At 70.1% G+C, this 114,395-nt stretch carries 97 protein-coding genes, 1 tRNA gene, 2 pseudogenes and 2 riboswitches (2 of these 102 only partly in view); of the genes and pseudogenes, 35 read left to right on the forward strand and 65 right to left on the reverse strand.

All coding sequences use genetic code 11. The annotated features are described in order from the left end of the window. Positions 1 to 1,039: the 5' portion of a 2-hydroxymuconic semialdehyde dehydrogenase gene (locus AB0F88_RS36525; RefSeq protein WP_362695202.1), read on the reverse strand. Its footprint begins 416 nt before the window's first position; 1,039 of the gene's 1,455 nt are visible here — the first part of the coding sequence; its start codon is at positions 1,037 to 1,039; the stop codon falls past the left edge of the window. Positions 1,040 to 1,113: 74 nt separating this feature from the next. On the opposite strand from AB0F88_RS36525, the gene AB0F88_RS36530 reads away from it, so the two are divergent. The 5 genes from AB0F88_RS36530 to AB0F88_RS36550 all read left to right on the forward strand — a co-directional run bounded on the left by AB0F88_RS36530 (position 1,114) and on the right by AB0F88_RS36550 (position 4,841). Next, positions 1,114 to 1,872, forward strand: coding sequence for an IclR family transcriptional regulator (locus AB0F88_RS36530; RefSeq protein WP_362695205.1), 759 nt, complete (start codon positions 1,114 to 1,116; stop codon positions 1,870 to 1,872). Positions 1,873 to 2,055: 183 nt separating this feature from the next. Next, positions 2,056 to 2,769: a dienelactone hydrolase family protein gene (locus AB0F88_RS36535; protein WP_362695208.1), complete on the forward strand. Its 714-nt coding sequence runs from the start codon at positions 2,056 to 2,058 to the stop codon at positions 2,767 to 2,769. A gap of 269 nt (positions 2,770 to 3,038) precedes the next feature. After that, positions 3,039 to 3,581 (forward strand): VanZ family protein, encoded by a 543-nt coding sequence (locus tag AB0F88_RS36540; RefSeq protein ID WP_362695211.1) that lies wholly within the window; start codon positions 3,039 to 3,041, stop codon positions 3,579 to 3,581. A 150-nt stretch (positions 3,582 to 3,731) separates the two neighbouring features. Beyond that, positions 3,732 to 4,484 carry a GntR family transcriptional regulator gene (locus AB0F88_RS36545; protein ID WP_362695214.1) on the forward strand — a complete coding sequence of 251 codons (753 nt, stop codon included), beginning with the start codon at positions 3,732 to 3,734 and terminating at the stop codon, positions 4,482 to 4,484. A gap of 126 nt (positions 4,485 to 4,610) precedes the next feature. Further along, a complete protein-coding gene (locus tag AB0F88_RS36550) occupies positions 4,611 to 4,841 on the forward strand; it encodes a hypothetical protein (protein ID WP_362695217.1) in 231 nt (76 codons plus the stop codon). Between the two features lie 188 nt (positions 4,842 to 5,029). Here AB0F88_RS36550 and AB0F88_RS36555 read toward each other — a convergent pair whose 3' ends face one another. After that, the gene (locus tag AB0F88_RS36555) at positions 5,030 to 6,376 is read right to left on the reverse strand and encodes a hypothetical protein (RefSeq protein WP_362695220.1); all 1,347 of its coding nucleotides are present in this window, start codon (positions 6,374 to 6,376) and stop codon (positions 5,030 to 5,032) included. Between the two features lie 139 nt (positions 6,377 to 6,515). On the opposite strand from AB0F88_RS36555, the gene AB0F88_RS36560 reads away from it, so the two are divergent. Continuing rightward, positions 6,516 to 7,058 (forward strand): gamma carbonic anhydrase family protein, encoded by a 543-nt coding sequence (locus AB0F88_RS36560; protein ID WP_362695223.1) that lies wholly within the window; start codon positions 6,516 to 6,518, stop codon positions 7,056 to 7,058. Between the two features lie 162 nt (positions 7,059 to 7,220). Beyond that, positions 7,221 to 8,564 (forward strand): hypothetical protein, encoded by a 1,344-nt coding sequence (locus tag AB0F88_RS36565; protein WP_362695226.1) that lies wholly within the window; start codon positions 7,221 to 7,223, stop codon positions 8,562 to 8,564. A gap of 485 nt (positions 8,565 to 9,049) precedes the next feature. Here AB0F88_RS36565 and AB0F88_RS36570 read toward each other — a convergent pair whose 3' ends face one another. From AB0F88_RS36570 to AB0F88_RS36595, 6 genes are all read right to left on the reverse strand, one after another. Further along, positions 9,050 to 9,331 carry a metal-sensitive transcriptional regulator gene (locus tag AB0F88_RS36570; protein WP_362695229.1) on the reverse strand — a complete coding sequence of 94 codons (282 nt, stop codon included), beginning with the start codon at positions 9,329 to 9,331 and terminating at the stop codon, positions 9,050 to 9,052. An 18-nt stretch (positions 9,332 to 9,349) separates the two neighbouring features. After that, positions 9,350 to 10,426 (reverse strand): glycosyltransferase, encoded by a 1,077-nt coding sequence (locus tag AB0F88_RS36575; protein WP_362695232.1) that lies wholly within the window; start codon positions 10,424 to 10,426, stop codon positions 9,350 to 9,352. After that, a complete protein-coding gene (locus AB0F88_RS36580) occupies positions 10,423 to 11,217 on the reverse strand; it encodes a hypothetical protein (RefSeq protein ID WP_362695451.1) in 795 nt (264 codons plus the stop codon). Before AB0F88_RS36580 ends, AB0F88_RS36575 begins: the two co-directional genes overlap by 4 nt. A gap of 168 nt (positions 11,218 to 11,385) precedes the next feature. Further along, a complete protein-coding gene (locus AB0F88_RS36585; RefSeq protein WP_362695235.1) occupies positions 11,386 to 13,536 on the reverse strand; it encodes a (Fe-S)-binding protein in 2,151 nt (716 codons plus the stop codon). A 257-nt stretch (positions 13,537 to 13,793) separates the two neighbouring features. Next, a complete protein-coding gene (locus AB0F88_RS36590; protein WP_362695238.1) occupies positions 13,794 to 14,435 on the reverse strand; it encodes a TetR family transcriptional regulator in 642 nt (213 codons plus the stop codon). Then, positions 14,432 to 15,241, reverse strand: coding sequence for a sugar phosphate isomerase/epimerase (locus AB0F88_RS36595; protein ID WP_362695241.1), 810 nt, complete (start codon positions 15,239 to 15,241; stop codon positions 14,432 to 14,434). The genes AB0F88_RS36590 and AB0F88_RS36595 overlap by 4 nt, the downstream gene beginning before the upstream one ends. A 162-nt stretch (positions 15,242 to 15,403) precedes the next feature. Here AB0F88_RS36595 and AB0F88_RS36600 point away from each other — a divergent pair, with 162 nt between their 5' ends. The 5 genes from AB0F88_RS36600 to disA all read left to right on the forward strand — a co-directional run bounded on the left by AB0F88_RS36600 (position 15,404) and on the right by disA (position 19,599). After that, complete coding sequence (locus tag AB0F88_RS36600; RefSeq protein WP_362695244.1) at positions 15,404 to 16,102, forward strand: class I SAM-dependent methyltransferase; 699 nt, start codon at positions 15,404 to 15,406, stop codon at positions 16,100 to 16,102. Positions 16,103 to 16,208: 106 nt separating this feature from the next. Continuing rightward, positions 16,209 to 16,589, forward strand: a complete 381-nt coding sequence (locus AB0F88_RS36605) for a MerR family transcriptional regulator (protein ID WP_362695247.1) — start codon at positions 16,209 to 16,211, stop codon at positions 16,587 to 16,589. After that, a complete protein-coding gene (gene trxA / locus AB0F88_RS36610) occupies positions 16,586 to 16,900 on the forward strand; it encodes a thioredoxin (RefSeq protein ID WP_362695250.1) in 315 nt (104 codons plus the stop codon). Before AB0F88_RS36605 ends, trxA begins: the two co-directional genes overlap by 4 nt. A gap of 92 nt (positions 16,901 to 16,992) precedes the next feature. Continuing rightward, entirely contained in the window at positions 16,993 to 18,396 is a 1,404-nt protein-coding gene (gene radA / locus AB0F88_RS36615) for a DNA repair protein RadA (protein ID WP_362695253.1), read from the forward strand. A gap of 117 nt (positions 18,397 to 18,513) precedes the next feature. Beyond that, positions 18,514 to 19,599 (forward strand): DNA integrity scanning diadenylate cyclase DisA, encoded by a 1,086-nt coding sequence (gene disA, locus AB0F88_RS36620; RefSeq protein WP_362695256.1) that lies wholly within the window; start codon positions 18,514 to 18,516, stop codon positions 19,597 to 19,599. Positions 19,600 to 19,650: 51 nt separating this feature from the next. On the opposite strand, the gene AB0F88_RS36625 is transcribed toward disA, so the two are convergent. After that, on the reverse strand, positions 19,651 to 20,322 hold the full coding sequence (locus tag AB0F88_RS36625; RefSeq protein WP_362695259.1) for a hypothetical protein: 672 nt from the start codon (positions 20,320 to 20,322) through the stop codon (positions 19,651 to 19,653). Between the two features lie 143 nt (positions 20,323 to 20,465). Here AB0F88_RS36625 and AB0F88_RS36630 point away from each other — a divergent pair, with 143 nt between their 5' ends. Beyond that, a complete protein-coding gene (locus AB0F88_RS36630; protein ID WP_362695262.1) occupies positions 20,466 to 21,341 on the forward strand; it encodes an A/G-specific adenine glycosylase in 876 nt (291 codons plus the stop codon). 132 nt (positions 21,342 to 21,473) lie between these two features. On the opposite strand, the gene AB0F88_RS36635 is transcribed toward AB0F88_RS36630, so the two are convergent. From AB0F88_RS36635 to AB0F88_RS36655, 5 genes are all read right to left on the reverse strand, one after another. Then, entirely contained in the window at positions 21,474 to 22,424 is a 951-nt protein-coding gene (locus AB0F88_RS36635) for a TIM barrel protein (RefSeq protein WP_362695265.1), read from the reverse strand. A gap of 354 nt (positions 22,425 to 22,778) precedes the next feature. Then, the gene (locus AB0F88_RS36640) at positions 22,779 to 25,286 is read right to left on the reverse strand and encodes an ATP-dependent Clp protease ATP-binding subunit (RefSeq protein WP_344744009.1); all 2,508 of its coding nucleotides are present in this window, start codon (positions 25,284 to 25,286) and stop codon (positions 22,779 to 22,781) included. Positions 25,287 to 25,565: 279 nt separating this feature from the next. Next, the gene (locus tag AB0F88_RS36645) at positions 25,566 to 25,898 is read right to left on the reverse strand and encodes an Lsr2 family protein (protein ID WP_012895497.1); all 333 of its coding nucleotides are present in this window, start codon (positions 25,896 to 25,898) and stop codon (positions 25,566 to 25,568) included. A gap of 1,289 nt (positions 25,899 to 27,187) precedes the next feature. Next, positions 27,188 to 28,258, reverse strand: coding sequence for an RDD family protein (locus AB0F88_RS36650; protein WP_362695268.1), 1,071 nt, complete (start codon positions 28,256 to 28,258; stop codon positions 27,188 to 27,190). A gap of 228 nt (positions 28,259 to 28,486) precedes the next feature. Further along, positions 28,487 to 28,990 (reverse strand): amino-acid N-acetyltransferase, encoded by a 504-nt coding sequence (locus AB0F88_RS36655; RefSeq protein ID WP_362695453.1) that lies wholly within the window; start codon positions 28,988 to 28,990, stop codon positions 28,487 to 28,489. A 504-nt stretch (positions 28,991 to 29,494) separates the two neighbouring features. Beyond that, a riboswitch (cyclic di-AMP (ydaO/yuaA leader) is annotated at positions 29,495 to 29,641 on the forward strand. Between the two features lie 5 nt (positions 29,642 to 29,646). Between AB0F88_RS36655 and AB0F88_RS36660 the strand changes: the two genes are divergently transcribed. Beyond that, entirely contained in the window at positions 29,647 to 30,696 is a 1,050-nt protein-coding gene (locus tag AB0F88_RS36660) for an NlpC/P60 family protein (protein ID WP_362695271.1), read from the forward strand. A 98-nt stretch (positions 30,697 to 30,794) separates the two neighbouring features. Here the strand turns inward: AB0F88_RS36660 and AB0F88_RS36665 are convergent, their stop codons facing one another. The 6 genes and pseudogenes from AB0F88_RS36665 to AB0F88_RS36690 form a co-directional block, all read right to left on the reverse strand. Continuing rightward, positions 30,795 to 30,995 carry a LuxR C-terminal-related transcriptional regulator gene (locus AB0F88_RS36665; protein ID WP_030905642.1) on the reverse strand — a complete coding sequence of 67 codons (201 nt, stop codon included), beginning with the start codon at positions 30,993 to 30,995 and terminating at the stop codon, positions 30,795 to 30,797. A 1,184-nt stretch (positions 30,996 to 32,179) separates the two neighbouring features. Further along, positions 32,180 to 33,682, reverse strand: coding sequence for a bifunctional lysylphosphatidylglycerol synthetase/lysine--tRNA ligase LysX (lysX, locus tag AB0F88_RS36670; protein ID WP_362695274.1), 1,503 nt, complete (start codon positions 33,680 to 33,682; stop codon positions 32,180 to 32,182). 168 nt (positions 33,683 to 33,850) lie between these two features. Beyond that, the gene (locus tag AB0F88_RS36675) at positions 33,851 to 34,633 is read right to left on the reverse strand and encodes a type III pantothenate kinase (RefSeq protein ID WP_362695277.1); all 783 of its coding nucleotides are present in this window, start codon (positions 34,631 to 34,633) and stop codon (positions 33,851 to 33,853) included. Continuing rightward, positions 34,633 to 37,191, reverse strand: a complete 2,559-nt coding sequence (locus AB0F88_RS36680) for an L-aspartate oxidase (RefSeq protein ID WP_362695280.1) — start codon at positions 37,189 to 37,191, stop codon at positions 34,633 to 34,635. Before AB0F88_RS36680 ends, AB0F88_RS36675 begins: the two co-directional genes overlap by 1 nt. Positions 37,192 to 37,441: 250 nt before the next feature. After that, positions 37,442 to 38,209: pseudogene (gene panC / locus AB0F88_RS36685) on the reverse strand (pantoate--beta-alanine ligase); the annotation flags it as partial. 347 nt (positions 38,210 to 38,556) lie between these two features. Beyond that, the gene (locus AB0F88_RS36690; RefSeq protein WP_362695283.1) at positions 38,557 to 39,447 is read right to left on the reverse strand and encodes a DUF2520 domain-containing protein; all 891 of its coding nucleotides are present in this window, start codon (positions 39,445 to 39,447) and stop codon (positions 38,557 to 38,559) included. 331 nt (positions 39,448 to 39,778) lie between these two features. On the opposite strand from AB0F88_RS36690, the gene AB0F88_RS36695 reads away from it, so the two are divergent. Then, positions 39,779 to 40,744 (forward strand): SAM-dependent methyltransferase, encoded by a 966-nt coding sequence (locus tag AB0F88_RS36695; RefSeq protein WP_362695286.1) that lies wholly within the window; start codon positions 39,779 to 39,781, stop codon positions 40,742 to 40,744. 289 nt (positions 40,745 to 41,033) lie between these two features. Here AB0F88_RS36695 and AB0F88_RS36700 read toward each other — a convergent pair whose 3' ends face one another. Both AB0F88_RS36700 and AB0F88_RS36705 read right to left on the reverse strand, forming a co-directional pair. Continuing rightward, the gene (locus AB0F88_RS36700; RefSeq protein ID WP_362695289.1) at positions 41,034 to 42,233 is read right to left on the reverse strand and encodes a cytochrome P450; all 1,200 of its coding nucleotides are present in this window, start codon (positions 42,231 to 42,233) and stop codon (positions 41,034 to 41,036) included. A 21-nt stretch (positions 42,234 to 42,254) separates the two neighbouring features. Then, positions 42,255 to 43,118, reverse strand: a complete 864-nt coding sequence (locus AB0F88_RS36705) for a TerC family protein (RefSeq protein WP_362695291.1) — start codon at positions 43,116 to 43,118, stop codon at positions 42,255 to 42,257. Positions 43,119 to 43,349: 231 nt separating this feature from the next. Then, positions 43,350 to 43,465, forward strand: a riboswitch (SAM riboswitch). Positions 43,466 to 43,517: 52 nt separating this feature from the next. On the opposite strand from AB0F88_RS36705, the gene AB0F88_RS36710 reads away from it, so the two are divergent. The 3 genes from AB0F88_RS36710 (at position 43,518) to AB0F88_RS36720 (ending at position 47,413) form a co-directional block, all read left to right on the forward strand. Beyond that, positions 43,518 to 44,864, forward strand: a complete 1,347-nt coding sequence (locus tag AB0F88_RS36710; RefSeq protein WP_362695293.1) for an aminotransferase class V-fold PLP-dependent enzyme — start codon at positions 43,518 to 43,520, stop codon at positions 44,862 to 44,864. Between the two features lie 17 nt (positions 44,865 to 44,881). Next, positions 44,882 to 46,066, forward strand: a complete 1,185-nt coding sequence (locus AB0F88_RS36715) for an NADH-quinone oxidoreductase subunit D (RefSeq protein WP_362695295.1) — start codon at positions 44,882 to 44,884, stop codon at positions 46,064 to 46,066. 234 nt (positions 46,067 to 46,300) lie between these two features. Continuing rightward, positions 46,301 to 47,413, forward strand: coding sequence for an acyltransferase (locus AB0F88_RS36720; RefSeq protein ID WP_362695297.1), 1,113 nt, complete (start codon positions 46,301 to 46,303; stop codon positions 47,411 to 47,413). Between the two features lie 76 nt (positions 47,414 to 47,489). Here AB0F88_RS36720 and AB0F88_RS36725 read toward each other — a convergent pair whose 3' ends face one another. The 11 genes from AB0F88_RS36725 to dacB form a co-directional block, all read right to left on the reverse strand. Continuing rightward, positions 47,490 to 47,942: a DUF3180 domain-containing protein gene (locus AB0F88_RS36725; RefSeq protein ID WP_362695298.1), complete on the reverse strand. Its 453-nt coding sequence runs from the start codon at positions 47,940 to 47,942 to the stop codon at positions 47,490 to 47,492. After that, the gene (gene folK, locus AB0F88_RS36730) at positions 47,939 to 48,436 is read right to left on the reverse strand and encodes a 2-amino-4-hydroxy-6-hydroxymethyldihydropteridine diphosphokinase (protein WP_362695299.1); all 498 of its coding nucleotides are present in this window, start codon (positions 48,434 to 48,436) and stop codon (positions 47,939 to 47,941) included. The genes AB0F88_RS36725 and folK overlap by 4 nt, the downstream gene beginning before the upstream one ends. Then, positions 48,433 to 48,822, reverse strand: a complete 390-nt coding sequence (gene folB / locus AB0F88_RS36735; protein WP_362695455.1) for a dihydroneopterin aldolase — start codon at positions 48,820 to 48,822, stop codon at positions 48,433 to 48,435. Before folB ends, folK begins: the two co-directional genes overlap by 4 nt. Before the next feature lie 197 nt (positions 48,823 to 49,019). Continuing rightward, positions 49,020 to 49,460 carry a nuclear transport factor 2 family protein gene (locus AB0F88_RS36740; RefSeq protein ID WP_350972537.1) on the reverse strand — a complete coding sequence of 147 codons (441 nt, stop codon included), beginning with the start codon at positions 49,458 to 49,460 and terminating at the stop codon, positions 49,020 to 49,022. Continuing rightward, positions 49,457 to 50,308 (reverse strand): dihydropteroate synthase, encoded by an 852-nt coding sequence (folP, locus tag AB0F88_RS36745; protein ID WP_362695301.1) that lies wholly within the window; start codon positions 50,306 to 50,308, stop codon positions 49,457 to 49,459. The genes AB0F88_RS36740 and folP overlap by 4 nt, the downstream gene beginning before the upstream one ends. 354 nt (positions 50,309 to 50,662) lie before the next feature. Next, complete coding sequence (gene folE / locus AB0F88_RS36750; RefSeq protein ID WP_362695303.1) at positions 50,663 to 51,247, reverse strand: GTP cyclohydrolase I FolE; 585 nt, start codon at positions 51,245 to 51,247, stop codon at positions 50,663 to 50,665. A 2-nt stretch (positions 51,248 to 51,249) separates the two neighbouring features. Next, complete coding sequence (gene ftsH, locus AB0F88_RS36755) at positions 51,250 to 53,253, reverse strand: ATP-dependent zinc metalloprotease FtsH (protein WP_362695305.1); 2,004 nt, start codon at positions 53,251 to 53,253, stop codon at positions 51,250 to 51,252. A gap of 280 nt (positions 53,254 to 53,533) precedes the next feature. Continuing rightward, positions 53,534 to 54,091 (reverse strand): hypoxanthine phosphoribosyltransferase, encoded by a 558-nt coding sequence (gene hpt / locus AB0F88_RS36760; RefSeq protein WP_362695307.1) that lies wholly within the window; start codon positions 54,089 to 54,091, stop codon positions 53,534 to 53,536. Between the two features lie 12 nt (positions 54,092 to 54,103). Next, a complete protein-coding gene (gene tilS / locus AB0F88_RS36765) occupies positions 54,104 to 55,117 on the reverse strand; it encodes a tRNA lysidine(34) synthetase TilS (protein WP_362695309.1) in 1,014 nt (337 codons plus the stop codon). A 269-nt stretch (positions 55,118 to 55,386) separates the two neighbouring features. Beyond that, a complete protein-coding gene (locus AB0F88_RS36770; protein WP_362695311.1) occupies positions 55,387 to 56,481 on the reverse strand; it encodes a zinc-dependent metalloprotease in 1,095 nt (364 codons plus the stop codon). Between the two features lie 51 nt (positions 56,482 to 56,532). Continuing rightward, a complete protein-coding gene (gene dacB, locus AB0F88_RS36775) occupies positions 56,533 to 57,909 on the reverse strand; it encodes a D-alanyl-D-alanine carboxypeptidase/D-alanyl-D-alanine-endopeptidase (protein ID WP_362695313.1) in 1,377 nt (458 codons plus the stop codon). Positions 57,910 to 58,031: 122 nt separating this feature from the next. Between dacB and AB0F88_RS36780 the strand changes: the two genes are divergently transcribed. After that, the gene (locus AB0F88_RS36780) at positions 58,032 to 58,529 is read left to right on the forward strand and encodes an inorganic diphosphatase (protein WP_329087576.1); all 498 of its coding nucleotides are present in this window, start codon (positions 58,032 to 58,034) and stop codon (positions 58,527 to 58,529) included. A 215-nt stretch (positions 58,530 to 58,744) separates the two neighbouring features. Here the strand turns inward: AB0F88_RS36780 and AB0F88_RS36785 are convergent, their stop codons facing one another. From AB0F88_RS36785 to AB0F88_RS36805, 5 genes are all read right to left on the reverse strand, one after another. Continuing rightward, complete coding sequence (locus tag AB0F88_RS36785) at positions 58,745 to 60,031, reverse strand: NlpC/P60 family protein (RefSeq protein ID WP_362695315.1); 1,287 nt, start codon at positions 60,029 to 60,031, stop codon at positions 58,745 to 58,747. Positions 60,032 to 60,602: 571 nt separating this feature from the next. Continuing rightward, positions 60,603 to 62,573 carry a sigma factor gene (locus AB0F88_RS36790; RefSeq protein ID WP_362695317.1) on the reverse strand — a complete coding sequence of 657 codons (1,971 nt, stop codon included), beginning with the start codon at positions 62,571 to 62,573 and terminating at the stop codon, positions 60,603 to 60,605. A gap of 323 nt (positions 62,574 to 62,896) precedes the next feature. Continuing rightward, complete coding sequence (locus tag AB0F88_RS36795) at positions 62,897 to 63,715, reverse strand: hypothetical protein (protein WP_362695319.1); 819 nt, start codon at positions 63,713 to 63,715, stop codon at positions 62,897 to 62,899. Between the two features lie 63 nt (positions 63,716 to 63,778). Further along, complete coding sequence (locus AB0F88_RS36800) at positions 63,779 to 65,389, reverse strand: ATP-binding cassette domain-containing protein (RefSeq protein ID WP_362695321.1); 1,611 nt, start codon at positions 65,387 to 65,389, stop codon at positions 63,779 to 63,781. Positions 65,390 to 65,597: 208 nt separating this feature from the next. Continuing rightward, complete coding sequence (locus AB0F88_RS36805) at positions 65,598 to 66,047, reverse strand: MarR family transcriptional regulator (protein WP_362695323.1); 450 nt, start codon at positions 66,045 to 66,047, stop codon at positions 65,598 to 65,600. Positions 66,048 to 66,116: 69 nt separating this feature from the next. Between AB0F88_RS36805 and AB0F88_RS36810 the strand changes: the two genes are divergently transcribed. The 5 genes from AB0F88_RS36810 (at position 66,117) to AB0F88_RS36830 (ending at position 72,328) form a co-directional block, all read left to right on the forward strand. Next, on the forward strand, positions 66,117 to 66,569 hold the full coding sequence (locus AB0F88_RS36810; protein ID WP_362695325.1) for a MarR family transcriptional regulator: 453 nt from the start codon (positions 66,117 to 66,119) through the stop codon (positions 66,567 to 66,569). 379 nt (positions 66,570 to 66,948) lie between these two features. Then, entirely contained in the window at positions 66,949 to 68,868 is a 1,920-nt protein-coding gene (locus AB0F88_RS36815; RefSeq protein ID WP_362695327.1) for an ABC transporter ATP-binding protein, read from the forward strand. Next, a complete protein-coding gene (locus AB0F88_RS36820; RefSeq protein ID WP_362695329.1) occupies positions 68,868 to 70,694 on the forward strand; it encodes an ABC transporter ATP-binding protein in 1,827 nt (608 codons plus the stop codon). The genes AB0F88_RS36815 and AB0F88_RS36820 overlap by 1 nt, the downstream gene beginning before the upstream one ends. A gap of 231 nt (positions 70,695 to 70,925) precedes the next feature. Then, positions 70,926 to 71,405 carry a hypothetical protein gene (locus AB0F88_RS36825; protein ID WP_362695331.1) on the forward strand — a complete coding sequence of 160 codons (480 nt, stop codon included), beginning with the start codon at positions 70,926 to 70,928 and terminating at the stop codon, positions 71,403 to 71,405. Continuing rightward, the gene (locus tag AB0F88_RS36830; RefSeq protein WP_362695333.1) at positions 71,402 to 72,328 is read left to right on the forward strand and encodes an oxidoreductase; all 927 of its coding nucleotides are present in this window, start codon (positions 71,402 to 71,404) and stop codon (positions 72,326 to 72,328) included. The genes AB0F88_RS36825 and AB0F88_RS36830 overlap by 4 nt, the downstream gene beginning before the upstream one ends. 27 nt (positions 72,329 to 72,355) lie before the next feature. Here AB0F88_RS36830 and AB0F88_RS36835 read toward each other — a convergent pair whose 3' ends face one another. Then, positions 72,356 to 73,192, reverse strand: coding sequence for a GNAT family N-acetyltransferase (locus AB0F88_RS36835; protein ID WP_362695335.1), 837 nt, complete (start codon positions 73,190 to 73,192; stop codon positions 72,356 to 72,358). A gap of 548 nt (positions 73,193 to 73,740) precedes the next feature. Between AB0F88_RS36835 and AB0F88_RS36840 the strand changes: the two genes are divergently transcribed. The 3 genes from AB0F88_RS36840 (at position 73,741) to AB0F88_RS36850 (ending at position 78,231) form a co-directional block, all read left to right on the forward strand. Continuing rightward, positions 73,741 to 77,073: a tetratricopeptide repeat protein gene (locus AB0F88_RS36840; RefSeq protein WP_362695337.1), complete on the forward strand. Its 3,333-nt coding sequence runs from the start codon at positions 73,741 to 73,743 to the stop codon at positions 77,071 to 77,073. Positions 77,074 to 77,180: 107 nt separating this feature from the next. Continuing rightward, the gene (locus AB0F88_RS36845; RefSeq protein ID WP_362695339.1) at positions 77,181 to 77,591 is read left to right on the forward strand and encodes a VOC family protein; all 411 of its coding nucleotides are present in this window, start codon (positions 77,181 to 77,183) and stop codon (positions 77,589 to 77,591) included. A gap of 160 nt (positions 77,592 to 77,751) precedes the next feature. After that, a complete protein-coding gene (locus AB0F88_RS36850; RefSeq protein ID WP_362695341.1) occupies positions 77,752 to 78,231 on the forward strand; it encodes a DUF1801 domain-containing protein in 480 nt (159 codons plus the stop codon). A 175-nt stretch (positions 78,232 to 78,406) separates the two neighbouring features. On the opposite strand, the gene AB0F88_RS36855 is transcribed toward AB0F88_RS36850, so the two are convergent. From AB0F88_RS36855 to AB0F88_RS36865, 3 genes are all read right to left on the reverse strand, one after another. Next, positions 78,407 to 79,306 carry a nucleotidyl transferase AbiEii/AbiGii toxin family protein gene (locus tag AB0F88_RS36855; protein ID WP_362695343.1) on the reverse strand — a complete coding sequence of 300 codons (900 nt, stop codon included), beginning with the start codon at positions 79,304 to 79,306 and terminating at the stop codon, positions 78,407 to 78,409. Beyond that, positions 79,306 to 79,920, reverse strand: a complete 615-nt coding sequence (locus AB0F88_RS36860) for a type IV toxin-antitoxin system AbiEi family antitoxin domain-containing protein (protein WP_362695345.1) — start codon at positions 79,918 to 79,920, stop codon at positions 79,306 to 79,308. Before AB0F88_RS36860 ends, AB0F88_RS36855 begins: the two co-directional genes overlap by 1 nt. 253 nt (positions 79,921 to 80,173) lie before the next feature. Next, on the reverse strand, positions 80,174 to 80,491 hold the full coding sequence (locus AB0F88_RS36865) for a hypothetical protein (protein WP_362695347.1): 318 nt from the start codon (positions 80,489 to 80,491) through the stop codon (positions 80,174 to 80,176). 32 nt (positions 80,492 to 80,523) lie between these two features. Between AB0F88_RS36865 and AB0F88_RS36870 the strand changes: the two genes are divergently transcribed. Then, complete coding sequence (locus tag AB0F88_RS36870; protein ID WP_362695349.1) at positions 80,524 to 80,874, forward strand: hypothetical protein; 351 nt, start codon at positions 80,524 to 80,526, stop codon at positions 80,872 to 80,874. A 54-nt stretch (positions 80,875 to 80,928) separates the two neighbouring features. Here AB0F88_RS36870 and AB0F88_RS36875 read toward each other — a convergent pair whose 3' ends face one another. Next, complete coding sequence (locus tag AB0F88_RS36875; protein WP_362695351.1) at positions 80,929 to 81,144, reverse strand: hypothetical protein; 216 nt, start codon at positions 81,142 to 81,144, stop codon at positions 80,929 to 80,931. A 171-nt stretch (positions 81,145 to 81,315) separates the two neighbouring features. Between AB0F88_RS36875 and AB0F88_RS36880 the strand changes: the two genes are divergently transcribed. Beyond that, the gene (locus AB0F88_RS36880) at positions 81,316 to 81,660 is read left to right on the forward strand and encodes a Scr1 family TA system antitoxin-like transcriptional regulator (RefSeq protein WP_362695353.1); all 345 of its coding nucleotides are present in this window, start codon (positions 81,316 to 81,318) and stop codon (positions 81,658 to 81,660) included. Beyond that, the gene (locus AB0F88_RS36885) at positions 81,647 to 81,850 is read left to right on the forward strand and encodes a DUF397 domain-containing protein (RefSeq protein ID WP_362695355.1); all 204 of its coding nucleotides are present in this window, start codon (positions 81,647 to 81,649) and stop codon (positions 81,848 to 81,850) included. The genes AB0F88_RS36880 and AB0F88_RS36885 overlap by 14 nt, the downstream gene beginning before the upstream one ends. 90 nt (positions 81,851 to 81,940) lie before the next feature. Here AB0F88_RS36885 and AB0F88_RS36890 read toward each other — a convergent pair whose 3' ends face one another. The 5 genes from AB0F88_RS36890 to AB0F88_RS36910 form a co-directional block, all read right to left on the reverse strand. After that, positions 81,941 to 82,423, reverse strand: a complete 483-nt coding sequence (locus tag AB0F88_RS36890) for a hypothetical protein (RefSeq protein ID WP_362695357.1) — start codon at positions 82,421 to 82,423, stop codon at positions 81,941 to 81,943. Continuing rightward, on the reverse strand, positions 82,410 to 83,795 hold the full coding sequence (locus AB0F88_RS36895; RefSeq protein ID WP_362695359.1) for an AAA family ATPase: 1,386 nt from the start codon (positions 83,793 to 83,795) through the stop codon (positions 82,410 to 82,412). Before AB0F88_RS36895 ends, AB0F88_RS36890 begins: the two co-directional genes overlap by 14 nt. Before the next feature lie 225 nt (positions 83,796 to 84,020). Continuing rightward, on the reverse strand, positions 84,021 to 86,255 hold the full coding sequence (locus AB0F88_RS36900; RefSeq protein ID WP_362695361.1) for a transglycosylase domain-containing protein: 2,235 nt from the start codon (positions 86,253 to 86,255) through the stop codon (positions 84,021 to 84,023). Between the two features lie 278 nt (positions 86,256 to 86,533). Continuing rightward, on the reverse strand, positions 86,534 to 87,301 hold the full coding sequence (locus tag AB0F88_RS36905) for a MerR family transcriptional regulator (RefSeq protein ID WP_362695363.1): 768 nt from the start codon (positions 87,299 to 87,301) through the stop codon (positions 86,534 to 86,536). A 664-nt stretch (positions 87,302 to 87,965) separates the two neighbouring features. Beyond that, a complete protein-coding gene (locus AB0F88_RS36910; RefSeq protein ID WP_362695365.1) occupies positions 87,966 to 88,805 on the reverse strand; it encodes an oxidoreductase in 840 nt (279 codons plus the stop codon). 122 nt (positions 88,806 to 88,927) lie between these two features. On the opposite strand from AB0F88_RS36910, the gene AB0F88_RS36915 reads away from it, so the two are divergent. After that, the gene (locus AB0F88_RS36915; protein WP_362695367.1) at positions 88,928 to 89,473 is read left to right on the forward strand and encodes a helix-turn-helix domain-containing protein; all 546 of its coding nucleotides are present in this window, start codon (positions 88,928 to 88,930) and stop codon (positions 89,471 to 89,473) included. A 255-nt stretch (positions 89,474 to 89,728) separates the two neighbouring features. On the opposite strand, the gene AB0F88_RS36920 is transcribed toward AB0F88_RS36915, so the two are convergent. Continuing rightward, complete coding sequence (locus tag AB0F88_RS36920; RefSeq protein WP_362695369.1) at positions 89,729 to 90,172, reverse strand: ester cyclase; 444 nt, start codon at positions 90,170 to 90,172, stop codon at positions 89,729 to 89,731. A gap of 597 nt (positions 90,173 to 90,769) precedes the next feature. Beyond that, positions 90,770 to 91,651, reverse strand: coding sequence for a permease-like cell division protein FtsX (locus AB0F88_RS36925; protein ID WP_362695371.1), 882 nt, complete (start codon positions 91,649 to 91,651; stop codon positions 90,770 to 90,772). 13 nt (positions 91,652 to 91,664) lie between these two features. On the opposite strand from AB0F88_RS36925, the gene AB0F88_RS36930 reads away from it, so the two are divergent. Then, on the forward strand, positions 91,665 to 91,856 hold the full coding sequence (locus tag AB0F88_RS36930; protein ID WP_362695373.1) for a hypothetical protein: 192 nt from the start codon (positions 91,665 to 91,667) through the stop codon (positions 91,854 to 91,856). Between the two features lie 8 nt (positions 91,857 to 91,864). Here the strand turns inward: AB0F88_RS36930 and AB0F88_RS36935 are convergent, their stop codons facing one another. The 3 genes and pseudogenes from AB0F88_RS36935 to AB0F88_RS36945 form a co-directional block, all read right to left on the reverse strand. Continuing rightward, positions 91,865 to 92,173, reverse strand: a complete 309-nt coding sequence (locus AB0F88_RS36935; RefSeq protein ID WP_362695375.1) for a hypothetical protein — start codon at positions 92,171 to 92,173, stop codon at positions 91,865 to 91,867. A gap of 939 nt (positions 92,174 to 93,112) precedes the next feature. After that, the gene (locus AB0F88_RS36940; RefSeq protein ID WP_362695457.1) at positions 93,113 to 93,634 is read right to left on the reverse strand and encodes an ATP-binding protein; all 522 of its coding nucleotides are present in this window, start codon (positions 93,632 to 93,634) and stop codon (positions 93,113 to 93,115) included. Positions 93,635 to 93,670: 36 nt separating this feature from the next. Then, positions 93,671 to 93,802, reverse strand: a pseudogene (locus tag AB0F88_RS36945) (IS5/IS1182 family transposase); the annotation flags it as partial. A 471-nt stretch (positions 93,803 to 94,273) separates the two neighbouring features. Here AB0F88_RS36945 and AB0F88_RS36950 point away from each other — a divergent pair. Together AB0F88_RS36950 and AB0F88_RS36955 are read left to right on the forward strand one after the other, a co-directional pair. Then, on the forward strand, positions 94,274 to 94,843 hold the full coding sequence (locus tag AB0F88_RS36950; RefSeq protein ID WP_362695377.1) for a hypothetical protein: 570 nt from the start codon (positions 94,274 to 94,276) through the stop codon (positions 94,841 to 94,843). Positions 94,844 to 95,014: 171 nt separating this feature from the next. After that, positions 95,015 to 95,581: a hypothetical protein gene (locus AB0F88_RS36955; protein WP_362695379.1), complete on the forward strand. Its 567-nt coding sequence runs from the start codon at positions 95,015 to 95,017 to the stop codon at positions 95,579 to 95,581. A gap of 268 nt (positions 95,582 to 95,849) precedes the next feature. Here the strand turns inward: AB0F88_RS36955 and AB0F88_RS36960 are convergent. The 9 genes from AB0F88_RS36960 to topA all read right to left on the reverse strand — a co-directional run bounded on the left by AB0F88_RS36960 (position 95,850) and on the right by topA (position 109,342). Next, positions 95,850 to 95,926: transfer RNA gene (locus AB0F88_RS36960), tRNA-Thr, on the reverse strand. 64 nt (positions 95,927 to 95,990) lie between these two features. Further along, complete coding sequence (locus AB0F88_RS36965; RefSeq protein ID WP_362695381.1) at positions 95,991 to 97,487, reverse strand: alpha/beta hydrolase; 1,497 nt, start codon at positions 97,485 to 97,487, stop codon at positions 95,991 to 95,993. 393 nt (positions 97,488 to 97,880) lie between these two features. After that, positions 97,881 to 98,732: a regulatory iron-sulfur-containing complex subunit RicT gene (ricT, locus tag AB0F88_RS36970; protein ID WP_362695459.1), complete on the reverse strand. Its 852-nt coding sequence runs from the start codon at positions 98,730 to 98,732 to the stop codon at positions 97,881 to 97,883. Between the two features lie 372 nt (positions 98,733 to 99,104). Further along, positions 99,105 to 100,259, reverse strand: a complete 1,155-nt coding sequence (locus AB0F88_RS36975) for a glycosyltransferase family 4 protein (RefSeq protein ID WP_362695383.1) — start codon at positions 100,257 to 100,259, stop codon at positions 99,105 to 99,107. Then, on the reverse strand, positions 100,256 to 100,954 hold the full coding sequence (locus tag AB0F88_RS36980; protein ID WP_362695385.1) for a hypothetical protein: 699 nt from the start codon (positions 100,952 to 100,954) through the stop codon (positions 100,256 to 100,258). Before AB0F88_RS36980 ends, AB0F88_RS36975 begins: the two co-directional genes overlap by 4 nt. A gap of 586 nt (positions 100,955 to 101,540) precedes the next feature. Continuing rightward, a complete protein-coding gene (locus AB0F88_RS36985) occupies positions 101,541 to 102,722 on the reverse strand; it encodes a DNA polymerase III subunit delta' (protein WP_362695387.1) in 1,182 nt (393 codons plus the stop codon). A gap of 98 nt (positions 102,723 to 102,820) precedes the next feature. Then, on the reverse strand, positions 102,821 to 104,881 hold the full coding sequence (gene tmk, locus AB0F88_RS36990; RefSeq protein ID WP_362695389.1) for a dTMP kinase: 2,061 nt from the start codon (positions 104,879 to 104,881) through the stop codon (positions 102,821 to 102,823). A gap of 241 nt (positions 104,882 to 105,122) precedes the next feature. Continuing rightward, positions 105,123 to 106,508, reverse strand: coding sequence for a metallophosphoesterase (locus AB0F88_RS36995; protein ID WP_362695391.1), 1,386 nt, complete (start codon positions 106,506 to 106,508; stop codon positions 105,123 to 105,125). Between the two features lie 182 nt (positions 106,509 to 106,690). Beyond that, a complete protein-coding gene (topA, locus tag AB0F88_RS37000; RefSeq protein ID WP_362695393.1) occupies positions 106,691 to 109,342 on the reverse strand; it encodes a type I DNA topoisomerase in 2,652 nt (883 codons plus the stop codon). Between the two features lie 157 nt (positions 109,343 to 109,499). Here topA and AB0F88_RS37005 point away from each other — a divergent pair, with 157 nt between their 5' ends. Beyond that, positions 109,500 to 109,685 carry a DUF5703 family protein gene (locus AB0F88_RS37005; RefSeq protein ID WP_084195129.1) on the forward strand — a complete coding sequence of 62 codons (186 nt, stop codon included), beginning with the start codon at positions 109,500 to 109,502 and terminating at the stop codon, positions 109,683 to 109,685. 196 nt (positions 109,686 to 109,881) lie between these two features. Here the strand turns inward: AB0F88_RS37005 and AB0F88_RS37010 are convergent, their stop codons facing one another. The 3 genes from AB0F88_RS37010 to AB0F88_RS37020 all read right to left on the reverse strand — a co-directional run. Next, positions 109,882 to 112,248, reverse strand: coding sequence for a chaplin family protein (locus AB0F88_RS37010; RefSeq protein ID WP_362695395.1), 2,367 nt, complete (start codon positions 112,246 to 112,248; stop codon positions 109,882 to 109,884). A gap of 246 nt (positions 112,249 to 112,494) precedes the next feature. Further along, the gene (locus tag AB0F88_RS37015) at positions 112,495 to 113,055 is read right to left on the reverse strand and encodes a hypothetical protein (RefSeq protein WP_362695397.1); all 561 of its coding nucleotides are present in this window, start codon (positions 113,053 to 113,055) and stop codon (positions 112,495 to 112,497) included. A gap of 170 nt (positions 113,056 to 113,225) precedes the next feature. Next, on the reverse strand, positions 113,226 to 114,395 hold the 3' portion of the coding sequence (locus AB0F88_RS37020; RefSeq protein ID WP_362695399.1) for a M20/M25/M40 family metallo-hydrolase. It continues 138 nt past the right edge of the window; only the last 1,170 of its 1,308 coding nucleotides appear in the window; its start codon lies beyond the right edge, outside the window — the gene reads right to left on this strand; the stop codon is at positions 113,226 to 113,228.

A 114,395-nucleotide genomic window follows, 5' to 3' on the forward strand; every position in this document is an offset into this window, starting at 1 on the left:
GGATCTCGGCGCCCTCCTGCTTGGCCAGCTCGTAGTAGGAGAGCACCTTGTCCCGGTGCTCGGCGGAGATCATCGGCATCATCGTGGCGTCCTCGTCGGAGGGGCGGCCGAACCGCAGCTCCCCGGCGCGCGCGGCCAGCCGGGCGGTGAACTCCTCGAAGACGGGCCGCTGCACGTAGAGCCGCTCGGTGCACAGGCAGACCTGGCCGCCGTTGGTGAAGACCGACCGCACGCTCCCCTCGACGGCCGCGTCCAGGTCCGCGTCGGCGAAGACCAGCCCGGCGTTCTTGCCGCCCAGCTCGAACGAGACGGGCTTGACCCGGTCCGCGACCGCCTTCATGATCGTCGATCCGGTACGGCTCTCGCCGGTGAAGGTGACCGCGTCCACGCCGGGGTGCTCCACCAGGAACTGGCCGGTGGAGCCGCCCCCGAAGCCGTTCACGACGTTGAGGACGCCGGGGGGCAGGCCGATCGACGCGGCGATCTCCGCGAGCACCGCGAGCGAGCCCGGCGTGTGCTCCGAGGGTTTGACCACGACGGTGTTGCCCGCGACGAGCGCGGGACCGAGCTTCCAGGTCGCCAGCAGGAACGGCAGGTTCCACGGCACGATCACCGCGACCACGCCGAGGGGCTTGCGGACGGTGTAGCTCAGCACGTCCGTCAGGTGGAACGCGTCCTCCGGGTGCTGGGCCGCGATCTCGGCGAACGACCGGAAGTTCGCGGCCCCGCGCGGGATGTCCAGGGTGCGGGTCTGGGTGACCGACTTGCCGGTGTCGGCGATCTCCGCCGCCACCAGGTCCTCGAACCGCTCCTCGATCGCGTCGGCGAGGCGGCGCATCCAAGCGGCGCGCTCCGCCACCGGCAGCGCCGCCCACGCGGGCAGGGCCGCGCGGGCGGCGGCCACCGCCCTGCCGACGACCTCCCGGTCCGCCTCGCGAACCTCGCGCACCGGCAGGCCGGTCACCGGGTCATAGGTGCTGAACGTCGCGCCCTCGGCGACCGGCACCCCGCCGATGAAGTGGTTCACCTGGTCAGACAAGACTGCTCCTCGGTGACGTACTCCTTAAGGTCACTATGTACGGGTATAGAGCCGTGAGTGGCCCATAGGCAAGAATGCGTTCCGTGAAACGGAACCCCGATCGGCTGTCCGTGCTGGAGAAATCCTGGCTCGTGCTCGACGCGTTCCGCCCCACGGGAGGACCGCTGCGCCTGGCCGACGTCGCCGAGCGCTGCCACCTGCCCAAGACCACCGCCTTCCGGCTGCTCACCGAACTGACCTCGATCGGCGCGGTCACCCGCCGCCCGGACGGCTACTATCTCGGCCGCCGCCTCTTCGAACTCGGAAGCATCGTGCCCCTGGAGCGCGACCTGAGACACGCGGCGCTGCCCTTCATGCACGACCTTTACGAGGCGACCCACGAGACGGTCCATCTGGGCGTGCGCGACGGTCTCGACGTCGTCTACGTCGAGAAGATCCGGGGCCAGGAGACCTTCGCGCTGCCCTCACGCGTCGGCGGGCGCCTCCCGCTGACCTGTACGGGGATCGGCAAGGCCCTGCTGGCCTACTCCGGGCCCGACCTGATCGACGAGGTCCTCGGCCGCCCGCTGCGCCGGTTGACCCCGCACTCGATCGTCGACCCCCGCCGCCTGGAGGAGGCGATCGGCCAGATCCAGGCGGCGGGGCTGGCCTACGAGCGGGAGGAGGCGCAGCTGGGCGGCGCGTGCATCGCGGCCCCGGTGTTCGGCGACGGCGTGGCCGTGGCCGCGCTGTCCGTCTCGGTGCCGCTGGCCCGCTTCCAGCCCACCCGGCTGGCCCCGGCCGTCAAGGCCGCCGCGCTGGGCATCTCCCGCGCCCTGGCCAGAACCATCTGACGGGCAGGCCGTGCGTCCGACCATCTGACGGGCAGGCCGTGCGTCCGCCCGCACATCTGTCCGCGTTCGACGGGTATGCGATTCACTGCTCGCTCGTCTCGCCGCCCGTCCGTCGCCGCACATCAGCCGGCATCAGCCGGTCGCCGTACGCAGGCGGTCGCCATACGCCAGCAGGAGGAACACGTGGAAGCTCGCACCGAGACGGTCACCGTCGCCGACGGCTCGTTCGACCTGCATCTGTGGTTGCCCCCGGCCGGCCGGGGCCCCGTCGTCCTGCTGGTCCAGGAGATCTACGGGGTGGGGCCGTACATCAGGAAGGTGGCCGAGGACCTGGCCGCGCTCGGGTACGTCGTCGGCGCCCCCGACCTGTTCTGGCGGATCCGGCCCAACTGGGTGTCCGGCCACGACGACGCCGGAACGGCCCTGTCGGTCGAGATGGCCTCCACGTTCGACGTTCCCCACGGGGTGGCCGACTCGGCCGTGGCCCTGGCGCACCTGCGGGGGCTGCCCGAGGCGGAGGGCGGGGCCGGGGTGGTCGGGTTCTGCCTGGGCGGCTCGATCGGCTACCTGCTCGCGGCCACGATCGAGGTGGACGCGGTCCTGTCGTTCTACGGATCCGCCGTACCCGACGCGGCGGGCATGCTGGAGAAGATCACCTGCCCGCTGCTGCTCGTGTTCGGCGGTTCCGACCCCTACATCCCGAGGGAGCGGGTCTCCGTGGTGGAGAAGGCCGCGGCCGGACGGTCGAACGTCGAGATGTACGTCGCCGAGGAGGCCGGGCACGCCTTCCACAACCACGAGGCCCCGCAGTTCCACGACCCGGAGGCCGCGCGGGCCGCCTGGGACCGGGCCGTGCACTTCCTCGGACGCAACCTCGCCCCGGCCCCCCTGCCCTGAGGACGCTCTGAGACCGCTCCGAGGACCACTCCGGAGACCCTCTGAGGACGGGCTCCGGGACTGCCTTGAGGCCGAGCCGAGGCGCCCGTCTCGCCCTCCGGGAGGGCGCGCCTCGGCCGGGGCCTCTCCCCGCCCCCCGGATCTCCCGCGCCCAGAGGTCTTCTCGCCGCTGCCGGGGGTGGGAACGACCCTTGCTCGAAGGTCACCTTCTCGTAACCCCGAAGGCCGTCCGGCCGGACCCCGCGCACCGCATCATTGATCATTGCCTCATGCACCAGGCGTGGCAGCAGTGGGGGAACATCGTTCTGGCGGCCTTCCTCGCGGTCCCCGCGGCCGTCGTGGCCGTCCGCCTGCTGACCCTCCACCGCGCCCGCGCCGGCCACCCCTTCCCCGCGCGCACCGCCCTGGCCGACGTGGTCGCGGTGGCCGGCACCGCACCCTGGATCTGGATGATCCTCACCCCCGGGGTGGGGGTCTCGGGCGTCAGCCTCGTCCCGTTCGCAGACCTGTGGGCGACCCTCCACGGACCGGGACAGGCGGCGTTCGTGCAGGTCGGAGGGAATCTCCTGGTCTTCGCCGCGCTCGGGGCCATGCTTCCCGTGCGTTCGGCGCGGTTCGCGTCACTCGCCGGGGTCGCGGCCGTGGCGGCCGTGGCGTCGCTCGCCGTGGAGGTCCTCCAGCACGCCCTGCGCCTGGGACGGGTGAGCTCCGTCGACGATGTGATCGTCAACGCGACGGGGGCCGTGCTGGCCGCGATCGTCACGCGCCGGTGGTGGGCCGTCCGAATACCGGCCGGGACCGTTCCACGGTAAAGGGCCGGAAAAACTCTTTAAGATCGCCACACGGGCACGATCCTCCCAAAAGAAGCACGATACCAACCTCCGTATCTGTGCGATCGTGGACAAGGCGGGGCAAGTTCTCTGGAGACGCCAAACCCGGTTGGTGACAGAGGGTGATCGAACGTGCAGCAGTCCCCGGTACCTCCCGAGCCCCCGATCTATCGGCGCATCGCCGACGGGCTTCGCGAAGCGATCCTGTCCGGTGATCTCCGAGACGGGGATCGGCTTCCGGGCGAGAACGCCCTGATGGCGACGCACGGCATAGCCCGTGCCACCGCCAGGCAGGCACTGTCCGTACTAATCAACGAAGGACTGGCCGTCCCCAAACGCGGCTCAGGGGTGTACGTCAGGCAGTTCCGCCCCATCAGGCGGCACGGCTCCCGGCGGCTCTCCCGTGACCAGTGGGGCCGCGGCGAGGCCATCTGGGACTCCGACACCAGGGGGCGCCCCTACACCGTGGACGAGGTGGACATCGACCGGGAGACCGCCGAGGACACCGTGGCCCGGGTGCTGGGCAGCCCCGAGGTGTGGGTCCGCAGGCGGCGCTACTCGGTGGACGAGCGGCCGGTGCAGCTGTCGGTCTCCCACTTCCCCGCCGCCCTGGTGGAGGGAACCGCGATCACGAGAGAGGACACGGGCCCGGGGGGCGTCTACGCGCGCCTCGGTGAGCTCGGCCACGCCCCGGTGCACTTCACCGAGGAGATCAGGGCCCGAATGCCCCATCCCCATGAGACCGTCCAGCTTGACCTGCCCGCGGGCACCCCGGTCATCGTGATCGCCCGGGTCGCCCGCACCGCCGACGGCGTCGCCGTCGAGGTCAACGAGATGGTCCTCGATGCCGCCTCTTACGTACTTCAGTACGACTTCGACTCATAGATCAAGGCCATCCGTCAACCGATAGGTTGACCTGTCCCCTGCGATCATTGATTTCTCTAGAGAAGTGCCTCACCGTCAGAGGTGGAACGTCGCAAAGACGGGCCTGGGCGCGGGGAAGGTGCACAGATGTCTTTCGACCGGCATCTCGCTGAAATCGCCCGGGAGTTTCCCGACTGGACGATCTGGCGGAGCGACGCGGGCAGGTGGTGGGCCACTCGCCACCACCCGCTGACCTCCGCCCAGCGCGATGTCGGCTGCGCGATGACCATCGACGCGGACGATCCGGAAGGGCTGCGCGAGCAGCTAATCGACCAGCGGGAACGTTCCGGCGGCACGGAGCCGGGAGCGGACACCTGAAGACCGCCCGGTGCCGGGATGAGCGGATCCGATGCGGTCCCGGCGCCGGGCCCCCAATCGCGGAAGCCCCCGACCCGATCGGGGGCGGGGGCTTCCGCTTGATCTCCGGACCACTCCCGCCGCCCTGTGACGCGTGGCGTCTCCACGGCCGCGAGAACCCGCTTCACGGTCTCCGGGGGTGGGCTCTCCTACTTCCTGGGGGTGGCGTACTTCTCCTCGCCCTTCCCGGCCTTCCCCGCCGCCGGCCCGCGGTCGGCGGCGGTGTCGGTGTCGGTGTCGTCGTACACCTCGACATGCATCTCGTCGAAACGGTCGTCGTCCCGGCCGTGCCGCTCGTCCGCGCCCCCGGCGGGGGCCTCGTCGTCCACGATCACCCGTACGGACTCCAGATCGGGCGAGTCGTCGAACCCGTCGTCCCGCACGCCCTCGGGCGCGTTCTCGGGCGCGTCCTCGGATCCGGCGTGCCGGGCGGGCCCGGTCCGTCCCGAGGGCGTCCCGGCGCCGTCGGGCACGACGGTGTCCGCCACGCCGGGCGCCCCCTGGGAGCCGCCGGGAGCCTCGGCGGAACCGGGAGCGGAACCGGAACCAGGAGAGGGAGCGGAACCGGGAGCGGGATCAGCGCCGGGACCGGTGGGGAGGGCGGCCGGCGCGGGCTGGACGCGGGCCGGGGGCAGCACGGAGCCCTCGTCGATCAGGGCCCCGGCCGCGGCCTCGCGGTGAAGCAGGTCTCCCAGGACGGAGTTCATCTCGTGCAGGCGACGCATGACCTCGTGGTGGGTGTCGGTGAGATAGACGACCCGGCGACCGGTGGTCTCGTCCAGGGCGGCGGCGCGCTGCTGGGCCGTCGACAGGGTGGAGTGCGCGTCGGTGTTGGCGGCGCGGACGGTCGCCTCCGCCTCGGCTCCGGCGGCGCTCAGCGTGGCGTCCGCCTCGGCGCGGGCCTCCTGGACCGTCCGCTCGGCCTCGTTCCTCGCCGAGGTGACCATCCGGTCGGCCTCGGTGCGGGCACCGCGCAGGGTCTCCTCGGACTCGGTACGGGCCGCGTTGAGCGTCTCCTCGGCGTCGTTGCCGGCCTGGGCGAGCATCTTCTCGGCGGCGGCGGTGGCCTCGGCGACCCGGCGCTCGGCCTCCTGCTGCGCGGCGTTCAGGATGCCCTCGGCCCGGTCCCGCGCGGAGTTGATCAGCCGTTCGGCCTCCGTGGCCGCGTCGTCGCGGAGCCTGATCGCCTCCGCCTCGGCGACCTCTTTCTTGGAGGTGGCCTCCTCCTCGCCGAGTTTCAGTATCTGGCTGAGCCTCTGGCCGAGCTCGTCGTAGTCCTGCGGGGCGTCGGAGAGCCTCCTTCGGGCCTCGGCCAGCTCGATCCGGCCCTGCTCGGCCTGGTCGATCGCGCGTGCGAGCCGCTCCTCCAGGTCGCGGATCTGGTGGCGGTGGCGGTCCATGTATTCGTGAACCTGACGACGGCTGTAGCCGCGCAGGGCGACCTCGAACGAGTCCTCGTGCATCAGGTCGGGAAAGCTGTCGTGCTGGTTTGTCATGGCACTGCCCGTGGAGGTTGTGTGGCGGGAAAGGAGACGTCAGGAGACGACTTTCCTGCTTACTGCCCAAGTCCGCAACCGGAACGCCTGACCTGCTTGCGGAAATACCGGGCAGATCGCCCCTCGTACCATCGTCATCATGAACGCCACGCCCTACATCGCCGCCCTCGACGGCGACGCGCTCCCGCGGATCCATCCGGACGCCTACATCGCCCCCGGAGCGGTGGTCGTCGGGAGGGTACGGCTGGGCCGTGCCGCGAACGTCTGGTACGGCTCGGTCCTGCGCGGCGACGACGAGGACGTCGAGGTCGGGGAGGAGTGCAACATCCAGGACCTGTGCTGCCTGCACGCCGACCCGGGCGAGCCGGCCGTGCTGGAGCCCCGGGTGAGCCTCGGGCACAAGGCCATGGTGCACGGGGCGCACGTGGAGACCGGCGCGCTCGTGGGCATCGGCGCGATCGTGCTCGGCGGCGCGAGGATCGGCGCGGGATCGCTGATCGCGGCGGGCGCCCTGGTGGGGCCGGGAAAGCGGATCCCGGCGGGGGTGCTCGTCGCGGGCGTGCCCGGAAAGATCGTCCGTGAGCTCACCGACGACGATCGCGCCTCGTTCGCCCGTACACCGGCCGGCTACGTCGCCAAGGCGGCCCGCCACCGGGCCGCGACCGTCCTCCCGCCGGCCTGAACGCCCCGGACGACCCGCACGCCCCCGGCGCGGCCGCGGGGAGGGCCTTACGATCGTGCCAGGCCCCAGCGGGGATCTCGGGGCCTGGCACGACCTTGACCGAAGGGAGGCAGGGGCATCCCGCCCGTGGCGCAGGCCAGGGGCCCTCGCCCCGGAATGCCGATGACCGGCGTGTGGCAGTGGGACGGGTTCGACGCCATCGAGAACGACGTGCGGACCATGGTCGCCGACCACCGGTGGGTGGCGCTGCCTCCGCTCGCGCGCGCCCAGGCCATCGCGCAGCGCACGCTGGCCACCCCGGACGGCGGGCGATGGCTGTTCGGCGCCCACGCCCGGTGGTACCGGCAGGATGCCGCCGACGGCCGCTGGTACCTGACCGCTCCCCCCGCCGACCGGGACTTCCGCGCCGCGGCGCACGTGGTCCACATCACCTCGATGATCTTGCCGCACCTGGTGCCGACCGGCGCCGACCTCGTCGCCGACCGGGGATCGATCCAGGGGTTCGTCGGCCCCGACGTGCCGTACGAGATCACCGAGCGGGTCCGCGAGCTGCTGGTCGCCCAGCGCGGCAGGCGCAGGGAGGACTTCCCGATCACCGGGCCGTTCGCCGAGCTCTTCGCCCGGGAGGTCGCCAGCCCCGTCGCCGCGATCTGGGGCACGCTCATGTGGTGCGCCTACGCCCCCGCCTTCGACGGCAACGAGGTGCTTTTGTCGATGTTCGGGGAGTTCCTGGCCCGCCCGCTGCCCGGTGACGAGTGGGTCCGCTGGCTGCCGCCCACCTCGCTGGGCGACCTGGTCGCGCTGTACGGCGAGCGGGTCAGGGCCGGGCACCCGGAGGCGGGCCTGCGGCTGGTCGCGCTGATGGCCGACACCGCCACCGTGGTACGTGAGGACCCGAGGTTCAGGCCGAGGGCCGACGCGCTGCTGTCCATGGTCGAGCCGTTGCTGCGCCGGGCCTGCCAGGATCCCGCCGTGGCCCACCGGGGAGACGAGGCCGTACGGCACGCGTGGCTCTCGCGCTGCCCGCCCCACCTGACGCTGCCCGACACCTCGCCCGGCGAGTACTTCCAGCACGCGGTCTACGACCTCGTCCAGGCGCTGGGTTTCCTCGCCCCGATGGGCGCCGACCCCAGGGCGGTGGCCGCCTCGCTGCTCGCCGCCGATCTGTCGGACGTCGCGCCCAGGGCGGCCGACGGTGTCTACCCGTGGCTGGATCCCGAGCTGCGGCACATCCTCCACGTGGTGCTCACCGACGCCTCGCACCCGCTGCGAGGGTGCTGGCCGCGTTCCGGAGAGCTGCCCGCGGCGCTCCACCCGCCGGACCGTGCCGCGGCGGCGGCCCTGCTCGGCGCCGCCTACGCCACCGGGCTGGCGTGGTGCCGCCTCACGGGAACCGAGATACCGGAGCGGGGATTCACGACGGCCTCCGCGGTCGTGCACCGGCTGACGCACGAGCGCGACGACCCGGTCCCCGGAGTATCGGGGACTTATCCCCGTCACTTCTGACACACACCGGTATGCCTAAACCACAAATATAGTTATTTCATCCTTACTCTCCCTATATCCTTCTAGCCCCCCACGCATCAGACAATTAGCTGAATTGTGATCTCCTAAACGGGAAATGATCCTCCTTGAGGATGTGCCGGGCGGGGCGAGGAATGGTCCCGATGGGCCATGGGCACCGATGTCCGCCCGCCGTAACCTCGAAGTGGGTGTGGGCTGCGGAAGGAAGGACGACGCGGTGGGGCACGACGACCTGGACTCTAGGGTCCACGACCGTGTCGCGTTGGACGAGATCGCGCTCTATGCCGAGGTGCTGTCCGCCGTCGCGATCAGCGAACGGCCCCTCACCTTGGTGGAGCTCGACAACGCGCTCGGATTGAGCGCTTCGGCTGTTTGCTGAAGCCTCGGGAAGAACCGTTTCCAAGACCTGGTCCCGGACCCTCCAACGGGGTCCGGGACGTGGTCGGAAAAGATAGTCATGTGACTAGTCACGAACGGACGAGACGGGCGATCGCGGCCGACGCCTCCTTGACCTTCTCCTGCGCCTCCGGCCCCCCGGCGTTGACGGCGTCGGCGACGCAGTGCCCGATGTGGTCCTCCAGCAGGCCCAGCGCCACCGCCTGGAGCGCCCGCGTGGCGGCCGAGACCTGGGTCAGCACGTCGATGCAGTAGGCATCCTCTTCGACCATCCGCTGCAGGCCCCTGATCTGTCCCTCGATGCGCCGCAACCGGGTCAGATAAGCCTGCTTGTCACCGCTGTACCCATGCATGTCCCAACGGTACCGGTGTCAGGCACGGCGGGACGCGGCCACGATCAGTTTCTCCCAGCGGTCGGCCACCGAGGACGCGTCGTGGTCCGCCGCGACCTCCAGGGCGCCCGCGGCCAGCCCCCTGCGCCGTCCCTCGTCGTCGATGAGCGCGAGCAGCGCGGACGCGTACGCCTCGATCTCGTCCTCCCCCTCGGCGACCAGCACCCCGTTCCGCCCGTCGGCCACGAACTCGCCCGGCCCCCGGGGGCCGTCGAACGCGATCACCGGCACCCCGCTGGCCATCGCCTCGATCACGGTCATCCCGAGCGCCTCCGTCCTGGAGGTCGTCGCCACGATCGACGCCTTGGCGAACTCGCCGGTCAGGTCGGAGGTCGTCCCCATGAAGTAGACGTGGTTGTGCAGGTCGAGGTCGCCCACCAGGGCGCGCAGGCGCTTCTCCTCGGGGCCCCCGCCGTACAGGCGCAGCCGCCAGTCGGGGCGCTTGCCCGCGACGACGGCGAACGCGCGGATCAGCCGGTCGTGGGCCTTCACCGGCACCAGGCGCCCTCCCGCGGCGACGATGCGGTTGTCCATCCGCGAGCGCGGCCACGGCCCGGCGGGCAGCGCGTCCGGGATCACGCCGACCGGGACGTCCCCGCCCAGCAGGCGGTCCCACTCCTGCCGGCTCGTCTCGGTGGCGGCGGCGACCGCGTCCAGGCGCGGGTAGAACTTCCTGATCGGCCCGGGCACCGGCGGCCGGCCCCACTCGCGGGCGATCCGCGTGACGTCACGCGGCGCGTGCCTGGCCACCTGGACGCTCAGCCCGGGCCGGGTGCTGATGAGCACGTCGGCCCGCAGCCCGCGCAGCCGCCGCCAGAGGGCGACCTCGGTGCGCATCTGGCCCCGCGGGAGCAGGTGTCTGACCCCCGGCTGGGCGTCGACCACCCAGGAGAGCCTCACGCCGGACGCCACCGGGAAGAACGGTTTCTCCCGGTGGCGGCGGACGCTGATGATCTCTACCTCGTGACGTTCTGCCAGCTCCCCCGCGAGGTTGACGATCGAGCGGACGTCGCCGCGCATGCCGTACACGGAGGGGGTGAGCAGGCAGATCCTCACCCGCCGACCTCGATCCTGAGCTCGTCGTCCGCCGTGTAGCAGGGCCGGATCGGCACGCCGTCGATCTGCGTGGCGGGATAGTGCAGGCGGCGGCGCTTGCCGTCGACGTCGTCCAGCCGGGAGCCCAGGCGGAGCGGCGTGGCCACGCCGCGTACCTCCAGCGAGGGTTCCCAGGTGCCTGTCTGGTCGGGGGCGGCGGCGAGCACGTCGCACAGCGAGAGCGCGGCGTGGAAACGCACGCCCTGGACCGTTGCAACGGAGGTCAGCTCCGCGTCGGGCCGGCTGCGGCGCAGGGCGAGCTTCGCCTCGTGCCGCGCCTCGTCGTCGTCGAGGCCGGTGAAGGCCAGCAGCCCGGTGACCTCGAAGCGCCCCTCCCTGAACCAGACGGAACGGACCTCCGCCACCGGCTGGGCGTCGTCGACCTTCAGGGCGAGGAAGCCGTTGCGTGTCCGGTAGGCGCGGTAGGCCAGCGTCCGGCGGCTCAGCGCGTACGCGTCGAGGTGGTCGAGGGAGAACCCGGGATCGACACTGCGCAGCCGCGTGCGCGCCGTGCCCTGTTGCAGGTAGGTGTCCCAGCGGCCGGGACCGAGTTCGAGCGGCGCGAGCGAGACCGCCAGCTCCGCCTCGCGCATCTGTACGTCCGGCGTGCCCAGCGGCACCCGGCTCTCGACCGAGGTGGCCCGGTTACGCAGGACCAGTTCGGTGCCGTCGGCCAGAGGTTCGTCGACGGCCAGCCGAAGTGAGAGAACATCGGCCAGGGTAACCTCGGCATCGCTGACGACGACGGGCATCGTCAAGCCCCCTCCCCGTTGAATGAGCTACGCGACGTTGAGGTTACCGTGATTTTCCCGTTATGTGGAGAAAGGTTTTCGGACCTGACGTCCTTTTCCCGGTGGCTTGACCGTATGTCAGAGGGAACATCGGGAAGATGTCCCCTCTGACCGGTCACCGTCCGTATGTCAGGACGCCTCGACGGGCTGGCCCTTGATCGACTTGATCAGCAGCTGGGAGACGTCGACGATCTCCAGCGTCTCCTTGGCCTCACCCGCGTTCTTCTTCTCGTTGATCGAGTCACCGAGCATGACCAGGCAGAACGGGCAGGCCGTGGAGATGGTGTCCGGCTCGGTGGTCAGCGCCTCGTCCACGCGCTCGGTGTTGATGCGCTTGCCGAGCCGCTCCTCCATCCACATCCGCGCACCGCCCGCGCCGCAGCAGAAGCCGCGGTCCTTGTGGCGGTGCATCTCCTGGGTCTTCACCCCGGGCACCTTGGCCATGATGTCGCGAGGCTGGGAGTAAACCTTGTTGTGGCGTCCGAGGAAGCACGGGTCGTGGTAAGTGATCTTCTCCTCGATCGGCGTGACCGGGACCAGCCTGCCCTCGTCCACGAGCTTGGCCAGCAGCTGGGTGTGGTGCACCACCTCGTAGGTGCCGCCGAGCTGGGGATACTCGTTGGCGAGGGTGTTGAAGCAGTGCGGGCAGGTCGCGACGATCTTCTTGACCCCGGCCTCGTTCAGGGTCTCGATGTTCTGTTTGGCCAGCATGTCGAAGAGATACTCCATGCCCAGGCGGCGGGCCGGGTCACCGGTGCACGCCTCCATCGGGCCGAGCACCGCGAACTTGACGCCCGCGACGTGCAGCAGCTCCGCGACCGCCTTGGTGGTCTTCTTCGCCCGGTCCTCCAGGGCCCCGGCGCAGCCGACCCAGAAGAGGTACTCGGTGTCGTCGGGCATCTTCTCGTCCACGAGCGTGACCTCGATGGGGTCGACCTCGCGACCGGCCAGCTCCTCGATCCAGTCGGCCCGCTTCATCTCGGACATCCCCCACGGGTTGCCCTTGTTCTCCAGGTTCTTGACCATGACGCCGGCCTCGGACGGGAAGTTGGACTCCACCATCGCCTGGTAGCGGCGCATGTCGAGGATGTGGTCGATGTGCTCGATGTCGACCGGGCACTGCTCGACGCAGGCGCCGCAGTTGGTGCAGGACCACAGCACGTCGGGGTGGATGACGCCGTCCTCGCCGACCAACGGCTTCTCCAGCAGGGCCAGCACGTCCTCGTGGAAGCCCGCGCGCTCCTCCTGGGTCGCCGTCAGGTACGGCGCGACCTTGAAGGCGTGGTCGCGCTGCTCCAGGATCAGCATCTTCGGCGACAGCGGCTTGTCGGTGTTCCAGGCCGGGCACTGGTCCTGGCAGCGTCCGCACTCGGTGCAGGTGTAGAAGTCGAGGAAGCCCTTCCAGGTGGTGTCCTCGATCTTGCCCCGGCCGAGCCTGTCGCCGTCGAGCTCCTCGTCCTCGAAGTCGACGACCTTGCCGTCGATCCGCATCGGCTGGGCCGGGCCGTTGCCGTCGGGACGCCGGGAGAACGCCACGTTCAGCGGCGCGGTGAAGATGTGCAGGTGCTTGGAGTTCACCACGATCACGAGGAACACCAGCATGACGCCGATGTGCAGGAGCAGGCCGACGTGTTCGAGCATCTCGTTGGCCGAGGCCCCCAGCGGGCGCAGCAGGGCGGCCGCCGCGTCGGAGGCGAACGCCCCCGAGGCGTACGGCAGGTTGCCGGTGTTGGCGGCGGCCCCGCGGAAGAGGAACATCGTCCAGATCACGTTGAAGATCATGAAGAGGACGAGCCAGGCGCCGCCGAGGTGCGACCCGGAGAAGCGGGACCTGCGGCCCAGCTTCTTCGGCGAGTTCTTGATCCTGATGATCGCGAAGGCGAGAAGGCCGAGCAGGGCCGCGACCGCGATGAAGTCCTGCAGGAAGCCCAGGACCGCCCACGTCCCGACGAGCGGGATGTGGAAGTCGGGGGTGCCGGTGACGGCCCCCTGGATCAGCGCGCCGTACGCCTCCAGATAGACGGTCGCCAGGATGAAGAACGCCCACATGACGAAGAAGTGCGCGACGCCCGACGCCGTCCACTTCAGCAGCTTCCGCTGCCCGAAGACCTCGACCAGCTGGGCCTTGATCTCCTCACCCAGGTGAGTCCTGGCGTACGCGACGCGCTCGGGCGCGGCGGGCCCGACGGTGGCGAGCTTGTACAGGAACAACACGCGGCGCGCGGCAAGCGCGACCGCGACGGCTGTCATGACCAGCCCGATGATCGCTACCCAGAGCACGGGTCCTCCCACAGACGGCGTTGGCTGCCAGCGTACGACCGCCGATCATCCACGATGACAAGGGGTCTCCACGAATCCTACCGATGAGTAACTTCGCTTCGCACCGGGACCCGCGGCGACCGTGGTCACCCTATGGTCAACACCGTTCCCAGAACAATGCTCTGTATGCCTCCGGATGACATCGGAGTGACCCGGGAGGACCCGCGGGACGTGCCGGGGACGGGGCCGCGCCTCCGGGGTGCCGAGGGCGGGAAGGGCTATCGGGGCGGGTCGAGATAGCCCTGGATCGTGGGTGTGAGCAGTTTCACCAGGTCCTCGATGTCCACCGAGGCCAGCGGCTCCAGCTTGAGGACGTAGCGCACCAGCACCACGCCGAACATCTGCGCGAACGCCGCCTCCATCCGGACCGGCGGGACGTCCAGGGCCTCCCCGACCCGGCCGAGGAGCGCCTGGCCGAGGAACTCGCGGATCGTGACGACCATCTGCTCGTTGGTCATCGCGGTGCGGACCAGCGCCAGCACCGGCTGGCGCGCCCCGGCGTCCGCGGTGATCGTCAGGATGAGCCTGACCAGCCGCTCGGCGGCCTGCTCGCGGGGCACCGCCGTGACCGCGGAGAGGACGATGTCGGGGGTGATCGGCAGGTCCATCGCCTCGACGAACATCCCCTCCTTGCCGGAGAAGTAGTGATGGACCAGCGCCGGGTCCACCCCCGCCTGCCGGGCGATGCCCCGGATGGTCGCCTTGTCGAACCCCTTCTCCGCGAAGGTCTCGCGCGCCGCCGCGAGGATCTGCCCCCGCGTGTCGGCCGACCCCGGCCTGCGCCCCGGACGCCTCCTGACCTCGGAGGACCCAGAGGGCTCAGGAGATTCCGAGGACTCACCCGTGGAGAGCTCGCTCATGCGGGGGTGGAGGCCGCGAGGTGCAGCCGGGCGAAGGCCAGCGCCTCCGCGAGGTCGTCGATCCGCTCGGAACGGCTGGCCGCCTTGCGCGTGTTGATCTCCAGCACGACCAGCCCGGAGTATCCGTTGCCCGCCATCCGCTCCAGGATCGGCGCGCACGGCTGGCCGCCCCGCCCGGGAACCAGGTGCTCGTCCTTGTTCGGCACCCCCAGGCCGTCGGCCAGATGCAGGTGGGCGAGCCGGTCGCCGAGCTTGGTGAACATCTCCAGGGCGTCGGACCCGGACACCGCCGTGTGCGACAGGTCCAGCGTGACCTGCGGGAAGTCGTAGTCGACCGGGTTCCAGTCGGGCGCGTAGGGGACGACCTCGTTGCCCCTGGCCTTCAGCGGGAACATGTTCTCCACCGCGAAGACCACGTCGGTCTCCTCACGCATCCTGGCCAGGCCGATCTCGAAGTCGCGCGCGTAGTCGCGCTGCCAGCGGAACGGGGGATGCACCACGACCGTCCTGGCGCCGACCCGTTCGGCGGCGCGCTGCGCGCGCTGGAGCTTGGCCCACGGGTCCTTGCCCCACACGCGCTGCGTCACCAGCAGGCACGGCGCGTGGATGGCCAGGATCGGCAGCTGGTAGTGGTCCGACAACCGCTCCAGGACGTCGACGTCCTGGCTCACGGGGTCGGCGCCCACCATGATCTCCACACCGTCGTACCCCAGGCGCGCGGCCAGCTCGAAGGCGTCGGGAGTACGTTCGGGATACACCGACGCTGTGGACAGCGCGATCTTCGCGCTGGATACACGGACGCTCATACCGCTTCCTCGTCTCCGGCTCGGAGCGCACACTCGCGAACACCGCCGGGCCGACCGGCCCCCTCGCTCAAGTCGCTCACCTTTGCCAGCCTAAGCGGGTCAGGAGAGCAGTGCTGTCCGCCACCACCGACGCGGCCGAGATCACACCATTACGGTGAAGGCATGCCGAGGTTCTTGAGGGGCGCCATCCCCAGCCCCAACATCTGGAACACCCCCCAAACGTACGAGCTGGAGAACCGGGCGGTGGACCCCGAAGGGCGCGCCGAGGCCGCGATGTCGGCCATCCGGTCGTGGACCGGGGCGACGGTCCTCGACATCGGCTGCGGCACCGGATACCACCTGCCCGCCCTCGCCGCCACCGCCACCCGCGTGATCGGCGCGGAACCGCACGAGGACCTCGTCCAGCTGGCCAGGCGCCGCTGCCGCACCCTGCGGAACGTCGAGGTCCACGCCGCCACCGCCCAGGCCCTCCCGCTGCCCGACGCCTCCGTGGACGTGGCCATCGCCCGCTGGGCGTACTTCTTCGGCCCCGGGTGCGAGCCCGGCCTGGCCGAGCTCTCCCGGGTGACGCGGCGCGGCGGCGCGGCCTTCGTGATCGACATCGACACCACCCGCGGCGCCTTCGGCCGCTGGTTCGGCCAGTCCATCCCCGCGTACTCGGCCAGGTCCGTCGAGAACTTCTGGAGCCGCCAGGGCTGGCAGACGGACAAGCTCGACCTGCGCATGTCCTTCGAGCGCCGCGCCGACCTGGAGGCGGTGCTCCGCATCGAGTTCACCCCCGCGGTCGCCGACCGGGCCATCGCCGAGACCCCCGGCCTGGAGATCGCCTACCCCAACCTGCTGCGCTGGAAGCTGTTCTGACCTTCCCGCGGACCCGGTCGGCCGGGAACAACCCGGGAACAACGGGACGGGCGCTTGACCTTGACGTTGATGTCAAGGTTTATCGTCGTGTCATGGGGAGGGCCGGATGCGGATCGGTGAGCTGGCGCGGCGGGCGGGTGTCAGCACCCGGGCGCTGCGCTACTACGAGCAGCAGGGGCTGATCACGGCCCGGCGCTCGGCCAACGGCTACCGGGAGTACGGGGAGGCGGATCTCAGACTGGTCTCCGAGATCCGTTCGCTGCTCGCCGTCGGATTCACCCTGGACGACGCCCGCCCGTTCGTGGACTGCCTGCGGGCCGGTCACGAATCCGGGGGGTCGTGCCCGGAGTCCGTGGCCGTCTACCAGCGCAAGCTGGCGGAGATCGACGACGAGATCCGCGCGCTCCTCACCCGGAGGGCGGAGGTGGCGGCCCAGCTGACCACGGCCTGCCCAGGATGCGTACTGAGGAAAGTGGGAAAACCATGATCACATTGACCGCGGAGAACTTCGACGAGCAGGTGCTGCGGAGCGACAAGCCCGTCCTGGTCGACTTCTGGGCCGAGTGGTGCGGGCCGTGCAAGATGATCGCGCCGGTCCTGGCGGAGATCGAGGCCGAGTACGGCGACCGCGTCACGATCGCCAAGCTCAACGCCGACGACTACCCCGAGATCACGGCGAGGTACGGCGTGCTCGGCCTGCCGACGCTCAACCTCTACAAGGACGGTGAGGTGGTGCAGCAGATCAAGGGCGCCAAGCCCAAGCGCGCGCTCCTGGCCGACCTCGAAGGCCACATCTGATCCAGCGCGCGCCGTCCCTCCCTGCGACTTTCACCCGGTACGGCATGCCGTACCGGGTGAAAGTTGTCGGGCCCTGCCGGTAACGTGCGGCCATGGCGAAGAAGGCTGGTGGCTACCGCTGTGCCGAGTGCGGGTGGCAGACGGCCAAGTGGGTGGGGCGCTGCGGCGAGTGCCAGGCCTGGGGCACGGTCGAGGAGGAGACGGCGGCCGCGGGCGCGCGCGTGGCCTCCGCCGGGGCGGTGTCGGCGCCCGCGGTGCCGATCGGCCAGGTCAAGGCCGAGGTGGCGCACGCGCGCGGCACCGGGGTGCCCGAGCTCGACCGGGTCCTCGGCGGCGGCCTCGTCCCCGGGGCCGTGGTGCTGCTCGCCGGCGAGCCCGGCATCGGCAAGTCGACCCTCCTGCTCGAGGCGGCGGCCAAGATCGCCCGGCAGCAGACGGTCCTCTACATCACGGGCGAGGAGTCGGCCGCCCAGGTGCGGATCAGGGCCGACCGGATCGGCGCGATCCAGGACCGCCTCTACCTGGCCGCCGAGACCGACCTGGGCGCGCTGGTCTCGCACGTCGAGAAGGTCCAGCCCGACCTGCTCATCGTCGACTCGGTGCAGACGATCGGCTCCACCCAGGCGACCGGCGTGCCGGGCGGGGTGACCCAGGTCAGGGAGGTCGCGGGAAACCTGGTGCGGCTGGCCAAGGAGCGCGGCATGGCCACCGTGCTGGTCGGCCACGTCACCAAGGAGGGCTCGATCGCCGGCCCCCGGACCCTGGAGCACCTGGTCGACGTCGTGCTCCACTTCGAGGGCGACCGGCACTCCCGGCTCCGCCTGGTCCGCGCGATCAAGAACCGGTACGGCCCGGTCGACGAGGTCGGCTGCTTCGATCTTCACGAGAGCGGCATCGAGGGCATCACCGACGCCAGCGGCCTGTTCGTCTCCCACCGCACCGACCCGGTGCCCGGCACGTGCGTCACGGTCACCCTTGAGGGCACCCGGCCGCTGCCGGCCGAGGTCCAGGCGCTGGTCGCCAGGACCGAGGCACAGCAGCCGCGCCGCTCCTCCTCGGGGCTCGACACCTACCGGGTGACGATGGTCCTGGCCGTGCTGGAGCGGCGGCTCAACGCCAAGCTGGGCGGGTGCGACGTCTTCACCGCCACCGTCGGGGGGATCAAGCTCAGCGATCCCGCGGTCGACCTGTCGGTGATGCTGGCGGTCGCCAGCGCGGCCGGCGACAAGGCGCTGCCCTCCGGCCTGGTGGTGCTCGGCGAGGTGGGCCTGGCCGGAGAGCTGCGCCCGGTGCGCGACGTGCGGCGCCGCCTGTCGGAGGCCGCCCGGCTGGGCTTCACCCGGGCGCTGGTCCCCGCGGGCTCCCTCGACACGGGCAAGAAGCGCAACGGCGACCACTCCCTGGTCCCCATGGCCGGGCGCGGCGCGCCCTTCACGCCCGGATTCGACGTCGTCGAGGCGGAGAACGTCTGGGATGCCCTCACCCACGTCACCTGAGCCGCGCCCCGGTCCCGTGGCCGTCACGCGCCGCACGGCGAGTGGCATCCACCGATTCCGGGCCGCGCGGAGCCTTCGCCGGTAAGCTGACCGTTATACGCAGACCACGGGGGTCATGTGGCAGCAACCTACAAAGGGCTCGACGAACGCCGCAGAGCCGTCCTGGCCGCGGTCGCACCGGGCACCGCTCTGCGCGACGGGCTGGAGCGCATTCTCCGCGGGCACACGGGTGGCCTGATCGTGCTGGGATACGACGGCACGGTCGAGGAGATATGCAGCGGCGGCTTCGAGCTGGACGTCGAGTTCTCCGCGACGAGGCTGCGGGAGCTGGCCAAGATGGACGGCGCCATCGTCCTCAACGCCGGCGACCTGCGGATCGTGCGGGCGGCCGTGCACCTGATGCCCGATCCGTCCATCCCCACCGACGAGTCCGGCACCCGGCACCGCACCGCCCAGCGCGTGGCCCTGCAGACGTCGCTGCCGGTCATCTCCCTCAGCAAGTCCATGCGGATCATCGCCCTCTACCTCGACGGCATCCGCTACGTGGTGGAGGAGTCGGCGGTCATCCTGTCCAAGTCCAACCAGGCCCTGGCCACGCTGGAGCGCTACAAGCTCCGCCTGGACGAGGTCTCCGGCACGCTCTCGGCGCTGGAGATCGAGGACCTGGTGACGGTCCGTGACATCGCGGTGGTCGCCCAGCGGCTGGAGATGGTCAGGCGCATCTCCGAGGAGATCGCCGGCTACGTGGTCGAGCTCGGCACCGACGGCCGGCTGCTCTCCCTGCAGCTGGACGAGCTCGTGGCCGGCACGGAGAGCGACCGCGAGCTGATCGTGCGCGACTACCTGCCCGTGGCGGGCCGCCGGCCGCGCAAGTTCGCCGAGGCGCTGCACGAGCTCGACCGGCTCTCCTCCGCCGAGCTGCTCGATCTCTCGGTCGTCGCCCAGATCCTCGGCCACTCGGGCAACGACGCCCTGGAGACCCCGGTGAGTCCCCGGGGTTACCGCCTGCTGGCCAAGGTCCCGCGCCTGCCGAACACGGTGGTCGACCGCCTCGTCGACCAGTTCGCCAGCCTGCAGAAGCTCCTGGCGGCCAGCATCGGCGAGCTCCAGGAGGTGGGCGGGGTGGGTGAGGCCCGGGCCCGCCACATCCGCGAGGGCCTGTCCCGGCTGGCGGAGTCGTCCATCCTGGAACGCTACGTCTGAGGTCCCCGCCCGGGCGGGGACCCTCGGGCGGCCGCGGGGACCCTCGGGCGGCTAGCGGAGGTGGAAGACGGCCTTGCGGCTCCTCAGGCCCGGGGCGTGGACCACCGCGACGTAGGTGCCGGGCAGGGCGGCGGCGCGGTCGGCGGCGCAGTCGTCACCGGAGCGGCGGCGGTCCCACACCAGCTCCTTGACGTACGGGATGCCGCGTTCGAGCTCGCGGACCCTGGTGGCCTCGCCGCTGACGCAGTCGGAGGACGACCACACGCGGTCGTCGCCGGAGGTGATGCGCACCTCCATCGCGCGCGGCCCCACGTCGGCGGTGCACATCACCTTGCCGACGTTGACGAGGGTGAGGACGAACCGGGGGCGGATGCCCGCCGGATAGACCGTCCCCTGGCCCTCCATGCTCAGCACGAGCTGCGGGGAGACGCAGGCCTCGCCGGGCCGCCTGGGCCTGGCGGACACCTTGGCCACCCCCGGTGAGGGCGTCGGGCTCGCGGACGGCGTGGGGATGACCGTCACGGTCGGCAGGACGGCCGGCAGCGGGTCCGGTGTCTCCTGCCGGGCGGCCGAGTTCCTCTCCCTGACGTCGTCCGGCCCGCTCGTCGACGAGCAGGCCCACGCCACGACGGCGACCACCACAAGCACACCGACGAGCGCGGCCATCCGGCGCCGCCAGTAGATGTCGACTCCGATGTCGCTACGGAACGTGTCGGGATCCATACGCTCAGTATGGTTAGTCCTCGTGGGCCACAGCAGGCGACCCGCCGCTTCCGGCCCGTTTCGGCCGCCGGACACGGGGCGGGGACGGGTGAAGCCAGGTGAAGACGGGCCAAGGGGGCCCAGGGCCCCACTATCGTCGAAAGGTGCCCGAGTCGAACCGCTTACTCGAACCCATCCTCGACTGGTACGCCGGCAACGCCCGTGACCTTCCCTGGCGGACGCCCGGCGCCTCCCCCTGGTCGATCCTGGTCAGCGAGATCATGCTGCAGCAGACTCCGGTGGTCAGGGTGCTGCCCGTCTGGACCGAGTGGATGGAACGCTGGCCCACGCCCGCCTCGCTCGCCCGCGAGTCCCCCGGCGAGGCCGTACGCCACTGGGGCCGCCTCGGCTACCCCCGCCGGGCACTGAACCTGCACGCGTGCGCCCGCGCGATCACCGACCGGCACGGCGGCGAGGTCCCCACCGGCCACGACGCGCTGCTGGCGCTTCCCGGCGTCGGCGAGTACACCGCCGCCGCGGTCGCCAGCTTCGCCTTCCAGGGCCGTCATGCGGTTCTCGACACCAACGTGCGGCGGGTCCTGGCGCGGGCCGTCAGCGGCCAGGAGTATCCGCCGAAGGCCACCACGCCCGCCGAGCGCCGGCTCGCCGCCTCGCTGCTCCCCGACGCCGACCGCGCCCCCGTCTGGGCGGTCGCCGTCATGGAGCTGGGCGCCCTGGTCTGCACCGCCCGTGCCGCCCGCTGCGCCGACTGCCCGATCAGCGACCTGTGCGCCTGGCGCCTGGCGGGCAAACCGGCCTACGACGGTCCGGCGCGCAAGGGCCAGACGTACGCGGGCACGGACCGCCAGTGCCGCGGCCGGCTCCTCGCGGTGCTGCGCCAGGCCCACGGCGCCGTGCCGAAGGAGGCTCTCGACGTGGTCTGGGACGACGCCCCGCAACGCGAGCGCGCCCTCGACGGCCTGGTGGCGGACGGCCTGGCCGAGGTCCTCGACGACGGCACCTACCGCCTCCCGGGCTGAACGGCCTGGTGGCGGATGGCCTGACCGAGATCCCCGACGACGGCACCTACCGCCTCCCGGGCCGAGACGGCGCGGCCCCTCTCACGACCGGACCCGGCGAGTCTCCCGGCCGGGCCCTGCGAGCGCGGGAGGTCAGGCGGCGAGACGCAGGCCCAGGGCGGTGAGGCTGGTGCGAGCCCAGTCGAGCTCCTCGGCGATCATGTTGACCAGGGCGCCGGGGCCCCTGGTCCGCAGCGGCACGGCCAGATCGTGGGTCTCCACCTCGATGTGCGCGGTGCCGTTCACCGCGCCGGAGAGCATCGCGGTGAGGGTGTCCTCCAGCACCGGGCGGGTGCTGGGCAGCTCCTGGCAGGCGGCGGCCATGTGGTTGTGCACGTGGCCGAGCTTCACCACCGGGGCTCCGGTGTCGGCCAGGCCCCGCAGCGCCGCTCCGGGCTCCTCAGAGCCGCCCGCGAGGTAACAGGCGTCCAGGCAGATCCCGAGATGCTCGGAGTCGATGCCGCCCACCCGGTCGAGGGCCTGCTTGGTGGTCTCCAGCACGCACCCGGGCCACGGCTCGAAGCCGACCCTGATCGTCTTGCCGGTGACGCTGTGCAGCCCGCGCAGCTCGCGGGCGAGGCGCTCCAGCCGTCGCGAGGCGATCGAGTGCAGGTCGGCCGGCCAGTCGCGGCGCCAGCCGATGGGGATGGTGGAGATGCTCCCGAAGCGGACGTCCTGCGGGAGCAGGAAGGCCAGGATCTTGGCCAGGGCCATCGTGTAGCGGTAGCGCTCGGGCTTGGCCCAGTCGGGACCGGGGACCTCCTGGTTCCTGCCGCCGGTGCCGTTGAGGCTGACGACCTCCAGGCCGCGCTCCTCGAGGGAGCGGCGCAGGCGCACCAGCTCGATCCTGTCGGCGGTGAGATGGTCGGCGACGCTCGGGGAGAGCCAGAGGCCGACCCCCATGCGCTCCACCCCGAGGCGCTTGCGCACCGGCACCGCGTACCGCGTCAGGTGCGCGATGAGGTTCTCCAGATCCTCGGCGGGGTGCACGCCCGCGTTGTAGGCCAGGTGAACGAGCGTCCCGTCCTCGTGCCGTAAACGCATGCGTGCCTCCAAGGCGTGCTTTCCGTGTAAGCGTCCCGATGGCCCCGCGCCGGTCGTCGACGCCTGCCGGGAGCCCGACCCGGTCGTCCGAAGCATCCCGCGCGGGCACCGACCTCCGCGTCACTCCCGGAGCTGATTCCTCGGTACGTCGCTGGGCTGACCTCGATACCGCTCTCACCGCAGTCCGTACAACGTTGAGATCATCTGGGTGGGATCGACCGAACTCGCTCTACAGAGTGTAGTACTACCTGTCGTGGCGAGATACCGTCTTTGGTAACAAATAAGCAGACCCCGCCGTGAGTCTCCTCACTGCGGGGTCTGCTCCCTGCTTGATCAGGCCATGCCCGGCCGGTCCTAGTTCTGGATCGGCTCCGCGATGGCGGCGGCCGAGTCGGGAACCTGGTCGACCGGCGCGTTCTCACCGATGAAGGTGAACTTCGCGTTCTCGCCCTCGCCCTCGATGCCGATCTTCACGATCTGGCCGGGACGGAGCTCGCCGTACAGGATCTTCTCGGACAGGGTGTCCTCCAGCTCGCGCTGGATCGTACGGCGGAGCGGGCGGGCGCCCATCACCGGGTCGTAGCCACGGTCGGCCAGCAGCTGCTTGGCCTCCTGCGTGAGCTCCATCCCCATGTCGCGGTCCTTCAGACGCAGGCCCACCTGGGCCAGCATCAGGTCGACGATGCGGATGATCTCCTTCGGCGTGAGCTGGTGGAAGACCACGATGTCGTCGACACGGTTGAGGAACTCCGGCCGGAAGTGCTGCTTGAGCTCCTCCTGGACCTTGGACTTCATCCGGTCGTAGTTGGACTCGGCGTCGTTGTTCTTCGCGAAGCCGACGCCCTGACCCTTGGAGATGTCGCGGGTGCCGAGGTTCGTCGTCATGATGATGACGGTGTTCTTGAAGTCGACCACCCGGCCCTGGGCGTCGGTCAGGCGACCGTCTTCCAGGATCTGCAGCAGCGAGTTGAAGATGTCGGGGTGGGCCTTCTCGATCTCGTCGAACAGGACGACCGAGAACGGCTTGCGCCGCACCTTCTCCGTCAGCTGCCCGCCCTCCTCGTACCCGACGTAGCCGGGAGGCGAGCCGAACAGGCGGGAGACGGTGTGCTTCTCCATGAACTCCGACATGTCCAGCATGATCAGCGCGTCCTCGTCCCCGAACAGGAACTCGGCCAGCGCCTTGGACAGCTCGGTCTTACCGACACCGGACGGGCCGGCGAAGATGAACGAGCCACCCGGACGGCGCGGGTCCTTCAGACCGGCGCGCGTACGGCGGATCGAGCGGGACAGACCCTTGATGGCGTCGTCCTGACCGATGATCCGCTTGTGCAGCTCGTCCTCCATGCGGAGCAGTCGCTGGGACTCCTCCTCGGTGAGCTTGAAGACCGGGATGCCGGTGGCGGTCGCCAGGACCTCGGCGATGAGCTCCTCGGTGACCTCGGCGACGACGTCCATGTCGCCGGCCTTCCACTCCTTCTCGCGGCGCTCGCGCTTGAGCTGGAGCTGCTTCTCCTGGTCGCGCAGCGCGGCGGCCTTCTCGAAGTCCTGCGCGTCTATCGCGGACTCCTTGTCGCGCCGCACGTTGGCGATCTTCTCGTCGTACTCGCGGAGGTCCGGCGGCGCGGTCATGCGGCGGATGCGCATGCGCGAGCCGGCCTCGTCGATGAGGTCGATCGCCTTGTCGGGCAGGAACCGGTCGCTGATGTAGCGGTCGGCCAGCTGGGCCGCGGCCACCAGGGCACCGTCCGTGATGGAGACGCGGTGGTGTGCCTCGTAACGGTCGCGCAGGCCCTTGAGGATCTCGATCGTGTGGCTGAGGCTGGGCTCGGCCACCTGGATCGGCTGGAAGCGCCGCTCGAGCGCCGCGTCCTTCTCCAGGTGCTTGCGGTACTCGTCGAGGGTGGTGGCTCCGATGGTCTGCAGCTCGCCTCGGGCCAGCATCGGCTTCAGGATGCTGGCGGCGTCGATCGCGCCCTCGGCGGCACCCGCGCCGACGAGCGTGTGGAGCTCGTCGATGAACAGGATGATGTCGCCTCGGGTGCGGATCTCCTTGAGGACCTTCTTCAGCCGCTCCTCGAAGTCACCGCGGTAGCGGGAACCCGCCACCAGGGCGCCCAGGTCGAGGGTGTAGAGCTGCTTGTCCTTGAGCGTCTCCGGCACCTCGCCCTTGACGATCTTCTGGGACAGGCCCTCCACGACGGCGGTCTTGCCGACGCCGGGCTCGCCCACCAGGACCGGGTTGTTCTTGGTCCGGCGGGACAGGACCTGCATGACCCGCTCGATTTCCTTCTCCCGGCCGATGACCGGGTCGAGCTTGCCCTCGCGGGCGGCCTGGGTCAGGTTGCGACCGAACTGGTCCAGCACAAGGGAGGTCGACGGCGCGGCCTCGGTCGGACCGCCCGCGGCGGCCGGCTCCTTGCCCTGGTAGCCGTGGAGCAACTGGATGACCTGCTGCCGGACCCGGTTGAGGTCGGCTCCCAGCTTCACCAGCACCTGGGCGGCGACGCCCTCGCCCTCACGGATGAGGCCGAGCAGGATGTGCTCGGTGCCGATGTAGTTGTGTCCTAGTTGCAGGGCTTCGCGGAGCGACAGCTCAAGGACCTTCTTGGCACGCGGGGTGAACGGAATGTGCCCCGACGGCGCAGACTGACCCTGGCCGATGATCTCCTCGACCTGCTGACGCACACCTTCAAGACTGATGCCGAGGCTCTCCAGAGCCTTGGCGGCAACGCCTTCACCTTCATGGATCAAGCCAAGAAGAATGTGCTCCGTACCGATGTAGTTGTGGTTGAGCATCCGGGCTTCTTCTTGAGCCAGGACGACAACCCGCCGTGCGCGGTCGGTGAACCTCTCGAACATCTCGTCGCTCCTCACAGAGCGGTCAGGCAGGTCCGGGATATCCGAGCCCTGTCATCCCGCATGGTAGCCCCGACCCGGCGACCGCTCTATGCAGAAGACGTTCCCCGAGAGCAGGGCGTTCACCCTCCATCCAACTACTTACGAGGGGCGGGATGTTCCCGCTACGCCGCAAGCGAACGACGTTTGTCTGTCGGCGAAACGCATCATGCGGTCATGGCCGCCACCGGACCCCACCGTGACCGCCATAACCGCATGATTCACTCGATCCGCTGCACCGATCTAGTGAGCCGCTTCGTACTGCTCGACGATCTTGGAGGCGATTCGACCGCGCTCGCTGACATTGAGGCCGTGGGACTTCGCCCACGCCCGGATGTCGGCGCTCTTCTCTCGCGTGAGCGCCCGCGCTCCGCCTGCACGGCGGCGACGGGGCGCCAGGGCGCCGGACCGGCGGGCGCTCTGCACGAAAGGCGACAGGGAGTCACGGAGCTTCTTCGCGTTAACGTCACTCAGGTCAATCTCATAGCTGGTGCCGTCAATCGCGAAGGCGACAGTCTCATTGGCCTCGCCCCCATCGAGGTCGTCGATGAGAATCTCCTGGATCTGCTTGGCCATCTACACAATCCTTTCGCGGGTATTGTTTCATTCGCAAGCTAAACATATACCCGCGATCGAAGAGCGGCAATTCCAGGAGCCCGGCGATTCTCGCAGGCAACCGAGACTCGCAGTCGAGCCTCCTGTGGATCAGCTCTTCTGCGACTCCGGGCCGGGCCGTTTTGCCGGACGCCGGCCGGCGGCTTCACTCCGAAGTAGCTTGACGACTCCGAAGATGAAGGCCCCGCCGACGATCGCCGGGGGTATCAACGCGGACAATACGTCGTACATTCGTCCTCGCTCCGCACCGTGGTGGCTTTCTGGGGACCATGGAAATGTGGCGACGACTCCTGGGCCGCGCAGGCACGCCCGATCGGTCTGGAACCGCCCACAGATGACCATAGCGCCACCGGCCGGCGACACGTGTCAGCAGGGGCGACCATGTCCGTCTCTCTCCAGCCTAATGCTTCTCTCCAGCCGCCTTACCGGTTGCGGTCGTAAAGCCGCGAGGAAAAACCGACAGGGCGATCGAGTGATCATCACCGTCTCCGTAATACCAATGCCCGCCGGGTTCCCGGCCGCCGCGCCATCGACCTCCTCGCGACGAAACCCCTGTTGAGAGGGCCGGCCCGTCGGGACGAACGGCACCTTGCCGTGGAGCCGGAGATCGCCGCGAGCGGGTTCGTCACGGGAATGCCCTCCGTCGGCGGAACGCCCGGACGGAGAGCCGCTCGCTTCATCACCCCGGTGCGAGCCGATGTGACGCAAGCGTATGGAACAAGACGGATCTTCAACACTTTCTCGCCAGGAGTACGACCCGCTCTGGCACGGAGTACATAGTCGTAGACCGTATAACCACCAAACACGATGGGCCCCTAGGACAACCCCGCCAACACCACGCGTCCCCGATCCGGATCCGTAAGAAGGCCTTCACCGGCTGTCCCGAACGCGCCGCGGAAGGCGAAGAAGAGAATCCGGCACGGGATCGCCGAGGATGCCGGAGGCACGACGGATCGACCATTCGGTGAGTAGTGCGCGAACCCCCGACGGCGGCGGATCCGGCATTGACGCCTCATAGGAGACCCACGGGCGCCGGTGAGCCCGTTGTGGGCACCGTACGCGAATATTCCGACGGGCGGGGCGAGACTCGGTCATAAGTTCCCCCGCGTTGCCCGGGGCGCGGCAAATGGTTTTGCCCTTCCGTGACCCGGACCCCGGGACCCATACAGGGTCCCTAACGTCCCTCGTTTTCTTGCCTGTACGCGAAAACGGGGCCGGCGGTTCAACCGCCGGCCCCGTTATTCGGAGAACTACTTGATCTTGACGACGACCGTCGACGCCACCTTGTCGTGCAGTGCCTGCTGCAGGGGCTTGTCCCACAGCAGCCACAGCACGTTCACCAGACTGAAGATGTAGACGACGTAGTTCAGGAACGGCACCCAGGTCAGGAACTGCGGACCGTAGAGCACGCCGGCGCGCTTCAGCGCGACGTCGGAGCTGAGCCCGCCGGGCGGCAGGGCGCCGCCGACCGGCACGACCTTGATGCCCATGACCATCTTGCCGACCGTCTGCCCGCCCCGGCTGAGCATGAAGAACTCGTAGGCGAAGTAGATCCCCGCGGTGACCAGCGAGATGAGGAGGGTCGAGAGGAACAGGCCGCTCGCCTCCGTGACCTCGCCCGTCTCGCTGTTGAAACTGGGGAACGTCACGAGCAGCCCGGTCAGCACCGCGCTGATGATGAACGTCGGGATCGCCAGGATGATCCCGTCGATGATCCTCGCCAGCAGGCGCTGCCACCACTCGGCGAGCGGGGCGGGTGCCCCGGGAGGACCGCCGTAGGGCTGGCCGTAGCCCTGCTGCCCGTACGCGGGCTGCTGGTGGCCGTAGCCCTGCTGCCCATAGTCGGGCTGCTGGCCGTACTGCTGCTGCCCGTAGTCGGGCTGCTGGCCGTAGCCCGGCTGGGGCTGCTGCCCGTATCCGGGCTGCTGCTGGCCATAGCCCGGCTGCTGGCCGTACCCCGGCTGCTCGTGGGAGGACTGCTGGCCGTAACCGGGCTGCTGGCCGTAGCCGGGCTGCTGCCCGTACGCGCCGGTCCCGCCCTGCTGGCCGTACCCCTGCTGCTGGCCGTAGCCCTGCTGCTCGTGGGAGGACTGCTGGCCGTACGAGGGCTGCTGCCCGTACGCGCCGGTCCCGCCCTGCTGGCCGTACCCCTGCTGCTGGCCGTAGCCCTGCTGCCCGTAGTCGGGCTGCTGGCCGTAACCCTGCTGCTGGCCGTATCCGGGCTGCTGCCCGTACGCGCCGGTCCCGCCCTGCTGGCCGTATCCGGGCTGGCTCTGCCCTGGGCCGGTGTTCGGCTGTGAGGCCTCCGACCTGTACCCCACGACTGTCACGTCAGGGTCGAGTTCGCCAGGGGCTCGACCCGCGTTGTACTGTCCGTAATCCGGCTGCCCCGACGGTGTGCGATCGCGGTCGGGATCATCCTGTGGATACGGCGGCTGTCCGGTGCTCACCGCGTCACCTCACTTAGACTGCGCATGTGGCAAATGTCAGACGCACATGCATGCTGCTGCACAAGGTATCGACATAGGTATCAACAGTCACCTTTCCGATCAGTCAGCTCTAAAGTCACCAGAGTCGGGCTCGCGTGTCAGGTGCAGCAGCATCCGGGTGTTTCCCAAGGTGTTGGGCTTGACGTGTTCCAGATCGAGGAACTCCGCCACACCCTCGTCATAGGAGGCGAGAAGTTCGGCGTAGACCTCCGGGGCGACGGGCGTGCCCTGGATTTCCCGGAATCCGTGCCGGGCGAAGAACTCGACCTCGAAGGTCAGGCAGAAGACCCGGCGCAGGCCCAGCTCCGCGGCCGTGCGAATGAGCGCGGAGACGATCCGGTGGCCGATCCCCATTCCCCTGCGGGTCGGATCGACGGCGACGGTGCGGATCTCGGCCAGATCCTCCCAGAGGACGTGGAGGGCCCCGCAGCCGATCACCTCCCCCTCCGCGTCGGTGGCGACCCAGAACTCCTGGACGTCCTCGTACAGGGTGACGGTGGCCTTCTCCAGCAGGCGCCGGCCGGCACCGCCGTAGGTGTCGACGAGCCGCCTGACGGCCCGCACGTCCTGGGTGCGGGCGCGGCGGACCGTGACCTCGGCGACCTCGGCGACCTCGGGGCCCGCGCCCTGCCCGGGCGACCCCCGCTCCGCCCCCGCGGACTCGGCGCGCCGCTCCCCGTCGCCGGAGGCGCGAACGGTCGGCACGGGAGAATGCTCAGCAAGCTGCTCCATGACCGTTCAGCGTACGTCCTCACCGGTCTTCAATTACGGCTCACCCTTAACTCGCAGCTCGAAGACCGCACATGACCCTTGGCAGTCGCTTTACCACTCTCGGTGTGCGGTGCCTCTCGTGTGCCGCAGCTCACCTTTGGCACGGTCCCGGACCTGGGAAGACCTGCGCCACACCCGTCACACGCGAGGCAAAGGCAGCGTAATGGCCATGTTGATCATTTTGAGGTGTGATCTTTTCGTGACACCTCGGTTGCGAAAGCTCTACTGAATTCGCAGTTCTGGTTGAGCAGGAACCACGGGTGCACTAATCTCCGTGCTCGATGTCAGAGACGTAAAAAGCCTGACCCGCCGAATCCCCCGCAGGGGGAACCGGGGACCCACCACGTCCTCCGGGGTGAATCCGAGTGCCACCGGCGCACCCGGTAGGGCTGCCTCCGGCCCGAACCCGTCAGCTAACCCGGTAGGCGGCCGAGGAGAGGAGCCTGTTGGTGAAGCGCACGCGCGACCGCGGAGGAAAGCACCCGGGCCACGAGGCCCGCGCTCGAGGACGCGCGCCGCGAGGGCTGCGCCGTCGCATGGCGGTCGTCGGCCTGGCATTCGCCACCCTGACCCTCGGCACCCCGCTGGTGGCCGCCACCGCGGACCCCGAGCCCAGCCTCCAGCAGCTGGCCAAACAGGCCGAGAAGCTGCACCAGGAGATCGGCGTCCTCGCGGAGCGCTACAACGGCGAGCGGGTCAAGCTCAAGCAGGCCCAGCGGGCCGCCGAGAGCGCCAAGAAGACCCTCGCGTCGAGCGAGTCCGAGCTGGCCTCCCGTCGCACCAAGGCCACCCTCCTGGCGCAGAGCACCTACATGTCGGGCGGCCTGAACTCCGGGCTCGCCTTCACGCAGGCCACCGATCCCGACACCTTCCTCGACCAGGCCACCACCAACTACGCGCTCCAGCAGCAGCAGAGCGAGGAGGTCGCCCAGGTGAGCCGGGCGATCGAGGCCGCCGAGCGGGCCCAGGCCAGCGCCAAGGCCAGGACCGCGGAGGTCAAGAAGCTTCTGGCGGAGATCGACGGCAACCGGACCAAGATCGAGCGGTTGGTCGACCGGGTCGAGAGCGACCTGTTCAGCGAGGTGCGCACCAGGGCCGTCAGCAACAGGGGCGCCCGGGTGAAGACGAACGTGCCCATCGTCGGCAGCGGCAAGGCCGCGGAGGCCACCCGCTGGGCGCTCACCCAGCAGCTGAAGCCGTACGTCTGGGGCGCCGAGGGGCCCAACTCCTTCGACTGCTCCGGCCTGGTCATGTGGGCCTACCAGAAGGTCGGCATCAGCCTGCCGCACTACACCGGCGACCAGTGGACCGCGGGCACCCACGTATCCAGGAAAGAGCTGCGCCCCGGCGACCTGGTCTTCTTCTACAGCGACCTGCACCACGTCGGGATCTACATCGGCGCGGGCCTGATGGTCCACGCCCCCCAGACGGGTGACGTCGTCCACATCACCACGATCGACAACCGGCCCTTCGTCGGAGGCGTCCGCATCGCCGCCTGAACCGGCTCCGGCGAACGGGTCCGCGGGCGCGTCCGGTCCGCACGCATGTCCGGCCCGCACGCGTGTCCGGCCCGACCTGCCGGACACGCGGCGGTGCGTCAGATCAGGCGGCGGCGGGCCGCCCAGGCCACGGCCTCGATCGCCGTGGCGACGCCGATGCGGTCGCAGATGCCCCTGAGCCTGCGCCTGACCGTCCGGCCGCTGATGTCGAGGCGACGCCCTACCCGATCGACCGTGACACCCTTGGCGAGCTCGGCCAGCAGCACGAGGTCGTCGTCACTGAGACCGATATCGCTCATGCCCAGGGGGCTGTCGCCATGGCGTGAATCCACTTCTGGATATGCCATCAAGAGTCACTCCCCCCACTCTGGAAACCGGGTGCGAGACGCCGGAAATGAATACCGTCCGCCAGGAACGGTAAACGCCTTGTTCAAAGGTCGTCAAGTTCCACTCTTCATAGCGTGCGTCCAGTATTGACATAGCAGGCGCTACGTGAAGTACTCATGATATGTCAGTGCCTTTGCGGCTATGTCATGATCGAGCCCAGGCACGAGCCGGCAGGCGTCCCTGGCTGCGACGACCGAAGTCCTGGCAGAACAAGGTTTCGCCGGAACCGCCGCCCCGCCGGGCACCCCGAAGCCGCCCCCTCGGGGATCCGGCCCGCCCGCATTTCTCGGGAAAAATTGATCTCTTCCCGGCGACCATGTCCTCACCACCTTGACGGCACACCACGGATAACGCGGAAATATGAGGGTCAAGAGCGGAGCTTTGCGGCATTCGCGAAGTGCCACGTGGCGACGACGGAACGTCCGGGCGATATTGGGCCTACTGGAAATGGATTTCTGCACCATACGGAAATGCGTCCGATATTGCGCGGGATCATGGGTTCAACGGCCGTCTCCCACCCGCCGGGTGCGCCCGGGCGCCTCGGCCGCCTCCGCGGGAAACACCCCGACCCGTGAGCATCGGTGAGGGCCGGTCAGGGTCGGTGAGGGCGCTTCGCCCGGGGACCCCGGGGCGCTCGCACGGGGAACGGCCCGGAGACGGCCGGGGAACCGCTCCACCGCGACCCGGCCGCGCGACTCGTGCTCCGGCTCGCGTCCACCGGCGCGGGACGGCCCGGGACGCCGGTCGGCGGAGAGCGCGGCGCCGGCGCCGCCCGGCGCGGCCGACCAGGCTCTCGGGCGCTCTCCCGGACCGGCCGACCAGGCCCTCGGGCGCTCTCCCGGCCCGGCGCCCCACGGGATCCCGGCCGGATCACGCCCCGATCCCGAGCGGTGACCGGGGTCCGGCAGGGATCGCGTCCGGCCTCGTCCGCGGCGCGCGCACGGCCGGGAACCCGCCGTCTCCGCCCGGGGACCCGCCGTCGCCGCTCGCCGTCGCCGGGAGGCGACGGCGCCCCTCATGGCGGTGGCACCGGGCCGTGGTGCCCGGCCCGGTGCCACCGTACGGGGAGAACGTCCTCGCGCGCCGACCGCCGGGTTCAGCCGGTCGGCTTGACCAGCGGGAACAGGATGGTCTCGCGGATGTTCTTGCCGGTGAAGGCCATGACGAGGCGGTCGATGCCGAGCCCCATGCCGCCGGTGGGCGGCATCGCATATTCCAGAGCCGTGAGGAAGTCCTCGTCAAGCTGCATGGCCTCGACGTCGCCGCCCGCGGCGAGCAGGGACTGCTCGGTGAGGCGGCGGCGCTGCTCGACCGGGTCGACCAGTTCCGAGTAGCCGGTGCCCAGCTCGGTGCCGAAGCCGATCAGGTCCCACTTCTCGGTGAGGAGCGGGTTGTCCCGGTGGGTGCGGGCCAGCGGGGAGGTCTCCAGCGGATAGTCCATGACGAACGTGGGCTGGACGAGCGTGTGCTCGACGAGGGCCTCGAAGATCTCCTGGACGAGCTTGCCCTGACCCCACTTGGCGTCCCAGTGGATCTCCCGCGCGTCCGCGAGCTTGCGGACGTGCTCCAGGGGCGTCTCGGTGGTGACCTCCTCGCCCAGCGCCTCGGAGACCGACCCGTACAGGGTGATCCGAGGCCACTTCGCCAGACCGAGGTCGATCTCCTGGCCCTGGTGGACGACCACGGAGTGGCCGAGGGCGGCCAGCACGGCCTTCTGGATCATCCGCTGGGTCAGGTCGGCGATGTCGTTGTAGTCGAGATACGTGCCGTACGCCTCCAGCATCGTGAACTCGGGGTTGTGGGTGGAGTCCGCGCCCTCGTTGCGGAAGTTGCGGTTGATCTCGAAGACCTTCTCCAGACCGCCGACCACCAGCCGCTTGAGGTAGAGCTCGATCGCGATGCGGAGGTAGAGCTCCATGTCGTACGCGTTGATGTGGGTCTTGAAGGGCCTCGCCGTGGCTCCGCCGTGGATCGGCTGGAGCATCGGCGTCTCGACCTCCAGGTAGCCCTCCTCGTGCCAGAAGTCGCGGACGGCCCGGACCACGGCGCTGCGGGTGCGGGCCATCTTCCTGGCCTCGTCGTTGACGATGAGGTCGACGTAGCGCTGGCGGACCCGCGCCTCGGGGTCGGTGAGCCCGGCGTGCTTCTCCGGCAGCGGGCGCAGGCACTTCGACGTGATCGCCCAGCGGTCGGCGAGGATGGACAGCTCGCCCCTGCGGGAGGTGATGACCTCGCCCTCGATGCCCACGTGGTCACCGAGGTCGACGTCGCGCTTCCACGCGGCCAGGGACTCCTCGCCCACCCTGTCCAGGGAGACCATGACCTGGAGGTCGCCGGAGCCGTCGCGGAGCGTGGCGAAGCAGAGCTTGCCGCCGGTCCTGGACAGCATCACCCGACCGGTGACGCCCACTTTGTCGCCCGTCGCGGTGTCAGCGGAGAGATCAGCGTATTTCTGGCGGATCTCGGCGTTGGTCGCGGTGCGCGGGAAGTTCACCGGGTAGGGGTCGACGCTCTCGGAACGGAGGCGGTCGAGCTTCTCCCGGCGCACGCGCATCTGCTCGGGCAGATCCTCGGCGGGATTCGTCACGTCATCGGTCACAGTTCCAAAGGGTACCGATGTGGCGAACCCCGTGAGTTCGCCGGTCGTGCGGCGCGGAAGCCCGTCCTGCGGCGCCGGAACCGGTCATGCGGCGCGGAAGCCCGTCGCACGGCGCGGGAAACGGTCGTGCGGCACGGGGAGAGGCGCCTCCTCCGTGCCGCGGCTCCCTCAGGGGGTGTTGCGATGGTAGATCAGCCGCAGGCCGATCAGCGTGAGCCAGGGTTCGTGCATGTCGATCGAGCGCGCCTCGCTGACCACGAGCGGCGCCGCGCTGCCGGTGGCGACCACGGTGACGTCGTCGGGGTCGACGGCGAGCTCGGCCGCCATCCGCTCGACGATCCCGTCCACCTGACCGGCGAAGCCGTAGATGATGCCGGCCTGGAGCGCCTCGACGGTGTTCTTCGCGATCACCGAGCGGGGGCGGATCAGCTCCACCTTGTGCAGCTGCGCCCCGGCCGCGGCGAGCGCGTCCACCGAGATCTCGATGCCGGGGGCGGTCACCGCGCCGACGTACTCCCCCTTGGCGGAGACGGCGTCGAAGGAGGTGGCGGTCCCGAAGTCGACGATGACGCACGGCCCGCCGTACAGCTGGATGGCCGCCAGCGCGTTGACGATGCGGTCGCTGCCGACCTCCTTCGGGTTGTCCATCCGGACCGGCACCCCGGTGCGGACGCCGGGCTCGACGATCACCGCGTTCACGTCGCCGTAGTAGCGGCGGCACATCTCGCGCATCTCGTTGAGCACCGAGGGGACGGTGGAGCAGATCACGATGCCGTTGACGTCGGCGCCCTTGAGCAGCGGCGACTGCCCGAGCAACCCCTGGAGCACGACGGCGATCTCGTCCGCCGTGCGCCGGGCGTCCGTGGCGATCCGCCAGTGCTCGATGACGTCCTCGCCCTCGAAGAGCCCGAGAACGGTGTGAGTGTTGCCGACGTCGATGGCAAGCAGCATCAATTCCCCCGAAGGTCCAAGGCGATGTCCAGCGCCGGCGCCGAGTGCGTGAGCGCGCCCACGGCAAGGTAGTCGACACCTGTTTCGGCCACGTCACGAGCGACCTGGAGGGTCAGTCCCCCGCTGGACTCCAGCCGTGCCCTGCCGGCGACCAGCCGTACGGCCCGCACCAGCTCCTCGACGGTGAAATTGTCCAACAGGATCTCCTCCGCTCCCTCGGCCAGCACCGGCTCGATCTGGTCGATCCGGTCGACCTCGACCTCGATCGGCAGGCCGGGGTAGGCGTCGCGGACCGCGCGGAACGCCTCGGCGACCCCGCCCGAGGCCACCACGTGATTGTCCTTGATCAGCGCGGCGTCCGAAAGCGACATCCGGTGATTGGTTCCGCCGCCGCACCGGACGGCGTACTTCTCCAGGGCGCGCAGTCCGGGCAGCGTCTTGCGGCTGTCCCTGATCCGGGCCCCGGTCCCCTCGACGGCCAGGACCCAGCGGCCGGTGAGGGTCGCGATGCCGGACAGGTGGGTGAGCAGGTTGAGCGCGGTGCGCTCGGCGGTCAGCAGGTCCCTGGTGGGACCGGTGACGGTCATCAGCACGTCGCCCCTGGCGACGCGCTCGCCGTCCTTGACCTTGCGCTCGGCCACCAGCCGGCCCTGGCCGAGGTGGGAGAACGCGCCCTCGGCCACGGCCAGCCCCGCGACCACGCCTTCCTCGCGGGCCACCACGTCGGCGGTGGCGGTCTGGTCGGCGGGGATGGTGGCGAGGCTGGTGACGTCGCCCGCCTCCCGCAGGTCCTCGGCCGCGGCGGCCTCCAGGATCGCGGTCACCGCCGCCGGGTCCAGGCCCGCCTCGACCAGGTCGTTCTCCACCTGGAGCGGCAGCGCGGTCGCGCGCCGCCCGTGCGGTACGTACGTCATGGCGGTTCCCTCCGCTGTCAGGGTGGTGTCGAGGTGGCCCAGCCACCAGTCGTCGTCGCGCTCGGGAAAGTCCTCACGCCAGTGTGAGCCCCGGGTCTCCCGGCGTTCGCGGGCGGCCGCCACGAGCGCCGAGGCGACCGTCAGCAGGTTGGTGGTCTCCCAGGACTCGGTGCACGGCTCCACCGCCACCGGGGTCCACCTGAGGTTCAGCAGGGCCCTGGCGACCTCGCCCAGGGACTCCTCGCCGCGCAGCACGCTCGCTCCCCGGCTCATGTGCCCCTGGATCCTGGTCCGGGCCCTGGGGTCGATCAGGCCGGTGGGCCGGTCGTCGGGGACCGGCCCACCCGCGACCGGCCGCGTCGCGCTCCCGCCGCGGGCGGTTCGTACCGCGTGGATGTCGGCGGCGATGCGCCCGGCGAAGACCAGGCCTTCGAGCAGGGAGTTGGAGGCCAGCCGGTTGGCGCCGTGCACGCCGGTGCACGCGACCTCGCCGCACGCGTACAGGCCGGGCACGCTGGTACGGCCGCGCAGGTCGGCGCGGACGCCGCCGCTGGCGTAGTGGGCGGCGGGCGCGACGGGGACGAGCTGGGTGACCGGGTCGACGCCGTGCTCCAGGCAGACCGCGTGGATCGTCGGGAAGCGGGTGCGCCACTTCTCCTCGCCGAAGTGGCGGGCGTCGAGGTAGACGTGGTCGGCGCCGGTGGCGCGCATCCGCCGCATGATCGCCTTGGCCACGACGTCGCGGGGGGCGAGGTCGGCGAGCTCGTGGACGCCCTCCATGAACCGGGTGCCGTCCGCGTCGACCAGCACGGCCCCCTCGCCCCTGACCGCCTCGGAGATCAGCGGCTGCTGGCCGGTGGAGTGCTCGCCGAGCCAGAGGACGGTCGGGTGGAACTGGACGAACTCCAGATCCCTGACGACGGCGCCCGCGCGCAGCGCGAGCGCCACCCCGTCGCCGGTGGAGACGACGGGGTTGGTGGTGGCGGCGTAGACCTGTCCCATGCCGCCGGTGGCCAGCACCACGGCCCCCGCCGTGACCGCGCCCACCCCGTCGCGCTCGCCCTCGCCCATGACGTGCAGGGTCACTCCCGCGGTACGGCCCTCGGCGTCCTTGAGGAGGTCGAGGACGAGCGCGTGCTCGATCACCTCGATCCCCGACTCCGCGACGGCCTGGACGAGTGCCCGCTGCACCTCGGCCCCGGTGGCGTCGCCGCCCGCGTGCACGATGCGGTCGCGGCGGTGGCCGCCCTCCCTGGTGAGCTGCAGCGCCCCCGAGGCGTCGGTGTCGAACCGGGCGCCCACCGCGATCAGGTCGCGCAGCGCGTCGGGCCCCTCGGTCACCATGGTCCGGACGGCCTCCTCGTCGCAGAGTCCGACTCCGGCGACGAGCGTGTCCGACAGGTGTTCCTCGGGGGTGTCCCGCGGGTCGAGCACGGCGGCGATGCCGCCCTGGGCCCAGCGGGTCGAGCCGGACGATAGGACGTCCTTGGTGACGACCAGGACCTTCGCCCCCGGGTCGAGGGCGACGTACCGCAGTGCCAGGGTGAGGCCGGCGACGCCGGAGCCCACCACGACCACGTCCGCCCGTACCGTCCAGCCCGGAGCGGGAGCGGTCAACCTCTGGGGAATGGCCGGGATGCTCATAGCCGCCTCCTCGCGGGGTTCATTAGAGGCTGTTGATTTCGTCAGTGTGACGATAACGCGGCCTTCGCGGCGGCTGTTCCCCGGGGTAGGACATTTCGCCCGAACCTTGAAATCACCGCAGCTCGGGAACGTACGCGGCAGCTCACCGGTTACCACTCACCACCAGCCGCTCATCGATCACCGGCCCCCACCGGCCGGTCACCGGCCGCCGGTCACCGCTCGCCGGCTCCCACCGGCGAGCGGCCGGGAGTCAGCGGACGTCGAGCGTGACGTTGTCGATCAGCCTGGTGGATCCCACCCTGGCGGCCACCGCGAGGATCGCCTCACCCGCGTGGTCGTCGCCGACCTCCGCGAAGGTCGCGGGGTCGACCAGGACCAGGTAGTCGAGCGCCAGCGACGGCTCGGCCTCCAGGACGGCGAGCGCGGCCCGGCGGATCTCCGCGGGCGCGCGCCGCCCGGCCCCCGCCGTCAGGGCGCGCGACAGGGCCAGGGCCGTCACCCGGTCGTCCGGTGACAGGTAGCGGTTGCGGCTGGACAGCGCCAGGCCGTCCGGCTCGCGGACCGTGGGCCCGCCGACGATCGAGACCGGCAGGTTCAGGTCGGCGACCATCCTGCGGATCACCGCGAGCTGCTGCGCGTCCTTCTGCCCGAACACCGCCACGTCCGGCTGGACCAGGTTGAACAGCTTCAGCACCACGGTCAGCACGCCGTCGAGGTGGCCGGGCCTGAACTCCCCCTCGACGACCGAGCCCATCCCGCCGGCGGAGACCCCGACCTGCCTGTCCGGCAGGTACATGTCCCCGGCCGAGGGGGCGAACACCACGCTCACCCCCTCGGCCTCGCAGACCTCGAGGTCGGCGTCGAACGTACGGGGATAGCGGGAGAAGTCCTCGGTGGGCCCGAACTGGAGCGGGTTCACGAAGATGCTCACCGCCACGTGCGCGGCCCTCTCGCGGGCCAGCCGGATGAGCGAGCGGTGCCCCTCGTGCAGCGCGCCCATGGTCGGCACGAGCGCCAGCGCGCTTCCCCCGCCGGAGCCGGAGGAGGCGCCCGCGCCGATCCCCAGTGCCTCACGGGCCTTGAGCAGCCCTGCGCGGTCGTCCGCCACGATCACTGGAACCTCCCGGGGGTGCTCCGGCTCCCGGGCCGGAGAGGAATGACGGTCGTCGGAATCCGCCGGTTCCCTTCGCCGGGCGGATTCGGCTCACCGGATCAGCTAACCGGATCGGGTCGCCGGGGCGGGCACCGGGTCGGCACGGGAGCCCCGGGGCCGTACTCCGCCCCCCAGGACGATCTCGTACGCCCCCGGATCCCCTCAGGCCGTACATCGCCTCCCAGGGCGATCTCCGCACGCCTTCGGGCCCCTCAGGTCCATATGTTGCCGCCCAGGGCGTCCAGGAGGCGCTCGGCGGCCTCGGGCTTGAGCAGCCCGGCCGCCAGCGCCCGGTCGGCGGTGAGCCTGGCGAGCGCCACGTAGGCGTCCGCCGCCTCGGGGGCGGCGAGGATCAGCGCGTCCACGTGCCTGCGGACGGTCCCGGCGTCGCCGCGCACCACCGGGCCGGTGAGCCCGGCGATGCCGAGCCTCAGCACGTTCTCCAGGGCCGCGCCGAGCAGCGGGCCGAGCATCCGGCCCGGCTGCTCCACACCGATCTTCTCCAGCAGCTCCGAGGACTCCGCGATGAGCGTCACCATGTGGTTGGCCGCCTGGGCCAGGGCCGCGTGGTAGAGCGGCCGGTCCTCGTCGGCGATCCAGACCGGCTCGCCCTCCATCTCGATGACGAGGGCCTCGGCCACCGGGCGGAGCGGGTCGGGAGCGGTCACCCCGTACGAGATCCCGGTGAGGCGGCGCAGGTCGTCGTCGCGGCCGGTGAAGGTCATCACGGGATGCAGCGCCAGCGGCAGCGCCCCCGCCTTGATCGCCGGGTTCAGCACGGCCAGGCCGTACGCGCCGCTGGTGTGGGCCACCAGCTTGCCGCGCAGATCGGTGCCGGTCTCGACCAGACCGGAGACCAGGCCGGGCAGCACGTCGTCGGGGACCGTCAGCAGGACGAGGTCCGCCCCGGCCACCACGTCCTCCGGCCGGGTGGGGACGAGCCCGAGCCGCTCGACCGCCCGCTCCCTGGAGGCGTCGGAGACCCCGCTCGCCGCGACCACCCGGTGCCCCGCCCTGACGAGCGCGGCGCCGAGCGCCGAACCGACCCTGCCCGCTCCAACCACTCCGACGGCCAGCCGTGCCGGGCGATCGACTGCGTCCATGACGTCCCGTCCTTCGACCATGTGGGGCTCCGTGCCCGATTGACCAGCGTAACGGGCCATGCCGTCCCAACCGTGGCAAGACGCGGGTTCGTAGCGGTCGGTAGCGGAGGCGAGGCTCTCCCCGAGGGGTCCCGGCCGGGCGAACCGGGAGCGTACCGGGCCCGCCGGAGAGCCCGCAGGCCCGGCTCACGCGGCGATCCAGCCGGCGCCGCGCCGACACGACGTCGACAACGATCGCGCAAACCGGTGACAGAATGTAGTCATGCATTCACTCGAAGCGTCAGCGCGAGTCGATCTCGTTCCCCCGCCCCGGCGGGTAGCGTCTGAGAGCGTGTGGCTCACCTGGCGTGCCGCGATGGAGCATGCGCTCTACGGCGAAAGCGGCTTCTACATCCGGGAGCGCCCCTCCAGCCATTTCCGGACCTCGGTCGGCGCCTCCCCCGTCTTCGCCGAGGCCGTGCTGCGCGAGCTGGCCGCGATCGACGAGGCGCTCGGCGGCCCCGACCTGCTCGACCTGGTCGACATCGGCGCCGGTGAGGGCGAGCTGGCGGCGGGTGTGCTCGCCGCGGCGCCGCCCGCGCTCCGGCCGAGACTGCGCGTGACCGCGGTCGACCTGGCGCCCCGGCCGCCGTCGCTGCCCGGGGAGATCGTCTGGTCGAGGGCCGCGCCGGACGGGATCCGCGGGCTGGTGATCGCCAACGAGTGGCTCGACAACGTGCCGGTCGACATCGCGGAGCAGACGGCGGACGGGCCCCGGCTGGTCATGGTCAACGTCACCGACGGTGAGGAGCGCCTCGGTGGCAGGCCCTCCGAGGCGGATCTCGCCTGGCTGGACCGATGGTGGCCGATGCGGGCCATCGGTGAGCGGGCCGAGATCGGCAGGCCGCGCGACAGGGCCTGGGCGTCGGTGATCGTACGGCTGGCGCGCGGCCGGGCGGTCGCGATCGACTACTCCCACGCCCTGGACGACCGGCCGCCGTACGGCACGCTGGCCGGCTACCGGGACGGGGCGATGGTCGCGCCCGTGCCCGACGGCTCGTGCGACATCACCGCCCACGTGGCGCTCGACGCCTGCGCGGCCGCCGGCGAGAGCGCCGGAGCCGTCACGACGGCGCTGACCACGCAGCGTGAGGCGTTGCGCGCCCTCGGGATCACCGGAGGCCGCCCGCCGGTCGAGCAGGCCAGGAACGACCCGCGCGGTTACCTGCAGGCCCTCGCGAGGGCCTCGGAGGAGGCGGAGCTCATCGCCGCGAGCGGCCTCGGCGGGTTCGGCTGGCTGTCGCAGAGCCGTCTCTGACCCGCCGAACCGGTGTCGTTCCGGCGGGGTCCGCGGTCCGGGCGGCGGGGCAGGCGGGGTCCGCGGCCCGGGCGGCGCGGGTGGCGAGGTCCGCGGCCCGGGCGGCGCGGGTGGGCAGGGTCCGCGGCCCGGGCGGCACGGGTGGCGAGGCCGGCGGGGCGCCGCCCGGCCGCCGTGCCCTCGTCGACGGGCGGCACGGGCCGGGCACACTCGCGACCCGTCCGCTTCGGCCGTTTCGACCGCTTCTTCGGCCGCTTCGGCCGATTCGGCCGATTCGTTCGAGGCCGGTTCAGACCCGCACGTCGAGGGAGGTGAGACCCCGGATGACGTAGCCCGGCCCCCAGGCGGGCTCGGCGGCGAGTTCCATCTTCGGGGCCTTGCGCAGCAGGGCGCCGAAGGACTCGATCAGCTCGACCCTGGCCAGCGGTGCCCCGAGGCAGAAGTGGATCCCGGCGCCGAAGGAGATGTGCGGGTTGTCGGCCCGGCCCACGTCCAGGCGGGCGGGGTCGGCGAAGACCTCGGGATCGCGGTTGGCCGAGCCGAACAGCAGCGCCACCTCGGTGCCGCGCGGGATGTCGACCCCGCCCACCGAGATGTCCTCCAGCACCCAGCGCTCGAACATCTGCAGCGGGGTGTCCCAGCGCATCAGCTCCTCGACCGCCGTGGGCAGCAGGGCGTGGTCGGCGCGGAGCCGGTCCAGCTCGGCCGGGTTGCGGAACAGCGACCACCAGCCGTTGCCGGTGACGTTGACGGTGGCCTCGTGCCCGGCGTTGAGCAGCAGCACGCAGGTGCCGACCAGCTCCTCCTCGGTGAGCCTGTCACCCTCGTCGGCCACCAGGGCGAGCGCGCTGATCAGGTCGTCGCCGGGGTCGGCCCTGCGGGCGCGGGCCAACTCGACGAGGTAGGCGGAGAACTCCTCGGCCGCCCGTACGGCCGTGTGCTGGGCCTCGACCGACGGCTGGAGCTCGTACATGCCGCAGATGTCGGCCGACCAGGGCCGCAGCAGGTGCCGGTCGGCCTCGGGGACGCCGAGCATCTCGGCGATCACGGTGACCGGGAGCGGCTCGGCGACCTCGGCGATCAGGTCTCCGCCGCCGCGCTCGACGAAGGCGTCCACCAGTTCCCCGGCCATGCGGGCGACCTTGGGGCGGAGCGCCTCGACCATGCGGGGGGTGAACGCCTTCGACACCAGCCGCCGGAGCCTGGTGTGCACCGGCGGCTCGACATCGAGCATTCCCGCCCTGATCACCCGCCAGAACGGGTCCTGGAACTCGGGGTCGTCCGGCCTGCCGAACTCCTGGTGCGAGGCCACGTGCAGGTAGGAGCGGCCGAGCCTGCGGTCCCGCAGCAGCGCGTTGACGTCGGCGTGCCTGGCCACCAGCCACTGGCCGGTCGGTTCGAAGAAGCTGACCGGCCGCTCCCGCCTCAGCTCGTCGTAGACGTCATAGGGGTGGGCGACGAATTCCGGATTCCAGGGATCAAAGCGCACGTAAGCATCGTAATCCCCGGTTCAGGATCCGGCCCGCTCGTCCGGCTTCCCCCTCTCGACCGGCTCGTCCGCCCGGCCCGCCGGAGCCCCCTGAACCACCGGCGTCTCCGGGCCGGTCCCGCCCTCGGCGCCCTCGGCTCCCTCGGTCTCGTAGCGGGAACGCAGCTCGACCGGCTTCCGCCTCGCCTTGCCGCGCATCCGGATGTTCAGCAGCTCCACCAGCAGCGAGAACGCCATCGCGAAGTAGATGTAGCCCTTGGAGATGTGCTGCTCGAACCCCTCGGCGATGAGCACGACGCCGATCAGCACCAGGAAGGACAGGGCGAGCATCTTGATGCTCGGGTGCCGGTCCACGAAGCGGCTGATCGGCCCGGAGGCGACCAGCATCACGATGACCGAGACAATGACGGCCGCGATCATGACGCCCAGCTCGTCGACCATGCCGACCGCGGTGATCACCGAGTCGAGCGAGAAGACGACGTCGAGGATCATGATCTGGATGATCACCGAGGTGAAGGACGAGGCGACCCTGCCCTCGGAGTGGCCGGAGTCGCCCTCCAGGCTGCCGTGCATCTCGTGGACACTCTTGCCCAGCAGGAACAGGCCGCCGAGTATCAGGATCAGGTCGCGCCCCGATATCCCCTGGCCGAAGACCTCGAACATCGGTTCGGTGAGCCTCACCACCCACGACAGCGCCAGCAGCAGCAGGAGGCGGCTGATCAGGGCGACGGCGAGGCCGAGCTTGCGGGCCTTGTCGCGCTGCTCGGGCGGGAGCTTGCCCACCAGGATCGAGATGAAGATGATGTTGTCGATTCCCAGGACGATCTCCAGGGCGACAAGGGTGAAGAACCCTATCCATATCTCCGGGCTGGTCACCCAGTCCATTGCTTTCTCCTTCGTCGGCCGACGCCCGCACACCGTCGGCTGGCTGCCCGAACGCTTCTTCGGTTGACTCCCAGGACGACCGGGAGAGGCCCTGAGTTCCTTCCCTCTGATCACGCTTCGCTGGCAAATTCGCCGGGCGGTCCCGGCGGCGCTCGCTCCTGCCCCGATATCGGGTTGATCACGTTTCGGACTTGCGGGGCACCGCGGGGTGTCGGTTATAGTTCCCCCGTAGGTCATGAGTGCCAGTGACAAGCCCCGGCTCGCTGGCCGGCAACCCTCGCGTCCGCGGCGGGGTGCCCCGGGTGAGGACCTGGTCCGGCACGAGGTGTGCCGGGCAAGCGCGGGCTCCAGGCACCTGTGTCATGGGTTGGGGTCCGATGACCTCGAAGGAGCCCTGGCATGTCCACCCTGACGATCCTCAGCACCCCCGAGAGCACCGCAGAGAGCGCCGCCGTCGCTCCGGTGACCGTCCCCGAGAGCCGTGTATCCGGCGTGTCCGGCGTATCCGGCGTGTCCGGTGACCGCCCGATCCCGGCCGTGCTCGGCTCGGACCTGGAGGTCCCGGTCAGGGGCGGCAGGCTCGTCCGCTACGCCAACCTCGACTACGCCGCGAGCGCCCCCTGTCTGGAGCCGGTGAGCGCCGCCGTCGCCGCCGCGCTCCCGGCCTACTCCAGCGTCCACCGCGGCGCCGGGTACGCGTCCCAGCTGACCACGGCCCGCTACGAGCAGGCCAGGCACACGGTGCGCGCCTTCGTCGGCGCCCGTTCCGACGACTCGGTGATCTTCACTCGCAACACCACGGACGCGACCAACCTGCTGGCCCGCAGCCTGCCCGAGGGCACCACCGCCGTGGTCTTCGACACCGAACACCACGCCTCGCTGCTGCCCTGGGAGCGGGTCGTGCGGCTGGCGGCCCCCGCCTTCCCCGGCGAGGCCGTCCGCGCTGCCGACGACGCCCTCGCCTCGATCGACGGCCCCAAGCTGCTGGTCGTGACCGCCGCCTCCAACGTCACCGGGGAGCTCTGGCCGATCGCCGCGCTGGCCCACATCGCCCACCGCCACGGGGCCCGCGTCCTCGTCGACGCCGCGCAGCTCGTCCCGCACCGCAGCCTCAACCTGACGGCGCTCGACCTGGACTACGTGGTCTTCTCCGGCCACAAGCTCTACGCGCCGTTCGGCACCGGCGCGCTGATCGGCCGTTCCGACTGGCTGGCCGAGGCCGAGCCGTACCTGCGGGGCGGCGGCGCGGTGAAGGCCGTGAACGACGACGGCACCGAGTGGCACGACGACCCCGAGGCCCGGCACGAGGCGGGAACCCCGAACGTGCTGGGCGCCGTCGCGCTGGCCGCGGCCTGCGACGCCCTGACCGCCACCGGCTGGACCCCGCTGGTCCGCGAGGAGGAGCGCCTCCTCGGGCGCCTGCGCGCGGGCCTCGCCTCCGTCCCCGGCGTGCACGAGCTGTCCCTGTGGGGCCCGGACCACCCGCGCGTCGGCATCGTCTCCTTCGTGGTGGACGGCTTCACCGCCCGCGAGGTCGCCGAGGCCCTGTCCGGCGACTACGGCATCGGCGTCCGCGACGGCAAGTTCTGCGCCCACCCCTTCGTACGGCACCTGCTGGGGGCCAAGGACGGCGGCTGCGACGACGTCACCGCCTCCGCCGTCCGCGCCTCCATCGGCATCGGTACCACCTCCGAGCACGTCGACCGGTTGATCGACGCCCTGCGGGATCTTGCCTCGCGCGGCTGACGTGACAGCATGGCCCTATGACTGAAGGCGCGCCCCGTGAGCTGAACGTGGGGCTGGGAGCCGGGGCCGAGGCCGTGCGGGGGGCGCACGGCAAGGAGCTCGCGACCGAGGACATGATCCTCAACATCGGGCCGCAGCACCCGTCCACGCACGGCGTGCTGCGGCTGCGGCTCACCCTGGACGGGGAACGGATCAGCTCGGCCGAGCCGATCGTGGGCTACATGCACCGGGGCGCGGAGAAGCTCTTCGAGGTGCGCGACTACCGGCAGATCATCGTGCTGGCCAACCGGCACGACTGGCTGTCGGCGTTCGCCAACGAGCTGGGCGTCGTGCTCGCGGTGGAGCGGATGCTCGGCATGGAGGTGCCGGTCAGGGCGGTCTGGACGCGCACGCTGATGGCCGAGCTCAACCGGGTGCTCAGCCACCTGATGTTCCTCGGCTCCTACCCGCTGGAGCTCGGCGCGATCACCCCGGTCTTCTACGCGTTCCGGGAGCGCGAGACCCTCCAGGCCGTGATGGAGGAGATCTCCGGCGGGCGCATGCACTACATGTTCAACCGGGTCGGCGGCCTGAAGGAGGAGATCCCTTCAGGGTGGACGGGCCGGGTCGCCCAGGCCGTGGCCGACGTGCGGCGACGGCTGCCCGACATCGAGAACCTGATCGCCGGGAACGAGATCTTCCTCGCCCGCACGCGCGGGGTGGGCGTCCTCGACCGCGAGACGATCATGCAGTACGGCGTGAGCGGCCCCATCGCCCGCGCCTCCGGCGTCGACGTCGACCTGCGCAGGGACGAGCCGTACCTCGCCTACGGCGAGCTGCCGGTGAAGGTCGTCACCCGGTCGGCGGGAGACTGCCACGCCCGCTTCGAGGTGCTGCTGGAACAGGTGAAGGTCTCCCTCGACCTGGCCGACGCCTGCGTGGAGCGGCTCCTCGACCTGCCCCCGGGGCCGGTCAACCAGCGCCTGCCCAAGGTGCTGAAGGTCCCCGAGGGCCACACCTACGCCTGGACGGAGAGCCCGCTCGGCCTGAACGGCTACTACCTGGTCTCGCGCGGGGAGAAGACGCCGTGGCGGATGAAGCTCCGCTCGGCCTCCTTCAACAACGTCCAGGTGCTGCGCGAGATGCTTCCCGGCTACCTGGTCGCGGACATGGTCGCCATTCTGGGCTCGATGTTCTTCGTCGTCGGCGACATCGACAAGTGACGAGTAAGGCACGGTTGGAACCGCATGATCGAACCCGGTGAGGATCAGGAGAGGGCGGCTCCCCCCGCCCCCTCGACGCTCCCCACACCCCCGGCGTCCCCCGCACCCCCGGCACCCCCCGCCCCCTCCGCGCTTCCCGCACCCCCCGCCACTCCCGTTCCGGGAGCCCCCGGACCCGCCGCGACCGGAACCGCCGGAACTCCCGCCACCGCGACCACCGCGACCTCGGGGCCCGTGCCGCCAGAGGTCCCTCCGGCCGGGGGCGGGCCACGGCGGGACCGGTACGTCGACTGGCTGCGCGCGTTCAGCCTGATCGTCGTGGTCGTGTGGCACTGGGCCTTCACGATCCTGCAGTGGGGCCCCGACGGCCCCTCGCCGACGAGCCCGCTGGGCTTCACCTCGGGCCTGTGGATCCTGACATGGCTGCTGCAGGTGCTGCCGCTCTTCTTCTACGTGGGCGGACACGTCCACCTGCTGTCGTGGAACCGGGCCTGCGAGCGCGGGGTCGGCATCGGCACCTTCGTGTGGCGGCGCATCCGGAGCCTCGCGATCCCCGCGCTGGCACTGGCCGGAACCTGGATCGTGTTCGGCGCGCTCGTGGCGTGGGCGTTCGGGGTCGAGTGGATGGACCGCGTAGTCCTGCTCGTCATCAGCCCGCTCTGGTTCATCGGCGTCTACCTCGTGCTGATCGCCCTGCTCCCGATCTCGCTCTGGCTGCACCGGCACTACGACGTGCTGGCCCTGATCTGGCTGGCGGGGGCGGCGCTCGTCGTCGACGTGCTACGGCTGCGCTACGGGTACGAGGCCGCGGGCTGGCTCAACATGATCATCGTTTGGGGACTGGCCCACCAGGCGGGTTTCTTCTACGACAGGGTGGTGAAGCTTCCCCGCCGCTTCGACGTCGCCATCCTGTGGACCGGGCTGTTCGCCCTCTTCGGCCTTGTCTACTCGGGCATCTACCCGGGTTCGATGGTGGGCGTTCCCGGCGACAAGCTCTCCAACATGGCGCCGCCCACCTTCGTCATCGTGGCACTCCTGATCTTCCAGATCGGCCTGGTGGAGGTGCTGAGGCCGTCCATGGAACGCCTGCTCGAACGTCCCAGGTGGCAGCGCGTGAACGAGACGGTCAACCGGTTCGCGCTCCCGCTGTTCCTGTTCCACACGACCGGCATGGCGATCTGGGTGGCGCTGACCTGGTGGCTGGTGGGCGGCGGGCCCGGCGTCGGGGTGCGGCCGGACCTGTTCTGGTGGCTGGAGCGCCCCCTGGCCGTCGCCGGGGCGCTGGTCTGCACGCTCCCGGTCATCATGCTCTTCGGACGCAAGTGGACGGCGAGACGACGACGCTAGCGTGGCCCCGCGGGGACGGGACCGGCGTCGCGCCCGGGCCGGCGGACGGCCAGGTGGGGCCGCCGGCACCGGAGCCTCAGCGGTCGTCGTCCGCGGAGTCCTTGGGCACCTTGCAGCAGTGCTCCAGGTACAGGGCCGAGCAGATCAGGAGCACGCACACCAGCATCGACCCGCCGGTGATGAAGAAGTCGCGGCGGGGGACCTCCTGTTCCAGCAGCTCCACCGTGTAGAGGGTGAACCCGGCGAAGATCCCGCCGAAGATCGCCCCGCCGTACGCGGAGGCCTTGGCCAGAGCGGCCAGGCGGGCCACGGCCAGGGGCTCGACGGGCTTGGTGTCGGGCTTGCGCTCGATCCTGGCCTTCGTCATCCACCCGCTGTAGAACTCGCCGATCGCCAGCAGCAGCACCGTCGGGATCGCCGTCCACGGCACGGTCGGCAGATCCGAGTAGAGGGGCCTGAGGAGCGCCCAGGTGAGGATCGCGAACACGATGAAGATCCCGATGAGGACACCGGGGCGGGTGGGCTTCACACGGGCCTCTGGAGGGTCAGGTCGGGGCGCGGCCGTACATAGCCCTGGTCGAGACCGGCCAGCAGGTCGGCCACCCGGCGCCCGGAGAGGACGGCGCCGGGATCGGCCCGCACCCAGGGGACCAGCACGAACGCGCGCTCGTGCGCCCTGGGGTGCGGCAGGGTGAGGTCGGGGTCGTCCATGACGACGTCCCCCACGGTGATCAGGTCGACGTCCAGGGTGCGCGCTCCCCAGCGCTCCACCCGGACCCTGCCGAAGGCGTTCTCCACACCTTGAGCACGATCGAGGAGCGCCCGGGGTTCCAGCGCGCTCTCGGCGATCACCACCGCGTTGAGATAGGCGCCCTGTTCCGGACCGCCGACCGGGTCGGTCTCGTAGACCGGCGACACCGCGACGAACGTGAGCTCCGGCTTCTCGAAGAGGGCGCCGAGCGCGCCTCGCAGGGTGCCGAACCGGTCGCCCAGATTGCTGCCGAGCGCCAGGACCACCCTCATGCCCGGCCCCGGGTGATCGTCACGATCACGTCGTCGAACGGCAGCGGGATCGGCGCGGCGGGCTTGTGCACGCTCACCTCCGCCGCCTGGACGAGCTCGCGGGCCAGGCAGACGTCGGCCAGGCGCTGGGCGAGGGTCTCGATCAGGTCGACCGGCTCGCCTCCCACGACCCTCGCCAGGTCCTCGGCGAGCTCGCCGTAGTGGACGGTCCTGGTGAGGTCGTCACCGGCCGCCGCCGGCGCCGTGTCGAGGAACAGGGTGACGTCGACGACGAACTCCTGGCCGAGCTCCCGCTCCGCCGCCAGCACGCCGTGCCGCCCGCGCACCCGCAGCCCTCTGAGGCTGATCCGGTCACCGGCCGTCCTGCCGGACTCGCCGAAGGGCAGGCCGTACGCCACGGCCCCGGACGAGTCCAGGGCCAGGTTCTCCAGCGGATCCAGCGGCAGGCCGCCGATCGGACCGCCGGCCGGCTCGTCGGCCGGATCCCCGATCAGGTCGTCGACGCCGTCGTCGATCCGCAGGGGCCGCCCCTCGGCCACCGGGTGACCGCCACCCCCGCCGGACCGTTCACCGGTGCGCTCGCTCACGCGGCTTCCTCTTCCTCGTCCTCGTCGTCTCCCTGCAGCACGGGTGAGCCGTGGTGCAGCCAGAGCCGCCACCCCGCCGACGTCCGCACGAAGGTGTTGCTCGCGACCACCTTGCCCGCCGCGAAGCTGGAATCACCTTCGTCGCCCGCGGTGAGGATGTTCTCCTCACAGGTGAGGATGGCGACGTCGCCCAGGACCATGACGCGGACGTCGGTCAGCACGAACTGGATGTAGGGCGTGTTGGCCATGATGAGCGCCCACGAGCGCAGCACCTCCTGCCGGCCGTTCACGATCGGCCAGCCCGGATGGACGCAGCTCACCTGCTCGCCCTCGATGTCCTCGGCCCAGATCTCGGTCATCCGGTCGAGGTCGGCGTCCTCGATGGCGGTGTAGAACGCCTGGTTGACCGTCTCGACGGCGGTGGTGTCGACGCTCATGATCTCGCTCCCTGAACTGCGGCAGCCACACGGACGGCGTCCGCGTTCGGACGGACGTCGTGCACGCGCACACACCAGGCCCCCGCCTGCGCGGCGAGCGCGGTCACGGCGAGCGTGGCATCGTCACTACGACTGAAAGGGCGCGGCACGCCCTCCGGGTCGGCCAGGAGGCGACCCAGGAAGCGTTTCCGCGAGGCGCCGACGAGCAGCGGGTAACCCAGCTCTCCGAGCCTGTCGATGCCCGCGATCAGCGCCCAGTTGTGTTCGGGGTTCTTGGAGAAGCCCAGCCCCGGGTCGAGCACGATCTGCTCCTCCGCCACCCCCTCGGCCAGCACCGAGGCGATCCGCTTGGCGAGCTCCTCGCGCACCTCGGTCACCACGTCGCCGTACACGGCCCTGCGATCCATGGCGTGGCTGTGCCCCCGCCAGTGCATCACCACGTACGGCACGCCTGAGGCGGCCACGACCCTCGGCATCGCCGGGTCGGCCAGCCCTCCGCTGACGTCGTTGACCAGTTTCGCCCCGGCCCGCACGGCCATCTGGGCGACCTCGGCCCGCATGGTGTCGACGCTGACGGTGACGCCCTCGCGGCTCAGCCCCCGGATGACCGGCTCGACCCTGGCCAGCTCCTCCTCCAGCGGCACCCGCGCGGCGCCGGGCCTGGTGGACTCGCCGCCGACGTCGACGATGTCGGCGCCCTGCTCGACCAGCTCCAGGCCGTGACGCACGGCCACCGCCGGGTCGAACCACCTGCCGCCGTCGGAGAAGGAGTCGGGAGTCACGTTGACCACGCCCATCACGAGGCACCGGCCCGCGTCCGGCAGCCCGGGCACACTCCACGTAGTCATGGCGACAAGCCTAGGCGTTGCGCCCTGTACGCCCGTCTCGTGGGTCCGGCTTGCGCCATAACGAATCCGCACACCCGTCACAGGGCGGACGGCCCTCGGCCGGTGTCCCGCCCGGAACGTCTGGCTGGCATGCGTTCTCCTCCACTCGGAGCCGGCGGCTCCGCGAGACCCTCGGGCGTGGCCGTCTCGATCCGAGAATCGGAGAGAACCCGATCGGGGCGCCCTGCCCTGCCGGGTGTGGCGATATTAGCCCGGCCAAGGTCGGCTTGGGGGCGGAAACCCCGCCCGGTCCGCCGATCGGCGGTCCGGGCGGGGTCGGCGTCCGTACGGGCTCTCGAAAGCGCGGGACGGCGATCAGCGGATGATGAGGGCCATCGCCTCGGCGCGGGTCTTGTCACTGTTGCGGAAGTCCCCGCGCACGGCCGAAGTGATCGTCTTGGCCCCTGGCTTACGGACCCCCCGCATGGTCATGCAGAGGTGCTCGCACTCGATCACGACGATGACCCCCCGCGGCTCCAGCACGTTCATGAGCGCGTCGGCGATCTGGGAGGTCATCCTCTCCTGCACCTGGGGGCGCCTGGCGTACACGTCGACGAGGCGGGCGAGCTTGGACAGGCCGGTGACCTGCCCCTTCGCGTTCGGGATGTAGCCGACGTGGGCCACGCCGTGGAACGGCACGAGGTGGTGCTCGCAGGTCGAGTAGACCTCGATGTCGCGCACGAGCACCATCTCGTCGTGGTCGACGTCGAAGACCGTGGTCAGGACGTCCTCCGGGGTCTGCCCCAGCCCGGCGAACTGCTCCGCGTAGGCGCGGGCGACGCGGGCGGGGGTGTCGCGGAGCCCGTCGCGGTCGGGATCCTCACCGATGGCGATGAGGATCTCCCGGACCGCACCTTCCAGCCGGGCCGCGTCGACCTGGAGCGGCTTGGCACCACCCACGCTCAGTTCACGTCCTTGGGCGAGACGTCGGGGTGGCCCGTCCCCGCCGGAAGGGCGCCGTTGCCACCGGCCTCGCCCGCGGGGAGCGAGCCGTTGCCGGACTGCTCCTTGCGGGACAGGATCGGCGGGCGGTTGGAGGGCAGCCGCTTGCCGTAGCCGGAGTAGGAGGGCCGCTTCTCCTTGACGACGACCGGGGCGAAGATCTGCAGCACCTGGTCGCGGGAGAGGGTCTCCTTCTCCATCAGCTCCAGCACCAGGTTGTCGAGCACGTCGCGATATTCGACGAGGATCTCCCAGGCCTGGTCGTGGCCGGACTCGATGAGACGGCGGACCTCCTCGTCGATCGTGGAGGCGATCTTCTCGGAGTAGTCGCGCTCGTGGCCCATCTCGCGGCCGAGGAAGACCTCGCCGTTGCCGCTGCCGAACTTGCGGGCGCCGAGCTGCTCGCTCATGCCGTACTCGGTGACCATGCGGCGGGCGATGGAGGTGGCCTTCTCGATGTCGTTGGAGGCGCCGGTGGTGGGCTCGTGGAAGACGAGTTCCTCCGCCGTACGGCCGCCGAGGAGCATCGCGAGCTGGTCCAGCATCTCCGAGCGGGTCGCGAGGAACTTGTCCTCCATCGGCAGCGTCATCGTGTAACCGAGGGCGCGTCCGCGGGACAGGATCGTGATCTTGTGGACCGGGTCGGAGTTGGGCAGCGCGTGCGCGACCAGGGCGTGCCCGCCCTCGTGGTACGCGATGATCTTCTTTTCCTGGTCCGACATGACGCGGGACTTGCGCTCGGGGCCGGCCATCACGCGGTCGATGGACTCCTCGAGCAGCTCCATCGTGATCAGCTTCTCGTCGGCCCGCGCGGTGAGCAGCGCGGCCTCGTTGATCACGTTGGCCAGGTCGGCACCGGTGAAACCGGGCGTCCGGCGGGCGATGATGTCGAGGTCGACGCCCTCGGCGAAGGGCTTGCCGCGGCCGTGCACCTTGAGGATGCCCTTGCGGCCCTCGAGGTCGGGGCGGTCGACGGTGACCTGGCGGTCGAAACGACCGGGACGCAGCAGCGCCGGGTCGAGGATGTCGGGCCGGTTGGTCGCGGCGATCAGGATCACGCCGCCCTTGACGTCGAAGCCGTCCATCTCGACGAGGAGCTGGTTCAGCGTCTGCTCGCGCTCGTCGTGGCCGCCGCCGAGACCGGCGCCGCGGTGGCGGCCCACCGCGTCGATCTCGTCGATGAAGATGATCGCCGGAGCGTTCGCCTTGGCCTGCTCGAACAGGTCGCGGACCCGGGAGGCGCCGACGCCGACGAACATCTCCACGAAGTCGGAGCCGGAGATGGAGTAGAACGGCACCCCGGCCTCACCGGCGACGGCCCTGGCGAGCAGGGTCTTGCCGGTTCCGGGCGGGCCGTAGAGCAGGACGCCCTTGGGGATCTTGGCGCCGATCGCCTGGAACTTCGCCGGGGCCTGCAGGAACTCCTTGATCTCCTGGAGCTCCTCGATGGCCTCGTCGGCACCCGCGACGTCGGCGAAGGTGGTCTTCGGGGTGTCCTTGGTGATGAGTTTCGCCTTCGACTTGCCGAAGTTCATCACCCGGGAGCCGCCGCCCTGCATCTGGTTCATGATGAACAGGAAGAACAGCACGATGAGAACGATCGGCAGGAAGCTCACCAGGAGCCCGAGAAGGAAGTTCTCCTTGGGCACGTCGACGTTGTATCCGCCGGGCAGCTTGTTGGCGTCCTCGGCCGTCTGGAGCCTGTCGGCGAGCTGCACACCCTGGCCCGTCACCCACGAGGAGTAGTAGCGCTTCTTGTCGGTCAGAGTGACCTCGATGCGCTGGTCCTTGTCGATGATCTTGGCGTTGGAGACCTTGCCCTCGTCGATCCAGCTGATGATCTGGGAGGTGTCGCGTCTCTCGAAGTTGCCCTCACCGCCCCACATGGTGGTGACGAGAAGAAGCAGAACGACGATGCCCAGGATCCACAGCAGTGGCCCACGTGTAAATCGCTTGAGATCCATCCGATGCGGAACCCCGGCGGGCCCGTCCCTTCCTGACCAGAGCCTGGCAACCCCGGGCGAACCCGGGGTTCGCGGTATCCCTAACCGCTCCAACTGACTACCCAGAGACGGCGGGAGGCCACCTCTTCGGTTGTCCGAAGGTACACCGGCATGACGCGCGGGGTCACCGCGCGGACAGACCGGCTTTGCCCTACCAACGTACGTCAGGTAGGTCCGTGTTCCCCGCCGCTATGGGCAATGTCGCGTTTGTGGATGGCTCACTTCGCGCAGGGCGTACTTTTCAGCCCGCTCCGTATACGTGAGGGGCGAGAGTTCCGATGAAGGGAAGGTTCCGGTAGCGCTCGGCGTAGTCGAGGCCGTAACCGATCACGAACTCGTTGGGGATGTCGAAACCGATGTACTTCACGTCGATGGGCACCTTGACCGCGTCCGGCTTGCGCAGCGCGGCGCAGATCTCCACCGAGGCGGGATTGCGCGACTTCAGGTTGTGGACCAGCCACGACAGGGTCAGGCCGGAGTCGATGATGTCCTCGACGACCAGAACGTGGCGTCCGGCGATGTCGGTGTCGAGGTCCTTGAGCACGCGCACGACGCCCGACGACCTGGTGCCCGCCCCGTAGGAGGAGACGGCCATCCAGTCCATCTGCACGGGCAGGTGCAGGGCCCTCGCCAGGTCCGCCATCACCATGACCGCGCCCTTGAGCACGCCCACGATCAGCAGGTCCTTGCCCGCGTAGTCCTCGTCGATCCGGCTCGCGAGCTCCTTGATCTTGGCCTGGAGCTCTTCCTCGGGAATGAGGACCTTCGAGAGGTCCCGGCCCATATCGGCTGCGTCCACCTGGGATTTTCCTTACGAAACGGGGCTGGCTGGCTGTCTGGCGAGTATCAGGGTGTCATACCGCCGAACCGCGCCCACCCCCCCGGGCACCTCTACGCGCCGCTGCCCCCGCCACGCCGTGACCAGACGGTCGACCTGCAGGACGTGCGAGGCCGCCAGCGTGCCCGGCGGCGCTCCCGCGTCGATCGCGGCCCTGCGCAACACCCTCCGCCGCACGGCGGCCGGGAGCTTCTCCAGGTCCCGTACGGCCAACGTCACCGTGCCGATATCGCTAAGAGCGCAATCTCGTACGGCGACGCGGGCGTAGACCTCCCCTGCCCAGGCGTCCAGCGCGTCGGCGTCGTCGCGGCACAGGGACGCGGTCCTGGCGAGCGCCTCGGCGACGCCGGGGCCGAGCTCGTCCTCCAGGGCGGGCAGCAGCCGCTCGCGGACCCGGACCCGGGTGTAGCGGGGGTCGAGGTTGTGCGGGTCGTCCCACGGGGTCAGGCCGAGCGCCGCGCAGGCCGCCACGGTCGTCGCCCGGCCGAGCTCCAGCAGCGGCCGCCGGTAGATCCCGGCCCTCGCGGGCATCCCGGCCAGCGACCGGGTGCCGCTCCCCCTGGCCAGCCCGAGCAGCACGGTCTCCGCCTGGTCGTCCCTGGTGTGCCCGAGCAGCACGGCCGCCGCCCCGAGGCGCTCCGCCGCCTCGGCCAGAGCGGCGTACCTGGCCTGCCTGGCCGCCGCCTCCGGCCCCCCCGAGGTGCCGACGGAGACGGGCAGCGCCTCGGCGAGGTCCAGCCCCAGGCCGGGCGCGAGCCGCACGACGTCGCCCGCGCGGTCGTCCGAACCCTCCTGCAGGCCGTGGTCGACGCTGAGCAGGCCGGCGCGGAGCCCGGCGCGGGGCGCCGTGAAGCCCAGCGCGGCGGCCAGGGCCAGGGAGTCGGCGCCGCCGCTGCACGCGGCCAGCACCAGAGTTCCCGGCTCCAAATCACCCAGTGCGAGCCGTACGGCGCGCCGGATGTCGGCGACGGCGGGATGCGGACCCATGCCCGCCATTGTCCCGGCCTCGGACGGGACGGCGACACGACCACCCCGCTCGTGACCGGCGGGATCGACGGGGGCGGGCGCGGCCGACGGGGGCGGCAGGGTTGGGGGGCGGCAGGGTTGAGGGGGTCGGCGAGATCGACGGGGCGGGCGCGGCCGACGGGGTCGATCGGAGCGGGAGCGGCCGGCGCGGCCCGCGGGGTCAAGAGGCGGGCGTGGCCGGTGCGGCAGGCCGGGCGGCCCGGTCGAATCGGGTCGCCCGGCCGGACCGGTCAGCCGACGGTGCCGCTGGCCTCGGGGATGGCCGGGGTGCCGATCACCCTGGCGATCCAGCGCTCCGGCTTGGCGATCTCCGCCTGGGTGGGGAGCGTCTCCGGCGAGGCCCAGACCTTGTTGAAGCCGTCGATGCCCACCTGCCCGACGACCGTGCGGACGAAGGCCGATCCCTCGGCGTACTGCTTCATCTTGAGGTCGAGGCCGAGCAGCCTGCGGATCATGCGGTCGAGCCGGGAGCCGCCCTCGCGGCGGTGGTGGAACTTGGCGCGGATGTCGGCGACCGAGGGGACCACCGAGGGGCCCACCGCGTCCATGACGTAGTCGCCGTGCCCCTCGACCAGGGTCATCACCGCGGTGAGCCGGTCGAGGATCACCTTCTGCTCGGGCGTCTGGATCGCGTCGATCAGGTTGCCCTCCCCGCCCCTGACGACGTCCGTGAACGTGCCGGCGGCCGAGCGGAGCCGCTCCAGCAGCGCGGGCAGGTCGATGTCGGAGGCGAGCAGGAAGTCGGTCGTCTGCGTGCTGACGTACTCGCGCAGCCAGGGGACTCCGGTGAACTGCACCCGGTGGGTCTCCTCGTGCAGGCAGACCCAGAGGCGGAAGTCACGCGGGTTGACGTTGAGTTCCTGCTCGGCGTTGACGATGTTGGGCGCGACCAGGGTGAGACGTCCCGTGGGCGCCTGGCCGGTCGGGTCGGGCGGCAGGAACAGCTCGTACTGCCCCAGGACGCGGGAGGCGAGGAAGGCCAGCACCGCGCCCACCTCGACCCCGGTGACGCGCGAGCCCACCGCGCTCACGATCGCCGGTGTCTGGTTCCCCCTGGCGGCCATCCGCTCGGTGAGCGGCTCCAGCACCACCCGGAAGCCGTCGACGTTGGCCTTGATCCAGCCGGGCCTGTCGACGATGGTCGCGGGTTGCGGCGCGGTCTCGGTGTCGATTCGGGTGAACTCGCGGACGTGCCCCTCGGCCTCGCGCGAGAGCCGCCGTAAATCGGCGACGGCCTGCCGGGCCTCCTCTCGGCTGACTTGCGGCCCGGGGCGCACCAGGCGCGTTCCGGTCGCTACGGCAAGATCCCAGTCGATCACCTGCATACCGTCCACCGTACGTGCTCTCCCGTCGACTCGCGCACCCGGAGCCCGTGATCAACTGGCGGCGACCGCGGCGGCGAGCCTGTCGAGGGCCGCCTCGGCCTTGCCCCAGCCCGGCGGGACCCTGTCCGCCATGAAGGCGAAGGTCACCATGCGTCCGCCCCGCGTGGTGGTCATGCCCGCCAGGGTGTTGACCCCGTCGAGGGTGCCCGTCTTGGCGCGGATCAGCCCGTAGGCGGAGTGGAGCTTGTCGAACCGATGCCCGAGGGTGCCGCTGAAGCCGGCGACCGGCATGCCGCTGATGATCGGGTGCAGGCCGGGATTGGCCGGGGAGGCCGCCGCCGCGACCAGGCGGGCGAGCGCCTCGGGGGCGATGCGGTTCTTCGGCGACAGCCCGCTGCCGTCGAACACCCGCACGCCCTTCGCCGCGCCGAGCCGGGTCAGCACCTTGCCGACGGCCGCGGCTCCGCCCTCGAAGGAGGCCGGCTCCCCCTCCTTGATCGCCACGTGCCTGGCCAGCGCCTCCGACAGGTCGTTGTCGCTGAGCGTGAGGGCCCGCTCGACCAGGGCGTAGACCGGCGCGGAGTCGACCCTGGCGAGTTCCTGCGCACCGGCCGGGGCCTTGGACCGCCTGGCGGACTTGGAGACCGTGACCCCGTACTTCGACAGCAGCGACACGAACGCGGCGTGCGCCGTGCGGGAGGGGTCGGAGACCCGCTGGTCACTCCCGCGCGAGACCCTGCCCTCGTCGATCATGAGCGCCGTGACGGGGGCGACGCTGCCCTCGGGGACGTAACCGGGCTTCCAGGTCGCCGCGGTACGCGACCCGGTGTAGAGGGAGTCGTCGTAGGCCACCGTCACCTTGGACACGCCGGCCCCCTTGAGCGCCCTGGCGGTACGCGAGGCGAGGGTGGCGAGCGAGGCGGGCCGGGGATAGACCGTGTTTCCCGCGCTCCCCGCCGTCCTGGGACTCGCCAGGGTGGGGTCGCCGCCGCCGACGAGGATGATCGAGCCGGGCGAGGAGCCCCGCACCACGCGAGTGCTCAGCCTGGTGTCGGGGCCCAGCGAGGCCATCGAGGCGACCGCGGTGACGACCTTGGTGGTGGAGGCGGGGGTGATTCCCGTGGCCGCGCCGCTGCCGAACAGCAGGGCGCCCGTCTCCGCGTCGAGGACCGCGGCGCCGACACTTCTCCCCAGGGCGGGGTCACCCAACGCCTCGGTCAGCCGCTCCGCCAAAGTACCCTTGGCGGGGAGAGGGCCGTTCCCCCCCGCGGCCAGCACCGGACCCGCGGTGATGACCGGGACGGGGGGCGGCTCGGCCGACGCGACGATCGTCTCGGGCTCACCTTCGACCAGCACATCGCTGGTGAGCAGGTGTGCCCCGGCCGCGACGACGAAGATCTGCAGCAGGACGAGAGTGACCAAGGCCACCCACCGCTCACGCCGCATTATCGTCGCCGTCCTCTCATCATCGGTATCCAAAAGGCATAAATCGCCTACGAGACATTAACGCCCAACCGGGGGTGCCCGGGGGCCTGAGTGGAGGAACCGCGGTGGAGTTCGACGTTCTCGTTGAGATTCCCAAGGGGCAACGGAACAAGTACGAGGTGGACCACGAGTCAGGCCGCATCAGGCTCGACCGCATGCTCTTCACCTCCACGCAGTACCCCGCCGACTACGGCTTCATCGAAGACACGCTCGGCGAGGACGGTGATCCACTCGACGCCCTGGTGCTGCTCCAGGAGCCGACCTTCCCCGGCTGTCTGATCAAGTGCCGGGCGGTCGGCATGTTCCGCATGACCGACGAGAAGGGCGGCGACGACAAGGTCCTGTGCGTCCCCGCCACCGATCCCCGGATGGAACACATCCGCGACATCCACCACGTGCCGGAGTTCGACCGCCTGGAGATCCAGCACTTCTTCGAGGTCTACAAGGACCTGGAGCCCGGCAAGTCGGTCGAGGGCGCCAACTGGGTCGGCAGGGTGGAGGCCGAAGAGGAGATCGTCCGCTCCATCAAGCGCGCCAAGGACGAGGTCCACGGAAAGCACTGATTCTCGACCGGATTATTACCCGGTCTTTGGCCGGTCTCCCCTTGGCCGGTCGTCTAACGGACGGTCGGCCTTTGACCGGTCGTTCATCGGAGAATCGGTTTTCGACCGGTCGTTCGTCGGACAATCGGCCTTTGGCCGGTCGTTCGTCGGGCGGTCGGTCGTCGGCCGATGTTCGTCGGCCGATGCTCGCCGGGCGGTCGGCCTTCGGCCGGTCGTCACGCGGGACGGGTCGCGCCGACGAGGTCGCTGCGCCACATCGGCGCGACCCTGACCACGTCCCCCGTCTGCGGGGCGTGCACCATCAGCCCCCGGCCGATGTAGATCCCCACATGGTGGATGTCGCCGGGGTTCTGGCTGATCTGCCCGTAGAAGAGCAGGTCGCCTCGCTGGAGCTCGCTGAGCCGCACGTGCGGGCCCGCGGTCCACTGGGTGCCGGTCCAGTGGTCCAGGAGGACCCCGACCCGCTCCCAGGCCCGCATGGTCAGCCCCGAGCAGTCGTAGGCGGCCGGCCCGTCGGCCGCCCACACGTACGGCTTGTCGAGCTGGGTGAGCGCCCAGTCGGCGGCGATGTCACCCCTGGCGGAACCGGCCGTCACGTTGAGCGCCCAGCGTGACGCGGGCTTTCCCGAGGCCACCGCCATCCGCGCCGTCTCGCGGCGCACGGCGGCCGCCTGATACCGAGCGCGCTCGGCGTTCTCCCTCGCGATCCTGGCCTGCTCCAGGGCCGCCTCACGTTTCCTGGCGAGGAGGTCGGCGGCGCCACGCGCCTCTTCGGCCAGTTTCTCCAGCCGCGCCTGCTCCTCCTTGATCCGCCGGGTCTCGTCGACCTGCCTGGCGACGGACTCCTCTGCAGCGAGCTTCGCCTCCTCGGCCCTCGCCTGCGCCTCCCGTTGCACGGCGTAGGCGTCGTCCGCCTGTGCCTGGAGGATGGCGAAGACCTCCTGGGCCTCGCGTAGCTGCTTGAGCGTCTCCGCCTGCCCTCCGCCCATGTGGGCCAGGATGCTCGCCCTGCGCAGGTAGCCGTCGTCCGTGGGGCCGCCGCTGTCGGTCATCATGGCCATCATGGGCTGGGCGATGTCCAGCCCGCCGTAGTTCTGGGTGGTGATCGCGGCCACCGCCTCCCGGGCCTCCCCGACCTCGGAGCCCGCCGTCCTGGCCCGCTCGGCCGCCTCCTCGGCGAGCTTCTTGACGCGGGCCGTCTTGACCAGCTCCCCGTTGTACGACTCGACGAGCCGCTCCGCCTCGGCGACCAGCTCCTCCAGCCTGGCCTGCGCCTCGGCGACCAGGACCGTGGTCGAGCCGAGCCTCTCACCGCGCTCGCGGGCCAGCGCCCGCGCTTCGGCCACCTCGTCGGCCGACGGGCCCGACACACCGCCCGGCGCGGCGTCGCCCGGCCCCGGCCGGCCAGGAACAGCGCCGGCGGGGAGCCCCGGCCCGGCGATCAGGCAACAGGCGAGGCCCGCCACCGCGGCGGCATGACGGCGCCGTCTGACTGAATGCATGCGTCTCCCCCCGGAGTCCCTTTGAATACCGCGTGTCGCGATCTCACCGCGTGTCGCGGTCCCGCCGCACGACGCGGCGCGTCGCCGCATGCCAGGCGGCGGCCTATCTCAACATTCCCGCTCGTCACTCTCCGCACACATACCACTCACGCCCCGTAGTCACCGCCCGCCACAATACCCCCGTCGGCGGGGGCCCCGGCCCCCGTATCTCACACCCGATCTCCTGTACGGCGGGCGCGCGGCGGTTTTCTCCCCGGACGTCCGTACGGCCCGCCCGGTGGAGGCCGGAGCGGGCCGAGAGCAGGGCCGGAGAACGGAGTTGGAAGTCCGGAGCTGGGAGTTCGGAGCTGGGAGTTCGGAGCTGGGTGTCCGGAGTTGGGTGTCCGGAGCTGGGAGTTCGGAGCTGGGAGTTCGGAGCTCGGAGGAGACGCGGGCCGGGGAACGGGAAAGGCAAGTAGCAGGAGAGCAGGGAGGCCGGGACCGGGGAACAGGGAGACGCGGACCGGGGAACGGGGACGGCAGGCGGCAGGAGAACGGGGAGGCGGCAGACCGGTGAAGCCGGTCGGATCGATCAAGCCGGTATGGCAGCCGTCCCGGAGGGAGAGGGAGACTCCGGCCGAGAGGGTGGCGTGGCGGGAGTCGTGCCGGTGGAGGCCGACGGGGAACCCTCCGAGGACCGCTCCCGGCCTGGACCGCCTGACGACCCCCCCTGGCCCGCACCGTCCGGGGTCCGCCCGCGGCCCGCACCGTCCGAGGTCCGCCCACGGCCCGCGCCGTCCGGGGTCCGCCCGTGACCCGAGCCGTTCGAGATCCGTTCCGGGCCCTGGCCGCCCGGGCTCCCCCCGCGGCCCGCGCCGCCCGAGGTCCGCCCCGGACCGGCGGGAGCCGGTCGGGAGTCGTCCGGGACCTGCCGCGGACCGGACCTCGGGTGGCCGGGGTTCGTCCGCGGGCGTCGCGGATCGGCGTGCGACGGCCGCGGGTTCGCCCGCGGCGGCTCCGCATCGGCCCGCGGCGGCCGGGGGACCGCGTGCGGAGGCCTGTGCTCCCCTCTCGGGGGCCTCGGATTCGCCTGCGGGGAGCCCGGATTCGCCCGTGGGAGCGCCGGGTCCGCCGGACGGTGGGTGATCCCGCAACGGCGGGAGGAGTGTCCGTGGTGGTGGCGGGACGGGGGGTGCCTGTCCGGCGCGCCGATCCCGGAAGCTCCCGGCGGCACGGGTGACACGGGCGGCACGGGCGGCACGGGCGACAGGGGCGACAGGGGCGACAGGGGCGGGGCCGGGTTCTCCGCCGGAGCGGCCGGCCGGTCGGCCGGCCCGTCGGCCGAAGGTCCCTCTCGGGCGGGATCGGCCGCTCCGTCGCCGGACGAGCCGTCACCCGGCCGCCGTGGCGAGGTCTCCGTCCGAGGACCGGCCGGGTCCGGCGCCCCCGGCTCGTCGTGCCCGAAGACCGGTCCGGTGGCACTGACCGGCTCCGTCATCCCGAGCGAACCGATCCGCTCGATGGCCGTCCCCTCCCCGACGGGTTCCAGCGGCGCGGACGTGCCGCCCCGCCGGGACTCCCCCGGCATCCGGGCGTCCGGCTCCGCCACCGCCGGGAACGTGCCCGAGGCGACGCCGGAACCCGGGCCTCCCGGGTCGACCACGGACTGGGCGAGCACCAGGGCCAGCGCCGCCACCGCGGCGACCGCGGCCGCCGCGCCGGCCAGCGCGTAGGGCCGGCGACTCCCGCGCCCCCTGCCCGCGGGGAACCCGGCACCGTCGAGGGGGCCGGCCAGGCGGGCGACGTCGCGCCGGTAGGGGACCCTCTCGGGGTCGGTGAAGTGGCTCATCACCCACGCGCGAAGCGTGGGCGGGAGCGCGACCAGGGGGAGCAGGTCGAAGACCTTGGCCGCGGAGACCTGCCTGACCCGGTGCGGGGCGCAGGTGTCGCAGCGGTTCACGTGGCGGATGACCCGCTCGCGCGCCTCCGGCGTGAGCTCACCGGTGAAGCCGGTGAGCATGCGGGCCCGGCTCGCGCAGTCGTAGGGCCCCTTGCGGACGAGGACCTCCGCGGTGACGACGTCGCGCAGGCGCTCCCTCGCCGACTCGTACAGCGCACCGGCGACCTTGGGGGTGACGCCCAGGACCGCGGCGAGGTCCATGGGCCCGAAACCGTGCCGGCAGCTCAGGTCGAGGACCTCACGGTCACCGGCCGACAGGCTCCGGGTGGCGTTCCACGCCATCACCCGCAGGTCCGCGTCGCCTCCGGCGGCGAACACCGGGGCGGGGACCAGCGAGTCGCGCCCCTCGGCGAGATGACGCCGTACGCACTCCCCCCGAGCGAGTGCGTACAGCCACGCCTCCAGCCGACGGGAGTCGGCGAGCGCGTGAATATGGGCCTCGGCGGCGATGAAGGTGCCGAGGAGCGCCGACTCCGCGGCGTCGGAAGTGGCGAGCATTGAGCGGCAGTATCGGTAGACGCTTTCCGCGTATGAGTCGTAGAGATCGGCGAGGGCTCCGGGGCTCCTCGCGCACAACGCCGCGACCAGGACACTGTCAGTCATGTAATCGAAGGTAAACGCCGGGTAACCGGAAATTCCAGCGATTCGCCAACGGTGACTCCGACTGTCTTCGTCGCGTCAACGAGCCGAGTAAAAACTCGCCACTAATAGCAATCATAAATATTGATGAATAGCCATTTAATCGAACTAATCGTGCCTATTGGTACGCCGAGGAAGGACCGCCCGCCGTGGGCGAACGGTCATCGCCGGAAGGTCGCGGATGAACGATCACGGGCGGACGGGCAGGGGCCGACGGTCACGGACGGGCGGTCACTGACGAGCGGTCACTGACGAGCGGTCACTGACGGACGCTCACTGACAGGCGATCACTGACGGACGGCGCCCGCGAGGGGCGCCTGCCTTCCCCGGTCCTTGGCGAACGGCGGCATCTTCGGCTTGGCCGTGTTCAGCGGCAGCGAACCGCCGAGGGCGAGTTGCTCGAAGGGACGGCTGCTCGACCCCCAGGTGCGCGCGGTCACCTCGGCGGAGGCGATGTCGCGGGTGTCCTCGACGCTCTTGATCTGCAGGATGAACCGGCGCTTCTGGCCCGCCTGGACGTTGTCCACGAACGTGCTCCCGCCGCCGAGCAGCTTGCCCCGCTTGTCGCGCAGGAGAGCGGTGACGGCCAGGCTGCGGGCCGGTACCACGTACGGGGTGCCGACGTAGCCGGTGACGAGATAGTCGCCGTCGGCCGTGCGGTCGGTCAGCACCTCGCGGACCGGGAAGGGCTGGAAGGCCGAGACGATCCGGCCCGCCTGGTGCCAGCGCGCCGGGCGGTACGCGATGCTCACGGCGGCGGGCTTGTCCTGGGTCACCACCTGGCCGGTGAAGGGGAGCGTCCCCGCGGGGGGCACGGCGTCCAGCGGCTGTTCCAGCCGGACGACCTCCTTGCCCTCGGAGTTCTTGGCCACCACGGTGGCCACGACGTGCTCGCCGAAGTGCCACGGGTTGGTGTTGGCGAGCACTCCGGCCCAGTTCACCACGTACCCATCATCGCCCTTGATGATGGACGAGGCCTGCTCCCTGACCGCGATCGGCTGGAGCGCGGCGGCCTGCTTCGTCTCCTCCTCGTCGTCGGTGCATCCGGCGCATCCGACGAGGAGGAGGAGGGCGAGGGCGCCGACGATTCGGGTGCTGTGCGTCACCTAGCCGTGATAACCGGTGACGGCCTCCCGCCCACCTGGACACGCCGGAAACGGCCCGAGTCTTTACCTCTGCCGGACAACCCTGGTCTCATCCCATACCGGTTCGGATGATTCGTAGACCTTCCCATCCGAGCCGAAGACCAGATACCGGTCGAAGTCATCGGCGAACCAGCGGTCGTGGGTGACGGCGACCACGGTCCCGTCGAAGGCGTCCAGCCCTTCCTGGAGAGCCTCGGCACTGGCCAGGTCGAGGTTGTCGGTCGGCTCGTCCAGCAGCAGCAGGGTGGTGCCCGACAGTTCGAGCAGCAGGATCTGCAGTCGGGCCTGCTGGCCGCCGGACAGCGTCTCGAAGCGCTGCTCGGCGATGGTCCCGGCCAGCTCGTAGCGGGACAGCACCTTCATCGCCTCGTTCTTGAGCCGGGCGTGCTCGGTCATCACGATCTCGCAGGGCGTCCGGCCGATGAGCTCGGGGCGGGCGTGCGTCTGGGCGAAGTGGCCGGGGACGACCCGGGCGCCGAGCCTGGCCACGCCGGTGTGCCTGACCTCCTCTCCGGCGATCAGGCGCAGGAAGTGTGACTTGCCCGAGCCGTTGGAACCCAGCACCGCCACCCGCTCGCCGTACCAGATCTCCAGGTCGAACGGCTTCATCAGGCCGGTGAGCTCAAGCTTCTCGCAGATCACCGCCCGCTTGGCGGTCCGGCCGCCCTTGAGCCGCATGCTGATGAACTGCTCCTTGGGCGCCGCCTCGGGCGGCCCGGCCTCCTCGAACCTGCGCAGCCGGGTCTGGGCCGAGTGGTAGGCGGCGGCCATGGTGTCCATGTACTTGGCCTTCTGCTTCAGCATGAGGACCAGGCGCTTGATCTTGGCGTGCTCCTCGTCCCAGCGCTTCTTCAGCTCGTCGAGGCGCTCGTTGCGCTCCCTGCGCGCCTGCGCGTACGAGCGGAAGCCCCCGCCGTGGACCCAGATGTTGCCCGACTCGACGGTGATGATCCGGTCGGCCGCGTTGGCCAGGAGCTCCCTGTCGTGGCTGACCAGCAGCACCGTCTTGGCCGTCTCGCGCAGCGCCCGCTCCAGCCAGAGCTTGCCCGGCACGTCCAGGTAGTTGTCCGGCTCGTCGAGCAGCAGCGTCTGGTCGGGCCCCCGCAGCAGCGCCTCCAGCACCAGCCGCTTCTGCTCACCGCCCGACAGCGTGTTGACCTCGCGGTACTTGCAGTCGTCGTACGGCATGCCGAGGGCGGCCATGGTGCAGGTGTCCCAGAGCACCTCGATGTCGTAGCCGCCCGCGTCGGTGTAGTCGGTGATGGCCTGCGCGTAGCGCATCTGCGCCTTCTCGTCCTCGCGCTCCATCATCACGAGCTCGGCGGCGTCGAGCCGCGCGGCCGCCTCCCGCACACGGCCCGGGGCGACGCTGACCAGCAGGTCGTGCACGGACCTGCCGTCGCGGATGCTGCCGATGAACTGCCGCATGATGCCCAGGCCGCCGGAGCTGGCGACGCTCCCGTCGACCGGCTGCAGGTCGCCCGCGATCAGCCGCATCAGGGTCGTCTTGCCCGCGCCGTTGGGCCCGACGAGTGCCGCCTTGACCCCCTCGCCGACCCGGAAGGACACGTCGTCCAGCAACGGCCGCCCATCCGGCAGGACGTATGTCAGATGGCCAACCTCAACGTGCCCCACGACGATTTCCTTTCAAAAGGTCCTCGCGCAGGTTACCCGCCAACCGGTCCGGCGGACATTCCGATTTCCGCCGTCACGGCATCGTCCGTTCGCGCCGAGCCGGAACCCCACAGCCGGCGGGCGGGAAAACTCCCACCGGGCGGCCCTCCCCGCGCCGTCACTCGGGCAGAACCGTCACTCGGGCAGAACCGCCACTCGGGCAGAGGAGTCAGCCTTCGGGGTGACGTCGGCCCAGCTCCGCGACGAAGGCCGTGAGCAGGCGCGCGAACTCCCCCCTTTCCTGCTCGGACCAGCCGCGCATCGCCGCGTCGAAGACCTCGCGGCGGAAGCGGTGGACCCGTTCGGCGTGCCCGGTGCCCAGTTCGGTGAGCTCCAGCGTGCTGCGGCGGCCGTCAACCGGGTCGGCCACCCTGCGAAGCAGCCCCGCCTCGACGGCCCTGGCCACCAGGCGGCTGGCGCGGGGCTGGTCGACGCCCATCCGACCGGCGACGGACGTCACCGTCGCGGCTTCCGCCCCTTCCTCCACAGCGTCGATCACCCCGAAGAGCGCGGGGTCGAACCCGTCGTCACCCGCGCTGCGCTGGAGGGCTCGGCGGGTCTGGCTGCGCCGGATCGCCACCATCGCCCGCTCGACGGCGGCCACTTGAGGATCTTCCATGTCCCGATTATATATGTACAAATACATGTTATTGTCAAAATACATGTATTAATCAAGGAAGGCGGCACCGTGGACATCTCCGAGATCACCGGCCAGAGGCGTCCCATCGGCTACTGGATCAAGCACCTCCACGACCTCGTCGAGGGCTCCCTCGACGACCTCCTCGCCGATCAGGGACTGACCCGCCGCCACTGGCAGGTGCTGAACGTCGTCGCCACAGGCTCCCTCACCCTCGACGACCTCGACATCACCCTCGCCCCCTTCCTCGACGACCGGCGACCCTCCCTGCGTCCGTTGACGGACGACCTGCGCGAGCGAGGCTGGCTGGAAGGAGACGAGTGGGTGACCCTCACCCCCGCCGGAATCCGGGCGCACGAAGACTTGCGACGGCGAGTGGACACCGGCCGAGCCCGCCTCACCGAGGGGATCGGCGCCGAGGAGTACCTGGCCACGATCGACGTTCTGACGAGGATGTCGGCCAACCTGACCAGGCCCGGCGGAGCCCGCGAGACCAACCACTGATCTTCGAGTCCTGACCGGACCGAGCCTCGCAGGAGGAACGTCACGCGTACCCGTCCCCGGACGGAACGGGGGTGGCGGCTGAACCGGACAGGTCCGGGCAGAGCTGAACCAGACAGGTCCGGGCAGAGCTGAACCGGACAGGGCGAGGACTGAGCCGTACCAGGCCGCGCGGGGCCGGTCCGCGCGGGGCCGGTCCGCGCGGGGCCGGTCCGCGCGGGGCCGGTCCGCGCGGGGCCGGTCCGCGCGGGGCCGGTCCGCGCGGGGAGGCGTCCGGTAAGGGCGCAGGTCCGCGCGGGGACGCGTCCGGGCAAGGGCGCAGGTCCGCGCGGGGCCGGGCAGGGCGGGGCCGGAAAATCCGATGGGAAACGGTCGGTGCCCGGTGGTAGAAAACAAGTTCGATCCCATCATCGATCCGCTCGGGGGCGAGCTCGTGGTCACCAGCAGTTCGGAGTTCTCCGTATCCGGCCGCCCGCACGACAGGCGGGGGCCGGTGCGCTGGCTCTGGTCCCATGTTCGCCGCCAGCCGCTCCAGCTGACCGGGTTCCTCGGCGCATCACTGATCATGGTCGTGCTCAACGCCATGGTCCCCGGGCTCACCGGCGCGGCCTTCGACGCCGTGCTGGGCAAGGACGGCGGCGGAGCGCGGGCACTGGGCGCGATCTCGCTGGTGCTGCTCGCGATCGTGCTGGCCCGCGGCGCCTTCGACGTCGTCGCGCGGCTGGCCAGCGAGGTGCTGGCCAAGCGGCTGGAGCGGGACGCCAGGGACGAGCTCTACGTCAGCCTGCTCGGCAAGAGCCAGACCTTCCACAACAGGCAGCGGGTCGGCGACCTGATGGCACGGGCGGCCAACGACATCCGGCAGCTCTCCACCATGATCAGCCCGGGTGTCGACCTGATCGTCGACTCCGGCCTGACCGGCCTCGTGCCCCTGGTCTTCATCGTCACGATCGATCCGCGGCTGCTGCTGGTGCCCGGCGTCTTCGCGGTCGCCTTCGTCGTCGCGCTCCGGCACTACATGGCACGGCTCAACCCCGTGGCGACCCGCATGCGGGAGCAGTTCGGCGATCTCAACGCCGGGCTGAACGAGGCCGTCCGCGGCATCGAGGTCATCAAGGTGACCGCGCAGGAGGAGCAGGAGCGGCGGCGGTTCAGGACCCTGGCGCGGCACTACCGTGACTCCTTCGCCCGCAACGGCCTGGTCCAGGCCCGATACCTGCCGACCCTGCTCTTCGCCTTCGCGATGGCCGGCTCGCTCTGGCACGGCCTCTACCTGCACTCCGCGGGTGCCATCACGATCGGCGAGCTGGTCGCCTTCATGGGCCTGGTGGCCATGCTGGGCTTCCCGACCAACATCTCGATCTTCACCTTCTCGCTGGTCCAGATCGGCATCGTGTCCTCCCGCCGGATCCTGAGCATCATGAACACCGAGACCGAGCTCGGACAGCGCGCCGACGGCCACACCGCGCCGATCAGCGGAGAGATCGTCTTCGAGAACGTGACGTTCGGCTACGGGGAGGACGACCCGGTGCTGCGCGGGGTGACGTTCACCGTACGGCCGGGCGAGACCGTGGCGATCGTCGGCGAGACCGGCTCGGGCAAGAGCACCCTGGCGAAGCTGGTCCCCCGGATCTACGACGTCACCGCGGGCCGGATCCTCGTCGACGGCGTGGACGTCCGCGAGTGGGACCTCGACTCGCTGCGCTCCCAGATCTCCACCATCGAGCAGGACATCGTGCTGTTCTCCCGGTCGGTGGCCGAGAACATCGCCTTCGGGCTGGGCCAGCGGGCGGAGCGGGAAGCCGTCGTCCGGGCCGCCGAGGAGGCCCAGGCGGCCGACTTCATCGGCGAGCTCGACGACGGCTACGACACGGTCATCGGTGAGCGTGGCGTCACCCTCTCCGGCGGCCAGCGCCAGCGCCTGGCCATCGCACGGGCCCTGCTGACGGATCCGGCGATCCTCGTGCTCGACGACTCGACGAGTGCGATCGACTCCGCCACCGAAGACAGGATCCAGCAGGCCATCGGCCGCGTTCTCGACGGGCGCACCACCTTCCTGATCACCCACCGGCTCTCCCAGATCCGCTGGGCGGACAAGGTCCTGCTGCTCCGCCGGGGCGAGCTGGTCGACTACGGCACGCACGACGAGCTGCTCACCCGAAGTCGCCTCTACCGGCGGATCTTCGCCCATTACGACGAGGTCGACGTGGCCGACAGCACCGACGGCACCGACGGCACCGTGTCCGGCGACACCACCGACCCGGCCGTGGTCCTCGCGGGCGAGCAGGGAGCGCAGGGCTGATGGGCTTCATCATGGACGGCCTCGACGCCGAGGACTACGACCGCACCTACAGCGATCGTGACCTCCTTCGCCGGATCCTGTCCTACTTCCGGCCGAAGCTGGGATCGATGATCCTGGTCGCGGTCATGATCGTGCTGTTCTCTCTGAGCCAGGCGGCCATGCCGTTGCTGGTCAGCTGGGGTGTGGACGGGATCGAGGACGGCACGATCGCCGACGTGGGATGGCAGCTCACCGCCGGCCTGCTGCTCGCCGGGGTGCTCGGCTGGCTGTTCAACTTCGTCCGCCAGTGGCAGAGCGCGAAGGTCACCGGCGACGTCGTCCTGCATCTGCGCCAGGACGCGTTCGACGCCGTGCTGGAGCGTGACCTGTCGTTCTACGACGAGACGCCGTCAGGCAAGATCGTCAGCCGGGTCACCTCCGACACCGACGACTTCGCCACCGTCTCCACCCTGACGATGGACCTGATCAGCCAGGTGCTGATGGTCGGTTTCGTCACGATCCTGCTCTTCCTGCGCAGCGTCGAGCTCGCCCTGCTGACCCTGCTCGTGGCGCCGGTCGTGATGGGCATCGCCCTGCTGTTCCGGCGGGTCGCCCGGAGCAGCACCCGCAGGGCTCAACGCTCGCTGAGCCGGGTGAACGCCACCCTGCAGGAGACCATGGGCGGGATCACCGTCGCCAAGAACTTCCGCCAGGAGCAGCGGGTCTACGACGAGTTCCGCCCCATCAACCGGCAGAGCTACCAGGTGACGCTCAGGCAGGGGTTCGTCTTCTCCGGCATCTTCCCCGTGCTCTTTCTCGTCGCCGGGCTGGCCACGGTCATGCTCGTCCAGCTGGGCGGCACCACCGTGCTCGGCGGCGGGCTGTCCAGCGGCGACTGGTTCCTCTTCCTGCAGGGCGTCGCGCTCTTCTGGTTCCCGCTCACCTCCATCGCCGCGTTCTGGTCCCAGTTCCAGCAGGGCCTGTCCGCGTCGGAGCGGGTCTTCGCCCTGATCGACGCGCCGCCCCGGGTCGTGCAGACCGATCCCCAGCCGGTCGGCGGGCTGGCGGGCCGCATCGAGTTCCGCGGCGTCACGTTCGGCTACGAAGCCGAAAGCCCCGTGCTGCGGGACTTCGACCTCACCATCGAGGCGGGCGAGAGCGTCGCGCTGGTCGGCCACACCGGTGCGGGCAAGTCGACGCTCAGCAAGCTGATCACCCGGTTCTACGAGTTCCAGGACGGCCGGTTGCTGATCGACGATCGCGACGTCCGCACGCTGGACCTGGCCGGATACCGGCGGCAGATCGGCGCGGTGCCGCAGGTTCCGTTCCTGTTCAGTGGCACCGTCGCCGACAACATCCGCTACCCGAGGCCCGAGGCGGGCGACGAGGAGGTGCTCGCCGCGGCCGCGGCGGTCGGCGGGGGCGACTGGATCGACGCCCTGCCCGACGGCCTGCGGACCGACGTCGGCGAGCACGGCCGCGCCCTGTCCATGGGCCAGCGCCAGCTCGTCGCGCTGGCCCGCCTGCTCATCCAGGATCCGGCGATCGTGGTGCTCGACGAGGCCACCGCCAGCGTCGACCCGCTGACCGAGGCCCAGATCCAGGAGGGCCTGGACCGGGTGCTGGCCGACCGCACCTCCATCGTCATCGCGCACCGGCTGTCCACGATCGAGCACGTCGACCGCATCATCGTGCTCGATCACGGCCGGATCGTCGAGGAGGGTGACCACACCACGCTGCTGGCTCACGGTGGCCACTACTGCCAGGTCTACAACACCTACTTCCGGCACCAGTCTCCCAACTACCGGCCCGGTTCCGGGTTCGTCTCGGTCGCCGGCTCCGCGTGATCGAGGCCGTTCGAACCGGGAGTCCCCGGCACCGGCCTTGAGGACTCCCGGTTCGAGCGGCCGGCGCGCGTCGTCGAGAACGGCGTGCCGGGCGGCCCCTGACCCCCGCCACCCGATCGATCCCCGCCACCCGATCGATTCGTCACTCGACGGAAATGCTTGACGTATGACGTCAAGTAGTTGATGCTGATCACCAATACTTGACGTTCGATGTCAATTAGGGGAGGAAGCATGAACACCTGGACGGAGGCGCGTGACGCGCTCGCGGACGATCTGGAGAGGGTCGTCGGCGGCCGGCTGCTCGATCCGCTCGACATCCTCTTCGGCACGGCGGGCCTGATGCGGGACCGGCTGGCGGCGGAGGCCCGCGCCTGGGCCGAGACGCTGCTCGGCCAGGACGACCAGGCGGCGATGTACACCGCGATTCGCCTGGTGAGCGCCCTGTACCCCGGGGACGCCCCGTTCGACCCGCCGGCCGGGTGGTGGGGCACTCCTTTCGGCCAGGCCGTGCTCCGGCGGGCGGGGCATCCCACCGCCGTCGCCGTCCCCGTGGCCGTGGCCGCGGGCATGCTCGGCATCACTCGCCAGGGCGTTCACGACCTGGCCAACCGCGGCAAGCTCGAACGGCATCCTCCCGGCATCACCGTCGCCTCCATCCGTGTCCGGCTCACCGCCCGCGCGCCGAACCCCGTAAAGGAAGGTCACACATGACCGACGACCACGCCGCCCCCGGCGGCCTCCTCCCGCTCGGCGACGGGCCGGCCGTCGGCCGTCTCGGCTACGGAGCCATGCAGTTGCCGGGTCCCGGGGCCTGGGGGCCGCCCGAAGACCCGGCGGCGGCCCGCGCCGTCCTGCGCCGGGCGATCGAGCTCGGCGTCACCCACATCGACACCAGCGACTTCTACGGCCCGCATGTGGCCAACGACCTCATCCGCGAGGCACTCCACCCCTATCCCGACAATCTGGTGATCGCCACCAAGGTCGGGGTCGTCCGCGACGAATGGCGCGGCTGGAATCCCGCCGCCGCACCGGCCCAGCTTCGCGACCAGGTCGAGGAGAACCTCTTCCGGCTCGGCAGGGCCCGCCTCGACCTGGTCTATCTGCGGGTCGGCGGCGACGGCCTGCTCTTCCCCGACGACACTCCCTTCGTGGAGTCGTTCGCCACCCTCGTCGAGCTGCAAGGGCGTGGTCTCATCCGGCACCTCGGGCTCAGCGGGGTCACCACCGCCCAGCTGGCCCAGGCCCGCGAGCTGGCCGCGGTGGTCGCGGTACAGAACCGCTTCAACCTCCTCGACCGTGGCAGCTCCGACGTCCTCGCGGCCTGCGAGGAGTACGGGATCGCCTTCGTCCCGTACTTCCCCCTCTCGGCGGGAATGCTCAGGCCCGGCCTGGACACGTCACAGGCTCCGCCCGGCATGGCCCCCACCTCGGAGCAGGAGCGGACGCTGGACGACGTCGCCGGACGTCACGGCGCGAGCCGTGCCCAGGTGGTGCTCGCCTGGCTGCTGTCCCGCTCCCCGGTCACCCTCGCCATCCCCGGGACCTCCTCCGCCGCCCATCTGGAGGAGAACGTCGCCGCGGCCGGCCTGCGGCTCACCGAGGACGACGTCGCCCGGTTGGACAAGCTCGCCTGACCGGCCTCCGCCCGGTGGCCGGGGACGCTAGCCGGCGGGCTCGGCGATCAGCGCCGTGCCGGCGCGGCGGAAACCGAGCCTGGCGTAGATCCGGGCGACATCCTCGTCTCCCGCCGACAGGAAGACGGTCTTGACCCCCCGGGAGCGGGCGTCGGCGATCAGCACCGCGGTGACCGCGAGCGCGAGGCCGCGACGGCGAGCGGCGGGCAGCGTGCCGACCCCGACGATCTCGCTCACCTCCCCGACCTGGTTGTGCTGGCCCGCGCACAGCGCCGTACCGCCCTCGACGGCCGCGGCTATCACCGTCAGCCCCGCCCGGACCCGTGCGGCGCCGCTTTCCAGGGAGCCGTCAGCGGTGCGGGCGAGGACCGCCTCCGCCAGGTCCGCGGTGTCCGCCGCGCCGACGCGCGTGCCGGGCTCGGCGAAGGCGAGGTGGGGAACCACCAGCGCGGAGGGCAGCGCCGGGTCGTCCGCCTCCAGGACCCGCACCGCCGGGTGCTCGGGCGCTCCCTCCGGCGCGACCGGCGCGACGTCCGTTCCGAGCACCATCAGCGGGTGCTCGTGAACCGTGAGCCCCGCCTCCTCGACCGCGGCGCGAAGGGTGGGCGTGGTCTCGGCCACCCACTCGAAACTCTCCGGGATCCCGAGCTCGCGCTGCCGGTCGCGGACCCGGGTCACGTCGTCGGCCCGCACCGGGCCGGACCACCCGGAAGCCGGGCGCGCGTAGAAGGGCCACCCCACGCCCTCCCGTACGAACAGGGTGAGCGGCCCGTGGTCCTCGACCCTGGCCTCGCGTCGCGGAACCGCGTCGTAGTAGTGCTCGATCAGGTCCAGCAGGGCCCGGGAGCCTTCAGTGGCAGTCATGTCCCGCATCCAAACAGCGACTCGTGGGCCGACGCCACTGCATTACGCGCCGGTCACGGCTGTCGCGGCGATGCGCCACGGCGCGGCGCGGCGCGGCGCAAGACAGCACAGCGCGGCACGGCGCGGCGCGGCGCAAGACAGCACGGCGCAAGACAGCACGGCGCGGCACGGCACAAGACGGCAGGAGGCAGCACGGGGGCGGCGCGGGCGGGGCAGGGGTCTCCCGCCACGGGCACCGGCCCGTTCGGCAGGGTTGTGAATCTACGGGGCCGCGAGGGCCGCGGAGCCTTCGGACTCGCTCACCAAGCCCGGAAATATCACCTGAACATGCATTGAAAACGCCTAAATACCTATTATCGGTTCATGCAGCGGAAAGAAGGCTTTCCGCATCAACGGTTCCGATCGGGGCGTGTCCCCACGAGCATCGCGCCATCGGGAAACCATCCTCTGCTTACGGCAGAAGCATCTTTGTCACCTTATTATTGGTGATTTCCACCTTTCGCAGGCCGCATAGCAAGCGATGATGTTGCGATGAGTGGCAGCAAGAAATGAACAACGGCGATGAGAACAGCGGCGACGTACGGCGGCGACCGCTCCTGTTCATCAGCTCGCAGCCCCCTCCGGGACCGCTACGTGACCTCAGGGACCTGCTGCACGAACTGTACCTGGAGGCCGGGACCCCCACTCTCGACGACATCGCCGGGGGAATCGCCGGTGACCTCCCCGGACCCGGTGCCCCCGGACGCGACACCGTCCGCCGGATACTGGCCTCGGCGGAGACACTCCCCAGCCAGGCCGACCTGACGGCGGTCATCACCGTCCTGGCCCGCCTGGCCCGGCGGGATCCCGCCGGCACCGCCGACCGGGGTCGCGAGCTGTGGAGGAGGGCCCGCCTGGGCTCGCCGTCCGGACTGCCGATCCGCTCGCTGGCCGACCCGTTCTCGCTGGGGGTGCACCGGGCGATCGACGCGGGCGCGGAGACCGCCGGAATGGCCGGCCTGCCCGCCTACGTGCCGCGCCCCCATGACGACCGCCTGGCCGCCATCGTACGGCGGGCGACGGCCGGACGCAGCGCGGTCGCGATACTGGTCGGCGACTCGTCGACCGGCAAGACCCGGGCCTGCTGGGAGGCCGTGCGGCTGCTGCCCGGCGGGTGGCGGCTGTGGCGTCCGGCCGACCCCGGCCGTCCCGGGACGACCGCCCTCGCCCTGAGCTCCATCGCGCCGCGGACCGTCGTGTGGCTCGACGAGTCGCAGTCCTACCTGCTCACCCCGGCCGGCGGCATGGGTGAGCGCGTCGCCGCCGGGCTGCGGGCCCTGGTGAGCGACCCGGAGCGCGGCCCGGTGCTGGTCCTGGGCACCCTCTGGCCCGAATACTGGGCCGCCCTCACCGCGGCTCCGGCCGCGAGCGGCGGCACCGACCTCCGTACCCAGGCGCGGGCGCTGGTGACCGGCGCGGCCATCCACGTCCCCGGCCGTTTCACCGGCTCCTCCCTGGAGGCGGTACGCGGCGCGGCGGGCGGCGATCCGCGCCTGGAGCGCGCGTACGCCGGAGCCCGCGACGGCCGGATCACCCAGTACCTGACCGGCGTGCCCGGCATGGTGGAGCGCTACCGCAACGCGCCCGCCCCGGCCAAGGCCGTGATCGAGGCCGCGATGGACGCCAGGCGCACGGGGCACGGCCCCGCCCTCCCGCACGCCCTTCTGAAGACCGCCGCGTTCGACTACCTGACCGACTACGAGTACGGCTCCCTGCCCCGGGACTGGTTCGAACGGGCCCTGGCCTACGCCTGCGGTGCCCACGGCCCCCTCACACGCGTCGGCCCCCGCCACGACGAGCCGTCCGCGTACCCCCGCTACCGGCTGGCGGACCACCTGGAACAGCTCGGTCGCGCCGAGCGCCGTACGCGTCCCGCTCCCGCGGCCCTGTGGGACGCGCTCGTCTCCCACGCCGATCCCGGGGACCTGCCGTGCCTCGCCGCCCAGGCTCGGGCTCGCGGTCTCTACCACCACGCCCTCCTGCTGTACGGGGCCGCCGCCGCGGCCGGCGACCCCGACGCCCCGCGGCAGGCGATCGCCCTGCTCGGGGAGACGGGACGTACCGAGGAGGCGCTCACCTGGCTGCGGATCCACGGCGGGCCGGACAACGCCCAGGCCATCGGCCGGCGCGCCGCCGTCCTCCACAGGGCCGGGCACCGCGAGAGGGCGATCGCCGCCTACCGGCGCGCCGCGGAGGCGGGAGACGCCGACGCCCCGAGGGAGGCGATCGCCCTGCTCGTGGACGAGGGAAGGGTCAAGGAGGCGCTCACCTGGCTGCGGGCCCACGACTGGTTCGGCGACGCCGGCCTTCCCGTCTGGACCGCGGCGCTCCTCGACAGGGCGGGACACCGCGAGGAGGCCCTCACCGCCTACCTGCGCGCCGCGAGGACCGGGAACGTCGACGCCCCGGAGTGGCTGGCCTCCCTGCTGTACAGGACCGGCCGCAGGGAGGAGGCGGTCGCCGCCTGCCGTCGCGCCGCGAGAACCGGCGACGGCCACGTCCTCAAGCAGGCCGTCGCCCTGCTGCGGGAGATGGGACGGGCCGAGGAGGCGATCACCTGGCTGCGGATCCGCGCCGAGGCGGGTGACACCGACGCCCTGTGGGAGGCGGTCGAGCTGCTGCGGGAGTCGGGACGGGCCGAGGAGGCGATCACCTGGCTGGAACCCCGCGCGGAGAAGGGTGACCATCGCGCGATCTCGACGACGGTCGAGCTGCTCCGGTACACGGGACGGACCGAGGAGGCGATCACCTGGCTGAGCGCCCGCGCCGAGACCGGCGACACCTACGCCTACTGGCGATCGATCGGCCTCCTCCAGCGGACAGGACAGATCGAGGAGGCGATCACCCGGCTGAGCGCCCGCGCCGAGACCGGCGACCGCCTGGCGCTCGAGGAGGCGGTCGAGCTGCTGCGGGAGTCGAACCGGGCCGGGGAGGCGATCACCTGGCTGTACGCCCGCGCGGAGACCGGCGACCGCCCCGCCCTCGACCTGCTGCCGCACCTCCTGGAGAGGGCGGGGCGGACCACGGAGGCGATCGCCGCCCACCGGCGCGCCGCCGAGGCGGGAAACGCCGGTTCGCACTGGTCGATGGCAGCACTGCTGCACCGGGAGGGTCACCTGGAGGAGGCCCTGGCCGCGTACCGGCGCGCCACCGAGGCCGGGCACACCGGCGACGGCCGGCGGATGGCCGAGCTGCTCCAGGAGACGGGCCGGACCGAGGAGGCCCTCGCCGCGTACCGGCACGCCGCCGACGCCGGGGACGCCGGTGCCGGCTGGCGGATGGTCGAGCTGCTCCAGCGGACGGGCCGGACCGAGGAGGCGATCACCTGGCTCCGGGCCCGCGCCGAGACCGGCGACACCGACGCCCTGTGGAAGGCGGTCGAGCTGCTCCAGGAGGCGGGACGGGCCGAGGAGGCGATCACCTGGCTGCGGGCCCGCGCCGAGACCGGCGACGTCGCCGCCCTCGGGCGGTTCGCCACCCTGCTGTACCAGCTGGACCGTTCTGAGGAGGCGGTCACCTGGCTGCGGGCCCGCGCCGAGACCGGCGACACCGACGCCCTGGACCACGCGGTCGACCTGATGTACGAGACGGGCCGGGCCGAGGAGGCCCTCACCTGGCTGAGCGCCCGTACCGAGGCGGGCGACACCGGCGCCCTGACCTGGACCGCCGTCCTGCTGCGCGAGACCGGCCGTCCGGACAGGGCGGTCCTCGCCTACCTGCGCGCCGCCGAGCTGGGCCTCCCCGGCGCCCTGCGGCAGGCGATCGGCCTGCTGAGACGGCTGGGCCGCACCGGCGAGGCGGACCGGCTCCGGCGGTACGGGATCACCCCCGGCAGGACGTGACCCCCGCGTCGGACCGGGCCACCGGGGTGCGCGCGTGGCGAGGCAGGCGGCGGACAGGTCAGGAATCGAGAAGCGTGCACCCCCACACCGCGCCTAGCGTTACCTGCATGAATATCACCGTTCACGCGAGCTTCCTGCCGCACGAGGACCCGGACGCGTCCCTGGCCTTCTACCGCGACGTTCTCGGCTTCGAGGTGCGCAACGACGTCGGGTACGGCGGGATGCGCTGGATCACGGTCGGCCCCGCCGGCCAGCCGGGCGTCTCCGTCGTCCTGCAGCCGCCGGTCGCCGACCCCGGCGTCACGGACGACGAGCGCCGCACCATCGCCGAGATGATGGCCAAGGGCACCTACGCCGGCATCCTCCTGGCCACCGACGACCTCGACGGCACCTTCGAGCGGGTGGAGGCCGGCGGCGCGGAGGTGGTCCAGGAGCCGGTCGAGCAGCCGTACGGGGTTCGCGACTGCGCCTTCCGCGACCCCGCGGGCAACATGATCCGCATCCAGGAGCTGCGCTGAGCCGGATCCCGCGGTCCTCCTGACGGTCGCCGCCGGCGGCCGGATCACCGTCGCCGCGGCGCAGGCACCTGGGGGCGGATGTCGCGGCCACTCCGTCGGCCCGCCCCCCCCTGCGGTCAGCACGATCGCCACGGCAACCACCAAAAGGAGCGTCACCTCAATGAGCGCCGCATCGAAAGCCGACGACGACAAGCAGAGCGCGTCCTCCGGGGAGGGATTCTCCGATGCGGAGCGTGCCGCCATCAAGGAGCGCGCGGCAGAGCTGAAGGGCGCTGCTCGCCGCGGCCGGGGCACGGGCAAGGCGGCGGCCGACGAGCGGGACGTGCTGGCGAAGATCGCCGAGATGGCGCCGCCGGACCGTGCGCTGGCCGAGCGTGTGCACGCCGTCGTCACGGCCGCCGCTCCGGAGCTGGCGCCGAAACTGTGGTACGGCCAGCCCGCCTACGCCAGGGCCGGGAAGGTGGTGTGCTTCTTCCGCAGCGGGCAGGCGGACAAGGAACGCTACTCCTCGCTGGGGTTCACCGTGGAGGCGAATCTCGATGACGACGACGGCATGTGGCCGACGGCTTACGCCCTGACGACGTTGAGCGAAGCCGGTGAGGCGGCGCTCACGGAGCTCGTCAAGAAGGCCGTGAGCTGAGGTTCGGCAAGTCTGGGAGGCGCGGGTGAGGGCCCAGGACTTCTCCGCGAGGTCGCGTGAACCCTCTGATGGGAAACGCCACCGTTGAGAGTCGGCTGAGAACCGTCGTTCAGATAACGCTTCTCAGAAGGCACGGCGACCCCGGACCGGGGAAGGGATGGGGCCGCCTTGGTTCTCATGACCATGCTCCCGGCTTGGCATGCCAGGTCAATGTGGCGGCCTCGCCGGCGAGAAGCGGGTCCGCAAAGGCTGCTACCAGGTCTACGACATGAGTGAACTGCTCAGGGTAACCGCTTGCCGCAGTTCTCTGCCGACGTCGCCAGGCTGTGTAGGACGACTGGCGACGCTCTCCGAGATCGGTGATCGAGGACGTAAGTGATCGCAGGGGAATGCCACGATGTCCAGCGGTCGCGGTTAGAGCTTCGGTGAGTTCGCCACCATCAAGGGTGTTGAGGGTCACGATGCGATACAGGTCGGCGTAGTCCCGCTCTCGGGTGTTGATGTCGCCGAGCGCGACAGCGGTGGTGAGCTTCTCGGCGATGACCGTGGCGAGCGGATAACCGAAGATCTTGAAGCTGTCGGTGGAGAGTTGCTGGGGGTAGTCGATGATCTGGGGTTCGGGAGTAACAGGGTCACCGAAACTGATGTCCAGTTGGAGTTTGAGGATTGCGCGGGCGATTGTCGCGGTCATGGTCAAACGCAGGCCGTTGTACTCCTCATCCGCTCGAATCGGGACGGTCTTGAGGGTGCCGGGATCGAACATGACGCCATCGTCAACCTCGGTGGTTGCGATGGTCGCGATTCTCCGGATGATTTCAGCTTCGTCGCTGGGAAACGCGCGGCCCAGAATGTCGATGTCGCGGGTCATCCGGCGTGCGCCGAACTGGGCAAGGAGGAGGCCCCCCTTGAGGATGAAGTGGTGGCCGCCTTCCGGAGAAAGCCCCATCCGGTAGAGGAAGCGTTCGAGCACGTACTCGACCATGGTCTCATCGGTGGAGCGTCCGCTGCGGCGGGCCAGATTGCGTAGGTCGTTATAGACGCGACCGGCGGTTGTATCGCGTGTCGGGTTCGGCATCAGGCGAGCACCGCCTCGACAGCCGGACGGACGGCCGACAGTGCACCCAGCTCACGAGCGATTTCCTGAAGGTCGCGAACCCCGCCGGCCCCTTCACGGCGAAGGTAACGGCCAAGTGCGGCCAGTGCGAGTGTTTCACCGAAGCGCCGACGATGACGCATCGCGTCGACGACGCTACGTGCGGCGCTGTACATGGGGACCATTTCATGCGGCGCTGCCTCGAACCGCTCGACAGCCAGGGAGAAGGTCTCCGCCGCATACTGGGCGACCGTGGTTGGCGGGTAGGAGATCGAGGGGCGGTGCGTGCCGCGGGGAACCGCGATGTGGACGCTCATCGGGATGTCGTCGATCAGTTCATGAATCGCGAGGGCGGACTCTCCGCACACGACCGCACGTGGGACGCGCATGCAGACAGCGAGCAGGTCGAGGTACGCGGTCGCGGGAGCGTCCGCACGACGATAGACGCCTCGCGAAAGCTCTTCGACGTCACCGGCCGTGGCCAGCATGGTCAGATCACGCGGTGAGAGGCCTGCCTGCCTGGCCTGCGTTGCTGTGAAAGTCGGTGGAAGAGCGCTCAGGCGCTTTTCAAGCCGAAGGCCACCGGAAGGGGTCATGTATCAAATCCTACCCTTCTAACCCTACGAGGGGTAGGATTTGATACATACGCCCGTCCGCGTGCGATGACACAGCGATCTGTATCGTCGTGTCGAGATCTCAGCCACATCGAGGACTCCCGCCGCCGCTTCGACACGTAGCCCGAGCAAGCGCCGACCCATCCCGTCACGTACCGCGTCTCACCCTCATGCGGTACGGCTTCGACGGCACGGCGACCCCGGACCGGGGAAGGGATGGGGCCGCCGTGCCCGCTCAGAAGTGGCCGACGGTGGCCGAGGTGGAGGTCAGGGCCCAGCGGTACAGCACGCTCGTCTCCGCCTCCCGCATCTGCGCCTTCAGGCCTTCGACGGTCCGGTCACAGATGATCAGCGGTTCGGGGGTGGGCCAGGTGGCGACGGCGTGAAAGAGCCGGCTGCCGGTGCCGTACAGGACGGCCCATCCTGGCCGGGTGATCTCTAGCGTCGCGGCCTCGGCGCGGGCGTCGTGGTCCCAGGTGTAGCGCGGGACCGGGGTGATGCTCTGACCGTCGCGGTGACGCCCACGCGCGGCGCTCAGGCAGCGGCGGATCACATGATCACCTGCTCGGCCTGCTCCTGCGGGGCGTGCTCCTGTGGGGCGTGCTCCTGTGGGGCGTGCTCCTGTGGGGCGTGCTCCTGTGGGGCAAGAGCCTCCTGCTCTCGTGCCGTCCGGTCCTGGACCTCCTGTTCCTGGACCTCCTGTTCCTGGACCTCCTGGGCGAGGGCCTCCTGCCGGTCGGTCTCGGCCCGCAGGGCCTCCAGGCTGTCGCCGTCGACGGTCCGTTCGGCTCCGGCGTCGCAGGCGGCCGGGGAGAAGGGCTTCTCCCCGCTGGCCCAGAGGCGCCCGGCGTCGCTGAGGATCAGCCTCCAGCCGGGAACGCCGGCGGGCTCGGGGTGGTGGACCTACCATCGTTCATCGATCGGACCTCCGTCTGATCAAGGGCCCGTCCGGTCGTCGGTAGCGGTGGACGGGCCCGCTTCATGGGCTGGTCAAAGGCGCGGAGGGGTGTGCCGTACGAGCCGGGTGTCCATCAGCGCGGCGGAGGGCTGGACGTACTCGTGGTCGGCGGCCCGGCCGGGACAGCCGTGCGCGTAGGGGGCGTGCCCGCAGGTGGCACAGCCCATCGGCATCGGCGCCGCGTCGGCGAAACAGCCGCAACCACCGACCACCTGCCTGTCGAGAACGGGAGCACTAGGGTTGCTCACGGGTCAGGACTGCCTTCCTGATCAAGGGCCCGTCACGGTGTTCCAGCACCGGGCGGGCCCGCTTCATTGGCCTTGAAGCGGATTCCGAGCCTCCGCAGTTCCTGTCTGCATGTGCTCGTTCATGCTCGTATACACATGAGCGGCCATGAGTATGGCCGTCATCGTCTCCTCATGATCGAGTTCGAACGCGATCGGCCGATATGGATCCAGGTCGCGGAGACCCTCACAGCGAGGATCGAAAGCGGCCAGTACCCGCCGCGCCATCTGATCCCCTCCGAGGTGCAGATGGTGCAGGAGTTCGGCATCGCCCGGGGCACGGCCAGAAAGGTGGTCGCCTACCTCCGTGAACGGGGGGTGGTCTACACCGGCTGCCCAGGCGGAGACGTCTATGTAGAGGCGAGGGATCAGGTGGAGAACCTTAAGCTGACGTTCGAACGTCTTTCTGGTGTGTGCTTGTCCCCCGAGGAGTCTGCGGCGTTCGTTGCTGCGGTAAGGAGTGACCATGCCCCCCTCTGACCTGACTGGCGCCGTATGGCGTAAGAGCAGCTACAGCGGTGGAAGCAGTGACAACTGCGTGGAAGTAGCCATGAACCTGCCCGGCTTCGTCGCCGTCCGTGACAGCAAGGACCCGTCCGGCCCGATGCTGACCTTCTCCCCGACGGTCTGGAACGAATTCCTGGCGGGCATCCGCAGCGGAGAAATCTGACCCGACCATGCACGCCGCACGGTCAGAACCCCCAGGAAGCCATCTGGCCGTGCGGCAACCTGTGAGTGCGGGGGCCGGGTTCGTCGGTTCTCAGCGAAACGCTGACAGCCCTTTTTGGGCGAGCAAATCCTCGCCGCATCGGATCAGCTCGATCCTGTACGCCTTACCACGACGCTTGATCTTTATTTTGTCGAGCTCCCGGAGCTCGATTGTTTTCATACCGGCGTGCACCAGGACGGGATGGAAGGAGAAATCGAGATCACCGACCATCTGGTCGAGCAGGGTGGCGCCGTGCTGAATCTGCTTGGCAACATGACTTATGTTGGACCCGCCTCCTTTGAGCTCGATGGCGCAGCCCAGGAAAGCAGCTCCTTTTTCCATCCAAAAGATGAAGTCGCATAACTTCTGGCCTCCGAGCCCGTGGTTCTCCTGGAGTTTTGTGCCGGAGAGACATACCCAGGTTTCGGCGGGACGCGGCAGCTTTATCCGGCAGTTGCCTTCTTCGCAACGTGTGGAAACGCAGCAACCACCGTGCCTGTCTCGAATTTTTTGGACGATGCTAGGTGGCAGCATTGAGCTGCCTCTCCAGATCCACGTTCTGGTTGTAGAGCTGCTCGGCGATCAGGCCGAAGCTGGATTCGGGAATCCCTTCGAGGGGATCGACCGGCAGACGTGTGACAACGGTCCCCGCGACCGATGGTTCGAAAAGGTACGCACTGACCCTGGAGGCTTTGAGTCGCACATCTGGATCGATTCCGGTCTCCATGGCACGTTGCTCACTCATGGAGGAGGCGACGATCGCGTTGTTCAGCTGTTGCAGGAAGAACTCGCTGTGCGTTGTAAGGGCTACCAGCAATCCCTGATTGACGAGCTTCGCGACGTTTCGCGCCAGCACGATCTGGGTGGCCGGATGGAGATGCGCCTCCGGCTCTTCGAAGATGAGGAGATCCCCCTTCCGCAGAACATGCCGCAGATACAGAACTACCGGGGCGAGCTCGGAGACCATCGAGGAGGTCCGCCCGACCGGGAAGGCCCCCGCCGTCGTCTGGTACAGGATCTCCGAGTTGCCTGCTGCGTCGCTCGTCAGGAAGATCTCCCCCTGGAGCACCTCTTTTTCGAGTACTCGCGCCTCTTTCTCAAATCCGCGAGAATCCTGGACTCCTGGCTCCAACTCCAGCACTTCGCTAAGGAAATCTGTCACCACTCCGGTCAGAGTGGGAATCTGTATATTCCGCAATCCGGCGAGCGACGAATTGCGCAGAAGAGAACCTGCGATCACCTTATGAGATTGCATGAGGCCGGAGCGTGCAGCGGGCAGATACTTGGAATGCACAGGCACTTCACGGAAGCATACGCGATTCAGCTCCACTCCCAGATCACGAAGAAAACTTCGTCTGGCGCGAGCTGGACGTCGACGGATCCGGCTCCAGTCCTGATGAGTCAGGAGCTGCCATACCTCTCGCAACAGAGGCGCCTTGTAGTGAACCAGCGGCGACTTACCGGATATAGCTATGTGTATCGTCCACGCCGGATGCGCGCTGATGATCTCGATGCTTGCCTTCGTGGATTTTTTCTGCACGCGCCTGAGATTGTTCACAGGAGTTCCGGTCACGCGCTCAAGTTCTTCGACCAGTGTGTCCGCGTACTCCACCAACGCAAGACGCACACTTTCCTGGTATATGTTACGAATATATTCAGGAAGCTCGTCGAACTCCGGCTTATGCTTCTTGGCCACGGCTTCTGCCAGGAAGATTTCGGCATCAAAAAGAAGGTCGTCTTCGATGTCCTGATAAGCCGTTCTGAACGCGTTGTGGAAACGCGCCGTAGCGCCTATGGCCATGCGGGAGAGCGCAGCATACATGACCGTCGCGACGATGGATTTCCCAGAGTTGTTGGGGCCGATGAACACCATCAGTGGATCAAGTTCGACAGTGGCGGAGCTCACCGGTCCGACGTTATTGATGCTGATCTGCAATTTGCACCGTCTGTCATATATGTCGCGAGCAGCAGGACCGCATCCAGTCACACTACTCAGGCAGGCAAGATCATCAGTCTAGGTCCCTCGTATATCGATTGATGAGCTTCCGCCGGGCCCGGTGTGGCGAATGGCTGACGGTCCGCGGTGACCGCACGGTCCTCCCCGTCAGCCGTCGCCCTCGCCGAAGGGGTCCTACCGGCCACCGCGACCGTTGCCGCCGTTCCCGCCGCGACCGCCAGGACCGTTGTCCCAGCCGGGCCTGTCGAAACCGCCGGAGTCATCGGGGCTGTTGATCTCGAAAGAGTTCTCGTCCTCGTCGTCCGAGGGGGGCGGCGCGGGCTGGCAGCTCTGGCCGCAACCGCCGAACCGCTCCGTGTTGATCGGAGTGAACGACGTCGGCTCGACGTTCTTCAGCGCCGCCAGCATCGTGTCCTTCCAGATCGGGCCCGGGATGCTGGCGCCGAAGACCGAGCCGTAGTAGCGGCCGCCGATGGTGACGCCGTTCAGCTTGTAGTCCTGCGAGCCGCGCGGGTCGCCGATGCTGACCGCGCCGGCCAAGTCCGGGGTGAACCCGGCGAACCACGCGGTGGCGGAGCTGTCGGTGGTGCCGGTCTTGCCCGCCGCGTCGCGGCCGATGCCGCCGACGGCTCGCATCGTGCCCTTGGTGAACACGCCGGACAGCACGTCGGCCGCCGCGTCGGCGACCTCGGGGTCGATCGCCTGGCGGCACTTGGGCTTGTAGTCGGTGACCTTGCCGTTCCTGTCGGTGATCCGGGTGATCGCCATCGGCGCGCAGTACTTGCCGCGCGCGCCGATCGCGGCGTACGCGTTGGCCACGGTCACCGGGTCCATCTCGTTGGTCCCGAGCGTGAACGTCGAGAACTCCAGGAGCTTGAGCCCGTCGGAGCGGTGGATGCCCAGCGACTTGGCGGTCTTGATCGTCTCGCAGAGCCCGACGCGCTTCTCCAGCGCCATGAAGAACGTGTTCACCGAACCCCAGGTGCCGGTCTGCAGGGTCTTCCAGCCGGGGTTGCCCTCGTCGTTGGTGACGGTGTGGCTCAGGTCACCGATGTTCTCGCCCTTGCAGTTCTTGAAATCAGAGGGGCTCGAAGCGCGGAAACCGGCCCCGGCCGCCAGCCCGTCGTTCACCTTCATCCCCTGCTTCAGCGCGGTGAGCAGCGTGAACGTCTTGAAGGTCGAACCGGCCTGAAGGCCGACGCCGCCGCCGTGCGCGGCGTCCGCGACGAGGTTGTAGGAGATCTCGTTCCTGGCCTTGCTCCGGCCGTACGGGCGGCTGGCCGCCATGGCCTTGATCGCTCCGGTGCCCGGCTGGACCAGGGCCTCGGCCGCCACCGGCTTGTCGGAGGGGTGGACCCACTTCCTGATCGCCTTGTCCGCCGCCGCCTGCATGGTGGGGTTGATCGTGGTCCTGATCGTCAGGCCGCCGCGGTTGAGGAAGTCCTCGCGCGCCTTGGCCGTCTTGCCGAAGTCGGGGTTGCGCAGGATCTCGTTGCGGACGTAGATGCAGAAGTACGGGTAATCACTGGACTCGCAGCCGCCGGGAAACTTCGTCCCCTTGTAGCCGAGCTTGGTGGCCTTCGCCTGAGCCGCCTCGGCCGGGGTGATCTTGCCCAGTTCGGCCATCCGGTCCAGCACGACGTTGCGCCGGTGCAGCAACCGGTCGCGCTGCTTCTTGCCCAGGTTGGGGTCGGTGGCGTTGGGGTCCTGCACGGCGCCCGCCAGCGTCGCCGCCTGCGGCAGGGTGAGCTCGCCGGCCTCGACACCGAAGAACCGCTTGGCCGCCGCCTCCACGCCGTAGGCGCTCGCGCCGAAGTAGGCGATGTTCAGGTACTTCCCCAGGATCTCGTCCTTGGTGTACTTCTCCTCAACCGCCATCGCGTGACGCAGCTCGTTGAGCTTGCGCGCGTAGCTGGCCTCCAGCGCCTTGCTCTTCTCCTCGTCGGTGTCGGCGGAGTTGAGCAGGACCTGCTTGACGTACTGCTGGGTGATGCTCGATCCGCCCTGGCTCACCCCGCCCGCGTGCAGGTTCTTGGCGAACGCGCGGATCGTGCCCTCGAGGTCGATCGCGCCGTGCTGGTAGAACCGGTAGTCCTCGATCGAGATGATCGCCGTCTTCATGACCTCGGCGATCTGGTCGAGGTTGACGACCTCGCGGTACTCCTCGTAGAACCGCGCGATCTCCTTGCCCCCGGCGTCCTGCACGATCGAGACCTCGGCGGGCGGAGGTTCGACGAGGTCCTCGGGTTTGAGATTCAGCTCGTTGGTCGCCGACACGAAGCCGAGACCCGCGCCTCCCACGGCCGGCAACGCGATTCCCGCGACCAGCAGGCCCGCGGCCGCCCCGATGGCGGCGAGCCGCCCGATCTTGGAAGCGACACCCGACTGTCCTTCACCCCGTTCAGCCATAAGCCATAGATTATGGGGTTTTCAAGGTGCTCCTCGCACGTGATTCGCAATGTGTGGTCATCTTCCGGGACGGCCGGAGGTTCCGGCGTGCTCACCGACGAGATCAGGTGGCGAACCAGCCGGTCCGCGAACGCCGCCACGACCGTTCCGGAAACCGGGCACCGAACAGGAACCTCATGATCGTTGACTGCCTCGAATGCCATGCCGGGTGACTTTCCCGGGTCGGGTCCGGGCGACGGCCGAAGGATCTGCAGCTCCTCCGGCTCATCCGGCGAGGATCAGCTCAGCCGGGCGTGCGCGTACGCGGTCATGGCGTCGCGCATGTACGCGGCCAGGCCCGCGGCGATCCGTTCGTAGTTCGCCCTGAACTGCTCGTCGTCGGCCTGCATCTGAGCCAGGTGCGCGTACTCCGCCGCGGTCGGCGTCCAGAACCGGGTCATGTGCCCGTAGTGGACGTCGAGCTCGGCGAGAACCGCGGGGTCGTCGGCGGGCGTGCCGGCGGCCATGAGCTCGGCCATCCGGATCATTCCCGCCGTGGCCTCCCGCCCCATGCGGTCGAGCTCCTGCGGAGTCGCGGTGTCCAGGAGCTCCTGCTGCCCGGACCGCTCCCAGTGCTCCGGCCACCGCTCGCGGGCCTGCTCGCCGTACCTCGCCCCGTCGAACCCCTCGAACAGATTCTCCGGCCTGCTGATTTTGGACATCTCACCCTTCCCTTCGCTCTCCTGGAGTTCGGTGATGGTGCGAGCCACCACGCGGGCCACCGCGTCCAGCCGGTCGCGCTCGCCCAGCAGCCGCCGATGGTGCTCGCGCAGTGCCGCCACCGGGTCGGTGTGCCGGTCGACGATCTCCTTGATCTCGGCGAGACCGAGGTCGAGCTCCCGCAGCACCAGGATCTGCTGCAGTCGCAGCAGCTGGTCCTCCTCGTAGTGGCGGTAGCCGTTCCCGCCGACCCAGGCGGGTGCCAGCAGCCCGATCTCGTCGTAGTGGCGCAGGGTCCTCGACGTCACTCCCGACATCCGCGCCACCTGTGCGATCGACCACGCCATGGCCTGCCACCCGTTCCCACCGTCACCGAGCCGGATCTTCCGGCTCGTTCATGACGGTAGATGTTGACGCGACGGCAAAGTCAAGCCGGGAGCGGCAGGTCAGATGCCGTGCGAACGCCATGCCCGGACCAGGTCCACGGTGGCGTTCAGCCTGCCGCACGAGGGTCGGCGGTGGCGTTCAGCCTGCCGCACGAGGGTCGGCGGTGGCGTTCAGCCTGCCGCACGAGGGTCGGCGGTGGTGTTCAGCCTGCCGCACGAGGCGGGTGGTTCGAAGTGAGGGAAAGGGTGTCCCGATCGATCCTTATCGTGTACCAGCCTCCGCGATCGACCACTTCGGGAACCGGGACACCGGAGAATCCGCAGAGTGTGGTCAGCAGGATGGGCATCGCATCGCCGTGTGAGGAGGCGACGACACGACCGTCGGCGTGTCGAACAGCCATGATCGCGACCGCCCGCAGCATCCGGCCCGCCACCCACGATAGCGCTGCGTAGCGCAGAGATCCGGAGCGTTTCGGCTGTTCGGGAAACGCGCTCGAGGGCGGAGCGAACCGCCGGACCTCGTTCTCGTACGGAGCGATCCCCCTCGTGAAGTGCCGAAAGGTGAGGGGCGACGGCTGGAGCGGGTGCACGTGCCGCGCTGCCCGGGCCGGGTGGCGGGGAAGGCTCACTCGCCGGGCGGGAAGTCCGCGGAACGGCTCACCTCCGCCCACCGCGCGGCCTCGGCGGCACGGTCGCGGGACGACTTCTCGGCCATGTCCACCGCGTCCGAGCCGAGCAGCAGACGCAGTGGCGGCTCGTCGAGGTCCACGGTGTCGAGAATGACGCGTGCCGCCCGCGCGGGGTCGCCCGGTGCCGTCCGGTCGAAGCCCGCGCGCCGCCGGTTCATCGCGCCGACGGTCTCCTCGTAGTCCGGTCCCACAGCCGGGATGCGCATGGACGATCCGGCCCAGTCGGTGCGGAACCCCCCGGGCTCGATGATGGTGACCTTGACGCCCAGCGGCTTCACCTCGTTGTTGAGCACCTCCGAGAAGCCTTCGACCGCGAACTTCGCGGACTGGTAGGCGGCCAGGCCGGGGGACCCGCCCACGCGCCCGCCGATGGAGGAGAACTGCAGGATGTGCCCGGAACGCCGACCGCGCAGCACCGGCAGGGCCGCCTTCGTGACATTGACGACGCCGAAGAAATTGGCCTCGAACTGCGCGCGGAAGTCCTCGTCCGAGGTCTCCTCGATCGGGGAGGAGTTGGCGTAGCCGGCGTTGTTCACCACCACGTCGAGCCCGCCGAACTCGTCGACGGCCAGCCGCACGGCGGCGCGTGCGGCCTCGGCGTCGGTGACGTCGAGTGCGAACGTACGCACGTGGTCGCCGTACTTCCGCACGAGGTCGTCGAGCTGTTCCGGCCGGCGGGCGGTGGCGACCACCCGGTTTCCGCGCTCGAGTGCGGCCACCGCGAGCTCGCGTCCGAAGCCGCGTGAACTTCCGGTGATGAGCCAGGTCCTGATCACTGTGCCTCCTCAGGCAACGTGTCGACTATCTGCCACATAAGTGTGACACTAATAAGAGTTTGTGCCTCACACTTGTGTATGTCAAGCGGACAGATGTCACACCTCAGTACACTGGCGGGATCATGAGAGCTGACGCCGCCCGCAACCTCGCCGCGGTCCTGCATACGGGTGCCCGCCTGCTGGCCGAGGACCCGTCGACCAGCATCGGCACGATCGCCGCCGAGGCCGGAGTCGACCGGCGGACCGTCTACCGGCGCTTTCCCACCAAGGAGGCCCTGCTCGCGGCCATCTTCCAGGCGAAACTCGACTCCTCCGAGCGGGTCCTGGACCAGGCCCGGCTCGTCGAGGCTCAGGTGGCGGTGGCGCTGCACCGGTATGTGGAGGGCATAGTCCCGGTCAGCCGGGAGTGGCCGGTGGACGTGCGCCGGATGATGCGCGCGAATCCTGACGCGAGTGCCCGCAGGGAGGAACAGAGCGCGCGGCTCGACAGGTTCGTCCAGCGGGCGGCCGACGAAGGCCTGCTACGCGCCGACGTGCCCGCCGACTGGGCCCGCGCCATGCTGGATCACCTGGTCGACACCGCCGCTCACCGTTTCCCCCTGCTCGAACCCCCTCAGGCCGCCGATCTCGTCGTCGACACGTTGCTCAACGGCGTCGGACGGCGATAGCCGAGGATCTTCCGGACTCCGTCCGACGTCTCTCCCGGCCCGCTGACGATGTGCTGACGACGTCCGGCCTACACGGAGGCGGACTTGGTGCTGACAATGTCCGGCCTGCACGGAGGGCGGACTTGGTGCTGACGACGTCCGGCCTGCACGGAGGCGGACTTGGTGCTGACAATGTCCGGCCTGCACGGAGGGCGGACTTGGTGCTGACGACGTCCGGCCTACACGGAGGCGGACTTGGTGCTGACGACGTCCGGCCTACACGGAGGCGGGCTTGAGCTCCGTCAAGCCGTAGCCGAGCTGGCTGTACAGCTCCAACTGGTCGTAGTATTCCCGGTGCGTTTTTATCCTGTCATTCTCGGCGAAAGTAGAGCACGTAGAACGAACAGTGATGCGACGACCGGTTCCTTCTATCTCCCGCCCGTCCGGCAGGAGATAAGGCCCAGAATGTGTCCCGGTAACCGTCCATTCCGTGACCGCCGGGTTGTCGTGGTCATCGATCTCGAACCATGGCGTCAGGTGCAGGTCCGGAAAGCCGGCGAACAGCTGCTCGTAGAGCCACGCGATCTGCTCGTGGCCTTCCGCCACTCCCGATGGTGCGACATAGACGGCGTCCGGAGCGTAACAGTCGAGCACTCTCTGCAGGTCGTGAGCGTTGATCGCCTCACACAATCGGTGCTTGAGGTCCCAGAAAGTAGACATGGGTTGCGCCTCACCGGCGTTGGGGCCGCCCAACGCCCCTGGATGGATCAAGATGAAAATGCCTTGGCGCCTGTTCCCCAGCGCCTATTTGCGAATCAATCCTCATCGAATTCAACTGTTGACCCTTTATGTTATCCGCCGGGGAGTCAGCCGTCGATCAAGCGGACGCCATACGTATGCCAAGGAACACATCCCGGCCCACGCCGGTGGCAACCAGGGCACATGTGCCTGCCATGAGATCCACATGTGCCTGCCATGAGATCGACGGCGCCTGTGAGACCGAACGCCACGATGCCGGCCCGGCGATCGGGCACCACCGCCCTGACGCCGCCGTTCCCGCACGTCAGGCAGGAACGGAGCACGCCGGTGCCCTCGGCGACAAGCCGCTCGGCCTCCTCGACCGGAGCATCGACCAGCGGCCTGAGGCGCACGCGCCGATCCACGGCCGTCCTCCCACCCCGGTCCGGGCGGGCCTCGCCCAAGAAACGCCCTCGCTTACCGGCCTGCGGTGTCAACAGGTGACCATCTCATCACGAGCGAACGGCGATGCCCAGGTCGGCGGGCTCATGCCCTGGCCGACCGGGCGGATCACGAACCTCAGCCGCCCCAAACGGACACCTCCAGCGCTCCGGCAACCCCCGGCAGATCCTCCACCGCGTCCACGATCGATGGGACGAGCTTTGGATCGTTGAGTTTGACGTAGTAGCTCTCGTAATATTCCTTCAACAGCCTGGGCTCGGCGTCATTGTCCCCGTCCTGGGGAACCCGCTCTACCGGCTGCGACACCAAGGCGCTGAACCGCTCGTTCGTCCACATGTTGTGCGCCCGGTCCGCGAGATAAATGCGTTCGATGCCCTTCATCTTTCTCAGGAGAGCCTCGATCGCCGTCATCTCGTCAGCCGTAGCCCTACCTCGCCCTTCACAGTGTTTCCGCCTTCCGTCGTTACAAAGAATGATGACGACATCGGCCTTGTCCTCCCAGAAGGGAACAGGTCTGGCATAGGCGATAGAGATCCCCGGCAACATCTTGACAGCCGAATCGAATGCGGGCGCGTCGCTCCACCGAAGCAGCCTTCCGCTGAACTCCTCCGACATGTCACTTTCCTCTACGGCTCCCGTCAGATCAGGCACGGTTTTCAAAAACCGGACCAACGCCTCCCGCTTGCTCTCGTATCGGAGACCCGTGATCTGCGGCATCTGCCGCAGTGTCTGCTCGACCGCGCGCCTCTGCGCCGGAGTCACCTCCTCTTCGCAGGCATTTCGGGCATCATGCTGACGACACAGGCGGACGAAGAAACTTCCGCCTTCCGGCCAAGGCTCGGTCGGGGACGCGAGAATCCTCGGGAACCGGTTCGCCTCGGCGGCCGAGGTACCCAACAGAAGAGCCGTCATCGCGACGAAGGCGAAAAGCACGCGGAGCACAAGGGTAACTATGTCAGCAAGCCTGGATGAATCCCGGGCATAACTCTCAAAGGCCAATGCCAGTGGACCGGTGCGGCACCGCCCGCGCGAAGGGGTCGCCAGGGTCGCGCTGCGTGGCACCCCGATCGAGCCGCGCAACTTCTACCGGTCCTTCGAGTGCTACTTCACTCCTGGCGCCTGCGTCAGGAAGGTCGGCCTGGACGTCGAGGACCCTTCCCGCTCGTTCCTAGCGGAAAGGGTCCTCGGCACGCACGAGCGATAAACGGTTCGTTACCTCTTGCGAGACCGCCAGAGCGCGTAGATCGAGAGGACGGTGGCCATTTGCGCCGCCATGATGCAACTTGCCAAGTGCGCCGGGAGCATCACCAGTTCCTTGGCAGCGAACAGCGGAACGAGCGCGGTCGCGGCGATGGCGGCAACGGTGGTTGCGACATCCCAGAAGCGGTTGAGGTGAGAGCCGCTCATCTCGCTTGAGGCGGTTACGTCCAGTCCCTCGGGAGACTGCAGCGAAATCTTGAGGTTCGCGGCGTCGCTGGGAACCTCGTCAGCCGGGTGGGGCGCAGGGGGGTTGATGGGCATGTCGCTCCTCTCACAGGGCACAGCTCCGCCTGGTGCGGGGCAACGAAGCGCCCTATCTAGCGACTCCCGGCGTTGGCTAGTCGGGACTAAGAGTCACGACCGGGAGTGTTAGGAACAGCTCCACGCCTTACCTCCTTGAGGTCTCCACCTTCGGTCACGGACACACAGACGGTCCGCCCAGGGAGAGAGTACCACCACACGCACATCCTTACATCAAATAGCTGCAGAAGTGCTGCTCTTGCATGCTAGATGTGCGACTATCGACTGAGACCCGACACCTGACAGGACGGGTCAGCTACTTATGCGAGGTGTGCGATGCCTTCGGAGCCAACCTCTCCGCAGACCCGACAGATGGTGAGCGAACGGATAACGGTGGGCCTGGTTCCACGAGTCTCGGAGCAACTTCAGAGACTCCAGGAACGCACCGGTTTCTCAAAGACCGACCTGGTGAACAGAGCCATCACCCTCTACGAATACGTGGAGGCCGAGGCGTCCAAGGGCAACGATCTGCTCGTGCGCCAGAAGGACGGTGGCGAGTTGTTCGTCATCAAGATCCTTTGATCGGCAGGTCCGCCGCTGCCTATCCGCTGCTTCTTCTCCATCTGGATGGCCTCGCCTGGCTACGGAGGCTTGAGGCCATGGGGGTAGCTGTATGCAACTGCCGCACAGAAATGACAAAGGCCCTCCGGGATGATCCCGGAGGGCCTTTGACCTGGAGCCGCCTCGGGGAATCGAATCCCGGGCCCCTTCATCACGAGGGAGGCCAGGTGGGCGGGGCCTTGGCTTATACCCGTCCCCACCTGCGCATACGGTCCATGGCAATCCACCGTCGTCCGTGGTTGTCCGGGGTCGTTGTCCCGTGGTTCGTCACGCAGAAATCCCTGGTGCTGTGACCGGAAGCGTTCACCGGGGTGCGCAGTCTTCACGTGGGGGCGAGCCTCAACTTCTGACGGCCTCTGCGATCTGCAGGGCGGCCTGAGCGGGCGTGAGGTGCGTGGTATCGACGACCTCGGCCTCGCCGTGAAGCCACGTGCGGGCCGCCTCGGCGTAGGGCTCAAGGTATTTGAGACGGAAGGGGGACGGGCCAAGAAGAGTGTCACCCTCGATGCGCCCGCGGAGGGTGTCCTGGTCGGCGTGGAGGACGAAGTGCCGTACCGGAATGGCATGGTGGGCGAGGCCGGTGCTGATCTCGCGCCAGTACTGCTCGACCAGGACGGTCATGGGCATCACCAGAGTGCCGCCGGTGTAGTCGAGTACGCGGCGGGCGGTCTCGACCACGAGTGGCCGCCACGGCGGCCAGTGCTGGAAGTTGTCCGTCGCGGGCAGCCCCGGCGTGATGTCCATGAGTGTCTCGCCGACCTTCTCGGCGTCGAACACCCGTGAATCCGGGATCAGTTGCTGCACGAGCGCACTGGTCGTCGTCTTGCCCGCGCCGTGGGTGCCGTTGAGCCATACGATCACGGGACCCGATGTTAAGACCTGTTTTGTGGATCGTCTAAGCCAGAGCAGTAGGCAGGCGATGGTCACGGCTGATCGGTAGTGGGCGGCGAGCTTGTCGTAGCGGATGGCGATGCCTTTAAAGTGCTTGAGCCGGTTGAAGCAGCGTTCGACGACGTTGCGCCGCTTGTAGCGGATCGGGTCGAAAGCATGGCGGCGGGCTCGTTCGGTTAGCTGGTCGGCGCGCTCGGGGATCGGTCTGGCCGGGTTACTGCCCGTGCGTCCGGCTGATCCCCCTTTACGGGCTCCGGCGCGTGCTGGTGAGCGCGCACGTCCCCGGTTCGGGTGGGCGAGTGCCGGCCGCCAATGCGTGGATGGACCTGCTCGGGCTGCGCAAAACGCCGGTCCACCAGGACGACCGGGGGAAGCCCGGCCCGTGGCCGGACAGCCCGAGATGCGGCATCGGCGGACAGGGTGCCCATGATCGCGCCGCTTCCCCCGTCGAACGCGCAGGCGAAGGCCACCCTGCGAAGCGAGTCCAGCCCCGGGCAGGGGTCCGGCGGGTGCGTCCGACCGCCGTTGCAACCAAGACACAAGTGGACCACCAGTGCGCCCTGTGATGCTCCGCGAGGTAAGCGAAAACGCATCGCAGGAGACGCACATATGAGGAAGAAGGCGTTATCCGCCGCGGCGGCCGCCCTGACCGCCCTGGCGACCGTGACCGTGGCGACCCCCGCACCCGCGGCCGCCGCGGCCGTGACGATCGAGGTCGAGCGCGCCCACGCCGCGAGGGTACGGGAGTGGATCGACCCGTTCACCTGTCCGACCAACATGGTGCTCACCGGTCGCTCGCACTATGGCGACGAAAACGCCCCCACCACCTACTACTGCAGCTTCATCCTCATCGACGGCGAGCAGGCCCAGGTGCACATCGGCGAGTGGACCTCCCGTCAGAAGGAGAGCAACTCCGACTACAGCGCTCCCGACCACAAGGTGGTCGTCGGCAGGTGGCACGAAGGTGACGAGAACGGTTACACGAGGTACCGCCCGGCCACCATCTCCTGGCGGGGCCAGCAGGTGCTGCTGGCCAACGGGGACATCAGCGGCGGGTTCAGGGAGAGCAACCACGTCTGGCACGCGGGCGCGGGCACGGTCATGACCGGCCGTCTGCACAAGGGGGACGAGAACGGCACGACCTCCTACCGGTTCGCCACCGTGACCGTCTCGGGCTGACCCCGCCGGCCGCCGACTTCGAAGCGGCCATCGCTGACCATCGCGCCAGGCGACGCGACCGGCCGGGCCCGAAGGGGTTCTCGTCCTCCGGCACCCCGGGAACACCCGGCCGGACTCTCTTCGATCTTCGCCGCCTCGCGCGCGAGCGCACCTCGAAAGGAACCGAAGACAATGAGAACGTACGGCAAGACCCTGTCCGTCATCGCCGTGGCCGCCGCCCTGGCATCCACCACCATGGCCTCTCCCGCCTCGGCGGCGGTGACGATCAAGATGGAACGCATCTACACCGAGACCGTGCCGGAATGGGTGGGCATCCAGTTCACCTGCCCGCCGAACCAGGTACTCACCGGCCGCTCGCACTACGGCGACGAGAACAAGCCGACCACCTACTACTGCAGCCGGATTCTGATCAATGGCGAGCAGGTCCAGGTGCACGCCGGAGACTGGACCCACCCCCAGAGGGAGAGCAGGTCCGACTACAGCGCCCCTGACAACCAGGTGATCGTCGGCAGGTGGCACGAGGACGACGAGAACGGCGACACGAGATACCGCAGCGCCGCGCTGTACTGGCAGGGACGGCAGGTGCGGCTGATCGACGGGGACACCAGCGGTGAGTACAAGGAGAGCAGCCACAACTGGCAGGCGGCGTACGGCAAGGTCATGACCGGCCGTACCCACTATGGGGACGAGAACGGCAAGACCTGGTACCGGTTCGCCACCGTGTCGTTCGAGGGCTGATCACCCGCCCCCCGGCCGTTCGAGCCCGGGTGAGACTGGGACGAGGGCATCCGGGCCAACCCGCTCATCGGATCGGGCAATCTGGCGGTCACCGGCCTGGACGCTCTCAACACGATCGTCAAGACCCGGCTGAAACGCACGCGGTACCGGCCTGATCTCATCACCGGCTTCTTCAACGAGACCGGTCTGCCCTTCGACCTGACCGACCTCCGAAATTCGGCCTCGGCGGCAAAAGGCCCCCACCGGAACCCGGTGGGGGCCTCTGACCTGGAGCCGCCTTGGGGAATCGAACCCCAGACCCCTTCATTACGAGTGAAGTGCTCTGGCCGACTGAGCTAAGGCGGCGTGCCGTGTTTCACCACGGCCTACGGCAGTCTACAGGCTCCCGGGGCCTTCCCGCGCCCTGGAATCAGCTGATCTTGGGACACCGGGTTCCGTCCTTGGGAACGGTCAGATCGATCAGGTAGTCGTCCACGAGGCGGTCCACACATTCCGAACCCGTCAGGTAGGCGGTGTGCCCGTCGCCGTCGAAACCGACGAGGACGCCGGAGGAGAGCTGGGAGGCGAGGGCCTCGGACCACTGGTAGGGCGTGGCCGGGTCGCGTTCGGTGCCGACGACCATGATGGGCGGGGCCCCGGGAGCGTCGATCTTCGCCCGCGGGCCCCCCTTGGCCGGCCAGTACGCGCAGGGCAGCGAGCTCCACATGACGTACGCGCCGAAGAGCGGGGCGTCCTTGGCCGACTCGCGGGCCGCCGTGGCATAGGCGGCGGAGTCGCGGGGGTAGGGGGCATCGACGCAGTTGACGGCCAGGTTGGACTCGGTCTGGTTGGTGTACTCGCCGTTCGTCTCGCGGTCGATCAGCAGGTCTGCCAGGCGGAGCAGGGTGGTGCCGTCGCCCTTCAGCGCCCGGCCGAGTGCCTGGCGGAGAACCGGCCAGGCCTGCCGGTCGTAGAGCGGGGTGATCAGGCCGAGGGTGGTCCAGGCCTCGGTCACCGTACGGCCGTCGCCCGTCGCGTTGGTCAGGGGCGTCGTGTCCGCGCGGCGGAGCAGAGCGGCGATCTCCGCGCGGGCGGAGCCGACGGAGCCGCGGAAGGGGCAGTCGGTGGTCGTGAGGCAGTCCCCGAGGAACGCGTCGAGGGCGACCTCGAAACCGCGTGCCTGCGAGGTGTTCATCTCCAGCGGGCTGAGGGAGGGGTCCACGGCGCCGTCCAGGACGAGGGCGCGTACGCGGGTGGGGAAAAGGTCCGCGTAGGCGGCGCCCAGCTGGGTGCCGTACGACTTGCCGAGGTAGGTGAGGCGGGAGTCCCCGACGGCGGCGCGCAGCAGGTCCATGTCCCGGGCGGCGTCGGCCGTGCCGACGTGCGGCAGGAGCCTGCCCGAGCGGGCCTGGCAGCCGGAGGCGAACCGCCGCGAGCCCTCCTCCAGCATGGTGACCTCCCCCGGCGAGTCGGGCGAGCTGTCGAGGCCGACATAGGTGTCCAGCTCGCTCGTCGACAGGCACCGGACGGGCGCGGACCCGCCGACCCCGCGCGGGTCGAAGCCCACGACGTCGAAGCGGTCCCGTACGGCCTTGCTCACCGCCGTGCGGGCACCTCGCGCGTACTTCACCCCGGAGGCGCCGGGTCCGCCGGGGTTGAGAAGGATCGAGCCGATCCGGTCACCCGCGGCGGGCAGCCGGATCACGCTGAGTTCGATCTTCTCGCCGTGCGGCTTGGCGTGATCGAGGGGCACCGGGAGCTTCGCGCACTCGAAACCGTCCCCGCACTCCTCCCAGCCGAGTGACGCCCTCCCCGCCTCGCCACCGCCCGTACCGCCGCCGGAACCGGCGTTGGCGTCGGTTCCGGTGCACGCGCTCGCCAGCAGGGTCACCACCGTCGCCAGTACGGCGACCACCTGGGATCTCACGCCTTGTCCGCTCCGTAGTCCGTGGGCCGGGATCGCACGCGGGTCCGGCGAGGGGAGCCGACGCGCGCGGAGAGGCTGACCGCTCGCATCCTACGCCCGCGCCGGGTCCCGCGACCGCGCATCGCCCAGGCGGACACGCGGGCCGCGAGCCGCCCCGCGACCGCGCATCACCCAAGCGGACACACGGGCGCGAGCCGCCCCGCGACCGCGCATCACCCAAGCGGACACACCGGCGCGAGCCGCCCCGCGACCGCGCATCACCCAAGCGGACACACGGGCGCGAGAGGCCACGGGGTACGGATCCCGGGCGGACGCGCCGCACCGTTCGCGCCGGCCCGAAGGCCCGCACGCGCCCAAGGGATCATGGCCCGGGCGGGCCTCCGAAAGCCCCGGTCATCCCTCCGGTCCGCCGTCGGCGACCTTCACCGCGTCCCCGTACGCCGCGTCGTGCTGCTTGCGCGGGGAGCACACCGACGCCGACGGGCACGCGCAGCGGCGTCCACCTTCCTCCAGGCGGACCACGACGGAGTCGGAGGGGACGTTGCGGCCCACGACGGTCCCCGCCCCCTCGGGGGTGTCGACCTTCAGCCCAACGCGGGGCATCCTGCTGTGCGCGTCGAGATAGAGCGGGTGCTCGTACTTCAGGCAGCACATCAGCCGCCCGCACGCCCCCGCGATGCGCAGCGGGTTGACCGGCAGGTCCTGGTCCTTGGCCATCCGGACGGAGACCGGTTCGAAGTCCTTGAGGAAGGTGGCGCAGCACAGGTCACGGCCGCAGGGGCCGATGCCGCCCTGCAGGCGTGCCTCGTCACGGGGGCCGATCTGACGCAGTTCCACCCGGGCGCGCAGGTTGCGGGCCAGGTCGCGGACGAGGGCGCGGAAGTCGACCCGCTGGGGGGCCGAGAAATAGACCGTGTAGACGTTCTCGGCGTCCGTGTAGTCGACGCCGACGACCTTCATGGGCAGCGTGTGCCGCTTGATCAGGCGCTTGGAGACGCTGCGGGCCTCGGCGCGCCGTCGCTTGTTGCCCTCGTCGCGGGTCAGGTGCTCCTCGCTCGCGATGCCCGCGCACACCGGCAGCCCGCCGACCTCCTCGCTCGTCCACTGCGGCGCCCAGACGCACTCTGCCACCTCGGGCCCGGCGTCGGTGGGAACCAGTACCTTGTCTCCGACCTTGGGACTGTGCTCACCGGGATCGAGGTAGTACAGCCTGCCGTAGCGGGTGAAACTCACCGCCATGATCATGCCCATATGGCTCCAAACCTGGGGGTACGGCTCGTGCTCACCCTACGCGTCATACCCAGCGACGCGGAGGGCCGCCCGAAGCCCCCGCCGGCGGCGGCGTCGAGCCCTCGTACACTCCCGGCCGGTCTCCACGTCTCAGCCCGGCCCCCTGGAAACCCGGCCCCCGAAAACCTGGCCTCTGGAAACCCGGCCCCCGGGAAAGAGACTCCGTCGGCGCCACGACGCCCGCTCGCGCGACGTCGCGGCGCCGACGCGGTCCCTGGCACAGGGGCTCTCCGCGGGAGAGCATTTCGATCACCGGATCGGGAGTTCCTCCCGAAGACGACAGGGTCACCTCACAGTGGCGCCCCGCCGGGCCGTCCGCCGCTCCGGTCAGCGGCCGAGTTCGGCGAAGGACTTCTCCCAGCGGTTCACGATCATGGAGATGTCGTAGTTCCCGGCCGTCTGGAGGGCGTTCTCGGCCATCCGGCGGCGTCCCTCCTCGTCGTCGATCATCTGGATCAGCCCGTCGGCCAGGGCGTCCACGTCGTCGGCGGGGACCAGCAACCCGTTCACCCCGGAGGTGATGATCTCGCGAGGGCCCCGGGGACAGTCGAAACTGATCACCGGCACCCCGGAGGCGAACGCCTCGATGATGGTCATGCCGAAGCCCTCGAACCGGGAGCTGACCGCGTGGATCGAGGCCTTGGCGAGCTCACCCTCGATGTCTCCGGTGGGACCCATGAACGTGACGTTGTTGTGCAGGCGCAGCTTGACGGACTGCCTGACCAGCTTGTCGCCGACCCGGCCCTCACCGTAGATCCGCAGTTTCCAGTCCGGGCGTTCCCTGGCCACCCGGACGAACGCCTTCAGCAGCCGGTCGTACCCCTTGACCGGCACCAGCCTGCCCGCGGCCAGCACGATCCGGTTCTCCTGCCTGGAGCGCGGACGCGGCCCGCCGGGCAGCCCGTTGCCGATGGTGAACACCTGGGTGGACGACCCGTTGAGCATCTTCCGGTAGTCGTGCTCGTCGGCCTCGGTGAGGGTCACGACGGCGTCGAGCTTCGGGTACCACGTCCGGATCTCCTCGAAGATCCCGGGCTGGTGGGCCTCGAAGTGCAGGTGCTCCTGGGCGATCGTGAGGACCCGCTTGCGGGCGTACCTCGCGGCCATGATGTTGAGCCCCGCGCGGGTGGTGACCAGCACGTCACTGCGGAGCCTGCGCAGCTCGCGGACGAGAACCTCGTCACTCCAGGCGCTGAAGGAGGCGTACGCGCGCTCCTCGGGGTGGATCAGCGCGCTCTCCTGCGCGCTCAGCCGCTCGGCTTTCTTCGTGTACGGCCAGCGGACCCTGGCCCCCTCCCTCAGGTCCACCAGCGAGCGCAGGCGAACCTGCGAGCCCAGCGGCAGGAAGGGCCTGTCGGCGTGCTGGAAGACGCTGACGACCTCGACCTCGTGCCGTTCCGACAGGGCGGTGGCGAGGTCGAAGGTGGCGCGGATGGTCCCGCCCATGCCGTAGGCGTTGAGGATGAGAAAGGAGATCTTCACGAGCTCACGTCCTCGATGCTGAGCGCGACGGCGAGGCTGTCGGTCTCGGTGTAGTACGGCCGGACCCTCACCTGCCCGACACGCTGGGCAGGAAAACGAACTTTGGTCTTCTTATCGGTTATGTCATCAAGTCGGGTCGCCAGTGGCAGCCGCATTCCGGATATCTCCGCATAGAGGTCCCAGAAGACCCGGCGCCGCACCTGCGTCTCGGCCATCGGCGCGATCTCCACCCCTCCCTCGAACCACCGCCCCTGGAAGCTCGCGGGCCCGCTCACGGGCTCCGGCCCCCGGCGGGCCACCGCCACGAGCCTGGCCGCCCCCCGGATCGGCTCGCCGTACGCGATGGCGCCCTCCACCTGGATCACGCCGTCCTCCGCGGTCACGCGGATCACCTCGACGTACGGCTCGACCTCGCGGACCTGCAGGCCCAGCGTCCCGAGGGAGGTACGGAACGCCCTGATCTCCCGGTTGCGGCGGGTCTCGGCGTAGGACCACAGCCCGTCGAGCGAGAACCCCGGATCGTCGGTGACGACGGGCTCGCCGCCGCGCGACGCCATCCAGACACCCGCGGACAGTGCCGTCAGATCCGCGGCCCCGCACTCCTCGCCGGTCTCCACGTGCCGCAGGACGATCTCCCCGCTGCTTCCGCCGGCCGGATCAGGCCATTCGATCCTCAGAGTGTCGTCGTTGCCCACACGGCTCGTGACGGCCCGCCCGCTCACGGACGGAATCACTCCGTGGCGTGCCCCAATGCTCACCAAGAGTCCCCCGGTCTTCTCTGCTCATCCCCGTAGAGCAGGACACTGTCCACTGATTTATAACGAAATAGCTTATTTTTGCCTGTTAATCCTAACGACCCACACTCGTACTTTGAGGTGACTTAGCGATGAATGGTTCCATCTAATCGCAAACAGGCGGGTAGGGACCACTTGGTGGTGGTCAGTACCCCCCTTCTCACCAGCCGATATTCGCCGGCGCGATCCAGGAGAAACTCCGAAGCGTCCGATGCCGGACAGAGCCGATTCCTTCGAACTCCAGCTCCCGGTGAACCACGAGGGCAGCCGTCCGCGGCACGGCACGCGCGGTTCAGCACCACATCGCGCGGATGGACGAGCGCCTTCTCCGGGAACGGGCACCGGCTCATGCCCAGGACCGATTCACGACCAAGACCGGCACGACTCACAACCCGGACAGGCTCACAACCCGGACAGGCTCACAACCCGGACAGGCTCACAACCCGGACAGGCTCACAACCCGGACAGGCTCACAAACGAGACAAGCTCACAGCCGGGGCCGGTGCAACGAGATGGTCATCGACTCGACCGCCATCTGCGGGCTGACGTTGGAGGCCAGCCGCCTCCGGCAGCGCATGATCGCGTCGATCCTGCGCAGGGTGTCCTCCGGGGTGGAGGCGCGGGCCAGCTCCTCCAGGTCGGCGCGGCGGTCCTCGCTGGCCAGCTCCACGTGCGCGCCGAACTGCACCGCCAGCACGTCCCGGTAGAACGCCACCAGATCGAGCAGGGACGCGTCGATGACGTCGCGCTTGGTACGGGTCGCCCGGGACTTCTGCCGGTCCTCGAGATCCTTGAGCGCGCCGGCACCGCCGCGGATCAGACCCCTGTTGAGCCCCTTGCCGGTGGAGCCCTCGCCGTAGACCTGGCGCAGCTCGGTGATCTCAGACTCGTTCAGCACCGCGGTGACCGCGGCGGCCTCGTCCTCGGCGGTCTTCACCAGCCGCTCGGCGGCCATCACGCACTCCCCGACGCCGGTCAGCGACCGGGGGATGGACAGCACCGCCTCGCGTCGCGCACGCGCCTCCGCGTCCAGTGCCAGCCTGCGGGCGCGGTCGATGTGCCCCTGGGAGGCCCTGGCGGCGAACTCCGCCATCACCGGCGGCACGTTCTCGCGCGTGGCCAGCACGTGGGCGACCGCCGCGGTGGGCGGGGTGACGAGCGTGACGAGCCGGCAGCGGGACCTGATGGTGATCATCATGTCGTCCGGGGAGGGCGCGCAGAGCAGCCACACCGTCTTCGGCGGCGGCTCCTCGATGGCCTTGAGCAGCGCGTTGGACGCCCCCTCGGTCGCCCGGTCGGCGTCCTCGAACAGCACGACGCGCCAGCGGCCCAGCGTCGGCGCCCCGGCCGCGCGCAGGATGAGCCGCCGGGTGTCCTTGATGCCGTACGAGAGCCCCTGCGGGCGGACGATCTCCAGGTCGGGATGGGAGCCGACCGCCACCTGGTGGCACATGTCGCAGTGGCCGCACCCCTGGTCGGGGCAGAACAGCGCGGCGGTGAACGCCCGCGCCGCCTCCTCGCGCCCGGACCCGGGCGGCCCGGTGAACAGCCACGCGTGGGTCATCCCGGCGCCGCGCCCCCCGGCCAGCAGATCGGCCCCGGCCGCCGCCGCCCGGCGGAGCGTCGCGGCGGCCCGCTCCTGCCCCACAAGATCATCGAAGACTCCCACGCCCCCCAACCTACCCGTCGGGGACGCGGGCTCAGTCGCGGATCGCGCTCCTGGCACGACCCGGGCACACCGTGCCGGCCACCGCCGGGGACGTGGGCTCAGTCGCGGATGGCGGGCATGGTCCCGGTGACGTCCTCCGACTCCCGCGGCACCGGGTCGGGCAGGATCTCCCGGACCTGGTCCTGGATGATCGAGGAAATCTGGTTCTGGGGCAGGGTCCCGTCGACGACCAGGTAGCGGTCGGGCTCGGCGGCGGCCAGCGCCCGGAACTCGCGGCGGACGCGCTCGTGGAACTCCAGGGGCTCGGACTCGATGCGGTCGGCGGCCCCGCCCAGCCGGGCCAGCCCCACCGACGGCGGGGTGTCGATGAGCACCGTGAGGTCCGGGACGAGCCCGCCGGTGGCCCAGCTGTTGACCATCGTGACGTCCTCGGCGTCCAGGGCCCGGCCCGCGCCCTGGTAGGCGAGCGACGAGTCGACGTAGCGGTCGGAGATCACCATCGAACCCCGGTACAGAGCCGGGCGGATGACCTTCTCCACGTGCTCGGCCCGGTCGGCCGCGTACAGCAGCGCCTCGGACCTCGCGGACAGCCCCTGGTGCACCGCGTCGAGCAGGATCGCGCGCAGCCGCATCCCCACCTTGGTCGAGCCGGGCTCGCGGGTCTGCACGACGTCGAAGCCCTGGTCGCGCAGCCAGATCGCCAGCAGCCTGGACTGGGTGGTCTTCCCCGACCCCTCGCCGCCCTCGAACGCGACGAACATCCCGCGCCCCTGCTCGGCGCTCTCGGGGGCGAACCGCTCGCCACGCACCGCGGCGACCAGGTCGGAGATGATCGAGACGCCCCTGCGGTCGTCCATCTGCCGCAGCGCGACGATCCCGACGATCACCGCGAGCAGTCCGCCGACCAGCAGCACCAGGTTGGAGCCGTCGAACCGGTAGACCGGCTCCTGGCCGACCCGGATCTGGCGCTCGCCGAACAGGCCCGCCAGGGTCGGCGCGACCGCGACCACCAGCAGCAGGGTCACCCGGGCGAGCGACTGCAGGAAGGAGAACGTACGGCCCCGCAGGCTGTCGTCCACCTCCAGCCCGATCATGGTGTAGCCGATGATCCAGGCGATTCCCGCGCACGCGCCGAGCAGCACGGTCAGCAGGACGACGATCACCAGGTTGTGGACGAGCGCGATCGCGACGAGGACCAGCCCGGCCACCACGATCGACAGGCCGAACAGCCTCCGCCGCGACAGCTCCCTCAGCAGCCTGGGCCCGAAGAACATGCCGGACGCCATGCCGACGAAGACGGCGCCGAAGACCACGCCGTACGCCGCGTCGCCCCCGCCCAGCGCGTCCACGTAGATCTTGGCCACCCCGACCACCGCGCCGCCGGCGGCGAACGCGCCCAGCATGCCGATGATCAGACCGCGGATCAGCCGGTTGCCTCCGACGAACCGCCAGCCCTCGAAGATCTGCCGCAGCACCGACGGCGTGGAGGTGGCCCGCGCGTTGCTCTTCGGGATGTCCTTGAGCGAGAAGATGATGACGGCCGAGACCAGGTACGCGAGGGCGTTGATGAACAGGGCCAGGTAGGTCTCGCGCTGGGCCAGGAACGGCACCAGCCTTCCCAGGAAGTCGTCGGCGACCGAAAGCAGCGCGAACAGCAGCGCCGCGATGGGCGCGGTGCCGTACGTGACCAGGAGATTGAGCTGGTTGGCCTCCTCCAGCCGCTCCTTGGGCACCAGGTTGGGCACCGTGGCGTCCTTGGCCGGGACCCAGAAGAGGTTCACGCACTCGACCAGGAACGTGGCGACGATCACCCACTGGTAGCTGCCGATCAGCGGGATCGACAGCACCAGCGCGAAGCGCAGGAGGTCGCAGAAGAACATCGTCAGCCGCCGGTCGAACCGGTCGGCGAACGCGCCCGCCAGCGGGCCCAGCACGATGGCGGGAAGCATCTTCGCCACGAAGACACCGCCGATGGCCAGGCTCTGGACCGTGTAGCCCTTCGCCGCGGTGAGGTTGCCCGCCAGTGCGGTCAGTGCCAGGAGGTTGAGCCAGTCTCCCAGGCTGCACACCGACATCGCCGTCCACAGTTTGCGGAACGGGGCATTGGCCAGCACGTGGGGGGGCTTGCGTCGCGCGGTGCTCCGGCCAGGGGTGGTCATAGTGTCAGCGTATCCAGATGCTCGCTGGGCTGGGGAAAACACCAGCCAGGCGGAAATGCCCGGCTGCCCGTCGCACGAGGGTAATACGTCCGCCCCGTACCTCGCAGGTCACCCCTGCGAAAAGAAGCGCCCGAGGCCGCTGTTTCCAGAGGTGCCCGTGACGAGGGCGCCAGAGGTGCTCACCGCGAGATTGTTGAAGGCGCTCACGGCGAGGGTGCCAGAGGTGCTCACCGCGGGATCGTCAAAGGCTCTCGTGGTGGACTTCCAGCAGGGTGATCTCGGGAGGAGCGCCCACCCGGACCGGCGGCCCCCAGAAGCCCGCCCCCCGCGTCACGTACACCTGGGTGCCGTCCACCTCGCCGAGGCCGGAGACGACCGGCTGCTGCATCGGGACGACCAGGTTGAAGGGGACCATCTGACCGCCGTGCGTGTGGCCGGACAGCTGGAGGTCCACGCCGTACGTGGCCGCCTGGACGGCCTGGACCGGCTGGTGGGCGAGCAGGACGGTGGACCGGGAGCGATCGCGGCCGCCCAGCGCCCGCTCGAAGTCGGGGCCGTCCCCCGAGGCGACGCCGCCGAGGTCGTTGACCCCCGCGAGGTCGAGCACGGCGCCCCCGTGGGCGATCTCGACGCGCTCGTTGCCGAGCGGGCGTACGCCCAGCCCGCGCAGCTCCTCCATCCACTCCTGCGGGCCGTTGGCGGTGTAGTACTCGTGGTTGCCGGTGACGAAGTAGGCGCCGTAGCGGGATTCGAGGTCCTCCAGCGGCCTGGCCAGCGGGCCGAGCTCGGCCACCGTGCCGTCGACCAGGTCGCCGACGACGGCGACCACGTCGGCCTTCAAGGAGTTGATCATGCGAACGATGCGCCGGGTGTGTTCCGTACCGGTGAGCGGGCCCAGGTGGATGTCGCTGACCACCGCGAACCGCAGGCCGCTCAGGCGCGGATCCAGCCTGGGCAGCACGACCCTGACCGGTTCGATCACCGGGTCGCCGAGAGCCGTCCTGACCCCGAGGCCGACCGTGCCCAGCGCCCCCGCCCCGGCGGCGACCGCGGCCGTACGGGCGATGAACAGCCTCCTGCTCATCCCGGCCGGATCGTTCGCCCCGCCCGTGGCCCCTCCGCCGCGCCGCGCGTCCCCGGCACCCGGAACGACGATCACACCGCCGATCGCGGAACCCGTCTCGGGCTCATCCCGGCCGGCGGCATCGGAGCGAACTGCGGACACCGGCTGAGCGGCGGACACCGGCTGAGCGGCGAGGAGCGCGGTCCGCTCCGCCCTGCGAGCGGCCACTCCCGGCGGAACCCGGCGGCGCTCCGCCCGCAGCTCCACCACGCGCAGGACCGTCAGGGCCACGGCCCGGGGAATCTCCAGGAGAACCAGGAACACGAAGAGGTAGAACATCACCGCGATCCAGAAGAACCCCGGCCACGCCAGGAAGTGACCCCACTCGCTGCGGGAGGCGATCAACGTCACCGGGGCGAGCACGGCCAGGGCGACGAGGATCCACGTCAGCACCCGGCGGGTCCGCCCCGCCCGCGTGGTCGAGCGGATCAGGCGATGCCACAGGTAGCAGTGGACCAGCGTGATCGCACAGACGACCAGCGACACGAAGCCCACGATCGTCACTCGCCTCTCCCGCTCTCCCACCGGCCGTTCCCGGCGCGTTCCGAAGAACGCCCGGGACGGCGAATGCGTTCCCAGAACCCCGGAAGTTCCGGAAACCCGGGAAAGCAGGGCGTCAGGCCCTCACCTTGCGCGTCACCGGAACCCGGGAACCCGTGCGGCACCGGAACCCGGGAACCGGGGCGTCAGGCCTTCGCCTTGGCCCTGGTGGTGGGACGCTTGGGCGCCGGGCCGCGGGCACGACGGTCGGCGAGGAGCTCGGCGGCGCGCTCGGTGGTGATCTGCTCGACCTCGTCACCCTTGCGCAGGGAGGCGTTGGTCTCCCCGTCGGTGACGTAGGGCCCGAACCGCCCCTCCTTCACCACGATCGGCTTCTTGGAGACGGGGTCCTCCCCCAGCTCGCGCAGCGGCGGCGCGGCCGCGGCCCGCCTGCCCCTCGCCTTGGGCTGGGCGAACAGCTCCTTGGCCCGATCGAGGGTGATCGTGAACAGCTCCTCCTCCGACGCCAGGGAGCGCGAGTCGGTGCCCTTCTTGATGTAGGGCCCGAACTTGCCGTTCTGGGCGGTGACCTCCTGGTCGTCGATCACCCCGAGCACCCGGGGCAGCGAGAGCAGGAGCAGGGCGTCCTCAAGGGTGATCGTGTCCAGGGACATCGTCTTGAGCAGCGACCCGGTGCGCGGCTTGGGGGCGTCGGCCTTCTTGGTCCTCTTCTTGGCGCCCTCGGCCGGCGGCGCCTCCTCGGGCAGGATCTCGGTGACGTACGGGCCGTAACGACCGTCCTTGGCCACGATCACGTGCCCGGTCACCGGGTCCTTGCCCAGCTCCCGGTCACCCGTCGGGCGGGAGAACAGCTCCTCGGCCATCTCGGCGGTGAGCTCGTCGGGAGCCAGGTCCTCCGGCACGTTCACCCGGGCACCGTCGCGGTCCAGGTACGGACCGTAGCGGCCCACCCGGATCATGATGTCGGTGCCCCTGATCGGGAAGGAGCTGATCTCCTTGGCATCGATCTCGTCGAGATCGGTGACCATCTCCTTCAGGCCCTCGTCGCCGTCCACGCCGAAGTAGAACCGGCGCAGCTCCGGCACCCGCTCTGCCCTGTCGTTGGCGATGTCGTCGAGGACCTTCTCCATATCGGCGGTGAAGTCGTAGTCGACGAGGTGGCCGAAGTGCTGCTCCAGCAGGTTGACCACCGCGAACGCCAGGAAGGACGGCACCAGGGCCGTGCCCTTCTTGAAGACGTACCCGCGGTCGAGGATCGTTCCGATGATCGACGCGTACGTCGACGGGCGGCCGATCTCCTTGTCTTCCAGCTCCTTGATCAGCGACGCCTCGGTGTACCGCGCGGGCGGCTTGGTGGCGTGCGCCAGCACGTTGAGGGCGGACGCGGTGAGCGGGTCGTTCTCGGTCAGGTTCGGCAGGCGCTTCTCGGAGTCGTCCCGGTCGGTGGACGGGTCGTCCGCGCCCTCGACGTAGGCCTTCAGGAAGCCGTGGAAGGTGATGGTCCGCCCGGAGGCGGTGAACTCGGCCCGCTCGCCGGAGCTGGACGTGCCGTCCACCTTGACGGTGACCGACTCGCCGACCGCGTCCTTCATCTGGGAGGCCACGGTCCGCTGCCAGATCAGCTCGTACAGGCGGAACATGTCGCCGCTCAGCCCGGTCTCGCCCGGCGTGCGGAACTCCTCGCCCGAGGGACGGATCGCCTCGTGCGCCTCCTGCGCGTTCTTGACCTTGCTGGCGTAGACGCGCGGCTTGTCGGGCACGTACGCCGCGCCGTACAGCTTGATGGCCTGGCTGCGGGCCGCCGCGACGGCGGTCTCCGACAGCGTGATGCTGTCGGTTCGCATGTAGGTGATGAAGCCGTTCTCGTACAGGCGCTGGGCGACCTGCATGGTCGACTTCGCGGAGAAGCCCAGCTTGCGGCTGGCCTCCTGCTGCAGCGTGGTCGTCCTGAACGGCGCGTACGGCTTGCGGGTGTACGGCTTGCGCTCGACCGACCTGACCTTGTACGACACCCCGGCCAGCCGCCCGGCCAGGGCGGTGGCGGCCTGCTCGTCCAGATGGAGCACGTCGGCGCTCTTGAGGGTGCCGTTGCTCGCGAAGTCGCGGCCCTGGGCGACGCGCTTGCCGTCCACGCCGGTGAGCATGGCGGTGAACTCGTGCGGGACCTCGTCGCGGCCGGTGTCGAGCAGCGCCTGCAGGTCCCAGTAACTCGCGCTGGTGAACGCCAGGCGCTCGCGTTCGCGCTCCACGACCAGCCGGGTCGCCACCGACTGCACGCGCCCGGCGGACAGGCGGGGCTTGACCTTCTTCCACAGGACCTTGCTGACCTCGAAACCGTAGAGGCGGTCGAGGATGCGCCGGGTCTCCTGGGCGTCGACCAGCCTCAGGTTCAGGGTGCGGGGATTGGCCACCGCCTCCTGGATCGCCCTCAGGGTGATCTCGTGGAACACCATGCGGTGGACCGGGACCTTGGGATTGAGCACCTCACGAAGGTGCCAGGCGATCGCCTCGCCCTCACGGTCCTCGTCAGTGGCGAGATAGAGCTCGTCGGCATCCTTGAGCAGCTGCTTGAGCTTGCTCACCTGGGCCTTCTTGTCATGGTTGACGACATAGAGCGGCTCGAACTCATGATCCACGTTGACGCCGAGGCGTGCCCAGGACTCCCCCTTGTACTTCTCGGGGACGTCGTCGGCCTTCTCGGGGAGGTCGCGAATATGCCCGATGCTGGACTCCACGACGTAGCCGCGGCCGAGGTACCCGGCGATGGTCTTCGCCTTGGAAGGCGACTCGACGATCACCAGGCGGGTTCCGTCGGCGTTGCCGTTCTTGGCTGGCACGCTGCTTCCTACCTCGCTGTTCGCATTCGTTCCCCGTTTTCTTCCCCTCGGGTTACCCGGTCTCAGCCGGGGACACTCCCAAGAGAAGCCGCAAGGACGCAGAATAAAGCCCTATGAGTGTCGACGTCCCCCAGCTCACCCTCGGAGACTAATCGCTGTGCTCGACTACTCCTACTTGGTTCTCCACCTTCCGCGTGGCACATCCCGGGACGCAGCCCGGCGGATACTGACCGAACATGCAGAATACGGCGACTGGGAGCTCGACCGCCTGCGACTGTATCCCGACGGTCGCCGGGACGTCCGACTGCGCCGGAAGATCATACGTGTGACCAGGACGATGTGATCCCCGGACATGGCTTTGCCCGCTCCGGGCCGCGCCCCCGGAACGGGCAAAGCTTCCATGCCTCGCCGGCCGAGCGGACGCCGCGCCACGGGGGCGCGGCCGTCCTGTCCCACCGCCGTCGAGGCGTCTGCGCGCCTTCCTCAGTGGCTCTGGGAAAGCATGTCCATTGGGTGACTAATGCCTTACTTTCTGCGCCTTACTTCTTGCCGAAACGGATCCGGCGGGTGGTGCCGAAGACCGTCGCGGCGACCGCGGCCATCGCGCCGATCAGCAGGGTGACCAGGGAACCGACGTTCATCCCGGTCACCCCGACGGGCTGGGCGGCGCTCATCAGACCCAGGTCACCGACCGGCAGGGATCCCGCCGGAGTCGAGGAGGCCAGGTCGGTGACGGGAGCCAGCGGCGAGCCGTTCCCGGCCGCCGCGGCCCGGTCGCCCGCCGGAGCGGCGGGCACGGTGGGCACGGCGGGCACGGCGGGAAGCTCGGGCAACCTCGCGGGGACCGGGAACTGCGCCTGGTCCGCCGCGCCCTGGGCCGCGGGCATCGACGACACGCCGGGGGCGGACGCCTGACCGGCCGCGCCGCCGAGAGCCGGGACGGCCGGGAGGGCGGGCAGCAGACCGCTGGTCCGGTGCCTGCCGGGCTTGGAGTCCCCGTCACCTCGGCCGCCGTGACCGTTGTCGTAGCCGCCGTGGCCGCCAGGACCGCCGTGGCCGCCGTGGCCGCCGGGGCCTCCCCACTGGCCGTCGTGACCGCCGGGGCCTCCCCACTGGCCGCCGCCCGGACGCCCGGACGGGCCGCCGACACGGGAGCCGCCGAGGCAGCCCGCGGCGGCGTCGCCCAGGACGGCCACCGCGTTGCCGCAGATGTTGATCGGCGCGGTGATCGGTGCCACCACCTGGTTACCGCCCAGCACCGAGCCCCGGCCGGAGGTGCGGTTGCCACCGGCACCCGTACCCGCGCCCGCACCGCCCGCGACCGAGGCGCCGCCCCTGCACGCGGCCGCGGCCTGGCCGAGCACGCCCACCGCGTTGCCGCAGACGTTGATCGGCGCGGTGATCGGCGCCACCACCTGGTTACCGCCCAGCACCGAGCCCCGGCCGGAGGTGCGGTTGCCACCCGCGCCACCGCCACCGCCGGCGCCGCCCCCGACGGACGCACCGCCCTGGCAGCCGGCGAACGCGCCGCCCAGGACGGCCACCGCGTTGCCGCAGACGTTGATCGGCGCGGTGATGGGAGCGACGACCTGGTTGCCGCCCAGGATGCTGCCCCGGCCGGACGTGGTGTTGCCACCGGCACCGCCGCCCCGGCCTGCCGGCACCGACACGCCTCCCGGGCAGCCCGCCTGGCCGTTGCCGACGGTGTTGCCGCAGACCTCGGCGGGCGCGGTGATCGGCGCCACCACCTGGTTGCCGCTGCCCGCGCCGAAGCGCCCGTCGGTGTCGTTGCCCGGCCGGCCGTAACCCCCGGGGCCGCCGGGGCCGCCGGGACGGGGACCGTGCCCCCAGCCGTCGCCTGGGCCGCCCGAACCGGGGCCGCCCGGACGCGGGCCGTGCTCCCAGCCGCCGCCGGGACGCGGCCACTGCTTCCCGCGGCCGCCGTGGTCACCGTAACCGGGCTTGCCGGGCTTGCCGCCGGGCCTGCCGTGCTCTCCGGGCCCGCCGGGCCGGCCGGGTCCCTCGTGCTCTCCAGGCTTACCGGGCCACCCAGGACCGCCAGGGTGCCCAGGACCACCGGGGTGCCCAGGACCGCCCGGGTGCCCAGGACCGCCCGGGTGCCCGGGGCCGCCCGGACGTCCAGGCCCGCCCGGGGTGCCGCCGCCGACAACCTCGGCACCGCCCTCGCAACCGGAGAAGGCCCCGCCGACGACGGCGACCGAGTTGCCGCAGATGTTGATCGGAGCGGTGATCGGCGCCACCACCTGGTTACCCCCGAGCACGGAACCCCGGCCGGACGTGGTGTTGCCGCCGGCACCGCGACCGGCTCCACCCTGGTTGCTCACCGAGGCCCCGCCACGGCAACCGGCGGCCGCGCCGCCGAAGATCGCGAAGGAGTTGCCGCAGGCGTTGATCGGAGCGGTGATCGGCGCCACGACCTGGTTGCCGCCGCCGATGCTGTGCTCACCGTTCGTGCGGTTGCCGCCGGCTCCGCCGCCGCTTCCGCCCTGGTTCCGCACCGAGGCGCCGCCCCGGCAGCCCGCCTCGGAGCGGCCGAACACCGACACCGCGTTGCCACAGGCGTTGACGGGCGCGGTGATGGGAGCGACGACCTGGTTGCCGCCCAGGACGCTGCCCCGGCCGGACGTGGTGTTGCCACCGGCGCCCGCGTCGCCGTCGCCGTTCTCGACGGAGGCGCCGCCCTCCGAGGAGGCGGCCGACTGCCCGGCCACACCGACGGCGTTGCCGCTGATGTCGATCGGCAGGGTGATCGGGAGTTTGACCTGGTTGCCTCCACCGATCGAGTGGTCGCCGTCGGTGTCGGCGAAGGCCGTACCGCCGCCCATGGCCATGACGCCCAGTGCGAGCAGTGCCGCGGGGGCCGTGCCCGTAACCCACGTACGCATGATTGAAGCTCCTAGCAGTTTCGGGGGGGGACCTGACCCTCGTGGGGGCGCGCGAGACCATGCGAAGGCCGGACAGGCCCGCACAGCGGAGGCCCCGACGGGCCGTCACGAGGAATGGGAAATGCCTTTTCTGCTGCCTGCTGGTCGCTCACCGAACGGAGCGGTTCTCCTGGGGACGGAGGATGAAGGCAGGCTCCGCGACCGGCGGATCACCCGAGAGGGGATGGGCCGGTCCGCGAGACGAGATCAGTCAGGAGAGAAAGAAGGGTCGTCCGCCGCTGTGCGGACGACCGGGGGGAGCACGAACGCCGGCGGGACACGCTGCGTCATCTGCCGCGGGTCGTAGGCGAACCACGCGACATCCCCCGGACCCGGTCCTGGGAGGCCGGATCCACCACTGCTCTGGGGCACGAATCCATTGGCGCCAGAGCCGTGTTCGACGGTGGCGGGGGCCGGGAACCCCGGCTTGGACTGGCTGGTGAGCCCGTCCACACCTCGCCCCGCCATGGCTTCGGCGTTGTGCGTCGCCGACAGCCCGCCGCTGACCGTGGGGAAGACATCGGCTCTGGAAGCCGATCCGGAAGCGGCTGTGTGAGGGGTCTGGGAGCCGGCCTCTCCTGTCGTCGCGGTGGTGTCCGCGATCGCGGGAGCGGCGCCGAGGAGCCCGAAGACGACCGCGAGCAGCCATGCGGCGGCCAGGAGACCGCCGATAGCGAGGGCTTGCCCGACGCCCCGCCGAGTGCCGGCCGCGAACCGCGCCATCCGGTCAGCCCGGTCGGGGATCGTGTCGTCGACGGGAAGGGCCACGGGCGCGCGTCGGACAGCGGGCGAGGACGCCCTCCACTGTCCGTGCGGCACACGTGCCACGTGACCTCCCCAAAGCTCCTGGACGGGCCCGTTTGGACACGAGCCATCCCTCAACGGAGAGTTACGCTAGCACCACATCGAGTTAACGCAACGGATTTCCCGGGAACGACTCAGCAGCCGTCCAGGAAACGGTCAAGGACCCGGACCCCGAACTGGAGCGAATCCACCGGAACCCTCTCGTCGATGCCATGGAACATCCCGGAGAAGTCCAGGTCCGCAGGCAGCCTCAGCGGCGCGAACCCGAACCCCCGGATGCCCAGCCTGCTGAACGCCTTGAGGTCCGTGCCCCCCGACAGCGTGTACGGCACGGCCAGCGCGCCCGGGTCCTCGGCGACGAGGGCGTCGGCCATCGCGCGCACCAGCGGCCCGTCGAAGCCGGTCTCGACGGCGATGTCGTGGTAGACGAACTCCCTGGTCACGTTGGGGCCGAGCAGCCCGTCGAGCGTCTCGAAGAACTCGTCCTCGTACCCCGGCAGGAAGCGGCCGTCCACGTGCGCGGTCGCGGCCTGGGGGATCACGTTGGCCTTGTAACCCGCCTCCAGCATCGTGGGGTTGGCGGTGTTGCGCAGCGTGGCGCCGATCATCCTGGCGAGCGGCCCCAGCTTGGCGACGGTCTTCTCGGCGTCGTCCAGGTCGAGTTCCAGCTCCAGGGCCCTGGAGGTCTCCTCAAGGAACGTCCTGACCGTCCGCGTCATCCGGACCGGCCACTCGTAGCGCCCGATGCGGCCGACCGCCTCGGCCAGCTCGGTGACCGCGTTCTCGGCGTTGAGCATCGAGCCGTGCCCGGCCCTGCCGGTGGCGGTCAGGCGCATCCAGGCGATGCCCTTCTCGGCGGCCTCGATCAGGTAGAGCCTGCGCGCCTCGTCGATGGAGACGCTGAACCCGCCCACCTCGCCGATCGCCTCGGAGCATCCGTCGAACAGGTCCTTGTGCTCGTCGGCCAGCCACTGCGCGCCGTACGTGCCGCCCGCCTCCTCGTCGGCGGTGAACGCCAGCACCACGTCCCTCGGCGGGCGGCGGCCCTCGCTGAGCCGCTGCCGTACGACCGCGAGGATCATCGCGTCCATGTTCTTCATGTCGACCGCGCCGCGTCCCCAGACGCAGCCGTCGGCGATCTCGCCGCTGAGCGGGTGCCGGGTCCAGTCGTCCGCGTTGAAGGGGACGACGTCCAGGTGCCCGTGGAGCAGCAGGGCGTCACGGGAGGAGTCCTCCCCCGCGATGCGGGCGATCACGTTGGCACGGCGGCTGTCCGACTCCAGGATCTTCGGCTCCAGCCCGAC

It is taken from the genome of Streptosporangium sp. NPDC023963 (assembly GCF_040639135.1).
In the GTDB taxonomy this organism is placed as follows: domain Bacteria; phylum Actinomycetota; class Actinomycetes; order Streptosporangiales; family Streptosporangiaceae; genus Streptosporangium.

What these genes read in the sequence shown, in the direction of transcription:
- AB0F88_RS36905 (WP_362695363.1), bottom strand. Translation starts at nt 87,301, where the DNA reads ATGGCGTGGTCGATCGCACAGGTGGCGCGGATGTCGGGAGTGACGTCG.
- AB0F88_RS36680 (WP_362695280.1), bottom strand. Translation starts at nt 37,191, where the DNA reads ATGAGCATCCCGGCCATTCCCCAGAGGTTGACCGCTCCCGCTCCGGGC.
- AB0F88_RS36595 (WP_362695241.1), bottom strand. Translation starts at nt 15,241, where the DNA reads ATGAGCGTCCGTGTATCCAGCGCGAAGATCGCGCTGTCCACAGCGTCG.
- radA (WP_362695253.1), top strand. Translation starts at nt 16,993, where the DNA reads ATGGCGAAGAAGGCTGGTGGCTACCGCTGTGCCGAGTGCGGGTGGCAG.
- AB0F88_RS36935 (WP_362695375.1), bottom strand. Translation starts at nt 92,173, where the DNA reads ATGCCCATCAACCCCCCTGCGCCCCACCCGGCTGACGAGGTTCCCAGC.
- AB0F88_RS36840 (WP_362695337.1), top strand. Translation starts at nt 73,741, where the DNA reads ATGAACAACGGCGATGAGAACAGCGGCGACGTACGGCGGCGACCGCTC.
- AB0F88_RS36860 (WP_362695345.1), bottom strand. Translation starts at nt 79,920, where the DNA reads ATGACCCCTTCCGGTGGCCTTCGGCTTGAAAAGCGCCTGAGCGCTCTT.
- AB0F88_RS36675 (WP_362695277.1), bottom strand. Translation starts at nt 34,633, where the DNA reads ATGCTGCTTGCCATCGACGTCGGCAACACTCACACCGTTCTCGGGCTC.
- AB0F88_RS36600 (WP_362695244.1), top strand. Translation starts at nt 15,404, where the DNA reads ATGCCGAGGTTCTTGAGGGGCGCCATCCCCAGCCCCAACATCTGGAAC.
- AB0F88_RS36740 (WP_350972537.1), bottom strand. Translation starts at nt 49,460, where the DNA reads ATGAGCGTCGACACCACCGCCGTCGAGACGGTCAACCAGGCGTTCTAC.
- AB0F88_RS36790 (WP_362695317.1), bottom strand. Translation starts at nt 62,573, where the DNA reads ATGACTGACAGTGTCCTGGTCGCGGCGTTGTGCGCGAGGAGCCCCGGA.
- AB0F88_RS37010 (WP_362695395.1), bottom strand. Translation starts at nt 112,248, where the DNA reads ATGCGTACGTGGGTTACGGGCACGGCCCCCGCGGCACTGCTCGCACTG.
- tilS (WP_362695309.1), bottom strand. Translation starts at nt 55,117, where the DNA reads ATGGGTCCGCATCCCGCCGTCGCCGACATCCGGCGCGCCGTACGGCTC.
- AB0F88_RS36825 (WP_362695331.1), top strand. Translation starts at nt 70,926, where the DNA reads ATGAACACCTGGACGGAGGCGCGTGACGCGCTCGCGGACGATCTGGAG.
- AB0F88_RS36850 (WP_362695341.1), top strand. Translation starts at nt 77,752, where the DNA reads ATGAGCGCCGCATCGAAAGCCGACGACGACAAGCAGAGCGCGTCCTCC.
- AB0F88_RS36635 (WP_362695265.1), bottom strand. Translation starts at nt 22,424, where the DNA reads ATGCGTTTACGGCACGAGGACGGGACGCTCGTTCACCTGGCCTACAAC.
- AB0F88_RS36830 (WP_362695333.1), top strand. Translation starts at nt 71,402, where the DNA reads ATGACCGACGACCACGCCGCCCCCGGCGGCCTCCTCCCGCTCGGCGAC.
- trxA (WP_362695250.1), top strand. Translation starts at nt 16,586, where the DNA reads ATGATCACATTGACCGCGGAGAACTTCGACGAGCAGGTGCTGCGGAGC.
- AB0F88_RS36715 (WP_362695295.1), top strand. Translation starts at nt 44,882, where the DNA reads ATGACTGAAGGCGCGCCCCGTGAGCTGAACGTGGGGCTGGGAGCCGGG.
- tmk (WP_362695389.1), bottom strand. Translation starts at nt 104,881, where the DNA reads ATGACCACCCCTGGCCGGAGCACCGCGCGACGCAAGCCCCCCCACGTG.
- AB0F88_RS36605 (WP_362695247.1), top strand. Translation starts at nt 16,209, where the DNA reads ATGCGGATCGGTGAGCTGGCGCGGCGGGCGGGTGTCAGCACCCGGGCG.
- ftsH (WP_362695305.1), bottom strand. Translation starts at nt 53,253, where the DNA reads ATGGATCTCAAGCGATTTACACGTGGGCCACTGCTGTGGATCCTGGGC.
- AB0F88_RS36770 (WP_362695311.1), bottom strand. Translation starts at nt 56,481, where the DNA reads ATGCAGGTGATCGACTGGGATCTTGCCGTAGCGACCGGAACGCGCCTG.
- AB0F88_RS36820 (WP_362695329.1), top strand. Translation starts at nt 68,868, where the DNA reads ATGGGCTTCATCATGGACGGCCTCGACGCCGAGGACTACGACCGCACC.
- AB0F88_RS36855 (WP_362695343.1), bottom strand. Translation starts at nt 79,306, where the DNA reads ATGCCGAACCCGACACGCGATACAACCGCCGGTCGCGTCTATAACGAC.
- AB0F88_RS36625 (WP_362695259.1), bottom strand. Translation starts at nt 20,322, where the DNA reads ATGGATCCCGACACGTTCCGTAGCGACATCGGAGTCGACATCTACTGG.
- AB0F88_RS36880 (WP_362695353.1), top strand. Translation starts at nt 81,316, where the DNA reads ATGATCGAGTTCGAACGCGATCGGCCGATATGGATCCAGGTCGCGGAG.
- AB0F88_RS36530 (WP_362695205.1), top strand. Translation starts at nt 1,114, where the DNA reads ATGCGTTCCGTGAAACGGAACCCCGATCGGCTGTCCGTGCTGGAGAAA.
- AB0F88_RS36710 (WP_362695293.1), top strand. Translation starts at nt 43,518, where the DNA reads ATGTCCACCCTGACGATCCTCAGCACCCCCGAGAGCACCGCAGAGAGC.
- AB0F88_RS36835 (WP_362695335.1), bottom strand. Translation starts at nt 73,192, where the DNA reads ATGACTGCCACTGAAGGCTCCCGGGCCCTGCTGGACCTGATCGAGCAC.
- AB0F88_RS36920 (WP_362695369.1), bottom strand. Translation starts at nt 90,172, where the DNA reads ATGTCTACTTTCTGGGACCTCAAGCACCGATTGTGTGAGGCGATCAAC.
- AB0F88_RS36580 (WP_362695451.1), bottom strand. Translation starts at nt 11,217, where the DNA reads ATGCCCGTCGTCGTCAGCGATGCCGAGGTTACCCTGGCCGATGTTCTC.
- AB0F88_RS36565 (WP_362695226.1), top strand. Translation starts at nt 7,221, where the DNA reads ATGACCGGCGTGTGGCAGTGGGACGGGTTCGACGCCATCGAGAACGAC.
- AB0F88_RS36590 (WP_362695238.1), bottom strand. Translation starts at nt 14,435, where the DNA reads ATGAGCGAGCTCTCCACGGGTGAGTCCTCGGAATCTCCTGAGCCCTCT.
- AB0F88_RS36555 (WP_362695220.1), bottom strand. Translation starts at nt 6,376, where the DNA reads ATGACAAACCAGCACGACAGCTTTCCCGACCTGATGCACGAGGACTCG.
- AB0F88_RS36705 (WP_362695291.1), bottom strand. Translation starts at nt 43,118, where the DNA reads ATGGACTGGGTGACCAGCCCGGAGATATGGATAGGGTTCTTCACCCTT.
- AB0F88_RS36805 (WP_362695323.1), bottom strand. Translation starts at nt 66,047, where the DNA reads ATGGAAGATCCTCAAGTGGCCGCCGTCGAGCGGGCGATGGTGGCGATC.
- AB0F88_RS36665 (WP_030905642.1), bottom strand. Translation starts at nt 30,995, where the DNA reads ATGAGCGATATCGGTCTCAGTGACGACGACCTCGTGCTGCTGGCCGAG.
- AB0F88_RS36915 (WP_362695367.1), top strand. Translation starts at nt 88,928, where the DNA reads ATGAGAGCTGACGCCGCCCGCAACCTCGCCGCGGTCCTGCATACGGGT.
- AB0F88_RS36890 (WP_362695357.1), bottom strand. Translation starts at nt 82,423, where the DNA reads ATGCTGCCACCTAGCATCGTCCAAAAAATTCGAGACAGGCACGGTGGT.
- folK (WP_362695299.1), bottom strand. Translation starts at nt 48,436, where the DNA reads ATGAGGGTGGTCCTGGCGCTCGGCAGCAATCTGGGCGACCGGTTCGGC.
- AB0F88_RS36845 (WP_362695339.1), top strand. Translation starts at nt 77,181, where the DNA reads ATGAATATCACCGTTCACGCGAGCTTCCTGCCGCACGAGGACCCGGAC.
- AB0F88_RS36570 (WP_362695229.1), bottom strand. Translation starts at nt 9,331, where the DNA reads ATGCATGGGTACAGCGGTGACAAGCAGGCTTATCTGACCCGGTTGCGG.
- folP (WP_362695301.1), bottom strand. Translation starts at nt 50,308, where the DNA reads ATGACTACGTGGAGTGTGCCCGGGCTGCCGGACGCGGGCCGGTGCCTC.
- AB0F88_RS36640 (WP_344744009.1), bottom strand. Translation starts at nt 25,286, where the DNA reads ATGTTCGAGAGGTTCACCGACCGCGCACGGCGGGTTGTCGTCCTGGCT.
- AB0F88_RS36560 (WP_362695223.1), top strand. Translation starts at nt 6,516, where the DNA reads ATGAACGCCACGCCCTACATCGCCGCCCTCGACGGCGACGCGCTCCCG.
- AB0F88_RS36885 (WP_362695355.1), top strand. Translation starts at nt 81,647, where the DNA reads ATGCCCCCCTCTGACCTGACTGGCGCCGTATGGCGTAAGAGCAGCTAC.
- AB0F88_RS36550 (WP_362695217.1), top strand. Translation starts at nt 4,611, where the DNA reads ATGTCTTTCGACCGGCATCTCGCTGAAATCGCCCGGGAGTTTCCCGAC.
- ricT (WP_362695459.1), bottom strand. Translation starts at nt 98,732, where the DNA reads ATGATCATGGCGGTGAGTTTCACCCGCTACGGCAGGCTGTACTACCTC.
- AB0F88_RS36645 (WP_012895497.1), bottom strand. Translation starts at nt 25,898, where the DNA reads ATGGCCAAGCAGATCCAGGAGATTCTCATCGACGACCTCGATGGGGGC.
- AB0F88_RS36950 (WP_362695377.1), top strand. Translation starts at nt 94,274, where the DNA reads ATGAGGAAGAAGGCGTTATCCGCCGCGGCGGCCGCCCTGACCGCCCTG.
- AB0F88_RS36955 (WP_362695379.1), top strand. Translation starts at nt 95,015, where the DNA reads ATGAGAACGTACGGCAAGACCCTGTCCGTCATCGCCGTGGCCGCCGCC.
- AB0F88_RS36785 (WP_362695315.1), bottom strand. Translation starts at nt 60,031, where the DNA reads ATGCATTCAGTCAGACGGCGCCGTCATGCCGCCGCGGTGGCGGGCCTC.
- AB0F88_RS36900 (WP_362695361.1), bottom strand. Translation starts at nt 86,255, where the DNA reads ATGGCTGAACGGGGTGAAGGACAGTCGGGTGTCGCTTCCAAGATCGGG.
- AB0F88_RS36540 (WP_362695211.1), top strand. Translation starts at nt 3,039, where the DNA reads ATGCACCAGGCGTGGCAGCAGTGGGGGAACATCGTTCTGGCGGCCTTC.
- AB0F88_RS36690 (WP_362695283.1), bottom strand. Translation starts at nt 39,447, where the DNA reads ATGGACGCAGTCGATCGCCCGGCACGGCTGGCCGTCGGAGTGGTTGGA.